A 115343-nucleotide genomic window follows, 5' to 3' on the forward strand; every position below is an offset into this window, starting at 1 on the left:
GTACGAGCACATCAGCATTGCCAAAATGCTACTAGCGGCCCCGGCGAGCGTACAACCCATGTTGATGGGCCTAGGTAAGGTGAAGCTGATCGAGCTGGCTCGTTTGCCCCACGAAACGATCGATGAGGTTGCCGAGAGTGGAGAGCTCGATGAGTTGTCTCGATTGTCGGTACGTGAACTGAAAGAGCAGGTGCGCCGCCTCAAGACCCATAATCAATCCATGGAGGCTGATCTTGAGGTGGTGCAGCGACTGAGCGAAACCCTGAAGGCGCAACGGACAGGGGACTGGTCTGCGGATGAGGTGACGCAGTTTGCGTCGGACTTCATCCTCACGACTGCCTTGGCCGAAGATTGGCTGGACCGCGGATTGAAGCAGCTCTATCTGTTGCAAGCGGAAGTTTGCACTCACTTCAGTAGAGTTCAAAACGCCAGTTCTCCACGGATCTGGGAGGCGTTAGCCTGTCAATTATATACGATAACCGCGAGCCTTTACGGCCGGTTACGTACGCTGGGTCGTCCGAAAAAACCCAGTCTGCCTAACGCAGGAGAGCGACCACGGTCGGCCGCCCCTGCGCCGAGCCCCCCCTTCTGAAGGGGAACTCTGCACCACCATTTAATGGTATTGTCAAAAACTATAATAGTTCGATTTTTATGTTGATATAAAGCTTGCAGATGGTTTGAAGAGCCTGCATTTAGCGTTGGTCGCCATGGAAGGCTATTTATACTGTGTTCTGTCGTTTGACGTTATATTTAAGTGGTATCAGGGATATGCTAGAAATGAAGCTTGAAAAGTTGCGAGTGCAGTTCAATATATGAAGTCAGACGACGAAGCTGAATATAAAGCGTAGGCGCGCCACGCCCCGTTGATAGTGTGCGGTTTCCGCCCAACACGAGTTCCGCGGCCAGGAAGGCTCTGAATAAGTTTAAACGAAGCGCCGCCGTTTTTAGTTTGTCATGGCCCCATATGGGACAGGGTAGGTTTTATAACATTTGAAATAGCGACATTGGCCGGTGCAGTCCCCCCCCCAGCAGCCGAACAAAAGTCCACTGACAAAAAATGGCCATCGCCCGTCCTTCATGAATTGACTTCTGTCAGGCCTCTTACAGACGAACTTAAAAGCACTTTTAGCGCGCGTAAAAACTCCGTTGCACATTGATTTTTTGGACCTGATGGACTTGTGTGTCCTAATGGCTTTCACAATCATCCTGGTAGTCAAGGAGGCGCTGATTTATTCGGTTTTTCGTCCCGGCAGCGCTCTGGAGGCCTTGATTTATCAGGGGCCAACAACTGGTTTTTTGAATAAATCAGCGTCTCCCTAAGCTTTAACCTACAAGGCAGGTGTTTATGGACATGTGTCGTATAGCAGTACCGTCGGAGGTGGGCAGTTAAATTTGCATGAAGGATCTACGTTCACTGGAGGCTCGCATGCTCATACGGTTGATGTTATCCCGCTATATTACACTTTGACATTTTTTTATGAAAACTTAAAGGTGAACTGCAATAACTTGGCGTAGAATGTACTGCAAGTTGTGATGCTCGCTAAGTGAAAAGATTATATTTCACTTGCGTGTCCTTTCTCTATGCGCTATTTGAGGTGGATAAATGGTTTTTGCTTATTCAATTACAGGGCATCAACTGGGACGCTTACCCCTCTCTTTAGAGGTGGCTCCGCATGAGTCCGAACGGCTAACCGAAATCTGCAGTCCCTTGTTTCACCAGCGATTGCGCACGGTAATTGCTTCAGTGATGGATAGGGTGCAGCAGGAGTGCGGAGACTTACTGCTAACGGAATCGTTAACGGTAGATCTTGGGGAACTTCCGCTGGCCGGATTTGAAAACCATTTTTGCCAGGGCTTGGAAGAACAATTGCTGCAAACGTTGCTTGGTTATCGCGAGCGCACGACGGTGCCTTGTAGCCAACCGGCCAGGGATCGATTTGGTGTAGTTGAGGTAGCGCAACGAGGTGAGGCGACGCTACGAGAAGAGTCGACGTCCAGCCCGATGTTGAGTCTTCAGTCCAGCGGCCTGACCCTCTTCAGTCACTACTTGGACAACGGTTTCTGGCCGACCATCGAGTACTGGTCAAGCCCGGATACGCTGGACGAGTGGTTACTCAAGCACATGGCGGCTCCGCAGAAAAATTGGTCCGCGCAGTTGGCCATTCACTGCCTCACACAAAGCGCGCTACGACGTTTATACCGAGTACTGCAGCCGGCCACGTTAGCGCGACTCTGTCAGTATCTCTTGCCGTCACAAACGTTCACCGAGCCTGTTACGTTGGTGACGCTTATGCTCTGTGCACTGCGTCATTTTCAGCAGTACCCGCAACATGACATTCCCGATGCCTGGCCTGTGGGGGCGTGGGCCTTTGAGGCCGAGGGTCATGAGCGGTTGCTCGTCACATTGTTTTATGATTATCAGGCAGCGTTCCCTGCGTTGGCGACCTGGTTGCGAGTTCTGTGGGGGCAGCCGACGACGCGTAGGGTTCTAAAGCGGCAGTGGACGCCTGACGATTTTCATCAACTAGAGCAATGGTTGGAAACCGTTCCGGTAAGTCAACTCGAGACGGGGAGGGTTTCTGCTCCGCCCGAAGCTGCAAAGGAAACCGACTAACGTCAGCAATGACGGTCTCACTTTGCTTTGGCCGTTGTTGCCCGGATTGTTCAATTAGCTGGGGCTTTTGCAAGAAGGGCGGCCGTGATCTCCAGGCGCAGGTTAATGCGGTTACCTGGCTGGATGAATTGATTGGGGCGGATCAACAATACGCCGAATGGCGCATGCCTCTGAATAAACTGCTCTTCGGGTTGCACTTATATATGCCGTTGGAGTGGCAGTTACCCGATGATGATCAACAGGAGGTGATGGTGATGCAACAGTGGTTTTCACAGTTGTCAGTACAATTACCGTACTGGCAGCGGTTAAGCGTAACGGATATGTGTCAGCTATTTTTACAACGACCAGCCTGGCTAATGTCTGTTCAGGGAAATAGAGTGCTGCACATCCAGCCGAAAATATATAATGTATTATTAAAACGACTGGTACATGCGATGGAAGTGGTAAACTGTCGTGGATAAAAGAGCCGCTTCTTGTGCGCTGGTCTGCGCCGCCGGTCGGATCGTAAATTAATTGTAAGTTTTGGCTTGTTATAGGTGTGACAGCAGCTACATTTTATAATGAAGCCCTGAGTAAAGCCGGGCGGTTGCAGGAGCTGAGTGCAACACGGTTATTGATTTGAAGTCGGGCCATCATGCCGCATAGCGATGGCCTTTTGCATTACTTGACCCATCACTTCGATTGGACATTTAAAATCGAAGCGTTTGCGTGGGCGCATGTTCAATTGCAGCGCTATGGCATCAAGCTCTTCCTGGCTGTGGACTGACAAGTCAGTCCCCTTGGGCAAGTATTGGCGGATTAGTCCGTTAATATTTTCGTTACTCCCGCGCTGCCAAGGGCTGTGCGGATCACAGAAATAGATCGCCACACCGGTCCTCTGCGTGATTTCGATATGTCTCGCCATCTCCCGGCCCTGGTCGTAGGTCATGCTTTTACGCATCGCCAGCGGCATGCGATTGAGCGCAGCACAAAAGCCTTCCATCGCAGAGGTCGCTGTCGCATCGTTCATTTTCACCAACATCAAGTAGCCGCTGGTACGTTCCACCAAGGTGCCTACAGACGAGGCGTTGGCTTTGCCCTTGATCAGATCGCCTTCCCAATGCCCCGGGGTTAACCGGTCTTCAATCTCCGGTGGTCGCACATGAATGCTGACCATCTCGGGGATCTGGCCGCGCCGATCCACTCCACCAGAGCGCGGCCTACGGGAGGTCTTACCTTGGCGCAAGCAGATGATCAGCTCCTTGCGCAGCTCACCGACCGGCAAGGCGTAGATCGCGGTATAGATCGTCTCGCGGCAGACGTAGGCGTCTTTGAGGCTGGGTATGTTCATGCTGCGCAGCTTGCCGCTAATCTGCTCAGGAGACAAACGCTCACGCAGCATATGGGCCACTAACTCCAGCCGCTCACTGCCCGGCAGTAGCTTACGTTTGGGCCGACAGAGACGACGGCGAACCTGCATCCGTTGCTGAGCAGTTCGCACCAAATAGCGGCTACCTCCCTCCCGGTTACGACGTAGCTCTCGGCTTATGGTCGAGGGCGCTCGGTTGATCAAGCGGGCGATCCTTCGCTGACTAAAGCCTTGGGCCAAACCGAGTTGGATAGTGACGCGTTCTTCGATACTGAGTTCGTGATAGGACATAAGGGCAACACCGTACCGAAATGGTCAGGTGTTGCACTCAGTTTTTGCGGCCGCCCCGATTCGACTAATAGGTTTATGACTTGCGCTGGCCAGTTTTGTGTGTTGATTTTTATCAATTGCTTTATTATAAGGGATAGCGCTCAGATGAACCAGTTCACAGCTGCGACGGATGACGCCCATTTTTTTGATCCGATCACAATGTCGGCAAATTGCTTCAGCAATTGCAGCGCACTTAATATTGCAAGCATATGTCAGGCAAGTGCCGGAACGTGCCGATAAACACGTACTGGATAAGTTTTTCTGAGCGAGGAAAAGCTCAACGACCGAATGAACGCGCCACACGGAGCCTCGTATTGGACGGCCTCTTCGGAGTTCAGGGGCAAGAGGGCATCATGCTCGACGTGGGACGTTGCGTTCTATTGGAGTTATTGGCTATTAGTTTTGATTTGACTGACTTCGAAAAAGATATATTGTTGTTGGGCATGCTGCCTTACTTCGACAGCGCGCTACTATGCGCAGTTTGCCGCGTTGTACGAAGCCTCGAAAAAAACTGCCGACGATTGAGTTGGCCCTGACGTTGTATTGTTCATTTCCCTACGAAAAAATTGTTCAGGAAACCAGTTTTTTAGTCGATTCACCCTTGCTCAACTGCCAGTTGCTTAGCTTGGGCCTGACGGGGCGCAAGCACCTCCTGGCCTCGCTGAAGGATAGTGCCCAATGGTTGTCACGGGGCGCCGAGGCATACGAGACCGAATGCCCCCCGGCCATCGTATCGAGGCTAGTCGCACAGCTGTCGGTCCAGGCGCCACGGCCGGTAATGATGTTGCGTGGTGCTTTAGGTTGCGGGCGCGCGATGGCCATCACGATGGCGGTAAAAAACTTACAGCGTGACACCTTGCAGCTGGACGTGACCCGCTTGCCGAGCAAGGACACGGATGCGCAGCATCTGCTCGTTCAGGTGCTGCGCGAGGTGCGGATGCACGCGGCCTGTCTGGTGGTTCACTCGCTGGAAAGTCTTACCGAGGAACGCTAGGGCTTACTGGCCACTTTTGCTCGGCAGCTGAATCAACCAGGCTTGTTGGTGGTGTGCTTGTGCCCTGCGCAAGGAAATCTGATCTTGCTGCCGGAGGTGCGTCAGGTACTGGTGGACATGCCGCCGCTCAAGCTGGTGGAAAAAGAAACGATGTTGCGCAATCGTCTGGCGGCGCTGCCCAGCTCGGTGTTCGATGTGAAGGATCTTTGTCGACGGCAGCACTTCACAGCGCACACTTCGCCTCAAATTCTGAAGGAGGCAGACCTCTACCGAAGGTTGCGTAATCCTGCATAGGCGTTTTCCGAGGCCGACTTGCGAAAAGCCTTTCGTCTGCGTTCACAACAGAACTTCGTCAAACTGGCACGGCGTATCGAGCCCAAACGCACTTTTGACGATCTGATCGTCGGTGAGGAGTTGGCTCAGCAATTCAAAGAGATCCTGATTGCTACTAAACACCGTAACCTCGTATTGGAAAGTGGGTTTGCGGCCAAGATCGGGTATGGAACCGGTATCAGTGCATTGTTTTATAGTAATTCCGGCACGGGTAAAATCATGGCAGCCGAGGTCATCGCCGGGGAGTTAAGCGTGGATTTGATCCAGATCGGCCTGGCCTCGGTCGTGAGCAAATAAATTGGCGAAACCGAAAAAAATCTCGCGCTTATCTTTAATCGCGAGGAGGCCGATGCAGGGGTGTTGTTTTTCGATGAAGCCGATGTCTTGTTCGGTAAGCGGGTGCGGTCAAGGACTCCAAAGACCGGCACGCCAATATCGAAGTGTCATACATGTTGCAGCGGCTGGAAAGTTACCCGGGGCTGGTGATTTTGGCCACCAACAATCTGGGGCAATTAGATGATGCATTCAGTCGGCGTTTTACCTTCTTCACTCGCTTCGCCTTCTCCGACGTAAGCTTGCGTGAACGAATGTGGCGTGCGATCTGGCCGGAAAAAATCAATCTAACCAGCGATATTGATTGCAAGCAACTGGCGCAGAGGGCCAAGCTGACGGGCGCCAATATCCGCAATATTGCACTGCTGGCTAGTTGGCTGGCAGCCGACGAGCAAGCGTTTTGTATGCTAAACCACCATATTGAACTGGCAATTCAACGCGAGCGGGCCAAAGTTAGCCAACTGGCGATGCGCCAAAACGCTGAATCATGACTGCAATTATTGAATTAGACTTAATTGTAATTCAATTAAACGAAGAGCTTGAAGCTGCATTAAGGGCTTATCTGGATTCTGGCGTCATCATACGCTTTGATCTGCCTGACCCGGAAGATCCACCTGCGGTGCCGGTGGTCAGCGTGTTTTTGTACGTTTTAACCGAACACTCAACCCACATGGGAGCAAACCCTCGCCGCCATCACTAACTATCTTGACCGCCTCTGGCACCAAGGTGGTCTGCTGGGCGAAACCGGAAGAGGTATTTTTTGTTCAGATCGGTAAGGATATCACCATGACCCAAGACGAAATTGAATAAGGTAAGATGATTGTAAGAGTTGGGATGACCGCAGTTAGTCCCGCTGAATCACCTAGGGAAGGTCTTATATGGACGCCTCCCGGAGCTCAATAGGTAGCCATGCTGGCGCGTAGGTAGGAGCAGTCTTATATCCGGCCTGTTGTGCAGGCCGAAAAACCTGCTGGCCCTGATGGAATCCGCTGACGAGGCCCTCATCTGAAAATCGAGCTGAAGGCTGTGCCCGTGGCTCATATTCCCTACCAGGTTTACCCCGTCACGGTCTGACCTATTTCGCCATCACGTGCTTACCGCCTGTGCTCCTTGTGAAGTCTGTTGGTTCCTGTTTTCAATGCCCCGTAGGGCATGCCGTAAAGAGTTCGGCCCGATACGTAGAGCCCTTGGCCAACACGGCCCAAATGGTTCTGGCAAGCTTGTTAGCCACTGCGGCGACCGCCACGTTATAAGGCCGCCTGGTCAACAAGCGTTCAACCCACTCTGACCGGTGTCCTCTATTGAGGATGGAGCGAGCACCATGCATCAACAGCGTTCGCAGATAGGTGTCTCCGCGCTTGCTCAGCCCCAGTTGCCAAACTCTGCCACCGGTGCCCGTTTGTCGAGGAACCAGTTCCAGCCAAGCCGCGAACTGGCGACCAGAATGGAAGGTTGTCGCATCTCCCAGTGAGGCAACAGCGGCTGTAGCGGTCAACAAACCAATTTCGGGAATCTCTGCAATTTTCTGGCAGTCGGAGCTCTCACGCAGGCACTGTTTCAAACGTAGTTCGATTTTTCGAATTTCCTCATCCAACTGGATAATTCGAGTCCACTGATCGCGTAGGCTGTCCAATAACATGGAAGGCACTCGATGCTCAGCATCGGCGAAGGCCTCCGGAACGGCCTTACTCAGCTGGGTATAACCTTCTGGCAGCACGATTCCGAATTCGTAAAGCAGCCCACGTAAGCCATTGCTCTGCATGAAGGATCTCGTTGACTTTTTCGAGCGCCTGGTTGAGTGGCTGGCCGTTGCGCAGCAGATCACTCCCCCTTCGACTCCCACCTCCAGATAATGGTTTCGCCACTTGAATACCGTCGGCGCCGTGACCTGCAACTGTTCGCCGACAGCCTTAGGCTGTCAAACGATCCGCCAGCAGCAGGATGCATGCTCGCTGCGCGAAGCTCGGTTCCGAAGTACTCATGCGCAACCCTCCTTGCAAGGCGATGAGATCAGAAGGCGTCAAAGCAAAGGGGAAGTCGGTCGGGTCATGCGCATACCCAATCCATGACATTCGACGCACAGTATATCGTTACCGGTAAATAAATAGATTAACCGCTCAAGCCACAAGAGAACTTCATTATAAGGGGACATCAAATTATCTCATCGCCTGAACTTGACTCGCGTAACTTAAACTATCGTCTTGCGGCCAGCCCCCCGCTTTCTGGTTATTCAGGGTTTCATTCAATCGCTGAGCAGCCTCCAGGTCGAGCGCCATAACTTGGTTATGAGTCTTAAGGCCGCGTACCTGCTCTTTGAGCTCACGAACTGACAATCGAGATAGCTCATCCAACTTCCCACTGTCGGCGACCTCGTTAATCGTGTCGCTTGGTAATCGGGCCAGCTCGATAAGCTTCACCTTACCCAAGCCCATCGACAGGGGTTGTACTTTCACAGGTGCCGCCAGCAACATCTTGGCGACGCTGATGTGCTCGTAAACTCGCTGCTCTTTGAAATCATGTTCAGCTAGCCACCTCGCAAACTCTCCTTCTCCCAACTCCTGCTTGAGAACCAAGAAACCAAAACCCTGTCGTGCCGATTCCCGCGCCAGATGGTTTTCTTGGTCAATAATCCAGTTTTTAAGTTCATCTACGGACTGGGGCAGATCTATCGGTAGGCGTTTTCCGTACCCTAGAACACGCTGGACGATGGCATTACTCGAATCGGAATCAGTTGACGGACTCCGAACGTTCGGAGCGTTTTTTATCGTCATGATGACTACCTCCATGTGACACAGAATGGGTCCATCGCAAGCATAATGGGTGATAAACAACCCATCGTCAATATTGATATGGGTGAAAAAATGAAGCCCAGCCTAATATAAAAATACAACCGCTTTAGCAAACGCTGCGAAAACGTGGAGCATTCATTCTGGTTACCCAAAGTGCGTTTCAATTGTCGAAAAGTTCATACCGAGGTCTGAGTGATAACGTATTGCAATTGTTCAACCTGTTTTGGCCGGCCAATCTGATGTTAGCCAAGCAGTATTTGCGTCGTACAGCGGTAAATCCGCCTTGAATATGTGGTTGTCTTGCTAATTGGTAACAGGGATGTCGAAACCAGCCAGGAAAACGCAAAATAAGGCCTGCGAACAGACGACATCGGCTTGAAAGGAGGTAGACGTCGTGCATACAAATAGCACTTTACAGACTGCCACTTACTGGGCGCGCCACTCCATCAAGTATGTTTCACTGCGCCAATCAAGTACACATAAGAATATTACGTCACAAACAAGATGGCTTTCTGGCCAGGTATTGTATCGATTGACGGGACGGATTAATCTGCAGACAAGACAGACGGCAACCAGCGCTTACTATGATGTGCTACCTTAAAGATACGCCAATTGTATTTACAGCGCCCGGCATGGTTGGTACCCAGTCATGGAGATTTTACCTTGTACATTGAGCCGCAAGTGTATGACGTACTGCTAACCGATTGGCCATGGCCGACAGGAATGTTGATGCTGCCCTGGTTGATAAAACCGCTGATCATTCATTGGAGTGCGCCGCCTCTCGAGTAATGAAAAAGTGCCATGGGTAGCGGTTAAATACCCACTAAACTGAAAGTAGGCTTCGCTCGAAGCATGTTGCTACATAGGTGTGCGGGGTTGTGGTTAGTTGGGTTGGCTTATATTAATCACTTATTACTATAAGGATAATATTTCTGATGAATCAGTTAACTGAGTCACTCGAAGAAACCTCGCAGTTCTGGGCTGATCCCCATATCAATCAGCTTCTTCGGCAGCTGGAACGCATTGATCTATTGGTGCAGTCGCGGGCTGGGCAGGTGTTGCAACAACAGATCAATCCTGCCTTGGACGCGTTTATTCTTACAGCTGAAGAACTCGAAGCGAGAATAATCGCTCCTTGGGGAGTTCCGCATTGGTGCACATCGTGCAAACCCTGGGAGGACGGTGCATCAACGGCTAATGTTAAAAGTGACCAATGCTATTTGCTGGATAAGCTAGTGACGCGATTTGATTTAACCGAATTCGAAAAAGATGTGCTGTTGCTGGGATTGTTGCCGTATTTTGATAGTCGCTATTTTATTTTGTTCGCAGCCCTGCACGGAACACCGCAAAAAAAGTGGTTAAGTTTTGAGTTGGCGTTAACCTTATTTTGTTCCTCTCCGTTTGAGAAGATAGTCCAAGAGGCGAGTTTTTTACCGCAGTCACCGTTGTTGAGTTTCCAGTTGCTTCGACTCGGAAAAAAAGGCGAGCAGCAAGGAGAGGGCTGGAATCAATCCTTGTTTGAAACTGATATTGGCGTGTATCACTACTTGACCGGGCAGCGGCATCTGCCAGCGTTATTAATGAACTGTACCGAGTGGCTATCTCCGGAAACCTCCTACATCCGGAATGCCCCGCCAGCCATTATGCTTGCTCTGCAAGCTCAGGCGTTTTCCGGCAGTGATGAGGTTCAGTCCGTGTTGATGGTGCGTGGCGCCACGGATACTGGATGCGCGATGGCCGTTACCGCTGCAGCTCTGGCCGTGGGCCGTGACACATTACAACTTGATATGGCGCGCTTGCCGGACAATGACCAGGATGCGCAATACCTCCTCACGCAAGTGTTGCGTGAAGTCCGTATGCACGCTGCCTGCCTGGTGGTGCGCTCACTCGATTGTTTGACCGAAGAACGTAAAGGTTTACTGGCGGCGTTTGCGCAACTGCTGAATCAACCAGGCCTGCTGGTCGTCTGTTTGTGCGACGTGCATGGCCCCATGATCTGGCTGCCCCTTGTACAGCAAGTCGTGGTGGACATGCCTGAGTTAGAACTGGCAGAAAAAGAAGCCCTGTTACGCGGTTATCTGGATCCGCTCACGGTCACTGGTTTTGATGTGATGACGTTCTGTGAGCGGCAGCATTTCACGCCGCACACCCTGCCACAGATGCTCAAGGAAGCAGAACATTACCGAATGCTGCGCGATCCGGATTCGCCACTCTCTGAAGTTGACCTGCGAAAGGCCTTTCGTCTGCGCTCGCAACAAAACTTTGGCAAACTGGCGCGTCGTAGTGAGCCCAAACGTACCTTTGATGATCTCATCGTGGGAGAAGAATTACACCAGCAGTTGACCGAAATTCTGATCGCCACCAGGCACCGCAGTCAGGTGCTGGAACAGGGCTTTGGTGCCAAGGTTGGCTATGGAACAGGGATCAGCGCGCTATTTTATGGCGATTCCGGCACCGGTAAAACCATGGCGGCCGAGGTGATTGCCGGGCAATTGGGGGTTGATTTGATCCAGATCGACCTCGCCACGGTAGTAAGTAAGTACATCGGGGAAACCGAAAAGAACCTCTCGCTCATATTCGATCGGGCTGAAGCGGATGCTGGGGTACTGTTTTTTGATGAGGCGGACGCCTTGTTCGGCAAACGCAGCGCCGTCAAGGATGCCAAGGACCGTCACGCCAATATTGAGGTGTCTTATCTGCTGCAGCGCTTGGAAAGTTACCCGGGCTTGGTGATCCTCGCCACGAACAATCGCAGTCATCTGGACGACGCCTTTAGCCGGCGTTTTACCTTCATCACCCGCTTCGCTTTCCCCGATGTTTCACAGCGTGAGCGGATGTGGCGAAACATCTGGCCAGGAAAAATCAGCCTTGGCGAGGAAGTCGACCTCAAGCAACTGGCGATGCGAACTGAGTTGACCGGGGCCAATATCCGGAACATCGCATTACTGGCGACCTGGCTGGCAACCGATGAGCATACTCCGTGCGTTGGCAATCAGCACATCGAGCGGGCGATGAAACGAGAACTGGCCAAAATCGGCCGTCTGGCACCCTAGACAGGAGATTGATCCATGCCTGCACAGACTGATTCAAACATGATTGTGATTGAGGTCAATAAGGCGTTGCAGACGGCATTAACCGGCTATCTATACTCCGACGTTACGGTTCGTTTTGACTTGCCGGATCCGGAAAACTTGCCTCCCGAGCCGGTAGTCAGTGTATTTCTTTATGACATCTATGAAGATCTAGAGCTGAAAATGGGCGAATCAAGAGCTTACATAGCCGGTGTGTTGCAACCGGCCAAGGTGAACGTATGTTGCAACTATCTAATCACCTATTGGGACAGCAGTCAGGCAGTCAGTAATGACAGTCCCAGTGGTGCGCCGGATAACCAGGCCATGCTGGTGATGAATCAGGTGTTGAACGCATTAATCAATAACCGACAACTCCCCAGCATTCCCGGTGCCTATACCCGGGTCATCCCCCCCAAGGATGAGGGTTTGTTCAGCTTGGGGAGCTTTTGGCAGTCCCTGGGCAACAGACCGCGGTTACTGCTTAATTATGCAGTGACTGTTCCTGTGTCCTTGACCAACAAGCTTGATGTCATCGCAGCGGTTGATAGTGCCGAGATTGATCTTGAGCAAAAGCCTCGTTAACGATTGCGGATGGCGAGACTGGAGGCAGGCGACGATCGCCGGATTGAGTGTCCAGAATCGACAGGGTGGATGTGATGCCAAGTTATACGTCTATCAAAAAAGGTGTCCGTACCGCGCGGCAGGGACGCTTATCTTCTCAATGCCCTCAAGTTCGCACTGAAAGCAGCGATGATGCTCCAGTGGAGGTCAGTGAGGCGGCCACTGCCACGTTGTCCAGTGCGTTGAGGTCATTGCTGACATATCGAAAAAAGGATGCCTCGGCATTAAACATGGCTCCAGAGTATCGGGGCGCAGGTGATAAGTACGAAGAAAAGCTAAAAACAGATATCGGCGGTGATATTTTGGCCAGAGGCCTGGATGAATTTGATAGCGAGTACAGGGAGGATTTTCTGGAGGCCTTGAGCTATGCAATAGATATCTTGAATATAGCAATTTTTCAACTCAGGACAGCTGAGCCAGGTGGGCGTGTGGAACAACACCTGAGTAAGGTGTTTGCTGTCGAGGAAGAAGGGCTTGATGATATTTTGGATTTTTCTGGAATGGCCAAGCTATTAGAGGAAAATTATTCGATCTTAAGGGACGCGCTGATCGATTTCGGGGGAGGGCGTCGCAACCAGATATCTCTTGCCGATAGCATGGACCACATTGCTTCAATACATCCAAATGACCTTGGTCGACGGTTGAACCTGGGTCTCGGTTTTTTTGAAGCCGCCACATATGTGCGCGCGCATGCACTTATTCACGAAGTATCGCATCAGGAATTGGATACAGAAGACTATTGGTATAATGCTGCCTTTGAACCTAAAGAGCTATCTTCTCATTACTATAGAAAGCTTGAGTATCTTGAACGGTCGATTGAGTTGCAGCGAACGGTTGTAGACGGGTTGTCGGTTGAGCATATAGAGGATAAAGAAAAATTCGCAATGGGGCTGGGAATGAATAGCTCCGATGAAGATGCTGATTGTCAGAGCGCTATCAAACTCTTTCATAACGACCTCAGTGAAAGGTTGGATGCTTATATCAATAATGCCGACATTGTTGCATGTTTGGCTCCGATCATTGCCGGCCCGGATCTTGTCACTCTCTCTAATCGCGGGATATATAAGAAATAAGTGATTTGCACGTCCGAAAATTGTTTGCCCGGATTATTCACTTCAGGAGTAATGTGACATGCCTGATTACCACCCAGAGAAAGATGCTCCCAAAGATGCTCCCAAAGTAAGACGGGCGTGGGAAGAGACTGTTGACCCTGAGGACGAATCAGTCGGGGAGGTCGCTGGGGCTTCCTATCGAATGGTGGGAGGTAGCCCCTCCCTGCCGCCTCGCACAAACCGAGTTGAGCCGGCGACAGTCTCTGAAGTGAACCTTGAAGATCTGTCGGAAGAAGAGTTTGTAAATTTTCACTCGGCAGGCTTGGATCCAGAGGCGTTCAATCTTGTAGGCCTGAAAGAAACCGATATAGATAACGATGCTCCAGTGCTTCAATTGGGCAGCCAGGGAGGTGCTGGTAGCTCACCACCTGATGAGAGGGAAGGACTATCGGCCGGGAGCGACAATGACAGTTTATTCTCTTCTCTTCGTGCGACGCGCCTGCAGGAAGCCCAGGAATTCAGGCGCAAGGGGTATAACAGTCAGGTGCCTGAGGTTGACTCAAGGTTAGTGACGCAGCTGCGTGAAGCAGTGGCCATGGCCAAATCCCGAATTTCCCTCCATGCAACCGTTGGAGGGCCGCTGGGTTCCCTGTGGCTGCTGGACCAGATAGTCAAAATAGAGCGTCTCACGGGCAAACTTTCAGATGACGTCATAAAGAGCTGGGTCAAGGATGAGCTGCCTGGCAGAAGCAGTGGGGAAGCAGAGGAGGTTGAACTGGGGAGTCGGCGTACGGCCCAGTCGCTGGCCAGACGGCTGGAGTCAACCCTGCAGACGCTGATCCGTGTTGTCCATACCCTGTGTGCTATTGATGACCACAGCACGCCGAAAAAACGGGGCGAACTACTCGTCACTGAGCTTGCCAGTGCGTTCTCTTCCAGTGATGAAAGTTCGGTGATACAGGCTCTGAAACGGATGACGTCAGAGGTTTCCGGTGATACCGCCTGGACTTCCCTTATGCAGGCCCGGGCAGCGGGATGGGAGACCGATAAGGCGGCCGCCATCAGTACGATGATCGAGACCACGCGGCACGAAGCGGAAAAAGCCAATGAAAAAGCCCGTGCGTTGCCGGGCTATTCTGCTTCTCAGGCTTTCTTTAGTGGTGTTGCCACATATCTCCAGTCACTGTCCGGTGAATTGAAAAAAGCGTCGGGTAACGCGAGCCAGAGCACCTCGTCTCCGATCATGCCGTATGTGAATAATGATAAGGCGGTCGCGCCATTGTCGCGCTCAGGTTCCCTCCCACAGCGATTCATGGCGGGTGTTGGCAAGAAAAAATCACAAGCACAAATTGCGTTAGCGGGAGGGGAAGGGAAACTGCACCAGCTTGGCCGAATCATCCGGCATGGTGACCTCACCAAAACGCCATCAAAAAATACCGAACGTGTCGTTGCCGATTCCGCCATCAGAAGCATTTTATGGCAGTGGCAACAGACGGCGATCAAAATTCAGTACGCCAGCGGTGCGATATTGTCAAAAGTGAAGGAGTTGAAAAAAATTGAAGAGATGTTTTCATCCGACGCCGTGACGTATGACAAGGGGGGGCAACAGGAGGGCCAGGATACTTCGGTCAGCCATCCGGGCGAAGATGACCTGGTTGCGCAGGTCAGACAATGGGTAAATGACAGCATTGAACAGACAAAACCTGAAAACCAGCAGGCAGAAAAGCTGGCGGTACTGAATAAGCTCCTGGACGGTGATATTGACAATGCTCGTGCACTGATTGGCCGCTTAAGGGAAAAAGCGGAGAGTATGCAGAGTCTGCTCAAGCAACAGCGTTATGCTGTCCTGAAAATGATTATTCAGCGCTCGGGGCTGGACCCTTCCCTGCGGGCGGTGGATGAGCTGTTGCCGGATGTGGCCAAGGACCTCACCGCGAGCCTTGCAGCCCTGGAAAACGCCTGTCAGGCAGCCGCCATACGCCATTTTGCTGAAGCTGAAAAACAGGCCGACTATGCGCAATTACGGGCGACAAAGGTTAAGGAAGGCCTGTCTGCAAAGTCAGCACGGCTTACCGAAAGGCCGCTGGATGAACATTCCCGGGGCTCACGCCTTGCCAAACATTGGGCGAATCTAGCAAAAGAACAGAACCAGCATAATGATCAGCCGCCTGATGCCGAAAGGGTATTTTCCTCTCTGAAAAAACAGGGATTGTTGGAAGGGGTTCTTTCAACCGGAGACCCTGAGGGGTATCTATTCGCCACCCGACTTGCCGGTGAGCTTGAAAATGCCCGTAATGATGAACTGAGATTACCAATGAGCCCGGAACAATATACCGCATTAGAAAAGGGTCTTGTTGAGTATATTGTGAAGTGGGGGCAAAAGAGGGTCTCACGAGGGATAGCTCGTATTATTATTGAGCTGTCTTTCGAGCAGGGCCTGGATGCGGTATCTTTCAGCGTGTCAAGTCTCTTCCGGATACCCTTTAAGGTCCTGAAGGCTTCGATAAAAGTACCGTATAATGTTAATAAGGTTAATAATTATACCATGCCAGGTCACGACAAGCCTTATAAGGCGATTTATGGCTTGCTGGAGAAAAAACTCAAGCAACTTGGCTTTAATATACTGACGGCGCCTGTGCCTGGCATGATAAAACTTGGGGCCGGTGCCGTAGTAACCGCAGGTGCGGCCTTATATAATGTACATGTCGGGAACAGAGAGAACACATTCAGTGCGGTTTATGGACGTCTGACGGAAGGGGGGGAAAGTGGAAAAATAAAAATGCAATCTGCGGGGGAGATGCTGTTTGATACAGTGATTGATACCAGCACTGCGGCAGCTTTTAAAGGGACGCGCATAGCCTGGGGAGCAGGGAAAAGTGAGAACAGCGCTATTCCAGATAACGCGCTCGTTAACGAACATGTTCGTGCTGTCCTGGCGCAGCAGGACCAGATGAAGGCCGAAGAAGATAGCCCTGTATCGGGAAATGCTGCGGAAAACGAGAGAGAGGCGAAGCCGGAGAGCGACGCCATGCCGTTACGGCAACAGGCAGAGGTTAAGCCGTTCTCTGATGAGAATGACCAGGCTTCTAGGCAACCCCGTATCAGAAGTAAACGGTCGCTGCCCCCCGCTCCATCCAATAATGTTCGAGAAGACGTACCCGCGCCATCCCGTCAATGGCATCAAAATATTCCAGCAGACGCATCTCTACAGTCAGAACATTTTGATTTTGATCGTGGCATACGTTATCAGGACTTCTCCGATGAGAAGAAACAACACACCTATGCCTATGGCATTACTTTCGTATTGCATCAAATAGAAAATGATGACAGTCTCCCAAAAGAAATCAGATATAACGCCTACTTGGCCAGGCATGGGGCCAAAATCCTCGTTCCTGTTGATATAGGAGGATACAAACTTAATAACACAATCTTACTTCCTGGCAGTTACGGCTCAAAAACGGGGGTGCTTATTTGGCTGGACTCGGAGACGCCTTACTACTATGTCGGGCAAGGGAGTGATCTGCCGGAGGATCTTGTATTGGCTATGCCTTACGATGCTAATATCCGACCGAAGAGAGGTGCTTTTCAGGATTATGTCGCCAGCAGGCTCAGTGGCGTTCAACTTTTTGACGCTGTCAGGAGGGGGGGGGTGGATGTTTTTGGCAAGCGCTTTAATTATAATAATCCAGGCGAGATGGATGTAGCCAGTCTTTCTACGAGACTCGCTGATACTATAAATAACGATTATAAGCTTGCGGGGCGGACGATAGGCAATCGCTTGTTAATTTCCAGAGCAATTGCCGGCGCTCATATTCCTGATGATGGGATCAGTGTAAAAGAAGTACCATTTCATGTTAGTTACACCTGGGGTGGCTCGACTGCCGCAGAGTATCTGAGAGGATTCGAAAGACCATTCTCTACCCTCAGCGGGGATATGCAGAGAATAATAAGCTCCAATAAGGGGGAAACGGTACGAGAAGCCAATATGCATATAGCGCAGGCTGAATATATAGGAAGCTGGATTGATGCCACTGCAGGGGCAATCACCTCATTAACGCCGGCAGGGTGGGTTCTCAATACCCTGCAATCGGCAACGGGCATTATCGCTGATTTGACAGAGGGTAAGAAGCCTGACGCACTGATGGTTGCTGGTCTGGTTATAGGGTGCATTCCTGAGGGGCGAATCGTCGCTAGAATAGCAAAGCTCTCCCGCATTGGCGGTAAGGCTGTTAAATACGGGCTTATGCTTGGGAATAAATCTGTCGATCTGGCCATCGTGGGGAGAAGCATCAAGACAGCCATGGAGACTGGTGACCCTCTTGCCATTTACCAGGCGTTGTTGGCCAGCGGAATGAGCGCCAAGAGTTCTTATGACATGGCAAAGAATATGTCATCAACGCTAAAGATAAGTAGAAGAATGGAAGACAGCGCTTCGTGGGAAGAGCTTGAGGCGATCCACAACAATACCCCAGAGTCTATTTTACCTTCGACCATGACCGAGCGGAGATTCAAAGTGGGGTCGTCAGAATTGCTCGGTAGAATAAATAATGGGGAAATTGAGATATCCAGTGATGGAGTCACTTGGGATAAGGGAAGTGCACTTCATTTGTTAGCGTACCGCCTACAAAACGCAGGGGGGAAATCCAAGCTCAAGGCGGGGGGATATGAGCCCCATACGCCCGGGTATCAACATGACTATTCGATAGATTTAAGTGGCTTGAACGGGTTGCGTGCCAAAGTGAAGCTGAAGCTGGGTAAAGGGGACACACGTGTTCAGAGATTTAATGAGGAAACGGGGTCTTATTACAATTCAGATGATTATGAGGTCTTGCCTTACCAGACCACTATTACGGATGTCGATACTATGGTGGACGGTGGTGATACTGTGGTGGACGATAGTGTGGTGCGGAGTTCGTTAGAGGATATGCATAGAAAATTTGAGTCGCTGAAGAGAATTGCAGCTGACTATACCGGAAGTGGAGCTGCGGATTTGAGAGAGAATCTGCAAATGGGGGGGACTCTTGTTTCTGAACTGCGCAGGGGGCTCCCCGACAGCCAAAGCGGCAGTACGTTACATTTTTTGCTGATTGAAAAAACACCGGGACCGGTTACTGCCGACAAAATTCTTGGTTTCGCCAAGATTGTTGATCTACTGCCAGGTGATACGTCAGGAGAGAAAGGTGCAGTCATTCTTGAGTCGGTCGTTGCTCACCCCTATACCCTTATCAGTAAAAATAAAGATTTTATCGAGTATGCTGTCAGCAGGGGCCTGCAACTAAGTCAAGAGGAGAGGACTCGTTATAATATAAAACGGGTTGGCGGTCAGTTGATGCGTGATGGGCTGAAGAAAACCATGCAAAAAATCGACAGGGAAGTGAAGATGGGTGTGAAGCTGGGTGGAAGATCAAGCAGACCCGATAGCATTCAATTCTCATCACGTAACCCGATTACGGCACGATTGGCAGAGAGCTTTGGTGTCAGTCGCGTTGGCGACAGTGGCACACCTGAAAAAATTAACTTTGTCCATACACAGCAGCCAAAAGCTGCCCGTGAAACCATCACGCGTGACTCACCAGGACTGATTGCAGAAACCCTTAACCTCGAATTGACAGAGCTGGAGCCGCTGACCAGTGCCCAGCAGCAAACATGTGATCAGGCCAAGAAGTTATTGGAAAAGGATTCCACCATACTTAAATATATTGCGGGACCTACTGAAAACTGTGCCAATGCCGCTAAAAAGGTGACCGAACTCCTCACAGGAAACGGGTATACCAACATTCGCTTTGCAGAACTTGGGATGTGGAAATCGGATTATGGTGGCCCTACCAATCATTTTGTGGTATTCGCAAGTCATAATGATGTCGATATTGCGATAGACATTACAGCAGGACAATTCCGTCGGGGGGAGATGAGCGGGCCTATTTATACCACCGTCAGTAACTGGAAGCTCATTGTGAAAAGCGCTTTTGGAGGTCAATCCAATCTGGTGAAATATAAGGAGTTTTCGGTACCTTTTAAAATGAATACTCATGCGACGACCTCGGATATATTTGACGGGATGAAAAATCCTTTTGTGAGGATCGAGGGCGGGGAAATACTGACCAGGCCTAAGTGGCATACAAAGGTTTTTGATACCCTGAACCTCCGGGAACGAGCCTATCGTGACTTTGATGATGTGATTGGCCGGACACTCTCCGTATCGAACGGAGCCAGTTCGGCCAAGAGTCCCTGGGAGTTTGTGCTGGCGTTACAATCTGATGCGGGTCTGTTAACCACGAGCGAGGATCTCAAGTTACTGGATAATTCCTGGCGTCAGGCAAATAGCAAGAGGTTCCTTGGGCCGAATGAAAGAGCTGTTAATGATCTGGAGCAACTGAGCAAGCTCCCCAAAGGGAGCCGACTACAACTGACAGTCCTTGACACTGGTGAAGTGCACCCGATGTTGAGTTTGGGTGGGGGGTACGTGATATCGGTGGATAATACCTGGATGGGCCTTGGTTATGGTGCCGGAATACAAAAAATCAACCTGCTCCACGACCTTCAGAATGGAAAAGAACTAAATAGCTTCCATCGTAAAGGCGTTCTTGGCGATATAACAATTCGAGCTGAAGAGGGTTCCAGGTTACCTACGGTAGAATCTATATCGGCTATGCTCCCAGCTCAGCAGCCAGCTGCCCGTGAAATCATCGCGCGTGATTCACCAGGACTGATGGCAGAAACCCTTATGGAAGGGCGCAATGAATATCTAGATCTCACCTATAGGAACCCAGGGAAACTTATTGCTGCGAGACGTGGATACAAGGACTATAGCTTGAGTACTACGTCTGCTGTCAGGGAATACACAACAGCAACTCCTGCTGAACGTCAGGCAATAATGCAAAAAGCCCACCGGAATGAACTGGCGTTCAATCGAATCTTCGGAGCCGAAACAGCTGAGGTATTGCCTACGTCAGCGGCGGCGGGTGAAGATATGATCTCCCTCAGGCTCAAAAAACTTCCGGGCGAGTCCTTGGCCGATATAATAGAAGGTGCTGATCAAACTAAGATTGACGAGGTTCTCTCGAGTGATCGCGAGAATACAATCAATGATCTGGTAAATACGCTGGCTGTGGAGGGTATAACGCATAAAGATATTAACCTTCATAATATTGTCTATGACCCGAAACAGCGCAAATTCTATTTCAGTGATTTCGATGATGTTGAGTTTATGGGTAGCAATGCTGAGGGAACGACCTCAGTACCTGACACAGATATCAATTCGATGAAGGCCGATTTAAAGCGAGTTTTTGATGATTTTGCCCTGTCAAATGCATGGCGCAACCCCGCAGAAAGTACCAGTGCATGGGGGCCTAAACTGCCAGTGCCCCATAGTAGCATTTCTCAAACAAGAGTTGCCGAGTTGAAAGGGCTTGCTGTTGGAACCGAAACGTTTGATGAGAGTGTGAAGAATCAGAAAGCGATGAGTCGGAACGAAGGGAAATATTATTCGGATTTGTTTTCATACAAGGGGAATAGGGGTGTATGGAGTGAAAACTTAAAAAAAGGTAGCGAAAAGTACACTGCGTTTTATGAAAAGCCTGGTGTGCAGGCGGAAAAAAGTAAAGAATATAACGAAAGGTATATGGAGGAGTCCTCGCAAAATACAGATGCACCCTATATAGATGAAGCCGGACAGGTAACTAGCTCTCCAGGTAAGGTTGTGGTTTTAAAAGTTAAAGGCGACACACAAAAAAGAGACCCTTATAGGTTTAGAGTTTCTGATGATGGAACGGTTCTTGTTGTAGATGACATGTTTGGACATATAGACAGGTCCATAAGCGTAGGTAATGCAGGAGTAGCCCTGCCTATGAATGAACTTCAAGGGGAGTTCATAAAGTCAAGACCAGATGTGCTCAAACACATCAAGTATGTTACCCAGGAAACCATAGCAAACGCAGCCACACAGACCGTATTGAAAACTATAAGCCCAACAATCCAGAAAGGGCTAAAAAAAGAATTAATAGTTCTTACCCCCAATGGAGCATCGGCGGACGCGTTTCGCGTGATGTTGAATACACCCAATGTACAACCCACCGCGCGTATGCTAAGTACCTATCCCGAGATTGGTAAGCAAATCGTAGAAATACGTATCTACGGCCTTGACAGAATCACCATGGTTCTTGCCGAAACGAAGACGGCGGATGAGAGGTTTGGTGCCAGTCGCATTGGCGACAGTGGCACATCTGAAAAAATTAATTTTGTCCATACACAACCGCCAAAAGCTGCCCATGAAACCATCACGCGTGACTCACCAGGACTGATGGCAGAAACCCTTAAGGAAGGGCGCAATGAATATCCAGATCTCACCAATAGGAACCCAGGGAAACCTATTGCTGCGAGACGTGGATACAAGGACTATAGCTTGAGTACTACGTCTGCTGTCAGGGAATACACAACAGCAACTCCTGCTGAACGTCAGGCAATAATGCATAAAGCCCGCCGGAACGAACTGGCGTTCAATCGAATCTACGGAGCCGAAACAGCTGAGGTATTGCCTACATCCGAGGCGGCGGATGAAAATATGCTCTCCCTCAGGCTCAAAAAACTTCCGGGCAAGTCATTGGCCGAGATAATAGAAAATGCTGATCAAACTACTATTAATGGGGTTCTCGAGAGTGATCACGAGAGTGCAATCAGTGATCTGGTAAATACGCTGGCTGTGGCGGGTATAGTGCATAATGATATTAACCTTCATAATATTGTCTATGACCCGATACAGCGCAAATTCTATTTCAGTGATTTCGATAATGTTGATTTTATGGGTCGTAATGCTCAGGGAGCGTACCAGCCACTATTTGACACAGATATCAATTCGATGAAAGCCGGTTTGAGGCGAGTTTTTGATGATTTTATCGTGTCAAATGCGCGGCACAACCCCGCAAACAGAGGTTGAGGCGTTCTCTGATGAGAATGACCAGTCTTCCAGACAACCCCGTGCAGGCAGGAATAAGAGGTCTATTGATGATGATTTACCTGGTGATCCAGGTAAACATCGTCATTCTGTACATCAGGACTTGGGCAGGGAAATCCCCGGTGTCAGGATAGTTGTCGCCTCTCCGATTTTTCCTTAAAAAGCATATCGGGGGCGGAAAGAGACTGGTCGTGCCGTACTATTCACCTGAACGCAGAGCCGCATTACTCAAGATGCTGCTTCCCCCGCAGAACCTGTCGATGGCCGAGGTTTCCCGGCGCGAAGGGGTCAGCGAAATGTCTTTGTCCAACTGGCGCAAGCAGCTCAGTTCTGAAGGAAGTGCAGTGTCCGAAAACAAGTCGTTGGCCGAAAACTGGTCAGCCGAAACCAAGTTTGCTGTCGTGCTCGAAGCCGCCGGTTTATCCGAGATCGACCTGGGTGAATACTGCCGCCGCAAAGGCCTTTACCCTGAGAAAATTACGGCCTGGCGGCAGGCCTGCATCAACGGTCAGAAGGCAGATAAAGCCCAGCAAAAAGAAGATCGCGAGCAAGCTCGCAAAGACAAGAAACGCATCCAGGAACTTGAGCGCGAACTGCGCCGCAAAGACAAGGCGCTCGCTGAAACAGCGTAAGCGCTCCATAAAACCCACCTAGTCAAAGGTGGGCGGTGCGGTTAGCTATGAGATTGGGGTGCGCAGTTCCAAGGTAGCAGGGCTTCGTAATCTTCCACCGAAGCCGCCATTGGCAGGCGCTCAAGTGCGTGGCGCAGCCACGCATAGGGCTCTTGGCCGTTGGCTTTAGCAGTCTCGACCAAGCTGTAAAGTTGAGCGCTAGCCGTCGCCCCTTTTGGCGTGTCGCTAAACAACCAGTTTTTTCTTCCGATAACGAACGGCCGTATTGCACGTTCTGCGGCGTTGTTGTCGATGGGCAAGTAACCTTCCTCGACGTACCGCTCGAGTTTGTTCCAGTTGTTTGCCAAGTAGCTGACGGCTTTGCCCAATGCGTTCTGTGTAGTCACGTACGGCAGCGTCTTTAGCATCCAGTCTTTCAGTTGACTCAGCACGCTGGCGCTCAACTCCTGGCGGCCTCTTTTCCGCGCCTCATCACCACTCCGTTTGTAGGCGATCTCGATGCCATATAGTTTGCTGATCAACTTCAATGCGATGTCGGCCCGTCCTGTCTTGCCCTTGGGCTGTACTTTTTGCGCTTCGACAAATTTACGCCGTGCGTGAGCCCAACACCCTAAACGTTCAACTCCGGCCTGTGCTCCCAGCGCGTTGTAACCCGCGTAATCGTCAGTCATGACGTAGCCGCGATAACCTTCGAGCAGGCGCGACGGCACCTCCTGCGCTCGGCTGGTGGAGTAGTCGAAAAGGATCACCGGTTTGTCTGGCGGGCCGCCGGTTTGCACCCACATCCAGGACTGACTGCTCGGCTCTCGGTCAGGCTCTTTCAACACCTGTACGCGTGTTTCATCGCAGTGGATGACACGGCTGGCCAACAGGCTATCGCGCATTAAATTCAGCAGCGGCTGGAAGTGCTCGCCGCACTGGATAACCCAGCGAGCCAGGGTCTGGCGCGGAATATCGATGCCGTGGCGGCCTAGTACTTTTTCAAAACGGTGAAGCGGCAGACCGTCCACGTACTTGGTGGTCAGCAGCATCGCCAGAACACTTGGGCTGGCCATGCTTTTTTCAATCAGTTGAGCCGGCTTATCCGCAGTGACCGGTGCCGTCTCACAATCGCGGCAGCCATAAACTTTGCGCACATGTTTGATAACGCGAATCTGCATCGGCACGATTTCAAGCTGCTCGCTGACTTCTTCGCCAATGGCGTGTTTGCGGCAGCCGCAAACGCAAGTCAGTTCATCCTCGGGAAGTTCGTGGATGACTTCGATACGTGGCAGGTCGGCGGGCAGCGGCTTTCGTTTACCGCGACGCCTGGCTGGACCGACGACCTCTTCTTCAGCGTCTTCGCCGACGGGTTCGGCGATGCTTTCAGTTTCGTTGAAAAGAGCTAACTGCGGCGTGGCCGGATCGGCTGTTTGTTCGGACTTGCGTCCGAACAGGCGCTGACGCAGCAGCGCGTTTTCTTCTTCAAGATGAACAATACGGCCCTTGTTAGACTCGCGCTCAAGCAGCATTTGCTCTAGCAATTGCTTGAGCAGCGCAGGATCGTCAGGAAGATCTTTGGGCATTGAAATCATGCCCTGGATTATAACGAATCAGGCCACGAATCGCGGCGTCAAAACCTGATGAGGACGGTTACGCCAGAGGTCGAAACCGTCGAGCATCCAGTTGAGTTCCTGAACAGTTAGGACAATCGCCTCGTCGGTGGCATCGGGCGATGTTTTGAATCGCTCAGATTCAAGGCGCTTGAGCCAAAGGCAGAAGCCGTTGCGCTCCCAGTACAAAATCTTCACGCGGTTGCGCGGTTTGTTGAGGAAGACGAAGAGCACCGGGTCAAACACGGCGACCTTGATGTCCAGCTCGACCAGCGCAGCCAGGCCATCAATGGATTTTCGGAAGTCGACGGGCTTGGGGTACAGATACACTTTTTCGACTTTTGCGTCGGGTCGCATCATGGCGGATGGGCTCCAGAAAGGAATCGGGAGCACAGCATCCGGGATCAATTGGCGGCTTTGAATGTGGGGTTCATGGAGCGGTTACGAAACAGCCGCGTTGTTGGTGCTGCGAAAAAAGCTCAACGACTACTGGGGGACGAACGACAACGAGGACAACTAACGTCTTTGCCAGAGCGCCAGTTGCTCGTTGCCTGGCTGGGTAGGGCGGTCGCGGCAGGCGCCAGAAAAATCAGGGCCTGCCGGGAAGTCGGTCTATCGCTGCGAACCTTGCAGCGGTGGACTGAAACAGACGTTATCCCGGCAGATGCCCGAACGACTGTCACACGGCCAACACCGCGAAATGCACTGAGCGAAGTCGAGCGTCAGACCATCGTGACGCTGTGTAACAGCCCGGAGTACGTCCACTTGCCGCCGAGCCAGATCGTGCCACGACTGGCCGATCAAGCGTGTTATCTGGCGTCGGAGTCGACGTTTTATCGCGTTCTACGTGCGGCAGGCCAACAGCAACATCGAGGCCGCAGCCAGCGACCCAGAAGGCACGCAGCACCGACGACGCATGCGGCCAAAGCGCCCAATCAGGTGTGGTCATGGGACATCACGTATCTGCCCTCGCCGATACGCGGCAAGTATTACTACCTCTATCTGATCGAGGATATTTACAGCCGCAAGGCCGTGGGCTGGGAGGTCTACGACAGAAAGCGGGGAGAAAGCCGCCGCACTGCTGCAACGCAGCGTGATCGCAGAGCAGTGTTTGCACGAACCGCTGGTGCTGCACTCGGACAACGGCGCGCCGATGAAGTCGGTGACGCTGCTGAGCAAGATGTACGAACTGGGCATCACGCCCTCGCGGGGCCGGCCGCGTGTGAGCAACGACAATCCCTACTCGGAGTCGCTGTTTAGAACGCTGAAATACTGCCCGCAATGGCCGCAGGATGGCTTTGTCAGTTTGGACGCTTCACGCGCTTGGGTGAGGGACTTTATGCGCTGGTACAACAACGAGCACCGGCATAGTCGTATCCGGTTCGTCACACCGGCTGAGCGGCATCGGGGGCTGGATCATCAGGTCTTGGCCCGGCGACATGAGCTGTACGAACGAGCCAAGGAGAAAAAACCGGAACGATGGTCAGGCCAGACGCGTAACTGGGAGCCGATCGGCACCGTGCTGCTGAACCCGGATCGAGAGCAACAGATCGAGAAAATAGCGGCATAGTTAGACGGTTGACGCGACAACTACCTTGAAAAACGCCGATTGCCGCCCGCCCAAGCAGCTATAAAAAGCACGGAAAAAAGAGTTTGATCGGGCGCATGCGCCGCAAGATCGAATACGCGCAAGACCATGGCCGACTTTTTCAACAGAATCGGCGATTCCTGCCCTCCGTGAAGGGCAGCTTTGGGTCGATGGCTGCCTGTTGCGAATGGGAAGGGCATGCTTACCCGTTTTAAAAACTAATGACTTCATTTTATTTTCTAATGACCACTGAAGCCATAACTCTCAAGCAGGTATTGGGTCGCTTTAAGCTGAAAGGGATGATCTTCCACCAGCAAGATGCGCCAATTGTGTTTGAACCTGACATTTTTCATGTTTGATCTGTCGATCAGAGTGGAAGGTGATTATTGCGCGAGCAAGGAGAGCAATCGATCAGTCGGCTCTGCACAAGGTGTAGGGCGATTCTGTTGGTGCTGAAGTGCGAATGCATATCGACTCGCTCCTCAGACCATCTGAACAGTAGGTCGACAGGCATTCATCCGCGGTTTGAACGACCGGTCATTTCCAGAGCCATTTCACTGGCGTAGCTGTCGGTCATGCCGGCGATGAAGTCGATCATGCGCAGAAATGAAGTGTGCAAAGGACCGCGAGGATCGGGCGCATTGTTGCCCAGCAGGTCGAGGATGCGGCGACTTTTGAACGACGGCGTTCGACCGTTGTGTTGTTCCAGTGCCGCCCCGCAGAAAGCGTTCAGAAGAATCTCCAGCGTGGTGTAGGCGCCGATTTCATGCAGTGTCTTGCGTTTGTCCTGGAAGATTTTTTTTCTGGCCATGTCTTTGGCGTTCAAGACGCAGCGCTTGGCCGGGCCATGCATATGCTCCACCAAATCGCCGGGTAGCGTGCCGGCCAGCAAGGCATCCTGTTGTTCGACGAAGGCGCGAGCAGCGGCATTGGTCAGATGCTCGATGGCTTTTCCTCGCAGAATTGCCAGCTTGCGTCGTCGCGAATCCAATGGGCCCAGTTGGCGATAGGTTTGCGGAAGATCGTCGCCCACAAGGTTGAGCAGCAAAGACTCTACTTCGGCGTACTCCAGCAACTCCATTTCCAGGCCGTCTTCCAGGTCGATCAGCGCGTAGCAGATGTCATCGGCGGCTTCCATCAGATACACCAATGGATGGCGTGCCCAGCGCTGCTCCTCGAGCTGTGGCAGGCCGAGTTTATGGGCGATCTGCTCCAGCAGCGGCAGTTCGCTCTGATAACAGCCGAACTTGTGCTTCTTGTAGCCCAGTGAGTCAGCGTGTTTCGCCGTCCAGGGATACTTCAGATATGTACCCAGTGTGGCGTACGTCAACCGCGTGCCACCGTCGAATTGGTGATACTCCAATTGAGTGAGGACGCGGAAACCTTGGGCGTTGCCTTCGAAGTTCAGGAAGTCATTGCGTTCGACTTCGCTCATGTCATCCAGCCAGCCACGGCCCGCGGCCTGCTGGAACCAGTGACGGATGGCGTCTTCGCCGGAGTGACCGAAGGGTGGATTGCCGATGTCATGGGCCAGGCAGGCCGATTGCACCACCATCCCCAGATCACTCGGATCGCACCAGTCGGGCAGGGCGCTGCGAATAGTTTCACCGACACGCATACCCAACGAGCGGCCGACACAGCTGACTTCCAGCGAGTGGGTCAGGCGCGTGTGGATGTGATCGTTGCTGGTGATCGGATGGACTTGGGTCTTGCGTCCCAGCCGGCGAAAAGCACCTGAGAAAATAATGCGGTCATGGTCTTTATGGAAAGGACTGCGACCGAGTTCTTCCGGGCTGTGCAGAGGTTTTCCGAGGCGTTCGCGGGTAAGCAGGGTTTGCCAATCCAAGGCGGGTCTCTCCGTCAGGTGACTGATCCCTTAGCCTAGAGCTCGGCGGCGTCGATGTCGATGAGCAGCAGTCGCTCAACATTGACGAAAAATTGCCCGGCGGTGAGACAAGTCTTGTTTTGGATTCGCCTGATCACCGGGTGGGCACACAGGATTGAACCCCTCGATAAAAGAGGTTCATCCCGGTGGTGTGGCTAGAATGCAGCCAGAGAGTGGCTATTTAGTCTTTACGCGAATTGCTTTGCAGGACCAGCTTGATCAAGGGCCCGAGGCTGGTGCCCAGACGAACCAGGCGAGTCAGGCTGCTGACGCCGCCGTTCCTGGTACTTTTCCCGGTCAAAAAGCCCAACAAGGTAACCGCCGCCACACCCCAGAGCGGGGCATGCTTGATGCCAAAACTGCTCTGGACGTCTTGCGACATCCCGCGTATCCGCTGCAAGGGCAGCAGCAGTTCCCTCGACTCATGGCGAATTTCCTGACGGTGCATTTCCATGCGCAGGCGAATCAGCGCCTTGCGCATTTCCGTGCGCGAGCTGTTGTGTGGCAGTTCAGGCAGGCTCATGGCAGCAGGCGCTCCCTATCATTGGCCAATTCTTCCAGGGTGCCATGAAAGGGCGAGGACTCATCGAAGATCGCCGCTTTCAAACGGAAAGCACAGAATATGGAGGCAAGGGCATAGAACACACAGAGCCCAATGATGGAGGGCAAGCGATAGGTGTCCCAAAACACAATCATCACCAGAGCCGACAACCCCACCAATAGCAGCAATCCAAAGACCAACGCCAGGCCTGCAAATAACAGCAGGCTTACGGTGCGCGCTTTTTGTTCCTGCAACTCAATGCCGAACAGTTCGACGTGGCTGTGCAACAGTCCGAGAAAAGCGGCCCCCAGGCGCCGCGATGAAGCGCTTGTGCCCGTCGCAGACGAGCTGGATTCGCCGATAGACATATCAGCGCCGAGAAGCTAGCAGGCCAATGAGGAAACCCACCCCGGCGGCAATCCCGACCGATTGCCATGGGTTGGCCTGAACGTAATCCTCGGTAGCGGTGACGGCGGCCTGACCGCGCTCGCGTAACGAGTCTTCGGTCAGCTTCAAGGTTTCCCGGGCACGCAACAGGCTGTCGTGGATCTGGTTGCGCAGCTCATCAGCCTGATCGCCGGCCAGGGTGGCGGTGTGTTCCAGCAACCGTTCGGTGTCGCTGACCAGTGTTTGAAAATCGTTCATCAGGATTTCTTGAGCAGTCTTTGCCTTGATGCTGGCCATGGGTGGATCTCCGTAGTGGCTTCTGATGGATTCGAGTATGAGCCTTGCGTGAAGGTTCAGTACAAATGACTGGTACAACTTTTGCTGTGTCGTGGTGCGTTCCCGGCGCCGTTGCGCTGTTGCCGGGCATGAAATCAGGAAAACCGCTACTCAAACAATTAAAACTCGCGCGAAAGTTTCGATCTTTTGCGCCAAAGCGGTTCATGGGGATCAGCGATTCGATCCGGATAAGCCGCAACTTGGTGCGTCATTTGCCTGCGCGAACTGCTTTGGTGCTTTTTTGCCCTTAAGGTCTGCCAATCCATGGAAAATCTGCAAAGTGCTGTGGACAGTCTGGTCCACAGCTCCAACACACTGTTCATCCTTATTGGTGCAGTCATGGTGTTGGCCATGCACGCCGGTTTCGCTTTTCTTGAGGTCGGCACGGTTCGGCAAAAGAACCAGGTTAACGCCTTGTCGAAGATTCTCAGCGACTTCGCCATTTCGACCTTGGCCTACTTCTTTATAGGCTATTGGATTTCCTATGGCGTCACCTTTCTGCAACCGGCGGCGGTGATCAACGCCGACCATGGTTACGGGCTGGTGAAGTTCTTCTTTCTGCTGACCTTCGCAGCGGCCATTCCGGCGATCATTTCCGGCGGTATCGCCGAGCGCGCCAGATTTGTCCCGCAGTTGTGCGCGACCGCGCTGATCGTTGCGTTCATCTATCCCTTTTTCGAAGGAATGATCTGGAACGGCAATTATGGTTTGCAAGCGTGGTTGCTGGCGCGATTCGGTGCCAGCTTCCATGATTTTGCAGGTTCCGTAGTGGTCCATGCCATGGGCGGCTGGTTGGCACTCGCGGCGGTATTGTTGCTCGGGCCACGACAAGGGCGCTATCGCGACGGTCGCCTGGTGGCGTTTGCGCCATCGAGCATTCCCTTTCTCGCGTTGGGTTCGTGGATTCTGATAGTGGGCTGGTTTGGCTTCAACGTCATGAGTGCCCAGACCTTGCAAGGCGTGAGCGGGTTGGTGGCGGTGAACTCGCTGATGGCCATGGTCGGTGGAACCATGGCGGCGCTTATCGTCGGGCGCAATGACCCAGGCTTTTTGCACAACGGCCCACTGGCCGGACTTGTGGCCATCTGCGCCGGTTCCGACCTGGTGCACCCTGTGGGCGCACTGCTGACCGGCGCCATTGCCGGGGCACTTTTCGTCTGGTGCTTTACCGCGGCGCAGGGCAAATGGCATATCGACGATGTGCTGGGTGTGTGGCCTTTGCACGGCCTGTGTGGCGTGTGGGGCGGAATCGCCTGCGGGATTTTTGGCCAGACGGCCTGGGGCGGCTTGGGTGGGGTGAGTTTGGTCAGTCAGTTGATCGGCACTTCTCTGGGGGTGGTTGTGGCGCTGGCCGGTGGTTTTGCAGTGTATGGAGCGATCAAGGCGTTCCATGGGCTGCGCCTGAGTCAGGAAGAGGAGTATTACGGCGCGGACTTGTCGGTACACAAGATCGGCGCCGTCAGTCAGGACTGAATCACTTCTCTGCATCTTCGGCCCCGGGATAAAAATCGTGCAACATTCGGTAGCGATCATGTCGTATCTGATCAGCCCGCTCCTGTACCTGATGGGCGGGCAGTCCCAGCATGATCAGTGCATGGGAGGCGAGCATCAGGCTGGACTCCAGCAGTTCCGGTACGACTTCGCTGGCGCCGGCCTCTTTCAATTCGGTTAACTGGCTGTCGTCCCGGGTACGGACCAGAATCGGCACACGCGAATTGACCCTGCGTGCCTCCTTGAGTATCTCCAGCGCGATGTCGGTCTGGTCCACTGCGATCACCAACAGTTTTGCGCGGGCCAGTCCTACGGCAACCAGTAATTCACCTCGACGCGAGTCTCCGTAATGCACGCAGCTTTCGCTGGCGGCCGCTTCCTCGACCCTTACCGAGTCGTGGTCCAGTGCAATGTAAGGTTGCCGCTGTTGGCGCAGGCAGCGCCCGATGGACTGACCAACGCGCCCGTAACCACAGATGACGACATGCTTGTCGAGATCCGCGTTAAGTGCGCTGATTTCTTCGAGTTGTGCTTCCTTGTTGGGCTTGCGGTGCAGGCGCTTTGCGATAGATGGGGCTGCGCGCAGCATCAGTGGCGTGACCAGCATCGAACAGAACGTAGCGGCCAACAGCAGGCCGCCGAGTTGCGCGGGAAGCAGATCGCTTTGTTGCATCTGCGCCATCAGTGCAAAGCAGAACTCACCTCCCTGGGCCAGTGCGAGGCCGCTGCGCCAGGCGGTTTCGCCATCGCTGCCACGCCATTTGACCAGCAGCGCCACCACGGTGCCCTTGATCAGCAGCAATCCCAGTGTCAGGCCAAGGATCAGCAGAGCGTGGCTGGCGAACAAATTCAAGTCGATCAGCATGCCGATGCTGACGAAGAACACCCCGAGCAGAATGTCGCGAAACGGGCGGATATCGGCCTCGACCTGATGCCGGTAATGACTTTCGCCCAGGAGCATGCCGGCGAGAAACGCGCCCAAGGCGGGGGAGAGACCCAGTAAGTGAGTCAGCCAGGCCGTCAGTAGAACAATCACCAGCGCCAGCAGTACGAACAGTTCGGCAGAGCGGGCGGCGGCGACCTCATGGAACAATCTTGGTAGCAACCAGCGGCTGACCAGCAGCAGACCGACGAACAACACCACGGTCTTCACCAGTGTCAGGGGCAGCGCCCAATACCAGGCCTGATCACTGTTGCCGGCGAATACGGGCACCAGGGTCAACAGCAATACAGCCACCACGTCCTGAAACAGCAATACGGCGATGGCATTCTGGCCATGACTGCTGAAAATTTCGCCAAGGCTGGTCAGCTCCTTGCTGACAATGGCGGTGGATGACAGCGCCAGTCCCGCACCCAGTAACAGCGCGGCGGTCACCGGCATCCCGAACATCATCAGCAAAGCACCTAGCAGCAGTCCGCTTGCAAGTACTTGCAAACTGCCAAGACCAAACACTACCCGGCGTAGTGCGATCATTTTCGTCAGGGAGAACTCAAGACCGAGCGAGAACAGCAGGAACACCACGCCTAACTCGGCAAGGTAGGGCAGCCCTTCGCTTTGTTTCACCCAGTTGAAGGCGGTCGGGCCAACCATCAGCCCCACGCACAGATAGCCCAGGACCGGGGGCAATCGCAGGCGCTGGAAAAGCGCAATGACCACCAGTGAAGAAACGAGAATAATCAAGAGATTGGCAAACACAAAACACTCCGCTGACAGACGCTGGCTACTCAAGCGTAGAAGCAAAAAAAACGTGAGCATTGCTTAAATGGCACAAGCGGCGACTGATTTGCATCAGGGTTATACCGCCCGCCCTTGCGATTCATGCTTCAGGCCCGAAGATTCAATGGCTCGACGGTTTTTCGCGGCAGGCCTAGAATAGTCACTTAATTTTTTCGGTTGAGCGCTCATGCTTCCTGAATGTCAGCTGTTTGGCACCCTTGGGTGCCACCTCTGTGAAGTGGCCGAAGCCATGCTGATGGAGTTTGTCGAACGCGGTCTACTGGTTGAGCTGGTAGATATCGCTGTCGATGAAACCTGGTTCGAAGCCTACAGTCTGCGCATTCCGGTCTTGCGACGAGTCGACACAGGCGCTGAACTGGGTTGGCCATTCAGTGCCGAGCAGGTTGTGGCGTTCTTGCGTTAAGCGGTTTTTGTGCTGGCGATGGCCCCGCCTGTCGAACTTTGCGATTGATGCCTTGGCTTAGTCTATGCTCTTCGGATACTGTATGCGCATACAGTTATTCGTGGTGCTGCCTCGCCATCCCGGGTTTTCGGGTTTGCGCAGGCAGTTCCGGGCGTGAGAGGGATGAATCGTGGTCAATGTCGAACAATTGAAAAACAGCGTGAACCGGATGTCGATCGATGTTGTGCGCGAGGCTGTCCTCGAGTTACGTCTGGACGGTCTGGTGACGGAGGGAAAAACACCCTTCAACAAACTGCATTTCAATACCTGTTTCGCCGAAATCGAAGCGTTGTTCCAGCGGGCGGGTTACCACCGGCAACTGGATGTCGTGGGCTATCAGGGGTTGTTGTACGCGCTTTACGATCCCGCTCGCTGGGAAGCCGTCGATGTGCTGCGCTGGCTCAAGGAGTTCACTGACGCGGCTGCGCGCACACAGATTCCGGCATGAGGATTCTCTGCTAGGTTCGACTCGGCCACTGTTGGATAATGCCGACCTGTATTGAGGGTCAGAACGTTCGTATGTCCACTTCATCTTTTTCCGCTGCACACAACCAGGCCAGCACACTCTACTTGCCGCCAGGTTCGTGGCAGACCGTTATCGATTGCCTGAGTGAACACTTCAGCGCTATTGGTCGTGAACAATGGCTGGACAGAGTGGCTCGCGGTCGGGTGCTCGACGGGTACGGAATGCCGATCGCGGTCGATCTGCCTTACAAGGAAGGCCTGCGGATTCATTATTTCCGTGAGGTGCCGGACGAAAAGCCGATCCCGGTGGTCGAGTCGATCCTCTATGCCGACGAGCATCTGGTGGTCGCAGACAAGCCGCATTTTCTGCCGGTGACGCCGGCAGGCGAGTACGTTGAGCAAACGCTGCTGCGAAGGTTGATTCGTCGACTGGATAACCCACATCTGGTGCCGCTGCATCGCATTGACCGGCATACGGCAGGGTTGGTGCTGTTTTCCGCCAACCCGCAGAGCCGTTCAGCGTATCAGTCGTTATTTCCGACACGACAGATTGAAAAGCGCTACGAGGCAATCGCCGCTGCGTTGCCTGAACGGGCCTTTCCATTGGTGCATAAAAGCCGGCTCATCGATGGCGAACCATTTTTCCGCATGCAGGAAGGTCCGGGTGTCAGCAATACCGAGACAGCAGTCGAGGTCCGGGAAAAGAACGGAGACCTCTGGCGATATGCGCTTTACCCGGTGACGGGCAAGAAACATCAATTGCGCGTGCACATGACTGCGCTGGGCGCGAGTATCTGCAACGATCCGTTTTACCCTCAGGTGCTCAAGGACGTTGAAGATGACTACGCCAATCCGCTGAAATTGCTCGCTCAGGGCTTGCGGTTTGTGGATCCGGTCACCGGCCAGGAAAGAGTGTTTGAAAGCACAATCACCTTGCAGTGGTGAAAAACTCCGGTCACGAAAAAGCCCGCATCAAGCGGGCTTTGTCGCATCTGGCAGGTGCAGTAACAATTACAACTCTTTAACGGTGCGAACCTGATCCTTGTTGATACGGGTTTCCTTGCCATCCAGCTGTTCGAATTCGTAGAAACCCGACTTTTCATCATACGTTGGCGAGTCGATGGCCTGGATTTCGCGACCGTCATTCAAGGTGATCACTGTCGGCGATGCGCAGCCCGCCAAGGTCGCAAGGCCCAGTGCGAGCATGAAAGTGGTGGCGAGGGTCCGTTGAGTCATGAGCGTGTCTCCGAATAAGTATTCTTTGGTTGCTGAGTTTGAGACGTATACAACGCACGCAAGTTCCTTGGCTAGTGTCGTTCTGACACGGAGTGTGCGCTTAACAATTCAGGAGTATTGAGGTTGGCCAGTCGCGGGTCGTTGTCTTCACATTGTAGTGCGGTGGCCTCCAGTTTGCGCATGAGGCGGCCCGGGCTGCGTTCACCTTCATTCCATGCCGTGTCGAACGCCGCGCAGAGTGCGACAGGGATAATGCACAGCAACGGTTCCCAATGTGCGCCCTGGCGCAGCATCAACGGTTTGTCCGGATGCTGGTTGGCGGTTTCGCGCATGCTGTGGAGCAGGGCGGCATTGATGCGGGGTACATCGCAGGGCAACACCAGCAGATGAGGATGGCGGGCCGCCTTGAGGCCGGCGCGAATACCTGCCAAGGGGCCAGGGAAATCGCCTTCGTCGTCATGGACCATTTGATCGGCGTAAGGCGCGTATTTGTCCAGGTTCCTGTTACACGAAATGATCAGGTCATCGCTCAGATCGCGGGTCTTGCGATGCAGGTGCGCGATCAGCGGCTCGCCGTGCCATTCCAGCAAACCCTTGTCCTGACCGCCCATGCGTTGGCCGCGACCGCCAGCCAGGAGCAAAATGGAGCAGGGCGGCAATGGTGAGTCAGGGGGCATGGCAGGTCTCCATGGGGGCGCTGAAAAAGTGAAGCGCTGTGATATAACACCGAGCTGTTTTTCCTACAACTGGACGAGCCTATGAAAGCCAAGGCTGATGTACCTTTCGCGCCGCTTAACATCGCGGTGCTGACGGTCAGCGATACCCGAACCCTGGAAACCGATACATCAGGCCAGGTTTTTGTCGACCGCTTGAGCACCGCCGGTCACAACCTGGCTGCTCGGGTTTTACTTAAAGATGATCTCTACAAAATTCGTGCGCAAGTCGCCAACTGGATTGCCGATGAGGTGGTGCAGGTGGTGCTGATCACTGGCGGTACCGGGTTTACGGGACGCGACAGCACGCCAGAGGCGGTAAGTTGCCTGCTGGACAAACAAGTTGATGGTTTTGGTGAGTTGTTCCGGCAGATTTCTGTTGCCGATATCGGCACTTCGACCGTGCAGTCCCGGGCGCTGGCCGGTTTGGCCAACGGTACGCTGGTCTGTTGCTTGCCGGGTTCGACCAATGCCGTGCGCACCGGCTGGGATGGCATTCTCGCCGAACAACTGGATGCGCGACATCGTCCCTGCAATTTCGTGGCTCACCTGAAGCAGGCGGCACCCTGTGAATCCCGCGGGTAAGCCGGGTAAAACCGGAAGCCTGATGCCTGTCGAGGTGGCGCTGGCGCGTCTGCTGGAAATGGCAGAAGCCTCGCCCATCCGCGAGCGTGAACGCTTGCCGGTGGCGCAGGCTCAGGGTCGCGTGCTCGCCGATGACTTGGTTTCGACCCTTGATCTGCCACCTTGGCCTAACAGTGCCATGGACGGCTACGCCTTGCGAGTCGCTGACTGGACGGGAGAACCGTTGGTGGTCAGTCAGAAGATATTTGCCGGTCAGGCCCCCGACTCATTGAAGCCCGGTACCTGTGCCCGAATCTTTACCGGTGCGCCTGTGCCAGCAGGCGCCGACTGTGTCGAAATGCAGGAAAATGCCGAGGTTCAGGCGGATGAGCGAGTACGGTTCCTCGAATCCATGAACCCGGGTCAAAACATCCGGCCACAAGGTCAGGAAGCCACGGTTGGCGAGCTTGTCTTGTCGGCCGGCACACGGCTTGGGCCTATCGAGCAGGGCTTGGCGGCATCGCTGGGATGCGCTGAGCTGGACCTGATTCGCAAGGTTCGTGTTGCGGTTCTCTCAACCGGAGATGAATTGGTTGAACCGGGCCAGGCCCTGGGCCCAGGACAGATCTACAACAGCAATCGTGTGTTGCTGTGCAGTTGGTTGCAACGCCTGGGCTGTGAAGTCATCGATGCCGGTATTCTTCCAGATGATTTGGTGACCACTCGTGCCCGCCTCGGCGAGTTGAAGGATGTTGATCTGATCCTCTCCACGGGTGGGGTGTCTGTAGGAGAAGCCGATTTCCTTGGCATGGTCTTGCGCGAAGAGGGCGAGCTCACGCTGTGGAAACTCGCCATCAAACCGGGCAAGCCACTGACATTCGGGCATTTTCGCGGCGTACCTGTGATTGGATTGCCCGGCAACCCGGCGTCGACACTGGTCACTTTTGCTTTGTTGGCAAAGCCCTATCTCCTGCGCCGTCAAGGTGTAAAAGAGGTCGAGCCGCTGAAATTTCAGGTGCCGGCCGGGTTCGTCTGGCCTAAGGCTGGTAACCGACGAGAGTACTTGCGTGGACGCCTGGAGAATGGCCGGGCGATCATTTACAAGAATCAGAGTTCAGGTGTACTTCGCAGTGCTGCCTGGGCTGATGGCCTGGTTGAGGTGTTGGAAGAACGTACGTTGATCGAGGGTGAATATGTAGTTTTCATTCCTCTGAGCGAAGTCTTGAGCTGACCTCGTTATGTCTCTTTGCCGCAAGCCCGGTAAATTTGCCGGGTCTTGCGTGCATGACTAACGCTAACGAAGCAGAAGTGTCACGACCTGGTCGAAGCGGCTATTGGCAACCCAGCCCAACAGCCCGAGGACTACCGCGGTTCCGCCCGCCGAGTAGGCCAGTCTGTGCTTGATGGATTTGACGTCATTGCGCACTTCATCCATGTCTCTTCGGATGTATTTCAGATGGGTCTCCAGTTCAATGACGCGAGGTTCCATATCAACTCCTGAAGCGGGCTTTGCGTTGTTGTTGAATTCAGCCTGATGATTGGCGCGACTTTCTGCGAACGGCGTTACCGGGCTGAGCGGCAACTTGATGTCATGAGTTTGCATGGAGAAAACCGCTCCTTGCGTCAATGCCGTTTGGGTAGCCGAAACTCGTATTGCGTGCGTTTTTTGTAGCCCTTGAACGGGGTTTACTCATTGCTTGCACATCCCTGTGTCTTTGCTGTTGATGACAGATAACCGCTGACATCAAGGTGTACCAATCGCCCCGGTTGGTCAATTGAGCCGATTCCTCACATATCGTAAGAAAACTTCCCACCCTGTAGGACCGCAAACCTGCACGCCTCGAAAAATCTCAACGCCTTGCGACCTTTATAGGGGGCAGTGAGGTCAACATCTCCTGAATGAATTCCAATCAGGAGCTACGACAATGAGTGAGCGCAAGGCGCTGTTGATTCTGCATGGCAAGCAGGCACTAAACGAGGAGGTCCGCGCGGCCGTCGAAGGTAAGCGCAAGCAGGGTTGGGAGCTGGCAGTCCGACTGACTTGGGAGGCGGGGGACGCGCAGCGGTGGGTGGAAGAAGCGTTGAGCGCAGGCTATACGCAACTGATTGCCGGTGGCGGTGATGGCACATTGCGCGATATTGCCGAGGCCATGGCCGCGCACCCGAATCAGGCGAGCCTGGTCTTGATGCCATTGGGCACTGCCAACGATTTTGCTCGCGCAGCGGGTGTGCCTCTAACACCGGCTCTGGCCCTGGACCTTCTGGAGGCTGCGCCGCACGCTATCGATCTGGGGGACGTTGGAGGGCAGGTCTTTCTGAATATGGCCACTGGTGGTTTCGGCAGTCAGGTCACAGCCAATACGTCGGAAGACTTGAAAAAAATCCTTGGTGGTGCCGCGTATCTGTTTACTGGTCTGTCACGTTTCAGCGAGTTGCACGCGGCATTTGGCGAGTTGCAGGGGCCGGACTTTTATTGGCGCGGCGAGCTATTGGCACTTGGTATTGGCAATGGTCGGCAGGCGGGAGGTGGGCATGTGTTATGCCCGGAGGCGCTGATTGACGATGGTCTGCTGGACATCAGTATTTTACCGGCCCCTCAGGAAGTGGTCGGAACCTTGAAAACCCTGCTTGCCGATGGTTTTGGCATCGACAACATGTTTGTGCGCGCCCGTTTGCCATGGGTCGAGATCAAGGTCTCGGAAGGTCTGCACATCAACCTTGACGGCGAGCCTCTGGAGGGCGATAGCCTGCGTTTTTCTGCGCGTGCCGCGGCATTGCGTGTGCATTTGCCGGAGAACTCACCGCTGTTGAGTGCCTCGCTGTCAGTTAATCGTCCAGACTGATGATTTGTTCGCGTACGGCAAACAGGACCAGACCGGCCACGTCGTAGATCTGCAGGCGTTTCATGATCTGCGAACGGTGGGTTTCAACAGTCTTGATGCTGAGGCCCAGGCCATTGGCGATTTCCCGGGTAGATTTTCCACGAACAATCAGTCGCAGGATTTCCAGTTGCCGTGCCGTCAGGTTATGTGAGTCGGGCGTTTCCGGCTGCTGTTTCTGGTTGCGGATCAATGCCTGATTGATGACCGTGTGGGCGATGGCAGGGCTCAAGTAGCGTTCGTTATTGCGCAAGGCATCCAGGGCATGTTCCAGCTCGGTGGCCGTGGTGTCCTTGAGCAAATAACCATGGGCGCCGGACTCAAGCGCTTGCATGATGAGTGCGGAGTCGGTGTGCATCGACAAGATCAGCACCTTGCTTTGCGGGCGCACCCGCTTGAGTCGCTGCATGGCTTCAAGGCCGCCGGTCACCTTCATGGAGATATCCAGCAAAATAATGTCAGGCGAAAGCTTCTCGACCATCTCGAGTAACTGCGAGCCGTCATCGGCCTCGCCAATGACCGCGTAGCCGGGAATATCCAGCACCAAAGCGCGCACGCCTGCCCTGATCAGTGAGTGGTCATCCACCAGAAGTAAGTTACAAGTCAATGTAAAACCTTATTCGTACTGGCCCGCTCAAGCGCACGGGGCGCCCAGGGGAAGAGTGCTTCGATTTGAGTGCCTTTGCCCGGCTTGCTGGTCACGGCCAAGGTCCCGCCCAACTGATCGATCCGTTCCCGCATCCCGGCCATCCCCCGCTGTCCTTCTCGACCGGGGTCAGCCGCGGGTGCGAAACCCAGGCCGTCGTCGCTGATCGACAGTGCCAGGCCTTGTGGCGTACGTTGCAGGCGGACCAGCAGATTTTTCGCTTCGGCGTGACGCAGAATGTTGGTCACTGCTTCCTGGGTAATGCGAAACGCTGCCACCGCCATTTCCTCTGGTATGCCGGTCAAGCGTTGATGGCATTCCAGGCTCCAGTGCATTGATGTATTGGCCAGGGTCTTGAGCAGATGCGCACGCAGACTGGCTTCCAGTCCGAGGCTCGCCAGTTGCCTGGGATTAAGGATGGCCGAGACGTCACGAACCTTGGTCAGGGTTTCTTCCAGTGTGTCGCAGAGCACTGAGCACTGGCCTTGCATTTCTTCAGGCATCCGCCGTTTGAGCCATTCACTTTGAAGTTTTGCGGCCGTCAGCAACTGGCCAATATCGTCGTGCAATTCTCTACTGAGCCGATGGCGTTCATTTTCTTGAACTTCCAACAGTCGGTCCGCCAGTTCCTGCGGCTCAAATTTGATCGACGTGCTCGAGAGACGAAGTTGCACCCAGACGCAGGCCAACGCCGCGATATTGAACACCAGCACGCTCAGCGGAAGGGGAGCGGACAGACAGAAGACCAGTAGGCTGCCAAGGGTCGAACAGGTGCACAGTAACAACGTGAAACGTCGCGCGTTTTTCTGGGAAGGTGGCCAAAGGATGACTGACTTGAGGCTGGCGTACATAGCGGATGGAGCCAAAGAATGTTCGCTGCGGGCAGACCGGCCATAGGGCTGACGGGTCTCTGTCTGAAAATCTATAGTGACACGTCTTGAGCAGAGTACGGTGCAGTGGTGAAACTACGGCCTTTGTCTGTCTGCTCTCATCCGATCTCACTTGGCCAATAATTGGCGTCAACTAATGGGCGGCATAATACCACTTAAGATACCGTTGGTCGCGTTTGGTATATATGACCATAAAGTCAGGAAATAAAGCGGTTGGACACTAGGTCCACAATGGAAAAGCATTACGCAAGGGCAATGATTAGTATCGAACTGTCGTTGAGAGGTATGAGGTATTCAATTGCGACATGAGCGCGCTCAGTTATAGAGCGCCGTCATGGCAATAAGACTTCGCACGGCGTAGTTGTCTAACTTGTTTAAGCCTGTCGTTCCGGATAGGAAACGAGCGTAAACGGTTTGGAATTAACCGGTAACTGAAATGGACTGAGTCCGACCTGGAACGCAAAGGCTTCGATCAAGGAAGTCTGCTCAGTGTCATCCAGGCTGAGTTGACCGGTGGTTTGATCGATGAGTTCAAGTTGCCAGGCCATCAGCGTGAAGCATTCTTTCAGCGCCCCCAGTGCTTGATCGTGCAGGTCGATCTGGTTGTGGGTGTGGTTCAGCAAACCATGAATATGTAGAGAAAACTCGGACACGGCTTCCAGCGCCAGGGCATCGGCCCGGCTCGCCAATTTGAGCAGACTGCTGAGCATGCAATCGATTGCGTCTTTGTCATTGCTGATCAATTGCAGGTGGCTCAGGCACTCCTCCGATTTGGCTAGAAGGGTTTCTGCCTCGACAAGAAACTCCGGTAAACGCTGAGCCCACTGCTTGGGTTTGTTTGGCATGCTTACCTCCACAACGTCATGTCAAATGAGGGGATATCACGTATGTCGACGAGGACGTTCAACGTCCCGACGCTGTCATGCCGGCGTGAGATCGCGCTCCAGCAGGACTGAGCCCAGGCTGGGGAGCTTGAGAGGGTGGAAGACCACTTTCCTGCGATCGCACACAAAAGCCTGACTCCGTTCATGCAATGAGAATGGCGTCACATTAATGGCTATTGGATATTGCGAATATCAGGTTGGGCCTGATTGTTACTAGGGGAATCCCTTACACAGGGGAACTTGATGTGCGAACCGTGGTCGCGCCGCGGGGAGTGAAGCAGATGAATCGCGGATTGCAGTAAACCATGATGTTAATGTGACATCAATGCTCGGTCGTAGCATTTTGTCACAGGGTCAAGATCTGGCAATAACAGCCGATAACTCCCTTTAGTGAATTCATCAGAACAAGCCCAGGAGTCATTAAAATGGCCGGCATTCTCGATACGGTAGACCAACGCACGCAACTGGTGGGTGAGAATCGCCTGGAAATTCTCATGTTTCGCCTGGCCGGCCGGCAATTGTTTGCGATCAACGTCTTTAAAGTGCAGGAAGTGCTGCAACTGCCCAAGCTGACGCTGATGCCCCAGCGCCATCCGTTCGTCTGTGGCGTGGTTAACCTGCGTGGCCAGACGTTGCCTGTGATTGACCTGTCCCAGGCCATCGGCATGCGCCCGCTGGTGCCGAGTCCGACCAGCACAATCATCGTCACTGAGTACAACCGTTCGGTGCAGGCGTTTCTGGTCGGGGGTGTGGACCGCATCGTCAACATGAACTGGGAAGCCATTTTGCCGCCGCCGACCAGCGCCGGTCGCCAGCATTACCTCACGGCGATCAGCAAGGTCGATGACCAGTTGGTGGAAATCATCGACGTCGAGAAAGTCCTGGCCGAAATCGTGCCGTACAGCGCCAAGGTCTCCCGCGAAAAACTCGACGACCCCATACTGGAACGCGCCCGGGGCCGGGAAGTGTTGCTGGTCGACGACTCCAATGTTGCCTTGTCGCAATTGCGTGACACCCTGGGTCAACTGGGCGTGAAAATGCACATTGCCAGCGACGGCCTGAAGGCGCTGAACATGCTCAAGGCTTGGGCGGATACGGGCGTGTCCATGACCGACAAACTGCTGATGGTGTTCACCGACGCAGAAATGCCGGAAATGGACGGCTATCGACTGACCACCGAAATTCGTAATGACCCGCGTCTGCGTGGCCTTTACGTGGTCCTGCACACCTCGCTGTCGGGCAGCTTCAACGACTCGATGGTGAAGAAAGTCGGCTGCGACAACTTCCTCTCCAAATTCCAGCCGGACAAACTCGTCGACGTGGTGCGCCAGCGCCTGATGCTCGACTTAGTGCCAGCCTGATCACGGGGCGGCAGGCTGGCAGGCATGTCAGCCTTTGATTCGGTGAGCAAGCTCGTATAGGGTGGCCTTTTTTGTCTACCAGGGAGCTGGCCATGCTGCGTCTGAGCGCGCTTTATCGTTATCCGTTGAAATCCGGCAAGGGCGAGCCTTTGCAGCACGTCGGGCTCGACAAGCTGGGGCTGGACGGTGATCGTCGCTGGATGCTGGTGGACGAGGCCAGCGGGCGCTTTCTGACCCAGCGCGCGGTGGCGTCAATGAGCCAGCTGTCGGCATTGTGGAATGCCAATGACGGCTTGACCCTCAGTGCCCCGGGCCGCTCGCCGATCGACATCGACTTGCCCTCAAGCAACGCTGAATTACGTGGCGTGACCATCTGGCGTGACACCTTGCGGGTACCGGATGCCGGTGACGAGGCAGGGGCCTGGGTCAGCGCCTTCATTGGCAAACCGACTCGCCTGGTGCAGGTTCCCCTTGATCGTGCGCGCACCACAGAGTCCGGTTTCGGCAAGGACGATGATCAGGTGGCGTTCGCCGATGGCTTTCCGTTATTGCTGATCGGTCAGGCGTCCCTGGAGGACTTGTCGCAAAAGGTCGGACGTTCATTGGACATGCTGCGCTTTCGACCGAACCTGGTGATTGAGGGCAGCGAAGCCTACGCCGAAGATGGCTGGAAGCGTATCCGCATCGGCGATGTCGAGTTTCGAGTGGTCAAGTCCTGTTCACGTTGCATTCTGACCACCATCGACCCGCAAACCGGTTTGCGCAGTGATGATCGCGAACCGCTGGCCACGTTGCAGAAATACCGTTGCGAGGCCGACGGCGCGATGTTCGGCCAGAACCTGGTCAACGACAGCAACGGTCGTCTTGAAGTCGGGATGCCGGTGACGATTCTCGAATAAAAGCCCCAGAATGAAAAATGCCCGTGTCCAGCGACACGGGCATTTTTTTTTGCTGTGAACCCTCGGGTTTAGCCGCGGTATTCACACAGGTAAGCGGTGTCGACGGCCACTTTCAGCTGAAACTTGCTGTTGGCAGGCACGTTGAACTGGCTACCGGCAGCGAAAGTTTCCCAGCCGTTGCTGTCAGGCAGTTTGACGGTCAGGGCGCCGCTGACCACGTGCATGATTTCACGCTGGCTGGTGCCGAATTCGTATTCGCCCGGAGCCATGACGCCGATGGTCGCAGGACCTTCAGCGGTGCCAAAGGCGATCGACTTGACGGTGCCGTCGAAGTACTCGTTGACTTTAAACATGGGCGATTCCTCGAAAAGGGCTAAAAAGGCCGGCCAGTATGCACAAGGCCTTGTGCGCCGTCACCTCTCTAGACGGGGAGAGTCAGTGGCAACAAGCGCGCGGTATTTCGCGCATCTTCCAGCGCCCGGTGTTGCTGGCCGGTGAACTGCATGCCCGCCAGTTGCAAGGCGCCATTGAGCCCCAGCGGACGTTCCAGCCGTCTGGCCTTGGCAAAGCGCTGCTTGAGGTTCATGTGCGGCACCCTGCTCAAGGCGCTGTCGAGTTGCAGGCGCTCCCATTCCTGAACCAACTGTTTGCGGTCGTAGTCCCCCCAACTCGCCCAACCTTCCAGTCGTGAATGATGGTGGCCCAGCCAACGCTCGAATGACGGCCAAACCTCGGTCAAAGGTTGTGCGGTATCGATATTGCCTTGGGTGATGTGAGTCAGCTCCCGGCAAAACGGTGTCAGCAAGGGCCGACGCAACGGCCGCACGAAACGCTGGAAGTGGTCCAGTTCGCGACCTTTGCGGTCCACCAGGGTGGCACCGATTTCGATGATTTCCATTTCTGTTACTGGCCAGCCACCCTCATCGGTGGTGGCTTCCAGATCTATCACCAGCCAGTGAGGCATTGCAGGGTTCCTGGTATCCGCGTCCTGATAGGGCATGAGCGTAGCCAAACCCGAGGGATCCGCCTAGCGGCTTATTCGACCTCCAACAAAATCTGGCGATTTTTTACCTGATCGCCGACCCGCACCTGCAAACGTTTAAGCACCCCGTCGATGCCCGATTTGAGCGGGTGCTCCATTTTCATGGCTTCGAGCACCACCAACAGTTGGCCTTTGCTGACCGGGCTGCCCTCGGTGACAAGCACGTCGACGATGGCGCCGTCCATGGGCGCCTTGAGTGTACCGGTACTCATGCTGGCTTGACTGCTGACCAGCGCCTGAGTCCGGTCCACCAGTTTCAAACTGCCGGGGCCGGCGAACAACCAGAGGTGCCCGGCCTCGAGGCGATAGGCATGACGTTGGTGGATGCCGTCGATCTCCAGCGTTGCCCAGCGCCCGTCACAGCGGATGATCTTCAATTCCAGAAATTGCTCGGTCACTCGAATCCGAAATGACCCGTCAGGCGTAGCGTTCAGTTCCACCGGCCAATCCTGATCATTCAAACCGATGCGATAGTGCAAGGGCACGCTGGCATTGTTGCGCCACCCGGCCAGTGGTGCCGGGTGAGTCTGTGCCGACACTTGATAGAACAGCGCCGCAGCGATGGCCAGTTCGGCGGCACTCGGGACATGGGCCTGCAAGCACGGATCGTCAGCGAAGCAGGTCGGGATGAACCCGGTGCTGAACTCGCCACTGATGAACTGCGGATGTTGCAGCAGACTGGCGAGCAAGCGCTGATTGCTCTGCACGCCCAGCAGCACGCTGTCCTGCACCGCCCGCAGCAACTTGCGCCGGGCTTCTTCGCGGCTCGCACCGTGGGCAATGATCTTGCCCAGCATCGGGTCATAGAACGGGCTGATGTCCTGGCCTTCAATCAGCCCGTGATCGATTCGTACGCCGCCCGGCAACGCGGGTTCCCAGGCCGTGACTTGACCGGTCTGGGGTAGAAAGTCGTGAGTCGGGTCCTCGGCATACAGGCGCACTTCCATGGCATGGCCGTTGAGCTGTACTTGCTCCTGTCGTAATGGCAGCGGTTGTCCTTCGGCGACGAGTAATTGCCAGGCCACCAGGTCCAGCCCGGTGATCAGTTCGGTCACCGGGTGTTCCACTTGCAGCCGGGTGTTCATCTCCAGAAAGTAGAACTGTCCGCGCGCGTCCAGCAGAAACTCCACCGTGCCCGCGCCGACGTAATTCACTGCCCGACCTGCCTTGAGCGCGGCCTCGCCCATGGCTTGACGCAACTCGTGGGTCATCACCGGGCAGGGGGCTTCTTCGATGACTTTTTGATGGCGCCGCTGGATCGAACAGTCGCGTTCGCCGAGGTAGATGAGGTTGCCGTGCTGATCGCCAAACAGCTGAATTTCGACATGGCGTGGGTCGATCAAAGCGTGTTCGAGGATCAGTTCATCGCTACCAAAACCATGCTGCGCTTCGGAACGTGCGGTACGCAGTTGTTCAAGCAACCCGCTGGCGTCCCGCACCAGGCGCATGCCACGTCCGCCCCCGCCAGCGCTGGCCTTGATCATCAGTGGGTAACCGATGCGTTCAGCTTCGCGGCTCAGGGTTGCATCGTCCTGTTCGGCGCCTTGATAACCTTTAACGCAGGGCACGCCGGCGTCGATCATGGCGATTTTCGACAGGCGTTTGCTGCCCATCAGTTCAATGGCTTCGGGGCTGGGGCCGATAAAGGTGATGCCCGCATCACGGCAGGCAAGGGCAAAGCGGGCGTTTTCCGAGAGGAAGCCGTAGCCGGGGTGGATCGCATCAGCGCCGGTGCGCCGGGCGGCGTCGATGATCGCCGGGATGTTCAGATAAGACTGCTGCACCGGGGCCGGGCCGATGTTGACGGCTTCGTCGGCCATTTGCACGTGCAGAGCATCGGCGTCGGCATCGCTGAAAATGGCGACGGTGCGATAACCTAGCGCCTGGGCGGTGCGCTGGATGCGACAAGCGATTTCACCGCGGTTGGCGATCAGGATTTTTCTGAGTCCGGGCATGGGGTCTTCCCTTGAGATTTGCGGTGAATGTGATGGCCTCTTTGCGGGCAAGCCCGCTCCCAGAGGGGATCTTTAGCGAACACAGAACCAATGTGTGCAAGCGAGCCTGCTCGCGAAGCTTTTAAAGGGCCCACCCCGGTTTACGCTTCTGTACAAAAGCCATGGTCCCTTCGACACCTTCAGCCCCAGTCACCGCTTCGCTGAACCACTGCGCCGCGTCATCCAGCAACGCATCCGACGGCTGCCCGGCACTCGCCAGCAGCAGTTTTTTGGTCGTCGCATTAGCACCCGGTGCGCAACACAGCACATGGGCGAGGATTTCATCGAGGCGCTCGGCCAGCGCTTGCGCGTCATGCTCGACAAAATGTACCAAGCCCATGCGTCGCGCCTGTGTGCCGTCGAAACGCGCGGCGGTCAGCGCCAGTCGCCGGGCTTGGGTCAGGCCAATGCGCTGGACCACAAACGGCGCGATTTGCGCGGGCAGCAATCCGAGGCTGGTTTCTGGCAAACCGAACTGCGCCAAGTGATCGGCCAAGGCGACGTCGCTGACACAGGCCAGACCCAGACCGCCGCCCAACACCGCGCCTTGCAACACCGTGATTACGACTTGTGGCGCGTGTTGCACCTCTTGCAGCAGCGCGCCGAATGCCCGATTCAACTCGCGATAAGCGTTCGGGCCTTGAGCGCGTGCGCTGGCCATGTCCTTGATGTCGCCGCCGGCACAGAAATGCCCGCCGGCACCGCCGATCACCAATGCCCGAACCGTTCGATCATCGCGCACCGCCGCGAAAACCGCGCGCAGTTCGGCGACCATTTGCAGGCTCATGGCATTGCGACTTTCCGGTCGATTGAGGGTGATGTGCAGCACGCCGTTATGCGACTCCAGCAGCAACGTCGGGCAATCAGGCAGGGTACTCATTTCTTTTTCCCCGGCAGGATGCCCATGAGTTTGCAGATGATCCCCAGCATGATTTCGTCGGCGCCACCGCCAATCGACACCAGCCGCACGTCGCGGTAAGCGCGGGCGACCGGGTTGTCCCACATGAAACCCATGCCGCCCCAATATTGCAGGCAGCTGTCGCTGACTTCGCGGCCCAAGCGTCCGGCCTTGAGTTTGGCCATGGAGGCCAGGCGGGTGACGTCCTGGCCTTTGATGTATTGCTCGGTGGCCTGATAGACCAGCGCCCGCAGGCATTCAATTTCGGTTTGCAGCTCCGCCAGACGGAAGTGGATCACTTGGTTGTCGATCAGCGCATTGCCGAAAGTTTTACGTTCCTTGCAGTACTCGATGGTGCTGTCGACGCAGTACTCCAGGCCCTTGATCATGTTCGCCGCGCCGAACAGGCGTTCCTCCTGGAATTGCAGCATTTGCATCATGAACCCGGCGCCTTCATGGCCGATGCGGTTGCGCTGCGGCACACGCACGTTGTCGAAAAACACCTGCGCGGTTTCCGAGCTGCGCATGCCGAGCTTGTCCAGGTGCGAACTGAGGCTGATGCCTGGCGTGTTCATCGGCACCATGATCAGCGATTTGTTGATGTGCGGTTTGTCGTCTGATGTGTTGGCCAGCAGGCAGATGAAATCGGCGCTGGGCGAGTTGGTGATCCACATCTTGCTGCCATTGATCACGTAGTCGTCGCCGTCCTTGCGGGCGGTGGTTTTCAGCCCGGCGACATCGGAGCCGGCACCGACTTCAGAGACGCCGATGCAGCCGACCTGTTCACCGGTAATGGCCGGGCGCAGAAACTCGTCGCGCAACTCATCGGAGCCGAACCGCGCCAGCGCCGGGGTGCACATGTCAGTCTGCACGCCGATGGACATCGGAATGCCGCCGCAACGGATGGTGCCGAACTCTTCGGCCGCGACGATCGAATAGCTGTAGTCGAGCCCCATGCCGCCGAATTTTTCCGGTTTGGAAATCCCCAATAAACCGAGATCGCCGGCTTTGCGGAAGATGTCATGAATCGGAAAGCGTCCGGCCTTTTCCCATTCTTCGACGTGCGGGTTGATCTCGTGATCGACGAATTGGCGGACGGTGCGACGCAGTGCTTCGTGTTCCTGGGTGAAGATCATTTTTATTGTTCTCCTTGATCGTTCCCACGCTCTGCGTGGGAATGCAGCCTTAGACGCTCTGCGTCGTCAAAATCTCGCGACGCCAAAACTGTTGGTTTGCAGCGGCCGCACGTTGGCCTCGTGACAGATATCCAGCAAGTAGCCGAGCAATGTCCGGGTGTCCCGTGGATCGATCAACCCGTCGTCCCACAAATTGGCACTGCCATAGAGAGCGGTGGACTGACTGTCGAGTTTCTGCGCAGTGACCTGTTCGAGCATGTCGAGTATTTTCGGGTCCGGCACCAGACCGTCCTTGAGCTGTTTGGTTTCGGTGACGATTCGCAGCACCTTGCCAGCCTGGGCGCCGCCCATCACAGCGGTGCGACTGTTGGGCCAGGCGAAGATGAAACGCGGGTCAAGACCGCGACCGCACATGGCGTAGTTGCCGGCGCCATAGGAGCCGCCGACGACAATCGTCAGTTTCGGCACCCGCGCGTTCGCCACCGCTTGAATCAACTTGGCGCCGTGCTTGATCACGCCTTGTTGCTCCGATTCGGTGCCGACCATGAACCCGGTGGTGTTGTGGAAAAACAGCAGCGGCGTCTGGCTCTGGTCGCAGAGCTGGATGAACTGCGCGGCCTTGCTGGCGCCCTTGGGCGTGATCGGGCCGTTGTTGCCGATGAAGCCGCAGGCACGCCCCTGAATTTTCAGTTGGCCGCAAACGGTCTGCTGATCGAACTCGCCTTTGAATTCGAGGAAGTTCGAACCGTCGGCGATGCGGGCAATGATGTCGCGTACGTCATAGGGTTTTTTCGGGTCATCCGGGATCAGGCCCAGCAGCTCGTCGATGGGGTAGAGCGGTTCTTCCCAGCGATGTTCTGGGCGCCAGGGCAACTGATCGTTCCAGGGCAGCAGGCTGACGATCTCGCGCACCTGGCGCACGCCGTCGGCATCGTTCTCGGCCAGGTACTCGGCGGTGCCGGCGGTTTGCGCGTGCATCTCGGCGCCGCCGAGTTCTTCGTCGGTGGCGACTTCACCGGTCGCCGCTTTCAGCAGTGGCGGGCCGGCGAGGAACAGCTTGGCCTTGCCGCGCACGACCACCACGTAATCCGACAGTCCCGGCTGATAAGCGCCGCCCGCGGTGGCCGAGCCATGCACCACCGTAATCTGTGGCAGACCCATGGCCGACATCCGCGCCTGATTGGCAAAGCTGCGCGCGCCTTCGACGAAAATGTCCGCTGCGTAATTCAGGTTGGCGCCGCCGCTTTCGGCGAGGGTGATCACTGGCAGTTTGTTTTCCATGGCGATCTGTTGCAGGCGCAGGGATTTTTTCAATCCGCTGGGAGAAATGGTGCCGCCCTTGATCGCGCTGTTATTTGCTACCACCATAACGCGCACGCCGGACACGTAACCGATCCCGGCGATCAAACCGCCCCCGGCCGCGCTGCCGTCCTTGTCGTCGTGCAGCTTGTAGCCGGCCAGGCTCGCCAGTTCGAGGAACGGCGCGCCGGGGTCGAGCAACAGGTTGAGGCGCTCGCGCGGCAGCAGTTGCCCGCGCTTGTCGAATTTTGGCTTGGCTTCGGCCGCCTTGTTCAACAGGTTTTGTTCGAGCTGGCGAACGTGTTCGATCACGGCCAGCATCGCTGCGCGGTTCTGGGCGAACTGCGCGCTGAACGGGTCCACTTGCGACTGAATCACCGGCATGGCTTATTCCTTGTCCTGGAGCACGTCAGGCCTGAGCACTTCTGGTAAGTACGCACGGTGAAAACCGTTATACGATTCGCTGTTCGTAGCCTTGTGGATCGGCCAGGCGCGTCCACCCAGGCTGGCGGCGCCGTCGATACGCAAAGTGCTACCGCTGACAAACGCCGCTGCCGGGCTGAGCAGGAACACAATCGCCGCGCTGACTTCTGATTCGGTGCCGATGCGTTTGAGCGGAACGTGCTCGCGCAGGGTTGGAATCACCGCTTTGAAGGCGCCTTCGTAAGTGTCCATGCCGCTGGATGCGACCCAGCCTGGCGCCACCGCATTGACCCGCACCCCTGCGTAACCCCATTCGAAGGCGGCGGTCTTGGTCAGGTTATCCATGCCCGAACGCGCAGCGCCCGAATGCCCCATGCCGGGCATGCCACCCCACATGTCCGCGAGCATGTTGACGATGGCGCCACCATGCTTGCTCATGGATTGATTGAACACTTCCCGGGCCATCAGGAAACCGCCCACCAGATTGGTGCGCACCACGGTTTCAAAACCCTTCTGATTGATAGAGGCCAGCTGCGCAGGAAATTGACCGCCGGCGTTGTTGACCAGCCCGTGTATCGGCCCGTGTTTGCGAATCAGCTCGCTGATCAGGTGCTTGACCGCTTCTTCCTCGCGAATATCGCAGACCGCCCAATCGGCTTTGCCACCGTCCTCGGCAATCTCGACAGCGACGCTTTTCAACTTGTCGGCCTTGCGCCCGACCAACAGCACATGCGCGCCGAGCGCCGCCAGTTCATGTGCGGTGCATCGGCCGATGCCACTGCCGCCACCGGTGACAATGATGGTTTGGCCTGCAAACAAATCGGCTTTGAAAATCGAATCGTAAGCCATGGCGACAGTCCTCTAGTTGACTTGGTCGGCGATGCGTTGAGGCACCGGAATCTGGATCTCCAGCAGCTGCTGGGCGAAGGCTTTGCCTTGCGGGTCGATCCGCAGGCTGGCCACGCCACCGCCGCCGAGGGCGTTTTCCAGTAGAAAATTAAGGCTGTGGGTGCCGGGCAGATACCAGCGTCCGACACGTCCGTGAACGGGATCGAGGACGTGGCTCATCCAGTCGACAATGACCTCCGGCGTCAGCGCTTCGGCAATCCACGGCAGGTACTCGGGCTCGCGAGCCATGACGCCGATGTTGCTGTGATTGCCCTTGTCGCCAGAGCGGGCGACCGCGAGTTTGATCAGGGCCACGCTGGCGTCGGCGCGGTCTGTGGGCTGCGCTGGGTCGAACGGGACAGGCAAGTCATCCGGGTCGAGCACATCGACGGCGGGCAGGGCGCAAGGGTGGCGCTGGCCGTTGAATTCAATGTCCAGCGTGCAGGCGGTTTTGTCGATAAGGAAGGAGAACAGCCGGATCAGCGGATACACCGTCGGCCGCCCGCCGACAATCCCGGTCAGCCCCGGCGCCATGCCCGTTGCGGCCTGGGCGATTTCCCGGGAGAACACGATCAAGGCTTGTTTGCTGGGGTGGCGCACGGCGAGTTTGATCACCACTTCGCGGCTGTCCTGACGCTGGCCATGGGGGCCGTACGTGGCCTCGCTGCCCAGCAGTTCAATGTTCACTTCGCTGTACGGAGCCCAGCCGCGCTGGCTGAAGATCTCCGAGGTCTTGTTGATGATCGCTTCGCTGACCCGCCGCGCCTTGTCGACCGCATCGATTCCCGCGATCAGGCAACTGGCGGTGCAGCGAAAACCATCCAGATACGTCGCGCTGATCTTGTACTGATCGGTCGGCGGCAGGCCTTTAGCGCCGTGCACCTGAACCGAGTTTTTGCCCTGTTGCTGAAGTTTGACCTGAGTGAAATCGCAGACCACATCGGGCAGCAAGTAAGCTCGCGGATCGCCGATTTCATACAGCATCTGCTCGCCGACGGTCAGTGGCGTGACCAGGCCGCCGGAGCCTTCAGGTTTGCTGACGATGAACTGGCTGTCGGCGCTGACCTCGACGATGGGGAAACCGATGTGTTCGTAATCGGGCACCTGGCGCCAGTCGGTGAAATTGCCGCCGGTGCATTGAGCGCCGCATTCGATGATATGACCGGCCAGAGCGGCCTGTGCAAGTTTGTCGTAGTCGTGCCAGGACCAGCCGAATTCATGCACCAGCGCCGCGCTGACCACGGCGCTGTCGACCACGCGCCCGGTGATGACGATGTCCGCGCCCAGCCCAAGCGCCTCGACAATGCCGGGTGCGCCGAGGTAGGCGTTGGTCGAAACGCACATGGGCGGCAAGGGTGCGCCGCTGAACATTTCATGGAGGCCAAGGCTGCTCAGCTGTTTAAACTGCGGTTGCAGGTCATCACCCAGCAATACAGCGATTTTCAGCGTCACCCCGGCCTTGTCGCAGGCCGATTGCAGCGCGGCGGCGCAGGCCAATGGGTTGATGCCTCCGGCGTTGCTGATGACGCGGATCTTCTGTTCAGCGAGTTGCCCCAATAACGGGCTGAGGACTTCGATGAAGTCGCTCGCATAGCCGGCCTGTGGGTCTTTCATCCTCGCGCCGGCCATGATCGACATCGTAATCTCGGCCAGATAGTCGAAGACGAGGTAATCCAGACGCCCACCTTCCACCAGTTGCACGGCGGCGGTCGAGGTGTCGCCCCAGAAGGCACTGGCGCAGCCGATGCGAATCGTTTTAGGCACAGTCAACTGCATAGCCACCTCCCACTGAAGTGAATCGAGACTACCAAGCAAGCGCTTGGTTTGTAAATGCCTGAGATATCTTCTGCCCGAGCGCTTGCTAGGTTGTCGTCGCCAGCTTAAATTGCCCGCGCAACCCCGCAGTTTTAGCGGCAAGCGGTGTATTTGATTGATCGACTGTAGGAGAGAACGGGTGGACGAGCAAAAAGCCCTGAGGGTCATGCGCGAATTGGTCGACAACGGCCAATTGACCGACCCGGACAGCGCCCGCGGCAAACTGCTGCAAGTGGCGGCTCACCTGTTCCGCAATAAAGGTTATGAACGCACCACCGTACGCGATTTGGCGGGTGCGGTAGGCATTCAGTCAGGCAGCATTTTTCATCACTTCAAAAGCAAGGACGAAATCTTGCGTGCTGTGATGGAAGAGACCATCCGCTACAACATGGCATTGATGCGTGCAGCGCTCGATGAGGCGAACACTGTGCGCGAACGTGTGCTGGCGCTGATTCGCTGCGAATTGCAGTCGATCATGGGGGGGCGCGGCGAAGCCATGGCGGTGCTGGTCTATGAATGGCGCTCGTTGTCCGAAGACGGGCAGGCGCAGGTGTTGGCATTGCGTGATATTTATGAAGACATTTGGCTGCAGGTGTTGGGTGAAGCCAAAGAGGCGGGTTTTATTCGCGGCGATGTGTTCATTACGCGTCGCTTCCTGACGGGCGCGTTGTCCTGGACCACCACCTGGTTTCGCGCAGGCGGCAGCATGAGCCTCGATCAATTGGCCGATGAAGCCTTGATTCTCGTACTGGAAGAAAAGCAATAGGGTTGTGCCCGCCTAAGGGAACTGGCTAAGTGGCCGAAACCGCCTAGCTTGAATGCATTGATGCGTATTTTTTCAGGGAGTGGGTTGTTTTGATGTCTTCGCCAATCCGGACGGCTTCACGGTTATTGCTGGCATCGATTCTGACGCTATGGGTATTGCCATCCCACGCTGCGCAAACGGTTCGGGTGGGCGCCGCCCATTTTCCGCCCTATGCCATCCGCCCGGAATCCGCTGTCGGCACGGGTCTGCTGCCACAATTGGTCGAGGCTTTGAATCGCCTGCAAAGCGACTATCAGTTTGTCCTGGTGCCCACTTCCATTCCCCGGCGCTTCGGTGATTTGAAGCAGGGCCGGGTCGACATGGCGATTTTTGAGAACCCGAACTGGGGCTGGCAAGATATCCCGCATACCACTGTCGACATGGGCCTGGAAGACGCCGAGATCTTTGTCGCGCAACGCCTGCCGGACCGCCAGCAAAACTACTTTGTCGAGCTTGGCGGCAAGCGGCTGGCCCTGTTCAGCGGCTATCACTACGAATTCGCCAACTTCAATGCCGACTCGAAATTCCTCGCGCAAAACTACAACGCTACACTGACCTATTCCCACGACAGCAACTTGCTGATGGTGCTGCGCGGTCGAGCGGACATTGCCTTGGTGACGCGCTCATACCTGAGTGATTACCTGCTGCGCAATGAGAAAGTCGGCGACCAACTGCTGGTGTCCCAGCGCATCGATCAGGTCTATCACCACTACGCCATCCTCCGTCCTGCTGCGCCCATCAGTGGTGAGGCGTTCGGCAAGTTGCTGCAAGGATTGCGGGATAACGGCCAGATGCTGAGGATTTTCGATCCGTACAAAATTGCCGTGGTGCCGGTGCCGGTGCCGGTAGCTGAAATCGCACCACAAGTCGCGTATTGAGCGGCGTTCCTTAAATTTCCTGCCCCGGCACACGTCACTTCGTTGAACTGTCGACGATTATCGTGAGCCCGACCCATGCCCGATTTGAATGATCTGACTGCCCTGGCCTTGCCATCCGAAGGGACGCTTGTCGCGGATGAATCCGAAAGCCGCCTGCACTTGCATCTGGAAGGGCAGCCATTGATCCAGCTGCGCCTGACCCGTGAGCCCGAGTTGCAGGTGCAGGTAGAAGAACAATTTGGCCACGAACAGGCCATCCAGATGGCCTGTTATTGGCTGTTTGCCCGTGATCCAGCCTGCCAGCGCCAGACCTGGCAACTCGATGAAATTCCCACCCAGGCCCTGCTCAGTGGCTTGCTGATTCCCGGCGAAATCGTCGGCCAGTATGTCTGCTTACGCACACTGTTCTGGCAATTGCCTCAGCCATGGCTTGGCGAGTTGCTTCCTTGCGGTTATCCACAACACAAGGTCATCAGCGATGGAAAACGCCATCCGTTGCGCCGGCTCAAACCGTGCGGTGAAGTCTATCGGCGTTTTGATGCGCGCCTCGGTACCTGGATTTCCCTGCGCACGGTGGACATTGAACAGGACCTGGAGCGTTTCAATCGCTGGCAGAACAACCCGCGCGTAGCGAGTTTCTGGCAGGAGGAGGGCAGTCTCGAACAGCATCGCGACTACCTGAGCAAACTGGCGGCGGACCCCCACACGGTGACCCTGATCTGCTGTTTCGATGATCAACCGTTTGCCTATTTTGAAGCGTATTGGGCCAAGGAGGATCGCATTGCGCCGTTCTATGACGCCGGCGATTATGACCGTGGCATTCACATGCTGGTGGGTGAAGAAAACCACCGTGGTCCACACAAAGTGGCGAGCTGGTTATCGGCGCTGGTGCATTACCTGTTTCTCGACGATCCGCGCACGCAACGGGTGGTGGCCGAACCTCGCGCCGACAACGCCAGGATGATCGGGCACATGCAGGGGCAGGGCTTTTACTGCGAGAAAGAGTTCGACTTTGCGCATAAACGCGCGGCGTTGATGGTGTTGGGGCGGGAGCGGTTTTTTGATCGGTGTCGGTTGGCTTGATGTGTAAGGCTCAAGACCTGCATGGGGCTTGAGTGCCCCATCGCGAGCCTGCTCGCGAATGGGGTCGATGCAAATTCCGGATCTTAACGACGAGCAAAGGTATCCGCCCGACTCCCCGATACCTTGCGACAGTGCACCAGCGCATCGCGAATCATGAAGTTCACCAGGGTCGGCGAAACACCGAGTTCCTTGGCTATGTCCTTTTGCGGCACCCCGTGCAGGCGGTACATCTCGAACGCGTAGCGGGTACGGCTCGGCAGTTCCGTCAGCGCGTCGGCAATATGCTCAAGGGTCGAGAAATTGATGTGCGAGGTTTCGGGTGAGGCACCTTGAATCACCACGTTCAAACCTTCCTCTTCAGGGCCGGAGTACTTTTGCTCCAGCGCCTGCTTGCGGTAGTGGTCGATCGCCAGGTTGCGCACGATCTGGAACAGATAACTGAGCTGTGCCTTGAACGAGGACGTGATCGGCGGCGCGGATTGCAACCGGAAAAACGCATCCTGCACCACGTCTTCTGCGCGTGACCTGCACCCGGTGATGCGGGCTGCAATCTTGACCAGAATCAGTCGATTGTCGACGAACGCTTGAAGTAGCGGTGAATCGCACCTGCTTGTCGATACTGGTTCCATCATGGAAATCACCCTGCTGCAATAAGGTTGGCGGGACGACTCGCAACCTGAGTCGCCCTGCGCGTCGAGCGACAAATTATGTTGAATGATAATGATTGTCAAATGAGAAAGAGAACTAATGCGCCTCCGTGGTGCAAAGTGCGAACTGCCGCACGCCGATGCCCTTGCATGCCGCACCCATTACCGCTGGCTCTCAGGCCTGCCGACTAATTATTTCAAGACGTCATCCGTTCTCTTTGGTGAAAGGCGCAGGGTAAATCCCGGCCACACCCGCATTCCAATTGCCTTGCGCGGTCGGCGAAAGCCGCGTCCTGCACGCCTTCCCATGGGCGTGACGTTAGAAAACCGATTCCACTTGCAAGCCGAAATCAGGCAGGAAACCTCATGACCGACGCGTTCGAACTCCCAAGCACTCTGGTCCAAGCTCTCCAGCGCCGGGCGGCCCTGACGCCGGATCGGGTGGCCTTGCGTTTTCTCGCCGACACCCCGGATCAGGCTGTTGTACTCAGCTATCGCGAGCTGGATCAGCGCGCGCGAACCATTGCCGGAGCGTTGCAGGCCCAAGCGGAGTTTGGCGACCGTGCGGTGCTGCTGTTTCCCAGTGGCCCGGATTATGTTGCCGCGTTTTTTGGCTGTTTGTACGCGGGGGTGATCGCAGTGCCGGCCTATCCGCCGGAGTCGGCTAAACGTCACCACCAGGAGCGTCTGCTGTCGATCATCAGCGATGCCGAGCCGCGCGTGCTGCTGACCCGTGCTGATCTGCACGATGCATTGCAGCAGATTGAAGAGGCGCCGTTGCTGCTCTGCGTCGACACCCTCGATGCGCAATGGGCGAATCGCTGGATCGAGCCGAACCTCGAAGACGACCACATTGCCTTCCTGCAATACACCTCCGGTTCCACCGCGTTGCCCAAAGGCGTGCAAGTCAGCCACGGCAACCTGGTGGCCAATGAACTGTTGATTCGCCACGGCTTTGGTATCGATCTGAACCCTGACGACGTGATCGTCAGCTGGCTGCCGCTGTACCACGACATGGGGTTGATCGGTGGTCTGTTGCAGCCGATTTTCAGCGGTGTGCCATGTGTGTTGATGTCGCCAGCGTACTTCCTCGGTCGGCCATTGCGCTGGCTGGAAGCGATCAGCGATTACGGTGGCACCATCAGTGGCGGACCGGATTTTGCCTATCGGCTGTGCAGCGAACGCGTCAGCGAATCGGCCCTGGAGCGGCTCGACCTGAGTGGCTGGCGTGTGGCGTATTCCGGTTCCGAACCGATTCGCCTCGACACCCTGGAACGCTTCGCCGAGAAATTCGCGCCGCGCGGTTTTACCCCGGACAGCTTCATGGCGTCTTACGGGCTGGCCGAAGCGACGTTGTTCGTTGCCGGCAGCCCTCGCGGGCGGGGCATTGGCAACCTGCGCGTGGACGATCAAGCCTTGGCGCAAAACCGGGCGGAGTCGGGCGAGGGCCGCGCGGTCATGAGTTGTGGCATTAGCCAGCCGGACCACGCGGTGCTGATTGTCGATCCGGTCGCGCTCACTGAACGGGCCGACAATGCCGCCGGCGAAGTCTGGGCCTGCGGGCCGAGCATCGCCCTCGGCTATTGGCGCAACCCCGAGGCCAGCGCCAAGACTTTCGTTCAGCACGACGGCCAGACCTGGCTGCGCACCGGAGACCTGGGCTTTATGCGCGACGGTGAACTGTTCATCACCGGACGCCTGAAAGACATGCTGATCGTCCGCGGACACAACCTTTATCCGCAGGACATCGAACAGACCATCGAGCGTGAAGTGGACGTGGTGCGCAAAGGTCGCGTCGCCGCCTTCGCGGTAAACAACGACGGCCAGGAAGGCATTGGCATCGCCGCCGAAATCAGCCGCAGCGTGCAGAAAATCCTGCCCCCCGAAGCACTGATCAACGCCATCCGCCAATCTGTGGCCGAGGCCTTTCAGGAAGCGCCGAGCGTGGTGGTACTGCTCAATCCGGGCGCGTTGCCCAAAACCTCCAGCGGCAAGTTGCAACGCTCGGCGTGCCGCAATCGCCTGGCGGACGGCAGTCTCGACAGCTATGCGCTGTTTCCGACAGCGCTGACCGAGCGTGAAGGAAAGTCCGAATCGGCTTCTGAATTGCAAACCCTGATCGGCCAGATCTGGGGCGAACAATTGCAGGTCAAGCAGATCAATGCAGACGACCACTTCTTCCTGCTCGGCGGCAACTCCATCGCTGCCACTCAAGTGGTCGCGCGGCTGCGTGAAGAGCTGAGTCTGGAGCTGAACCTGCGCCTGCTGTTTGAAGCGCCGACCCTCGGTGCGTTTGCCATCGCTGTGGCTCAGCAGCAACAGGATGGCGGCGTGGCCCAAGGGGCGATAACGCCGTTGTCGCGCACCGAAGCCATGCCGCAATCGCTGGCGCAAAATCGCCTGTGGATCACCTGGCAACTCGACCCGCACAGCATCGCCTACAACATTCCCGGTGCGTTGCGTTTGCGCGGCGAGCTGGATGAAGACGCGCTGCGCGCCAGCTTTCAGCAGCTGATTGAACGCCACGAATCCCTGCGCACGCGGTTCTTCGAGCGTGACGGTGTGGCGCTGCAACAGGTGGATGCCGCCGCTGAGTTCAACCTGCAAATGATCGACATCAGCGACCTGCCCGCTACCGAGCGTGAAGCCCGCGTAGAACAGATCCGTGAAGACGAAGCCCGTACTCAGTTCGATCTGGAGAAAGGTCCGCTGCTGTGGGTAACCCTGGTGCGCCTCGCTGACGAGGAGCATCAATTGCTGGTAACGATGCACCACATCATCGCCGACGGTTGGTCGTTGAACGTGCTGATCGACGAGTTCTCGCGCCTGTACGCCGCCGCGTCCCAAGGGCAAACCGCAGTGCTTGCAGCATTGTCGACCCAATACGCCGACTACGGCAGCTGGCAGCGCCAATGGCTGGCGCAAGGCGAGGGCGAGCGTCAGCTGGCTTACTGGAAAGCTCAGTTGGGCGACGAACACCCGACTCTCAATCTCGCCACCGACCACCCGCGCTCAGCGCAATTCACTCACAGCGCTGCCCGCCATACCGTGGGTTTGGACGCGACCTTGAGCGATGCCATTCGCCAGACCGCGCAGGCTCATGAATCAACACCGTTCATGCTGTTGCTCGCCGCGTTCCAGAGTCTGTTGCACCGCTACAGCGGCCAGCAGGATATCCGTATCGGTGTGCCGAATGCCAACCGTCCACGCCTGGACACCCAAGGGCTGATTGGTTTCTTCATCAACACTCAAGTGCTGCGTGCCGAGGTGGATTCGCGACAGCCATTTGCTGAGTTGTTGGCGCAAACCCGTCAGAGCGCATTGGGCGCCCAGGCGCATCAAGACCTGCCCTTTGAACAACTGCTCGAAGCGTTCCCGCAAGCCCGCGAACAAGGCCTGTTCCAGGTCCTGTTCAACCACCAGCAACGGGACTTGAGCGCGCTGCGTCGCCTGCCGGGATTGCTCGCCGAAGAGCTGCCATGGCACAGCCGCGAAGCCAAGTTCGACCTGCAACTGCACAGCGAAGAAGACCAAAAGGGTCGCCTCAGCTTGTCCTTCGACTACGCCAGCGAACTGTTCGACTCGGCGACCATCGAGCGTCTGGCCGAACACTTCAGCAACCTGTTGCGCGCCATTTGCGAACAACCTGGCACCGCCATCGGCGACCTGCCGTTGCTGACCCCGAACGAGCTCGACCAGCAAACAGCCTGGAGCACCGCGCCCTGCACGCCTGCCGGCCAATGGTTACCGCAATTACTCAACGAGCAGGCGAAGTTGACGCCGGAATGCACCGCCCTGATGTGGGACGGTGGGGCCATGGACTTCGCGGACCTGCACACCCAAGCCAACCGCTTCGCGCATTACCTGCGCGACAAAGGTGTCGGCCCGGATGTGCGCGTGGCCATCGCTGCCGAGCGTTCGCCGCAATTGCTGATCGGCGTGCTGGCGATCATCAAGGCCGGTGGCGCGTACGTGCCGCTGGACCCGGACTACCCGGCCGACCGCCTGGCCTACATGCTCAGCGATAGCGGCGTCGAATTGCTGCTGACCCAAACCGCACTGCTCGAGCGTATGCCGGCCGCCAATGGCGTCAGCGTGATTGCCATGGACGCGCTCACTCTCGACCGTTGGCCAAGCCATGCGCCGGGACTGCATGTGCACGGCGACAACCTTGCCTACGTGATTTACACCTCGGGCTCCACCGGTCAGCCAAAGGGTGTCGGCAATACCCACGCGGCGCTTGCCGAGCGACTGCAATGGATGCAGAACACCTATCGCCTGAACGACACCGATGTGCTGATGCAAAAGGCGCCGATCAGTTTCGACGTGTCGGTGTGGGAATGCTTCTGGCCGTTGATCACCGGCGCACGTTTGCTGATTGCCGGCCCCGGCGAACACCGTGATCCGCATCGCATTGCGCAACTGGTTCAGCAGTACGGCGTCACCACGCTGCACTTTGTACCGCCGCTGCTTTCGTTGTTCATCGACGAACCGCTCACCGCGCAATGCACCAGCCTGCGCCGTGTGTTCTCCGGTGGCGAAGCCTTGCCGGCGGAACTGCGCAACCGCGTGCTGGAACAACTGCCCGCTGTGCAACTGCACAACCGTTATGGCCCGACCGAAACCGCGATCAACGTTACCCATTGGCATTGCACCACGGCCGATGGCGAGCGCTCGCCGATTGGCCGTCCATTGGGCAACGTCATATGTCGCGTGCTCGACAGCGACCTCAACCCCGTACCGGCCGGTGTACCCGGCGAGCTGTGCATCAGTGGCATCGGGTTGGCGCGCGGCTATCTGGGCCGTCCGGGCCTGACTGCGGAACGCTTTGTCGTCGATCCGCTGGGCGCGCAAGGCGCACGTCTTTACCGCACCGGTGACCGTGCACGCTGGACCGCTGATGGCGTGATCGAATACCTCGGTCGCGTCGATCAGCAGGTCAAACTGCGGGGTTTTCGTGTCGAACCGCAAGAGATCGAAGCGCGTTTGCTGGCGCAGCATGGCGTCGCGCAAGCCTTGGTGCTGGTGCGCGAGACGGCGGTCGGCGAGCAGTTGATCGGCTACTACACCACCACTGAAGCCAGCGAAACCGAGGACGTTCAAACCGCACGCCTGAACACCGCGTTGGCGGCTGAACTGCCGGAATACATGGTGCCAGCGCAGTTGATGCGATTGGCCCAAATGCCCCTGAGCCCGAGCGGCAAGCTCGACCGCCGCGCCTTGCCCGAGCCGCAATGGCAAGTACGCGAACACATCGAACCAGTCACTGCACTGGAGCAACAGATCGCCGGCATCTGGCGCGAAGTGCTGGGCCAGACTCAAATCGGTTTGCGCGACGACTTCTTCGCCCTCGGCGGCCATTCGTTGCTGGCTACGCAAATCATCTCCCGCACCCGCCAGGCCTGCGACGTCGAATTGCCGCTGCGTGTGTTGTTCGAGAACAGTGAGCTGGGCGCGTTCGCCCAGCAGGTTCGGCTGATTCAGGTCAGCGGCAACACCAACCAGCAGCCACCGATAGAGCAAGTCGACCGCTGCCAGCCGGTGCCACTGTCCTATTCCCAGCAGCGCATGTGGTTCCTCTGGCAGATGGAGCCGGACAGCCCGGCGTACAACGTGGGTGGCATGGCGCGGCTGCGTGGCGTGCTGGATGTCGGGCGTTTCGAAGAGGCGCTGCAAGCGCTGATCCTGCGTCACGAAACCCTGCGCACCACGTTCCCGAGCGTCGATGGCGTGGCTTGGCAACAGGTCCATGCGCAATCCGGCCTGTGCATGAGCTGGAAGGATTTTTCGGCACTGGCTGGCGAAGTCCGCGAGCAACGGGTCCAGCAATTGGCTGACGACGAGGCGCATACACCTTTCGATCTGGAAAGCGGCCCGCTGCTGCGTGCCTGCCTGGTCAAGACCGCCGAGCTCGAACATTACCTGGTGCTGACCCTGCACCACATCGTCACCGAAGGCTGGGCGATGGACATTTTCGCCCGTGAATTGAGCGCGCTCTACGAAGCCTTTGTCGATGACCGCGAATCACCGCTGGCGCCGCTGCCAGTGCAGTATCTGGATTACAGCGTCTGGCAGCGTCAATGGCTCGAGTCTGGCGAACGTCGGCGCCAACTCGATTACTGGACCGCGCAACTGGGCCGTGAACACCCGCTACTGGAATTGCCAGCGGACCGACCGCGTCCACCCGTGCAAAGTCATCAGGGCGAACTGTTCCGTTTCGACCTGAGCGATGTCCTCGCTGCACGAGTCCGCGCCTTCAATGCGCAAAACGGTCTGACCCTTTTCATGACCATGACTGCCGCGCTGGCCGTGCTGCTTTACCGCTACAGTGGCCAGACCGATCTGCGCATCGGTGCTCCAGTGGCCAATCGGATTCGTCCGGAAAGCGAAGGGCTGATCGGGGCATTCCTCAACACCCAAGTGCTGCGTTGCCAGCTCGACGGGCAGATGTCCGTCGGTGAACTGTTCGAGCAGGTGCGCCACACGGTGATCGAAGGCCAGTCCCACCAGGACCTTCCGTTTGACCATTTGGTGGAAGTGTTGCAGCCATCGCGCAGCGCCGCTTACAACCCGCTGTTCCAAGTGATGTGCAACGTGCAGCGCTGGGAGTTCCAGCAGAGCCGCACCTTGGCCGGAATGACGGTCGAGTACCTGGCCAATGATGCGCGAGCGACCAAGTTTGACCTCAATCTGGAAGTCACCGACCTCGATCATCGCCTCGGTTGCTGCCTGACCTACAGCACGGATCTGTTCGATGAGCTGCGCATTGCGCGCATGGCCGGGCATTGGCGCAATTTGCTGGAAGCGCTGCTGGCCGACCCGCAACAGCGCCTCAGTGAACTGCCATTGCTGGAAATCAACGAACAGCAAACACTGCTCGATAGCCTCGGCACCGAACCGGGCGAGCATCGTCTCGACCAGTGTATTCATTACCTGTTCAGCGAGCAGGCACTGACGCGAAAAGACGCGCCGGCCCTGACCTTTGCCGGGCAAACCCTGAGTTATGCCGAACTCGACAGCCGCGCCAATCAACTGGCCTGGATGCTCCGCGAGCGCGGCGTCGGCCCGCAGGTGCGCGTCGGTCTGGCCCTTGAGCGGTCGCTGGAAATGGTCATCGGCCTGCTGGCGATCCTCAAGGCCGGCGGCGCCTATGTGCCGCTGGACCCGGAATATCCGTTGGACCGCTTGCATTACATGATCGAAGACAGCGGCATCGGTTTGCTGCTCAGCGATGCGGCGATGTTTGAAGCCCTCGGTGAGTTGCCGACAACGGTCGCGCGCTGGTGCCTGGAAATGGGCGCCATTGGGCTGGCCAATTACCCGACCACCGAACTGCCGTTTATCAGCCTGCCGCAACATCAGGCCTACTTGATTTACACCTCCGGCTCCACCGGCAAACCGAAGGGTGTGGTGGTGTCTCACGGTGAGATCGCCATGCATTGCCAAGCCGTCATTCAACGCTTTGGCATGCGCCCGGACGACTGCGAACTGCATTTCTATTCCATCAACTTCGACGCCGCGACCGAGCGTTTGCTGGTACCCCTGTTGAGCGGTGCGCAAGTGGTTTTGCGGGCGCAAGGGCAGTGGGATGCGCAAGAAATCTGCGGTTTGATTCGTCGGCACCACATCAACATCCTCGGCTTCACCCCGAGCTACGGCAGCCAATTGGCGCAATGGCTGGCGACCCAGGGCGAAACCCTGCCGGTGCGCATGTGCATCACCGGTGGCGAAGCACTGACCGGCGAACACCTGGCGCGCATCCGCGCAGCGTTCAAACCGAACCTGTTTTTCAATGCTTACGGTCCGACGGAAACCGTGGTCATGCCACTGGCCAGTCTCGCGCCCGAACAGCTGGAAGAAGGCCAGGGCAGCGTGCCGATTGGCAGCGTGATTGGCGCGCGGGTGGCGTACATTCTCGATGCGAACCTGGCCCTCATACCGCAAGGGGCGACCGGCGAGTTGTACGTCGGCGGCGCCGGTCTGGCGCAGGGTTATCACCAGCGTCCGGGCATGACCGCTGAACGTTTCGTTGTCGATCCGTTTGCCGCCAACGGCGGGCGCCTGTACCGCACCGGCGACCTGGTGCGCCAACGCGCCGATGGGCTGGTGGAGTACCTCGCACGCATCGACCATCAAGTGAAGATTCGCGGTTTCCGTATCGAGTTGGGCGAGATCGAAACCCGCCTGCTGGAACATACATCGATCCGTGAAGCCGTGGTGCTGGCGCTTGATGCGCCGAGCGGCAAACAACTGGTGGGTTATCTGGTCACCGAGACTGCCGAGCAGGACGAAGCGCAACAAGCGGCACTGCGCGAAGCCCTCAAGACGCATCTCAAATCCCGACTGCCGGATTACATGGTGCCGACGCACTTGATCCTGCTCGCTAGCATGCCGCTGACCGCCAACGGAAAACTGGACCGCCGTGCATTGCCGGCGCCGGACCCGGAACTGAACCGTCAGCACTATGTGGCGCCGAGCAATGCGCTTGAACTGACCCTGGCCGCGATCTGGTGCGAAGTGCTGAACGTCGCGCAGGTTGGCCTCAACGACAACTTCTTCGAACTGGGCGGCGATTCGATTCTGTCGATTCAGGTGGTCAGCCGGGCGCGGCAGCAGGGCATTCATTTCAGCCCGCGTGACTTGTTCCAGCACCAGACCGTGCAAACCCTGGCCACCGTGGCGACCCGCACCGAACAGGCCACCGCTGAGCAAGGCTTGCTCACGGGTGAATCGCGTCTGACGCCGATCCAGCATTGGTTCTTCGATACCGACATCCCGGAGCGCCAACACTGGAACCAGGCGTTGCTGCTGGAACCGACCGTGGCGCTGGAACCCCATCGTCTGGAGCAAGCGCTGCTGGCGGTGATCGAGCAGCATGACGCCTTGCGCCTGCGCTTCACCGAAAACGCCGGGCAATGGCGGGCTGAGCATCAACGGGTGTCCGACACCGAGTTGTTGTGGCAAGTGCGCGTGCCGGCCATGGACCAGTGCGAGGCGTTGTTTGCCGATGCCCAGCGCAGTCTCGACCTCGAAACGGGACCGTTGCTGCGTGCGTTGCTGGTCGATGGCCCCGAGGGGCAACAACGGCTGTTCATCGCCATTCACCACCTGGTGGTCGACGGTGTTTCGTGGCGGGTACTGCTGGACGATTTGCAAACGGTTTACCGTCAACTGGAGGCAAGGCAAGCGGTCAATCTGCCGGCCAAAACCAGTGCCTTCAAGGACTGGGCAGCACGTTTGCAGGCGTACGCCGGCAGCGGGTCCCTGCGCGAAGAACTGAGCGGGTGGCAGTCGCTACTGGCCGGGCCTGATGTCGCGCTGCCGTGCGATCGTTCCGATGGCGGCCAGCAGAATCGTCATGCACACACCGTCAGCGTGCGCCTCGATGCAGAGCGCACACGGCAATTGCTGCAACAGGCCCCGAGTGCCTACCGCACGCAGGTCAACGACCTGTTGCTGACGGCGTTGGCCCGCGTGGTGTGTCGCTGGAGCGGTGACCAATCGGCGCTGATTCAACTGGAAGGCCACGGCCGCGAAACCCTGTTCGACGAGATCGACCTGACCCGCACCGTGGGCTGGTTTACCAGCGCCTACCCGCTGCGGCTGACCCCGCTGGAGGGGCAGGGCGCCTCGATCAAGGCGATCAAGGAACAACTGCGCGCCGTGCCGCATAAAGGCTTGGGTTATGGCGTGCTGCGTTATCTGGCCGACGACCTGTGCCGCCAGACCATGGCGGCGCTGCCGGCAGCATCAATCACCTTCAACTACCTCGGTCAGTTCGACCAGAGCTTTGGTGCTGATGCCTTATTCCGCCCGCTTGATGAACCGGTCGGCGCGGCCCACGATCCGCACGCGCCGCTGCCCAATGAGCTGAGCATCGACAGTCAGGTCTATGGCGGTGAACTGGTGCTGCGCTGGACCTTCAGCGCCGAACGTCACGACCCGCACACCATCGCTGATTTGGCAGACGCTTATCTGGGCGAACTGCAAGACCTGATCGAGCATTGCCTGCAAGACGATGCGGGCGGCCTGACGCCGTCGGACTTCCCGTTGGCGAAACTGACTCAAGCGCAACTTGACGCGCTGCCGGTTCCGGCGGCCGTGATCGAAGACGTCTACCCGTTGACTCCGATGCAGGAAGGCATGCTGCTGCACACCTTGCTGGAGCCGGGCACCGGGCTCTATTACATGCAGGACCGTTACCGCATCAACAGCGAACTCGATTCGCAGCGCTTCGCCCAGGCCTGGCAAGCAGTGATCGCCCGTCACGAAGCCCTGCGCGCGTCGTTCTGCTGGAACGTCGGCGAAGACATGCTGCAAGTGATCCACAAGCCAGGCAGCACGCCGATTGAGTACCTCGACTGGAGCGCGATGGCCGAATCCGAGCAAGAGCCGATGTTGCAGGCCTTGCTGAAAAGCGAACGCGAAACCGGCTTCGATCTGCTCAACCAGGCACCGTTCCACCTGCGTTTGATCAAGGTCGGCGCGGCGCGTTACTGGTTCATGATGAGCAATCACCACATCCTGATCGATGCCTGGTGCCGCTCACTGTTGATGAACGATTTCTTTGAGATTTACACCGCCCTCGGCGAGGGCCGCGAAGCGCAATTGGCCATGCCACCGCGTTACCGCGACTACATCGGCTGGCTGCAACGCCAGAGCCTCGCCGAAGCGCGGCAATGGTGGAAAACCAACCTGCAAGGCTTCGAACGGACCACGCCGATCCCGAGTGATCGACCGTTCCTGCATGAACATGCCGGCGACAGCGGCGGCATGATTGTCGGCGACCGCTACACCAGGCTCGATGCCCGCGACGGCGCACAATTGCGCGAACTGGCGCAGACGCATCAGCTGACCATCAACACCTTCGCCCAAGCTGCATGGGCCTTGGTGCTGCGACGTTTGAGCGGTGATCGCGACGTGCTGTTCGGCGTCACGGTGGCCGGGCGTCCGGTGGACATGCCGCAGATGCAACGCACGGTCGGGCTGTTCATCAACAGCATTGCGCTGCGGGTGAAAATGCCCGCAGACGATCAACGTTGTAGCGTCCGCCAATGGCTGAGCGATTTGCTCGACAGCAACATGCAGCTGCGTGAGTACGAATATTTGCCGCTGGTGAGCATTCAGGAAACCAGCGAACTGCCCAAGGGCCAGCCGCTGTTCGACAGCCTGTTCGTATTCGAAAACGCCCCCGTGGAAGTGTCGGTGCTGGACCGTGCGCAAAGCCTCAACGCGACCTCTGATTCGGGCCGCACTCACACCAACTTCCCGCTGACGGCGGTGTGCTATCCGGGCGATGACCTCGGCTTACACCTGTCTTACGACCAGCGCTACTTCGATGAGTCGACGGTCGAACGCATGCTCGGCGAGTTCAAGCGGTTGCTGCTGGCGCTGGTCGAAGGCTTCCATGGCGACATGGCCGAATTGGCGCTGCTGGGTGCCGAGGAGCAGGACTTCCTGGTCCATGACTGCAATCAGAGCGCACACGAGTACCCGCAGGAGCAAAGTTACGTCGCATTGTTCGAAGCTCAGGTGGCTGAGCATCCGCAGCGCATTGCCGCCAGTTATCTAGATCAGCAATACAGCTACGTCGAGCTAAACCAGCGCAGTAACCGCCTTGGTCACGCCCTGATCGCCGCCGGTGTCGGGCTGGATCAACCGGTGGCGTTGCTGGCCGAACGTCATCTCGATTTGCTCGGCATGATCATCGGCAGCTTCAAGGCGGGGGCGGGTTATTTGCCGCTGGACCCGGGTCTTCCGAGTCAGCGCCTGAGCCGGATCATTGACCTGAGCCGCACGCCGCTGCTCGTTTGTACGCAAGCCTGCCGCGAACAAGCGCTGGCGTTGCTGGACGAGTCCGGTTGCGCTCAGCGGCCCAAGTTATTGGTTTGGGAAGAGGTGCAGGCGAGCACTGTCTCAGTGACTAATCCGGGCATCTACAGCGGGCCGGATAACCTCGCCTACGTGATCTACACCTCGGGTTCGACCGGTTTGCCCAAGGGCGTGATGGTCGAGCAGCGCGGCATGCTCAATAACCAGTTGAGCAAGGTGCCGTACCTGAATCTGAGCGATGCCGACGTGATCGCCCAGACTGCTTCGCAAAGCTTCGATATTTCGGTCTGGCAGTTCCTTGCCGCACCGTTGTTCGGTGCACGGGTGGACATCGTGCCGAACGTCATCGCCCATGATCCACAAGGCCTGTTGGCGCACGTTTCGGCGCAGGGCATTACCGTGCTGGAAAGCGTGCCGTCGCTGATTCAGGGCATGCTCGCCCAGGAGCGCATGAGCCTGGACGGCCTGCGCTGGATGCTGCCGACTGGCGAGGCGATGCCGCCGGAACTCGCGCATCAATGGCTGCTGCGCTACCCGGAGATCGGGTTGGTGAATGCCTATGGACCGGCGGAATGTTCGGACGACGTGGCGTTCTTCCGCGTCGACCTGGCCTCGACTCGCGGCAGCTATTTGCCGATTGGTACGCCGACCGACAACAACCGTTTATACCTGCTCGATGGCGCGCTGGAACTGGTGCCGTTGGGTGCGGTGGGTGAGTTGTGCGTGGCAGGCACCGGGGTCGGGCGCGGGTATGTCAGCGATCCGCTGCGCACGGCGCAAGTGTTTGTGCCGAACCCGTTTGGCGCGCCGGGGGGGCGACTGTACCGCACCGGCGACCTGGCCCGTCGGCGCAGTGACGGTGTGCTGGAATACGTCGGGCGTATCGACCATCAAGTGAAGATCCGCGGCTACCGCATCGAACTGGGGGAAATCGAAGCGCGTTTGCACGAACAGCCGGAAGTCCGCGAAGCGGCGGTGGGTGTGCAGGACGGGGTGAGCGGCAAGCATCTGGTCGGTTATCTGGTAGCGGCCGATTCGGTGCTCAATCCGACCGAACGGCTGGAGCGAATCAAGCAACACCTGCGCACCGAGCTGCCGGAATACATGGTGCCGTTACACTGGTTGTGGCTGGATCGCCTGCCGCTCAACGCCAACGGCAAACTTGATCGCAAGGCGCTGCCGGTGCTGGAAATCGGCCAGTTGCAGAGCCAGGATTATCTGGCGCCGCGCAATGAGCTGGAGCAGACGCTGGCGAATATCTGGGCTGAAGTGCTGAAAGTCGAGAAGGTCGGGGTACGCGACAATTTCTTCGAACTGGGCGGGCATTCGTTGCTCGCGACGCAGATTGCATCGCGGGTGCAGAAAGCGCTGAAAAGGGATGTGCCGCTGCGGGCGATGTTTGAATGCAGCACGGTGGCGGAACTGGCTGAGTTCATCGAGCGCTTGGCGGCGAATGACATCACCGAAGAGAAGGTGGATCGGCTGAATGACCTGATGGCGGAACTGGAGGGTTTCTGATTCTCTAGTGCCTGTTCGGGCCCTATCGTCGGAACGAGCCGACTCCGGGCGGCGTTCCGACGATGGGGCCGGCAAGGCCTACTTCGGCCCCAGAATCTTCGCCAACTTATCCGGCGAAGGCGCGCCTTGCTGTTGTTGCAGCTCGCCCTTGTCATCCATGTAGAAAATCGCCGGTGTTGCCTGCAACTCCAGGTCTTCCATCAACTGCATGTTCGCCGCCAGTTTCATCTGAATCGCCGGCGGCACGTCCTTGAGGGCCTTGAGCGAACTCTCCTTGCCAGCCTTTTCGTGTTCTTCCAGCGCTTTGCCCGGATCTTTGGCCGCTAGCAACGCAGCCGATTTGCCCGGACTGTCTTCACGAATGATCCCGACCATGATGTGCCGCAATTGCACCTTGCCGGCCTTCACCCAGGGCCGTGCCTGTTCCCAGAACACGTTGCAGTAAGGGCAGTTCGGATCGCTGAACAGATACACGACACGCGGGGCATCTTTTTTGCCATCACCGATCCAGTTGCTGGCTTCCATCTTGCCCCAGACTTCCTTGGACATTGGCGCGTAAACCAGTTTCTGCAACGGTGCGGCGGTCAGGTCTTTGCCGTCGGCATCGTAGAGGTTGCCGAGCAATACATGTTTGCCATCAGGGGTCAGGTACAGCGCCATGCCACGGTTCTGGTATTGCGCTGCGTAACCTCGCAAGCCGTCGGGTGCATCGAACTGGCCGACGATTTTCGCGCCCTTGGCTTCGATCTTCTTGATCGCTTCAGGCAGTTCTTCAGCGGCCTGTACCGACGGCAGGTGCAGCAGGGCGGCGCCCAGGGTCAGCGTCAGCAGGTGGCAGAGGCGGGGCATGGCAGTTTCCTTGAAGAGGGGGACGGTGTGGCAGAAGCAGGGGTGTCGAAGTTTTCCAGGGCGCGGGCCAGGCTGGCTTGCGAGAGTTCGCCCAAATGGCTACCGAGCAGGCGACCGTCATTGCTATAGAACAGCGTAGTCGGCAACGCCATCGAACCCACGGCCTGACCCAAACGACCGCCGCCATCGAACAGCACGTTGGTCAGGCTCAGGCCCTGGGTTTCGAGAAAGGTGGCAACGCTTTGCATGCTTTCGGCCTGATTGACGAACAGGAAAGTCAGGTCCGGCCGCTGTTGCTGGGCATTTTCCAGTACCGGCATTTCCCGACGGCACGGCGGGCACCAGGTGGCCCAAAGATTGATCACCAGCGGACCGCCCTGGTAATCGGCCAGTTGCACGGTTTCACCGGCGGCATTGCGCAAGGTGATTTCCGGCAGGCGCGTGCCTTGTTCGTAAATGCCCATGGAGACGGTCGCCAGTAGCCAGAACGCCAGACCGCTGCCCACGCCGAATCCCAGTGGCCGGCGCAAACCCGGACGACGCCAGCCGCGATACAACGCCGCGAGCAGCAACACGATCACCCCAGGCCAGGCGAGAAAACCACCGTCGCGCAGATCGATGATTTGCCACGGATCGTTGCGATAGTGCGCCCAGTAAACGGCGACGAAACTGACCCGGGCTGCCAGCATGCCCATCAGGAACAGGCTGAACAGCACCGACTCGGGGTTCTCGCCACCCCGCTTGGCCACCCACCAGCCGACAACCGTCGCCAGCGCCAGGGCGCTGATCAGCAGCAGATGGTTAAGCGCGATGGCGAAGGTGCCGAGGGTAAATGTCAGCATTAACGGGCGTCTCGGGTCGTAGTCCAGCGTTGCAGGAAGGTGTCGGCATCGACCTCGCCGGTGATGCGCTGGCTGCGACGCTCCTGGCCATCGGCGCCGATCCACAGAAAACTCGGTGGCCCCGGCACTTTATAACGGCCGAGCAGTTCGCGGCTGGCGGCATTGTCGGCGGTGACATCCAGGCGGAGCAAGCGCACATCGTTCAACGCTTGCATCACCTTGGCTTTGCCGAAGACCTGTTTTTCCATGACTTTGCACGAGACGCACCAGTCGGCGTAGTAATCCAGCAGCACCCACTGGCCCTGAGCCTTGGCCGCGTCCAGTTCCCGTTGCAGCGCTTGCGGGTCTTTGATCGTGGTGAAGGCCTCGTGGCCGACAGGTGCGGCGGCACTGGCCGTGTTTGTACCGCGATAGACCTGCAGTGGTTGAAACAAATCGTCGCTGCCGCCCGCTGCACCGATCACCAACAGACTGCCCCACAAACCCAGCAGTAACGAACTGGCGCCGAACACGTGCGCCGTCCGACCAAAACCACTGGACTGGCGCCAGGCGCTGTAAGCCGCCGTCAGCAACAATGCGCCACACAAACCGATCCAGAGTGATTCCTCCAGTACCGGGCGCAACATCAGCAACGCCGTGGCGAGGAACAAGAAACCGAAGATGCCTTTGAGCAGGTTCATCCAGGCGCCGGGTTTGGGCAGGAAGCGGTTGCCGATCGTCACCAGCAGCAACAGCGGCACACCGATGCCGATGCCCATGGCGAACAGAATCAGCCCGCCATGCAGCGCATTACCGCTTTGCGCGATGTAGAGCAGGGCTCCGGCCAGCGGCGCGGTCATGCACGGCCCCACCAGCAAGCCGGACAAGGCGCCCAGCGCGCTGGCGCCGACCAGACTGCCGCCACGCTGATTGCGCGAAACGTTTTCCAGGCGGTCGCGCACGGCCACCGGCAGTTGCAGTTCGAAGAAACCGAACATCGGCAACGCCAAGAGTACAAACACCGCTGCGAAACTGCCCAGCAGCCACGGGTTTTGCAGCAGCGCTTGCAGGTTCGCACCTAGCAGCGCGGCCAATACGCCCATCGCCGCATACACCAGCGCCATGCTCACTACATAGCTGCCCGCCAAGGCAAACCCACGTTTAGGCGTGGCGCCGCTGCCGACAATCAAACCCGCCAGAATCGGTAACATCGGCAACGAGCAGGGCGTGAACGCCAGCAGCAGACCCAAACCGAAAAACACCAGTAAACTCCAGCCCAGCGCCCGTTGTTGCAGGTCACTGGCCAGGGTTTGATCCGGTGCTTCGTTTGCGGCAACCGTGACGTTGCCGCCCAAATCCACGGCTTGCGTCTGCGGTGGATAACACAAACCGGCATCCGCACAGCCCTGGAAACCCACCTTGATCTGACCGGTAGCGCCGGCCGGGATCTTCAATTCCAGACCTTGGCGGTAAACCTGTTGTTCACCGAAAAACTCGTCACTGTGCGCTTCGCCTTCCGGCAGGATGGGTTGCTGATCAACAGGTAACCCATCGAATTTCAGGCGTTTCTGATAAAGGTAATAACCGTCAGTGATCTGCCAATAGAGCTGTGTTTCACCCGATTCAAGGCGTTCTGAGGTAAAGACGAACGCCTTTTCCACCGGCAGAAATTCAGGTTTTGTTTCGAACGGATTGGTCCCTGCCTGGGCCAGACCCGAGATCAAGAGGACAAAAAATACAAACAGACGACGCATGGGTAAGCCTTATCCCTGTGCAGGTGAGGTGCACAATGGGAGGCGGCGATTAACCGATGATTAACCGCGCCTGCGCACACAGTGGGTCCTCAGTCCCTCAACAGCCCAGGCCAATTACCGTCATTGATTTTTATCGGGCCAGTCTCTGCTTTATTATTTTTCAGGTTGTACCTGATGTATTCGTTGTTGGTGAGAAAGATGTAGTAATAAGTATCGACTAGAGGCGCGTCATTTTGCACGGCGCCAATAATTCGATTTTTATACGGCGACAAGCCAGGCCAAGAATCAGGCGTAATTGGCAGGCGTGTTGTTTTGTTGGTGGTGTAATTGAAGGTGATGTAGTGTCCGTCGTTTGTCAGGAAGCGGAATACATTTTTTGGCGCGAAAGTATCCCACCAGGTGCCGGCGACGATAGTGTCAAAATAAGGCGCTAATGAGTGCCATATCGAGTTTTCAAGAAGGTAGTTGGCAACTGGCTTGTCAAGGTCCTGATCGTATTTGCAGACCATTGGTTTGCCAGTGGTGTTATAAAACAACCATAAAATGTCATCGCCCCCACCCCCTGTGCCACCGAGTGCGGGAGCCGTGAATCCGAATCGCAGATTCTTTAATTGGGCATGAACGGCTCCCCAATTATCGGATGTGATGTCGGCAGGAAATCCATTTTCGACGGTGTTTGAACTGATATCAAAGCGAGAGTATTTATTGGTGTCTTTGAAGATGAAGTGAATTTTGTCTTTGCCGGCACGCCAATCAACGGCCACAAAATTTTTGAGTGTTTGCATAATCTGATTCCTTTCAGTTGTTTGAGTTTTTTGTCTGGGTAGTTACTGTGTTTTAGTGTGGTGCAGGGTTATCTTACTTGCATGGATTTAGAACTTGGAATGATTTGTTGTTCTTGTTTGTGTCTGTTTGAAACGGATAATGATCTTTAATTTGAACAAAGGAGTGTCTGACTGAACGTCGGGCTGTTCGCCAGCGATCACTGTTGACATAATTGCCCCTTAATCCTCAGCTGTTTGACTCACGGTTTTACTCCTGGAGCGCCCATGCACGTACTGGTTTGTGAAGACGATGAGCTGATCGCCAGCGGCATTGTCGCCGGCCTGACCGCACAGGGCCTGACGGTCGAGCACGTCGCCACCGCTTCATCTGCGCGCGCGATGCTGAAGGTCGCTGAATTTGACGTCATGGTGCTCGACCTCGGCCTCCCCGACGAAGATGGCCTGAAGCTGTTGCAGCAGCTGCGTCATAAGGGTCTGGAGATTCCGGTGTTGATTCTCACCGCGCGGGATTCAGTGACGGATCGCGTCGATGGCCTGCAAGCTGGCGCTGATGACTACCTGCTCAAGCCGTTCGACCTGCGTGAACTGGCTGCGCGTCTGCACACGTTGCTGCGCCGGGTAGCCGGGCGTAGCGTCAACCTGATCGAACATGGTGCTCTGACTTACAACCCCAGCAGCCGCGAAACCCTGCTTGGCGGACAACCGGTGGACTTGTCGCGCCGCGAGCAGGCGTTGTTGCAGGCCTTGCTGCATAATCGGGGACGCGTGCTCTCCACCGAGCAACTCAAGGACAGCGTCTATGGTTTCAACGACGAACTGGAAAGCAACGCCCTCAACGTCCACATCCATCACCTGCGGCGCAAACTCGGCAACGGAATAGTCGAAACCGTGCGCGGCCTGGGCTATCGCCTGGGCCCGGCTGATGGCGGAGAACACTCGAAGTGATGAGCCTGCGTTTGCGCCTGAGCCTGACCCTCGGCGCCGCTTTTGCTTTGATCTGGGCCTTGGCGGCGGCCTGGATGCTCAGCGATTTGCGTAATCAAATGATGTTTTCCCTCGACCAGCGGCTGGTGGCATCAGCGCGGATGGTCGCCGGGTTGCTGGAGCAATTGCCGGCACTGCCGAGTAAAGGCGAAGGCACGCATTTCAGCGCGGAGCAATTGAACATTCCCGGCGGCATGGCCTGTCAGGTCAGTTCGTTGCGTGGGGAAATTCTCGCCCGCAGTCACAGTGACCCCGAGCAAAAACTGGAAGCCGAGAAAATGGGCTTCCACGATCAGATGATCGACGGCGCACCCTGGCGCAGCTTTACGTTGGCCCGGGGCGATCTGCGCATCACCACGGCCGACCGGCAAATCGAGCGTGAGGCGCTGAACATGTCCATTCTGCTGGCGGCGTCGGTGCCGGTCGGTGTGGCGTTGCTCGGTTGTCTGTGCTTGCTATGGCTGGGGATCGGCCAAGGCTTGGCACCACTCAACCGAATGCGCGATGCGCTGATGCGGCGCAGCGCCGATTCCCTCGAACCGTTGCAGATCCAGCCGCTGCCCAGCGAACTGCAACCGTTGCTGGACACCCAGAACCAGCTGCTCCAGCGGATCGGCAAGACCATCGAGCGCGAGCGACGTCTGACCGGCGATGCGGCGCACGAACTGCGCAGCCCGCTGACCGCGATCAAGACCCACCTGCAAGTGGCGCGCATGACCGACGGTGCGGCGAGGGATCAGTCCCTGGCCCGGGCCGAAGAGGGCGCCGACCGTATGCACCGGACCCTTGAACAACTGCTGTTGCTGGCGCGGGTCGAGGGCAGCCTGTCGTTCGATGACGGCGTACAGTGCAGCGCTGAGCAAGTGGCGAAATTGGCAATTCAGGACGCCGCCAGCGGGGATCGACAGCGAATCAAGCTGCAAATGCCGGGCAAATTCTCCAATGCGCCGGTGCAAATGCCCGCGGTATTGTCGATTGCCGCGTTGCGCAACCTGCTCGACAACGCCTTGCGCCACACCCCAGGCGAGGGGGCCGTGGAATTGAGCCTGGAAACCACCGGCAATCGCGTGCGTTTTCTGGTTCGCGATCATGGGCCGGGGATTGCCGAAAAGGATTTGCAACACCTGACCCAACGCTTCTGGCGCAACGGCCAGAGCACTGGTTGCGGGTTGGGGCTGGCAATTGTGCAGGCGATTGTCCAGCGTTGTGGCTGCACGTTGCGGTTCGACAGCCAGCCAGACGGGCTGCGAGTGGAATTGACCATGCCATTGCAAACCCTCTGACCCGCACTGCAAATCCCTACAGGGGGCCACGCAGTGGCGGGACTTTATGCCTTTCCCATGCACAAAGCGTTGTCGAAGGTGTAAATCCTTGAGCCCCTGATGCGTTTCCAGAACAGGAAACCTTATTGAGGGGTCGAGAGATGTCAGTCGCTACCAGCCTTATCGAAGATCAGCCGGCCCGGATTGTCCCGGCGCCGGCCGAGACGCTGTATCAATTCAACCAATCGCCGCTGCTGGCCCGTCAAAACCAGCAGGAATCCAATGCCCGTAGCTACCCACGACGCATTCCCCTGGCACTGAAACGCGCCAAGGGCATTTATGTCGAGGACGTCGAAGGTCGCCATTTCATCGATTGCCTGGCCGGAGCCGGCACGCTGGCGCTGGGGCATAACCATCCGGTGGTGATCGAAGCGATCCAGCAAGTGCTGACCGATGAGCTGCCGCTGCACACCCTCGACCTGACCACGCCGGTCAAAGACCAGTTTGTGCAGGACCTGTTCGGTTTACTGCCGCCGGCCTTGGCTGCCGAGGCGAAGATCCAGTTCTGTGGCCCCACCGGCACCGACGCGGTGGAAGCCGCGCTGAAACTGGTGCGCACCGCCACCGGACGCAGCACCGTGTTGTCGTTCCAGGGCGGTTATCACGGCATGAGCCAGGGCGCATTGAGCCTGATGGGCAGCCTGGGCCCGAAAAAGCCGTTGGGCGCCTTGCTCAGCAGCGGCGTGCAGTTCATGCCGTACCCGTACGATTACCGTTGCCCGTTTGGCCTTGGTGGTGCGCAAGGCGTGAAGGTCAACCTCAGTTACCTGGAAAACCTGCTGAATGACCCTGAGGCCGGCGTGCAATTGCCCGCCGCTGTGATTGTTGAGGTGGTGCAGGGCGAAGGCGGGGTGATCCCGGCTGATCTGGACTGGCTGCGTGGCGTGCGTCGTATCACCGAAAAGGCTGGCGTGGCGCTGATCGTCGATGAAATCCAGAGCGGGTTTGCCCGTACCGGCAAGATGTTCGCCTTCGAGCACGCAGGCATCATTCCGGACGTGGTGGTGATGTCCAAGGCCATCGGTGGCAGTTTGCCGCTGGCGGTGGTGGTTTACCGCGACTGGCTCGACACCTGGCTGCCGGGCGCGCATGCCGGGACCTTCCGTGGTAATCAGATGGCCATGGCCGCAGGTTCTGCAGTGATGCGTTATCTGGTCGATCACAAGGTGTGCGAGCACGCGACTGCCATGGGCGAGCGCCTGAGCGAACACCTGCGCATCCTGCAGCGGGATTTCCCGCAATTGGGCGATATCCGGGGGCGCGGCTTGATGCTCGGTGTTGAACTGGTCGACCCGACCGGCGCGCCGGATGCTCAAGGCCATCCACCGATATTTGCTCGCCTGGCGCCGCTGGTGCAGCGCGAATGCCTCAAACGCGGGTTGATTCTTGAGTTGGGCGGACGTCACGGCGGCGTGGTTCGCTTCCTGCCGCCGCTGGTAATCACGGCCGCTGAAATTGATCAGGTGGCCGAGATCTTCGGCCGGGCCATGGCTGCAGCCACCGCCAACCTCTAAATTTTTTCGTCCCTTGAACGTTCCTTTTACATACCGGCTGCGCACGCCGCGCAGCCCACCCTACAGCGATGGAGAAATACCATGACTTCCGTATTCGACCGCGAAGACATCCTCTTTCAGGTTGTGGTCAACCACGAAGAGCAATACTCGATCTGGCCTGATTACAAAGCCGTTCCGGCTGGCTGGCGCACGGTGGGCAAGAGCGGTTTGAAAAAGGAATGCCTGGCTTACATCGAAGAAACCTGGACGGACATGCGCCCGCTGAGTTTGCGTCTGAAGATGGAAGAGCAGGCGGCTTTGGCTCACTGAGTCACCGCGCAAAAAGAAGCCCGCTGAACCGAGAAGGTCAGCGGGCTTTTTCACACCAGAGAGTTGTGTTGTTTATCAAGCCGTCATCGCTGGCAAGCCAGCTCCCACATTGGATTCAGGGTGTGACACATATCCCTGTGGGAGCTGGCTTGCCAGCGATGAACGATAACGCGGTCTAACTGGCTTAAGCCCCGCTCAACCCCTTGATCACCAAATCCACATTCCCTTCCAGCTCCGCGACTGGATCCGCCGCATCCACACTCAACACCACTAACCGGCTGCCTGCCTCGACAATCACCGCTTTCACGGCGTCCGACGGCTGCCGATGATGCAACACCACAGCCACATCGTTCTCCTTCAACGTCGCGCCCAGTTGCTTGAGTGCTTCAGGCGTCCACTCGGCATCCGGCCGTGCATCGATCCCGATCAGCTCCAGGTTGAGCCCGCCCATCAAATAGCCGAAGTGATCGCTGAGGCTCATCACGCTAAGGTTGTCAGCACTGGCCAATCGAGCTTCGCTGTCCGCGCTGAACTTGAGCAGACGCTGCTTCAACGCCGCCAGATTAGCCTCGATCCTCGGTTTGGCTTCTGGCGCCAGACGCACCAGGTCAGCGGCCATCACGTCAGCCATGCGTCCCATGTTGTTGCTGGAAAACCACGGCTGACTGTTCAAACCGTCGACCTTGTTATCCGGCTGCACGGCGATGCCGGGCAGGGCGCCATCCACCGGGCGGGCGGCGTCGACCTCTATGATGCGAATGTTGCTGCGCCGGGAAATCGGGTACAGCGGATCTTCCGGCCAGAGCGAACGCAAGCCGATCACGGCATCGGCGTCGGTCGCCAGTTTGGCCAGCGCCGGGGCGCCACGGCCAGTGAAGTAGGCGGTCTGGCGACTGCCGGGCAGGTTTGCCGGTGCGGCACGTTCAAGGTTGACGTTTGTGCCCTTGAGCAGCACTTCGCCCAGCCCGTAAGTGATCGGCAAGGACGCCAGCACGTGCAGCGGTTTGGCGTTGTCCGCTGCAAAGGAAGTGTGGACCAGCCCACACAGGGCAACGGCCAGGGTCAGTTGACGCAGAGAAGATGACATTTATCCGAGGTTCCCTTTCAGGCTGGGGACGACACCGCGCGCGATGGCGGACAGGGCGAAGGCGATACCGGCCACCAGAATGATCGCGGCACCGGACGGAATCGGCAGGTCGAAGACAATCGGTGCCAGAATCCCGCACAGCGTGCTGACCGTGGCGATCAGCACCGAGCACCAGAAGAAGCCCTTAAGCGACTGACTGAGCAAGCGCGCGGCCGCCGCTGGAATCACCAACAAGGCGCCGACCAGAATCGCGCCGATGACCTTCACCGCCGCCACGGTGATCAGCGTCACCAGAATCACAAACAGATAATCCAGGGTCTTCACCGCCACCCCACGCACCGCTGCCAGTTGCGGGTTGAAACTGGCCAGCATGATGCGGTTGTACAGCGGCAAGGCCAGCGCCATGACCAGCGAACCGACAATGGCCAATACCGCCAGGTCATTGCCGTTGACGGTCAACACCGAACCGAACAACACGTTTTCCAGAATGTGCACGTTGATCTTGCCCGCCAGAATCAGCAGCAGGCTCGCGCCCAATGCCAGCGACACCGACAGGAACACACCGATCAATGTATCCGGCGCGAGACCGGTGCGGTTGCGCAGGTAGTTGAGCAGAATGCCGAACAGCAAGCAGTAACCGAACAGGCTGCCATACGGCCCGGTGTAGGGTTCGCCGAGCAGAATGCCGATGGCCACGCCGGTCAGTGCCGCGTGACCCACCGCTTCGGAGAAAAACGCGAAGCGCTTGACCACCACCAACGTGCCCAATCCGCCGAGTACCGGGCCGATCAACAGGCCGGCCAGCAGCGCATTGACCACAAATCCATAGGCCAGCGCCTCGGGCAGGTAACCCGCAGACGCCCAGCCCTGAACCATCAAACGAAAGGCTTCGTAGCTCATCACGCGGCGCTCCGTGGATGGGTGGAGAATAGGGTCAGCAGGCGCTCCGGGGTCAGTGCCTGTTTCGGCGAGGCATCGAACAGCACCCGGCGATTGAGCCCGGTGACCCGATCCGCCAGACGCCCCACGGCTTCCAGATCGTGCTCGATCCACAGCACCGTGATGCCGTTGCGGCGCCAGTCGCCGAGCAGCCGTTCGAACACTTGAATACCCGCTTCATCCAGCGCCGACATCGGTTCGTCGAGTACCAGCAGTTGCGGTGCCGGGATCAGCCCTTGAGCCAGCAACACCCGTTGACGCTCGCCGCCGGACAGCGCACCCATGCGCCGTTTGCGTTTGTCCTGCATGCCGACCCGTTCCAGCGCTTCGCCAATCGCCGTCGCGTAATGTTTGCTCAAACCGAGGAACGCGGGGCGGCGTTGGCACATGGCGGCCATGAAATCGTCGACGGTCATTGGCAAGCCGCGATCAAACTCCAGGGTTTGCGGCACATAGCCAATGGTTCCAGGATCACCCGGCCACTGCAGGCTCAGGTGACCCTGATGCGGCATTTGACCCAGCAAGGTTTTGATCAGCGAACTTTTGCCGCCACCGTTGGGGCCGACCAACGCATGTACGCTGCCGGGCGAGACCTGAAAGGTCACCTTGTCGAGGATCGTTGTGCGGCCGAGGGTCAGGCTGACGTCGTCGAAATCCAGGGTCGGGCCGGTGCTTTGGACGGACAGGGTTTCTTGAGCGGTCATTGGCCCGACTCCTGTATCGCCCGGACCACAGTGTTGAGGTTGCCGGTCATTTCTGTTTCGTACTTGTCGGCGGTGTATTCGCCGTAGGAAATGTGCGACAGCGGGTACAGCTTCACCCCGGATTCGCGTTGGATGGTGTCGACGTAGGTGGACGGGAAATCCATCTCCGAGAAGATCACTTTCACGTCCAGTTCGCGCAATTGGTCGATGGTTTTTTTCAGCTGGCTCGGGCTCGGTTCGATGCCGTGGGCCGGTTCGACCACGGCGGTGACTTCGAGGCCGAATTCGCGCAGCAGGTAATCGTAAGCCGCGTGAACCGTGGCCACTCGCAGTTCGGCGTTTGGCGCCTGGGTCAGCTTCGCCAGGGCGTCGGCGCGCATCTGCCGCAGACGTTTGCCGTAGGCGCGAGCGTTCTGGGTGTAGGTTTTGGCGTTGGCCGGATCGAGCTTGCCCAGTTCCCGGGCGATGTTGTTGACCTGGGCAATCGAGGCGCTGATCGACAGGAACGTATGCGGGTTCACCACCTTGCCGGCACCGCGTGCGGCAACGCCGGTGGCGGCGAGCAGCGGCACGTTTTCGTTGGCTTCGATCACCGGGATGTTCGGGGTTTCGCTGGCGGCGATCATGCGGTCGGCGAAGTCGTCATGGCCGACGCCATTGAGAACGATCACATCCAGCCCACTGATGCGTTTGATGTCCTCCGCGCGAGGTTCGTAGGCGTGCGGATTGAAACCGGCGGGAATCAGCGGCACGACGTCGGCCTTGTCGCCGACGATGTTGGCGACGTAGCTGTAATAGGGGTGCAAGGTGATGCCGATGCGCAGGCGCTTGGCGTCGTCGGCATTGGCCAGAGGGATCAGCAGGCTGGTCAGCAAACCGACCAAAAGCAGGCGCAAGAAAGATGAAATAGGCATGGGAAAGCGTTCTTCTCTCGGGTGAAGGCGAGGGTTCAGTGCCGGTGCTGGCGGGTTACGCCGGCATCGAATTGCGCGACGATCTGTTGCCAGCCGGCGCTTTCGAGTGCGGTGTCAGCCAGATCAGTCGGCGCTTCGAGATTCGCAGCACGGTTGAGCCAGATGTCCGGTGCCTCGTCGTCAGTGGTCAGGCGCATCAAAAACGAACCAGCCACGGCGGGTGTCTGGCTCTGGCCGAAGTAAGCCTTGGCGTCGAGCAATTGCCATGTGTGGGCGCCACGGCTGACGGAGCTGGCGTCCTGGGTGAATGGTGCAAAACCTTCCTCAGCGAGGGCTTCAGGTGTCGGCAGGGTTTGCTGTTCCTGTTGCAGCAGGTGAATCTCGTCCAGGGTCACGCGCAGGTCGGCGTAGATACCTTGCTCGGAAGCGCTCAAGTCACGGCGGGCATCCAGTTGATGGCTGCCGACGCTGCTCACGGCCTGAGATTCGTGGCGCCACGCGACCACCGAGCCGGCCACCGCGAGAATCATCAGGCACAACAGCAGCACATAAAGGGTTTCATGGCCGGCACCGGCCGGGCGGACGATTTGAGTGGTTGGCGTACTCATGGGGTTTCGATGTCCGCTTGGTCGATCTCGACGACGTGGCCGGGACCTGCGTCGAACAGCACATAAAACTCGGCGCCGGGTTTCTTGAAGGTCAGTGTGGAATCGGCGCCGAGCTTGCCCGGCACCAGAATGGTTTCGTCGTAACCGATCACGTCCAGGGTCACGCCTGGCGCACCGCTGCCGTCGGAGAATCCGCCGGTGCATTTGATCTGTTCGGCATCGATGGCTTTGCACTCGCACATCGGGTTGTGCGCCAGCGTGCTGGCGCTGAAGCCGGCGCAGAGCAGCAGCAACACGGCGTGGAGCGGGCGAAAAACGTTGATCATGGTTTGCCTCCTTGTTGGTTCAGCCACGCGAGGGTGGCAGGCGATGCCTGACTCAGGGCCAGGGAGGCTTGGTGCATTGCGCCATCCCAGCCTTCCATGGTGATCCACAGTTCAGCGTCAGCCTTGGTCTTTTCCGGGATCGGCACCATGGCGCCCATGCGGTGCGGCGTGCCGAAGAAAATCACCCCGGCGGCACGCAGGCTGCGCGGTTTACCGATGCGCAGGTAAGTCGCCTTGACCTGTTCACGACAGCGATCGCACAGGGCGGCGGTGAAGCTCTTCATGTGGCCGGCCGGCCCGTCGAGCGTGGGTGCCTCATTGCGCAGCTCGGCCAGACGCAGGCTCCACGGACCGACCTGAACCTCTCCGATTTCTCGCTCACCCAGCCCGGTGTCGCCGCGAAACAGCGCCGCATCAGCGAAGTATTTGGGCATGAACCCCAGCGGCACCAACAACAGCAGCACGTTGAGGTGAAAGCGCCATTTGAGCCAGAAGCGGCTCAGTGCCGAGCCCGGTGTTTGCTTGGCGCGCGAGCTCATTGGCTAACCTCCGTGGTGATTTGCGTCCGCGGTTGTTTATGGTTGCGCTTGAGGGCGTTGGCCGTGGCCAGGGCGGTGCGTTTGGTCCAGATCAGCAAGCCGCTGAGGACCATCATGCTCAGGACCAGACCGAAGAAGAACCAGATCAGCTTGATCCAGATCCCGCCGAAATCGCCGGTGTGCAGTGGACGCATGGACTCGGTCACCAGTTCCAGCCCGGAGCGGTCCGACAGCAGGCGCGTGGCGGCAACGTCGCCGGTGTACGGGTTGATGTCGGCGGTCTGGTACATCAGCGGATACCAACTGCGCCCGCCCACCGACAAGTAGCTGTAGGCATTGGCGGGCAGGCTGACGAAGCTGTCCTCCAGGCCGGGAATGCGCTCCTTGGCCTGGGCAATCGCAGTTTCGAGGGTGATCGTCGGTGCGGGCGAGCCATCGCTGGTCACCGGCACACTCTCACGCGGCACCACCAGGGCCACCGGCGCCGTGGAAATCGAGACCTGGTTATCGAACATGAACGCCTGTATCAGGAACCAGGTGCTGGTGAGGGAAATCACCGCAATGAACCAGATCGACCAGATGCCACTGAGGCGATGAAAGTCGCCCCAGAAAATCCGTGCGCCATGACGAATGCGCAGGGTCGGTCGGAAGAAGCCTTTCCAGAATTTTTTGTAGACCACCAGTCCGGTGACCAACGAGGCCAGCAACGGCAGGCTCAGGAAGGACACCAGGTACCAGCCCCAGCTGTAACCGTTAGTGAACGGCACCAGCCACCAGCCGTGCAGCGCGCGGGTAAAGGCCTTGAAATCGAATGTCGGGGCGGTGCCCTGAATGACCCCGCTGTACGGGTTGACGTACACCGTTACCGAGCGACCGTCCGGGTAGCTGACGCCGACGTCGAGGGCGAAGTGGGATTCGTCGGGGCGGCTGATGGACTCGACCAGCGTGTCGGGCTCGGCCTGTTTGATCGCCGCGATGATCTGGTCATAGCTGAGCAGCGGCGCATCGTCCGACGGCTGGCTGGCGCGCATTTGCGGGTTGGCCAGCCAGACGATTTCCTGACTGATCACCGCCAGCGTGCCGGTAACGCAGACAATCAGCACGAAAAACCAGATCGGCAATGCCAGCCAACTGTGGACCAGAAACCAGAGTTTGGAACGGGATTTCTTCGACATGATTAAAGGTCTTGTATCGATGATCGGGCCTCTGCTGCGGGCTTACCAGCGTAGAGGTCCTTGAAAAGGCCGGCGGGGGCTTTTGCCTGAGCACGCCGACTGCATCTCTATAAGACGGATGAGGATCGGAAATCCCGAAGCGGGAGTTGAAAGTAAATGTTTCTTATTGTCGGGTAGTAGTGTTCGGGGAGTGGGCAAGGCTTGGTTGCTTTAGCGTTAGAGATGGCCCCTTCGCGAGCAAGCCCGCTCCCACATTTGATCTCTGTCACGGCGAAGATTGAATGTGGGAGCGGGCTTGCTCGCGAAGGGGCCAGAAGCGGCGACAAAGCTCTCAACCCTGTTGAAACATCTCCTTCGCCCGCTGCTCAATCTGCACTTGAGTCAGGTCTTCCTTGCGCGTGGCCAGGAACCACAAATGCCCATACGGATCCTTCAGCGTCCCGGAACGGTCACCGTAAAACTGATCCTTGACCTCGGACACGACCGTGCCGCCCGCCGCAATCGCCTGTTGATAGGACTTGTCCACATCCGTCACATACAGATGCAGACCCACTGAAGGTGATTTGTCAGGATTGCTCAACGGCCCCTGATCACACGGCGTGCCGAGCATGATCGGGCAGTCGCCGATCCTCAGTTCGGCATGCCCGATACCGCCATCGGGCATGGCCAGACGCATGATTTCGATGGCGCCAAAGGCCTTCTTGTAGAACTCGATCGCTTCAGCCGCTTTTTGAATGCCCAGATATGGGGTGATGCTGTGATAACCCTCTGGTATGGGTTTGACGCTCATGATGAATCTCCCTGTTTGTTGTTGTGGGTGAAAAGCTGTCTTGTGCCGATTTGCGGCCGAATGAATATAGGTCAGCGTCGTGTTGGCTACCGAACGCCCGACGAGCTGCAACGCTGTTCAGCCAACAACAGCGCTGCAGCAAATTGCACTACTGCGTCATGCCAGAACCTGAAAAGCACCCTTCAACTGCCCGAAAACATTAGCGCTGGACCTCGGCACAGAAGCTGCAATGGCTCTGTTAAACACTGCTGCCCGGAACCTCAAATGCCTGAATCTGCCGTTTATCCGATCAACCCACCGGCCGCCCATCGAATTGCCGACGAAGCCGAAGCCTTGCGCGTCGCCGAGCGTGTCGCCGCTGTATTGCTGGAGCAGGACGCCGAACGCGACCGCACCCGTCAGGTCCCCGCCGAGATCGTCGATCGGTATTCCAACAGTGGTTTATGGGGCATCAGCGTGCCTCGCGAGTTTGGTGGCGCGCAGGTGTCTTACGCCGTGCTGGCGCAGGTTATCGCGATCATCTCGGCCGCCGATCCGTCGCTGGGGCAGATTCCGCAAAACCACTATTGCTTGCTCGAAGACATCCGCCTGCAAGGCACGCCCGAACAACAAACGCATTTCTTCGAACTGGCACTGCAAGGCCATCGCTTTGCCAACGCCTTGTCGGAAACCGGCGGCAAAAATGTGCAGGACATCCAGGCAACCATCCGCCGCTATGGCGACGGTCATGTGATCAACGGGCGCAAGGGTTACTGCACCGGTTCGCTCTACGCCCACTGGCTGGCGGTGTTGGCGCTGGATGAAGAACAGAAGGGCCAATTGGCCTTTGTCGAGCGCGGAACGAAAGGGTTGGTGATCGTCGACGACTGGGACAGCATCGGCCAGCGCACCACGTCCAGTGGCACCGTGCTCGCCGAGGACTTACACGTCTTGGCGCTCAATCTGTTCCCGACCTACCGTTCCTATGAAACGCCAACGCTGGCCGGCCCGTTTGCGCAATTGACCACTGCGGCCATCGACGTCGGCATCGCCCGTGCGGCGCTGCGCGACACCATCGCCTTCGTCCAGCAATTCGCTCGGCCGTGGATCGATGCCGGAGTGGAAAAGGCCAGTGAAGATCCGCTGACCATCATCCAGATCGGCGCTCTGGAGATTCGTCTGGAAGCCGCCGAAGCCTTGCTGGAACGGGCCGGACGAGCGCTGGATGCGGCGCGTCCGACACCCGACGAAGACAACGTCGCCCAAGCCTCTCTCGCGGTAGCCAAGGCCAAGGTCCTGACCACCGAAATCGCTATCGAAGCCAGCAACAAACTCTTCGAACTCGGCGGCACCCGTTCGACCCTGAAGAAGCACAATTTCGACCGCCACTGGCGCAACGCCCGGGTCCACACCCTGCACGACCCGGTGCGCTGGAAATACCACGTGGTCGGCAACTGGCTGCTTAACGGCGTGAAACCGCCACGCCACGACTGGTCGTGATCCATGGCCGAGTTGCTGAAACATATTTATTGGGCCGACATCGCCCAGGCCTGCCTCGACACCCTGAGCATGCTCGGCGCTGCGCTGGGATTTACTGTGCTGCTGGGCCTGCCGCTGGGCGTGGTGCTGTTTCTCACCGGCAAGCGCCAGTTGCATGAGGCGGTCGGCGTTTACCGTGTGCTGTCGGTGATCGTCAACATGCTGCGGTCGCTGCCGTTCATCATTTTGCTGATTGTGCTGATTCCGCTGACCACGTTGCTGGTCGGCACCTCGCTCGGCGTGCCGGGGACCATCCCGCCGCTGGTGGTCGGCTGTACGCCGTTTTTCGCGCGGCTGGTGGAAACCGCGTTACGTGAAGTAGATCGCGGGGTCGTGGAAGCGACCCAGGCCATGGGCGCGAATACGTGGCAGATCATCCGCCACACCTTGTTGCCCGAAGCGCGGGGAGGATTGTTGGCGGCGGTCACGGTGACCGCGATTGTACTGGTCGATTACACGGCGATGGCCGGCGTGATCGGCGGCGGTGGACTGGGCGACCTGGCGATCCGCTACGGCTACCAGCGTTTTCAGACGGACGTCATGGTGGTCACGGTGGTGCTGTTGCTGATCCTGGTTCAGGCCCTGCAAATGACCGGCGACCGGCTGGTGGCGCGCTACAGCCGACGATAAATATTCGATCCCGTTTTTTATTCAAAAGAACACCATCAGGCCCCACGTCCACCTAACGACGGCCACTCAATCTGCCTAGGAGCACCACATGAAAAAGACCCTGGCCATTCTGGCTGCCTTGGTGTCGTTGAGCGTTCACGCCAACGAAAAACTTACCGTCGGCGCGACCCCGGTGCCGCACGCAGAAATCCTCGAATTCGTCAAACCGACCCTGGCCAAGGAAGGTGTGGACCTGGACATCAAAGTCTTCAACGATTTTATCCAGCCCAACCAGCAGTTGGCGTTGAAGAATCTCGACGCCAATTACTACCAGTACCGGCCGTTTCTCGATGATTACAACAAGTCTCGCCATACTGATTTGGTACCGGTGGTCGGGGTGCACATTGAACCGTTTGGAGCCTACTCGACCAAGATCAAAAACATCGCCGAGTTGAAAGATGGTGCCACCGTTTCGATTCCCAACGACCCGGTGAACACCGGCCGCGCGCTGGTGCTGTTGCACGAAGCCGGGCTGATCAAACTCAAGGACCCGAGCAACACCCTGGCGACTCAACGGGACATCATCGATAACCCCAAACACCTGAAGATTCGTGAACTGGAAGGCGCGTTGCTGGCGCGTTCGGTGAGTCAGGTCGACCTGGCGTTTGTCTTCGCCAACTACGCCCTGGAAGCGGGGATCGACACCAACAGCGCGTTGATCGTCGAGAAGGGCAAGAGCTTGTACATCGAGTTTCTGGTGGCGCGGCCGGACAACATCAATGACCCCGGTTTGCAGAAACTGGCCAAGGCGTTGAACTCGGATGAGGTTCGGCAGTTCATCCTGACCCGTTATAAAGGGCAGATTGCGCCGGGGTTCTGAATCTTCGTTGATTGACAGGGCGCCATCGCGGGCAAGCCACGCTCCCACAGGTTTTGTGTCGTTTGTAATAATTGTGAACGACACAAAACCTGTGGGAGCGTGGCTTGCCCGCGATAGCCGCGCCGCTATTTTGAAAGTTGCTCTCGACTTCAGTCGCGACGACCTACCGCGGGCTAAATCGACAACTGCATCACGCGCTCGCTCTGAACATTTTCCATCACCCGACGCTTGTTCACGGCCAGTTCGCCGATTTTGATCAGCCGCGTGCGCGTCACGTTACGGCTCAGGCCCAGTAGCGCGGCGGTGTGGACCTGGTTGTAATGGCAGAAGCGATAGGCCGCGCGCAACAACGTGTCTTCAACTTTTTCATGCAACGCACCGGCCTGTTCTGCGAAGAGTTTCTGAAAGGCTCGATCCAGCAGGGCTTCCGGTGAATCGTCGATGTTGGCGTGGTAATCGTCCTGGCGCTCGATGCGCATGTTGGACAGGCGCAGGTCATCGCGTTCGATCACGCCGTTTCGGCAGATCAGCAGCGTGTGGTGGATGACGTTTTCCAGCTCGCGGATGTTGCCCGGCCAACTGTAGCTGCGCAGTTTCAATTCGGCTTCTTTGCTGATGGTGATGCTGCCGTAGCCCAGGCGCTGACTGTAGGTTTCGACGAAATGACGGGTCAGCGGCAGGATGTCGCCGGGACGCTCGCGCAAGGGGCTCAGCTCCAGGCTGACCACGTCTAGACGGTAATAAAGGTCTTCGCGAAAATGCCCGGCGTTGATGGCTTTTTCCAGTTGCACATTGGTAGCGGCCAGTACGCGCACGTCGATTGGAATGCTCTTGCGCGAGCCGAGCCGGACCACTTCACGCTCCTGCAACACGCGCAGTAACTTGACCTGAATCGCCATTGGCAGATCACCGATTTCATCGAGGAACAGCGTGCCGCCATCGGCCTCCTCAAACCAGCCGGCCTTGGCGCTCAACGCACCGGTGAAGGCGCCTTTTTCGTGGCCGAACAGTTCGGCCTCGACCAGCGATTCGGAGAACGCGCCGCAGTTCACCGCCACGAACGGCCGGTTGCGCCTGCCGCTGAGGTTGTGGATGTGCCGCGCCACCAACTCCTTGCCGGTGCCGGTTTCGCCGATGATCAGCACGCTGGCTTCACTGGGCGCGACTTGTTGCAGATGGGCGAGCAAGGCCTGGGATTTGGGGTCTTCGAATACCTGCGCCGTGGCGCGGATCGAGGTGGCCAGCGCGGGCGAGGCCGGTAAGGTCAGCAGTTGCATGGGAATCGCTCCATGAAGAGAAGGCTATGAATAGAAAGTCGGAATCGGCAGGGCCTGGTTCAGCGCCCAGTCACCCAGTTCATGGAGTTTGTAATCCACCGGGTCGTGCAGGGTTTGCGTGCGCAAGTTGCGCCAGTGGCGGTCCAGTCGCAGGGAGGCGTGAGTCGAGCGCGCGCCGGTCACTTCGAACAGCCGGCTACACAGGTCCAGGCCGTTGCGCGTGGCGGCGACCTTCGCGGTCGCGATGGCCGTGGCCAGATGCCCACGTTCTTCGGCGCTGAGATTCGGGCCTTTCGCCCAAGCCTTGTCGAGCAGTTCGGCGGCGCGTTCCACCAGCAATCGAACGCCTTCGAGGGCGACCCAGAATTCGCCGTAATGGCCGAGGACATAAGGATCCTGACGCACATCCTGAGCCGTGGATTTGTGCCACGGCCGGGTTTCGGTGAGCGTGTATTGGCGCGCTTCTTCGAAGGCGCCTTCGGCAATACCGAGGAACATGTGGGTGAAAGTGAGTTGGGCAATCAACGGCCGCAGGCACGCGAACGGTGTGCTCAACGGGCCGGGATCGAGCAGCAATTCCGACTCTTCGACCCGCACCCGTTCGAACGTGGCGCTACCGCTGTCGGTCTGGCGCTGGCCCATGTTGTTCCAGTCGTTGTGCAGAGTGATGCCACTGCGACCGCTGGGGATCGCGGCGATCAACAGCTTGCCGCCAGCGCTTTCATCGACGGCTGAGGCGATCAGCATCTGCGAATCGCTGGCGCCGGAGCAGAAGCTTTTCTTGCCGGAAAACTCACGCCAGCCCCCGAGGTTTTTCACCACCGTGCGGGTGTCCAGCGGGTTGAGGGCGTTGCCCCAGAACCAGTTCTTGCGCGCGGTCTGTTCGAACCAGGGCTGCCATTGTTCAGGCCTGGCGAACAGGCGCACGGTGGCGAGCATCAAGTGATGAAAGCCGAAGACATGCGCAATCGAACTGTCGACCTTGGCGAATTCACGCACGATGGTCAGGGTTTCACTCCAATTGGCGCCGAGACCGCCGAACTGAGCGGGAATGCTTAAGCCCAGCAAGCCGCTGTGGCGCAAGGCGTCACGTTCAACCTTGGGCGTGCCGCCGCGTTCGTCGCGCTCGACGGCGGTCAGGGCAAGCCCGGCGGCCAGTTGGCGGGCGGTTTGCAAAGGGGATAACAGAGTGCTGTGCGGCTTGGCGGTCACGCGTGAATTCCTTATCTAAATCGACGCAGATCCCCTGTGGGAGCGAGTAAGCTCGCTCCCACAGGGTTTGCTGGGTCAGGCCGTGGCTTTGGTAGGCAGCACATCATTGGCAATCATTTCGCCAAATGGACCGGTCAGGTTGGTGGTGCCGCGTCCCGCCAGGCTCGCGTAGGGCTCCGGCAACAGCGGAAACACCAACTCGGCAAAGCGATAAGCCTCTTCAAGGTGCGGATAACCGGAAAAGATGAAACTCTCGATTCCCAGGTCCGCGTATTCCTTGATCCGCGCCGCCACTTGCTGTGGATCACCGACCAATGCGGTCCCGGCCCCGCCCCGCACCAGACCGACACCGGCCCAGAGATTGGGGGCAATTTCCAGGTTGTCACGACGCCCGTCATGCAATGCCGCCATGCGTCGCTGACCTTCAGAGTCGAAACGCGAGAACGACTTCTGCGCCGCCGCGATGGTTTCATCGCTGATGTGCTCGATGAGTTTATCCGCAGCTTTCCAGGCCTCGTCGGCGGTCTCGCGCACGATCACATGCAAGCGAATCCCGAACTTGACCGTGCGACCATTTCGCGCTGCACGTTCCCGCACATCGGCAAGCTTTTGCGCCACGGCGGCCGGTGGTTCACCCCAGGTCAGGTAGACATCGACCTGCTCGGCGGCCAATTCATGGGCGGCTTCGGAAGAGCCGCCGAAGTACAGCGGCGGGTAGGGCTTTTGTACTGGTGGATACAGTGCCTTGGCATTCTGCACTTGAAGGTGTTTGCCTTCGAAATCCACCGCTTCGCCTTGCAGCACCCGGCGCCAGATCTGCAGAAACTCGTCGGTGACTTCGTAGCGCTCGCTGTGATCGAGAAAAATACCGTCGCCACGGTTTTCATCCGGATCACCGCCCGTCACCACGTTGATCAGCAAGCGACCATTGGACAAACGATCCAGCGTGGCGGCCATGCGCGCCGAGACGGTCGGCGAGATAATCCCCGGGCGGATGGCCACCAGATAACGCAGGCGTTCGGTCAGCGGCACCAATGCCGAAGCAATCACCCACGAGTCCTCGCAGGAACGCCCGGTGGGAATCAGCACGCCGTGATAGCCAAGGTTGTCTGCGGCTTGGGCCACTTGTTTCAGGTAGTTGAGCGTTACCGGGCGTGCGCCCTGAGTGGTGCCCAGGTAATGGCCGTCACCGTGGGTGGGCAGGAACCAGAAAACATCCATGAAGAAATCCTTAAGCGATTTTCAGCAGATTTTTGGGGTGCACGCCGAACAACGGCGCGGCGCGTTGTGCAGCAAGACGGATGCGGGCCTTCAGGGGCTCACTGGTTATTTGGTAGTTGGAGAAATCGGCTTCGGTGGCGTAGACGCCAATCGGCAAGGTCAGCGCCTGGAAGAAACTGAACAGCGGGCGCAATTGATGATCGAGGACCAGCGCGTGGCGTTCGCTGCCACCCGTAGCCGCCAGCAACACCGGCGTGTCGATCAGGGCATTGAGGTCAATCAGGTCGAACAAGTGCTTGAGCAATCCCGGATAGGAACCGCGATACACCGGCGCGGCAACAATCAGCAGGTCGGCGTTCTCGATCGCTTGCAACTCGGCTTCAATCTCGGCGCTCAACTCTTGTCGCGAGAGTGCCGCGCCCAAGGGGCGGGCGATGTCGCCGAGTTCGATCAGCTTGCTCTCGATCGGCAATTGCTCCGACAGTTCGTTCAGAAGCGCCTGAGTCAGCACCAGGGTGCGAGATGGACGCCAGGTTCCGCCCGAGAGGGCAACGACTTTCAGTGCACGGGACATGTTCAGTTCCTTTTTCAACAGTTGCTCGGGGAGCAGTCAGTAGTCCTTGGCTTGAGCAAGAGCTGTACCAATCCTTCGGGCCCGTGTTTATGGGGCTTTGAGCATGTTTCTGGGCAGATGCTGTACTGTTTTCGGGGCTGTTTGCTGGATGACTGTTGCCCGGCAAACAGTTGTTCAGGCAACAGTTCGTCAAGTGATGGCGTTGTTTATAAAGGTTGTGTGTTATTCCTCAAAAGAGATTAAATTAATATTAATAGAGCTAAATAGAATATGTGTCGGTGTGGCTTGAGTGTGTTTACCGAAGTCGATAGCCACTATCGAGAGCGTTGATTTCAGCCCGTGAAGCGGCGCGGGTAGCCTGTGTTCATGCCCCCGAACCCAGATGCAGGACGCCAAGATGAAACCTCTAATCGCCACTTTCTTGCTGCTCGCGATCTCCGTGCTTGCCGGATGTGCCAGCCATGTTTCACCGGAATTACGGCCGTACACCGCCGAAGAGTCCAAGGAATTGGCGCTTGAGGATTTGAACCGTCGTGGTCTGTCCTTCGACGAGTACCACGCGAAGAAAGCGGCATTGCTCGGTCAACCGCAAAAATCGTTTGGTTTCGATAAACAAGGCGAGATGAACGCCGAACGTGCTGTACAGCTTCACGGTCGTCCAAGCTGATCGAAAACTGTACCGCTCGAAGTTTTACGTAACTGTCCGTGGGTTTCCAACAAGGCGTGCGATAGGGTCTTAACACCCGATTGACCCTAATGGACTGCCGCTCATGACGCTCTCACTCGATCTGCTGATGGGCTTCGCCCTTTTTGCGCTTGTTACCTCAATCACTCCCGGCCCCAACAACACCATGTTGCTGGCATCGGGCGTGAATTTCGGCTTTAACCGCACCATCCCGCACATGTTGGGTATCACCTGTGGCTTCTTTGTTCTGGTGGTTGCCGTGGGGTTTGGCCTGGGCGCTGCGTTTCAAACCTACCCGTTGCTCTACACTGTGCTGCGCTATGCAGGCGCGGCGTATTTGCTGTATCTGGCGTGGAAAATTGCCCATTCAGGTCCGGTCTCGGAGAGCGAGAAGGGCGAGAGCAAGCCGATCACCTACCTGGGCGCAGCGGCGTTCCAATGGGTCAATCCCAAGGCGTGGATCATGGCCATTGGTGCCATCAGCACCTACACGCCGATGCAGGGCTACTTCACTAACGTGCTCGTGATTGCGGCGGTGTTCGCGTTGATCAACTTGCCTAGCGTCAGTGTCTGGGCCGGCTGCGGCACGCTGTTACGCAATGTGTTGAAGGATCGCCGCTGGTTGCGTCTGTTCAACTGGGGCATGGCCTTGCTGTTGGTGGCTTCGCTGTATCCGTTACTTCTTGAAAGCATTAGCTGATGCATTGCTTCAACCGCTTGCCCGATGCCTGTTAAGCTCGACTTCAGGAGCGTTCCTACGCACTTTTAAATGAAGTTGTTCTTCTTTAACGGCCTCCGATCAGGTATTTCTAACGTACTGAGATATCGGCGCAGCTCACAAGGCTGCGCTTTGACGTTTCCGTTACGAGCCTCCTGATCCCGGAACACGCTCTGCGAGTCTTTTATGAATAAACGTCCGTTGTATTTCGACTACGCCGCCACCACTCCGGTGGATGAGCGGGTCATCAAGGTCATGGTCGAGTGTCTGGGGTTTACCGGCAATTTCGGCAACCCGGCGTCCAGCTCCCATGCCTTTGGCCAGCAGGCCCGACAGTCGGTCGAGCACGCCCGGCAGCAGGTCGCAGAACTGGTCGGCGCACAGGCTGCGCAGATCGTCTGGACCTCCGGCGCCACTGAATCCAACAACCTCGCGCTCAAAGGCGTGGCCCAGGCACGCGCTGTCGGCGGCGGGCACATCATTACCAGCGAGATCGAACACAAGGCGATTCTCGACACGGCGAAACAATTGCAGGACGCCGGTGTTGCTGTGACGTATCTGGTGCCTGACGCCGATGGTTTGATCACGGCGCAAGCGGTCAGCGAAGCGATGCGCGACGACACCTTTCTGGTGTCGCTGATGCTGGTCAACAACGAACTGGGCACGGTCAACGATATCGCCGCCATCGGCGAAGTCGTGCGTGCACGCGACGCGTTGTTCCATGTCGACGCCGCTCAAGGTGCCGGCAAAGTGGCCATCGATCTGGCTCGTTTGCCGGTGGACCTGATGTCGTTCTCCGCCCACAAGATCTACGGCCCCAAAGGCATTGGTGCGCTGTACGTCGGCCCGCGTGCGCAGCAACGCTTGCAGGCACAGATTCACGGCGGTGGTCACGAGGGCGGATTGCGTTCCGGCACACTGGCGACTCATCAGATTGCAGCCATGGGTGTGGCCTTCGCATTGGCCGCCGCTTCGTTCGATGAAGAGAAAGCCACGATCGTGCGCTTGCGTGAACGTTTGCTTGAGCAATTGCTGAGCCTTCCGGGCGTTCGCCTCAACGGCAGCCCGACCCAACGCATTCCTCATACCTTGAGTCTGACCTTCAGTGAAGGTGAGTTCAATTCTGCGGCGTTGAGCCATTCGATCGCCTTTTCTGCGACGTCGGCCTGTAACTCCGCCAGCAATGTTCCATCCCACGTACTGCTGGCCTTGGGGCATGACGCCCGCTCGGCGAGCCGCACGATCCGCTTGAGTCTCGGCCGGTTTACCACCGAACAAGATATCGGCCAAGCGGTACAACTGATCAAAGCGGCCTGCGCCAGTGCCCCGGCATTCTGGCAGTAGCGCCTTAAAGCGCCGACTCAGATCGGCACTCAACAATAAGCGGAAGTGATTAGCAGGAGACACGATGAGTACGCAGCCTTCGATCAATGGATCGGTGCCACAGCGCCTGGCGCAAACCCGCGAACTGATGAGCCGTGAAGGCATTCATGCCTTGCTGGTGCCGTCGGCCGATCCGCACCTGTCGGAATACTTGCCTGGCTACTGGCAGGGTCGGCAGTGGTTATCGGGCTTCCATGGCTCGGTCGGCACACTGATCGTTACGCCGGATTTTGCCGGCGTCTGGGCCGACAGCCGTTATTGGGAGCAAGCAACCAAGGAACTCAAGGGCAGCGGCATCGAACTGGTCAAGCTGCAACCGGGTCAACCCGGCCCGCTGGACTGGCTGGCCGAGCAAACCCCTGAAGGCGGCGTCGTCGCGGTGGACGGTGCGGTGATGGCCGTGGCCTCGGCGCGTACGCTGGGTGGCAAACTCGCAGAGCGCGGCGCCCGCCTGCGTACCGACATCGATCTGTTGAGCGAAGTCTGGAGCGACCGCCCGACGTTGCCGAATGAGCCGATCTATCAGCATTTGCCACCACAGGCGACGGTCAGTCGTAGCGAGAAACTGGCGAATCTGCGCAAGGTGTTGAAGGATCGCGGCGCTGACTGGCATTTTGTTGCGACCCTCGATGACATCGCCTGGCTGTTCAATCTGCGCGGCGGCGACGTGTCGTTCAACCCGGTGTTTGTGTCGTTCGCCTTGATCAGTCAGGAGCAGGCCACCCTGTTTGTCGCCCTGAGCAAAGTCGATGCTGAACTGCGAGCAGTGCTCGAACAAGACGGCGTGACCCTGCGCGATTACAGAGAAGTGGCCGCAGCTTTGCGCGCCGTGCCGAGCGGCGCGAGCCTGCAAGTCGATCCGGCGCGCGTCACCGCCGGTTTGCTGGATAACCTCGACAACGGCGTAAAACTGGTCGAAGGCCTGAACCCGACCACGCTCGCCAAGTCGCAAAAAAGCCTGGCCGATGCCGAGCACATTCGTCAGGCCATGGAGCAGGACGGCGCCGCCCTGTGCGAATTCTTCACATGGCTGGACTCGGCCTTGGGTCGTGAGCGCATCACCGAACTGACCATCGACGAACACCTCACGGCCGCGCGCACCCGACGTCCGGGCTACGTGTCGCTGAGCTTCAACACCATTGCCGCGTTCAACGCCAATGGCGCGATGCCGCACTACCACGCGACCGAAGAAGAGCACGCGGTGATCGAGGGTGACGGTCTATTACTGATCGATTCCGGCGGTCAATACCTGGGCGGTACCACCGACATCACTCGGATGGTGCCGGTGGGTACACCGACGGACGAGCAGAAACGCGATTGCACCCGCGTGCTCAAAGGCGTGATCGCGCTGTCCCGTGCGCAATTCCCTCGGGGGATTTTGTCGCCCTTGCTCGACGCCATCGCTCGCGCGCCGATCTGGGCTGAAAGCGTCGATTACGGACACGGCACCGGTCATGGCGTTGGCTACTTCCTCAACGTTCATGAAGGCCCGCAAGTCATTGCCTATCAGGCCGCCGCTACTCCGCAGACCGCGATGCAACCGGGCATGATTACCTCCATTGAGCCAGGCACTTACCGGCCGGGGCGTTGGGGGGTGCGGATCGAGAATCTGGCGCTGAACCGTGAGGCGGGCACCAGCGAATTTGGTGAATTCCTCAAGTTCGAAACCCTGACGCTGTGTCCGATCGACACCCGCTGTCTAGAGCCGTCGCTGCTGACGCTGGAAGAGAAACAGTGGTTCAACGCCTACCACGACGAGGTGCGCGAGCGCTTGAGCCCACTGCTCGATGGCGCTGCCCTTGAGTGGTTGAATACTCGTACTGCGGCTATTTGACGGGTTGGAGTTCAGGCACTTTTTCGAGTGCCTGACTCATCCTGATTAGCACGTCGTGGCCTTGGTTGCCTAACTCAAGGCTTCAATAACGAAGTCCAGCCGATCCTGGCCGAAAAACAACTGGTTGCCGACGAACATGCTCGGTGCGCCGAATACACCGCGCTGTACGGCTTTCTCGGTATTGTTCTTGAGGAGGGTTTTGACCTCCTCATCGGCTGTCAGGGCGAGTATTTCATTGGGGGCAAAACCATTTTGCGCCAGCACAGCGGCTACAGTAGCCGGGTCGTCAAGACTGCGGCCTTCAACCCAGAGGGCAGTGAACAGGCAGTCGATAAACGCCAGGAAGCGCTCGGGATGACGTAACTGAATCCCGGTGACGGCGCGCATGAGCATCAGGGTGTTTATGGGGAAGTGCGGGTTGAATTTCAGTGGTACGCCATAGCGTTTTGCATAGCGGTCGAGGTCTTGAAACATGTAACGGCCCTTGGCCGGGATGACCGCCGGTGAAGCGTTGCCCGTGGCTTTGAAGACGCCACCCAGCAGCATTGGCGTGTAAATCAGTTGGCTGCCGGTTTGCTCACAGATTTTTGGTAGCTGGGTGTAAGCCAGATAGGTGGCCGGGCTGCCGAGGTCGAAAAAGAACTCCACGGTTTTGCTCATGGTCGGTGCGCTCTGTTTATTGTTGTAGGGGAGGGCTTACCAGCGTTCGCTCCAGGGCCGTAAATCCAGTTCGAAAGTCCAGGCGTCCCGTGGCTGGCTATGCAGGTACCAATAGTTTTCGGCGATGTGCTCGGGGTTGATAATGCCGTCTTCGTTTTTAGTCGCGTATTTTTCCGGGAAGCTTTCGCGGATGAAATCGGTATCGATAGCCCCGTCGACGACGACGTGAGCAACGTGAATGTTCATGGGGCCGAGCTCACGCGCCATGCTTTGGGCCAAGGCACGAATGCCGTGCTTGGCGCCGGCGAACGCTGCAAATCCTGCGGCACCGCGCATGCCAGCCGTAGCCCCGGTGAAAAGGATTGTGCCCCGGTGACGCTTGGCCATGCGCTTGGCGACTTCACGAGCATTAAGAAAACCTGAAAAACAGGCCATTTCCCAAATCTTGAAATACTTGCGGGCCGTTTCTTCAAGAATGCTGCAGGGCACATTGGCTCCAATGTTGAAGACAAACGCTTCGATAGGCCCGATCTCGCTTTCGATCTGTTCGACTAATGCAATCACCTCTTCTTCCTTGCGCGCATCGCAAGCAAAACCGTGGGCGTCACCGCCATTGGCTTTGATCATGTCGACCAGCGGCTGAAGTTTGTCTGCACTACGTCGGGTGACACAGGCTATGTAGTCCTCCTGTGCAAAACGTTTGGCAATGGCGCCGCCGGTAGCATCACCTGCGCCGACAACCAGTACGACCTTCTTGTTATTCATGGGTTGACTCCTTTGCTAAACGATCGTTAACTAAACGAACGTTATGCTACGATTCGGCAGGCGTCAAGATGATCAATCCTGAGGAAACGGCAGTGCGCTACTCGGCCAGTCACAAGTTGGAAACCAAAGAGAAGCTGCTGGAAAGCAGCGCGGTCTCAGCCAAGAAATCAGGTTTTTCCACGGTCGGTGTCGACGGCTTGATGAAGGCGATTGGCTTAAGCGGCGGGGCTTTCTATAGTCATTTTTCGTCGAAGGACGAACTGTTCGCTTCAATCGTCGAACGTGAGCTCTGTCAAAGCATGGAACGATTAGGTGCCGACCAAGGGTGCGAAAAACTTGAGCGTTGCATTAAGCATTACTTGAGCATGGCGCATGTCGAGCATGCAGAGTCCGGATGCGCATTACCGGCGTTAGGCGCAGAGATCGCTCGTTCGGATGTGCTGGTTCGCCAACAGGCGGAACGCTGGATATGTCAGCTACAGGAGAGTTGGGCGCGCATTCTGGAGAGCGACAGTCTGGCTTGGGCCATTCTGTCGCAATGTATCGGGGCTTTGGTTGTTGCCCGGATGCTGGCGACGCCAGACATCCAGCGTAATGTTTTGAAGTCCAGTTACGATGAGATTGGCCGCCAGATTACCGGACGGCATCAAACTATTTGCAAATGACGATCATGCTGCGGCTGGTGTAGCCGGCAGGATTGAGTCCGAACGGATAGTCTCCTGGTTCTTCCACCGCGTCCCCCGACTTGGCGAGAACCTTGTACCCCTTGGGTGCGCACGAGTTGGCGGCGCTGGTGTAGCACTTGTCCCACGAGGATGAGAGTCCTGAACAGTTGATATGCAGCCCTTTTTTGCCGTGTTTGACTTGTGTTTTCGAGGTCGCCGCACATCCCGCAATTGCAAGTACGGCGACCAATATCAAAATTCGTTTCATTGCTGTCCTTATAGCGTTCCCGGATCTTGTGCCCGGGTCTCGCTGCGTTCGCACTCGCTTAAAGCTTCGTGATATCCCTGCCCTGAAAAATCCTTGCCTGACGCTAGGTAACGGGTCTAAACATGGCCCAATTGAACGGTAATTACCAGACCCGCGTAAAACCCTGTATCAATCTGCCGCAACCGCTGGCTTGGCAGCACTGCCCATGGTCATGGTTGCACCCACGGAAGCGAGAATGATGCACAAGATAGCCATCCACTGTGACAGTGATAGGTATTCATTGAGGAACAACAGGCCTGACAATGCGCCGAACGCAGGTTCGATGCTCATTAATGTGCCGAATGTGCGGGCTGGCATACGGGTGAGCGCTACCATTTCGAGCGTGTAGGGCAGGGCGGTGGACAGAATGGCAACACCGATGGCCACGGGGATCAGCGCCGGACTCAACAGCGCGGCGCCAGCATGGATGATGCCGATAGGGGCCACGAACAATGCGGCAATCATCACGCCCAATGCGGCAGTTTGTACGCCATTGTCGGCGCCGGCCCTCTGGCCGAATAGGATATACAGCGCCCAACAGACGCCGGCGCCTAAAGCGTAACTTGCACCTGTCAGGTCAATCCCCGCGGATGTGGCTCCTGTTGGAATCAGCAGCAGCAATCCTGCAACGGCCAGTGCTATCCACAAAAAATCTATCGCGCGGCGCGAGGCATAGATTGCCACCGCCAACGGCCCGGTGAACTCCAAGGCTACGGCAATGCCCAAGGGGACGGTGCGTAAAGACATATAGAAGAGGAGGTTCATCCCGCCCAGTGCCATACCGTAAATGATGACGGTGCGTAGAGATTTTTCGGTGAACTTCGCCCGCCATGGGCGCAGCAGAAGCAGCATGATCACGCTGGCGAACATCAGGCGCAGAGTGGTGGTCCCTTGAGCACCAACAACAGGAAACATGCTCTTAGCCAGGGACGCTCCGGACTGGATCGACGCCATGGCTATTAATAGCAGGCCTACCGAGAACAAGGTCGAGGCAAGGCTGCGGGGCTGAACATTCATTGAGTGGCATCGTCCGAAGTGGGGAGCAAGAGTATTGCTCGTTGCGATTGGGCAATATAGTGCGCATTCGTGGCGAGCACGTCTATATATAGCTGTAATTTTGAATTAGCTGATAGAAAATCCAAATCAGTGCTTGACGGCAGATTCTGGATGTCTATAATTCGCCCCACTTCCGGCGCAGTCGAAACGGAAAACTCCTTGATAAACAAAGAGTTACGCGGTTTTCGGCAGTAAGCGGCTTCAGGTCATCGAAGCCCGAAAGGAGTTGAAAAAGAGGTGTTGACAGCAGCGTGTAACGCTGTAGAATTCGCCTCCCGCTGACGAGAGATCGAAGGCGCAAGTGGTTGAAGTTACAAAGGAAACTTTGAAAACTTCTGAAAATAACCGCTTGACAGCAACAGAGGCTGCTGTAGAATGCGCGCCTCGGTTGAGACGAAAGATCTTAACCAACCGCTCTTTAACAACTGAATCAAGCAATTCGTGTGGGTGCTTGTGGAGTCAGACTGATAGTCAACAAGATTATCAGCATCACAAGTTACTCCGCGAGAAATCAAAGATGTAACCAACGATTGCTGAGCCAAGTTTAGGGTTTCTTAAAAACCCAAAGATGTTTGAACTGAAGAGTTTGATCATGGCTCAGATTGAACGCTGGCGGCAGGCCTAACACATGCAAGTCGAGCGGTAGAGAGAAGCTTGCTTCTCTTGAGAGCGGCGGACGGGTGAGTAATGCCTAGGAATCTGCCTGGTAGTGGGGGATAACGCTCGGAAACGGACGCTAATACCGCATACGTCCTACGGGAGAAAGCAGGGGACCTTCGGGCCTTGCGCTATCAGATGAGCCTAGGTCGGATTAGCTAGTTGGTGAGGTAATGGCTCACCAAGGCGACGATCCGTAACTGGTCTGAGAGGATGATCAGTCACACTGGAACTGAGACACGGTCCAGACTCCTACGGGAGGCAGCAGTGGGGAATATTGGACAATGGGCGAAAGCCTGATCCAGCCATGCCGCGTGTGTGAAGAAGGTCTTCGGATTGTAAAGCACTTTAAGTTGGGAGGAAGGGCATTAACCTAATACGTTGGTGCCTTGACGTTACCGACAGAATAAGCACCGGCTAACTCTGTGCCAGCAGCCGCGGTAATACAGAGGGTGCAAGCGTTAATCGGAATTACTGGGCGTAAAGCGCGCGTAGGTGGTTTGTTAAGTTGGATGTGAAATCCCCGGGCTCAACCTGGGAACTGCATTCAAAACTGACAAGCTAGAGTATGGTAGAGGGTGGTGGAATTTCCTGTGTAGCGGTGAAATGCGTAGATATAGGAAGGAACACCAGTGGCGAAGGCGACCACCTGGACTGATACTGACACTGAGGTGCGAAAGCGTGGGGAGCAAACAGGATTAGATACCCTGGTAGTCCACGCCGTAAACGATGTCAACTAGCCGTTGGGAGCCTTGAGCTCTTAGTGGCGCAGCTAACGCATTAAGTTGACCGCCTGGGGAGTACGGCCGCAAGGTTAAAACTCAAATGAATTGACGGGGGCCCGCACAAGCGGTGGAGCATGTGGTTTAATTCGAAGCAACGCGAAGAACCTTACCAGGCCTTGACATCCAATGAACTTTCCAGAGATGGATTGGTGCCTTCGGGAACATTGAGACAGGTGCTGCATGGCTGTCGTCAGCTCGTGTCGTGAGATGTTGGGTTAAGTCCCGTAACGAGCGCAACCCTTGTCCTTAGTTACCAGCACGTGATGGTGGGCACTCTAAGGAGACTGCCGGTGACAAACCGGAGGAAGGTGGGGATGACGTCAAGTCATCATGGCCCTTACGGCCTGGGCTACACACGTGCTACAATGGTCGGTACAGAGGGTTGCCAAGCCGCGAGGTGGAGCTAATCCCATAAAACCGATCGTAGTCCGGATCGCAGTCTGCAACTCGACTGCGTGAAGTCGGAATCGCTAGTAATCGCGAATCAGAATGTCGCGGTGAATACGTTCCCGGGCCTTGTACACACCGCCCGTCACACCATGGGAGTGGGTTGCACCAGAAGTAGCTAGTCTAACCTTCGGGAGGACGGTTACCACGGTGTGATTCATGACTGGGGTGAAGTCGTAACAAGGTAGCCGTAGGGGAACCTGCGGCTGGATCACCTCCTTAATCGACGACATCAGCTGCTTCATAAGCTCCCACACGAATTGCTTGATTCATTGAAGAAGACGAAAGAAGCAGCCTGTATCGGTTTGTAGCTGAGTTGGTTAGAGCGCACCCCATGCTTTGTGGTAAAGAGCAGGGTGAGGTCGGCCTTAGTAGCTCGAAATTGGGTCTGTAGCTCAGTTGGTTAGAGCGCACCCCTGATAAGGGTGAGGTCGGCAGTTCGAATCTGCCCAGACCCACCAATTTTGTGTGGGAAACGCCTGTAGAAATACGGGGCCATAGCTCAGCTGGGAGAGCGCCTGCCTTGCACGCAGGAGGTCAACGGTTCGATCCCGTTTGGCTCCACCACTACTGCTTCTGTTTGTATAAAGCTTAGAAATGAGCATTCCATCGTGGTGATGGTGAATGTTGATTTCTAGTCTTTGACTAGTTCGTTCTTTAAAAATTTGGGTATGTGATAGAAAGATAGACTGGACGTTACTTTCACTGGTAGCGGATCAGGCTAAGGTAAAATTTGTGAGTTAAATTGCGAATTTTCGGCGAATGTCGTCTTCACAGTATAACCAGATTGCTTGGGGTTATATGGTCAAGTGAAGAAGCGCATACGGTGGATGCCTTGGCAGTCAGAGGCGATGAAAGACGTGGTAGCCTGCGAAAAGCTTCGGGGAGTCGGCAAACAGACTTTGATCCGGAGATGTCTGAATGGGGGAACCCAGCCATCATAAGATGGTTATCTTAAGCTGAATACATAGGCTTAAGAGGCGAACCAGGGGAACTGAAACATCTAAGTACCCTGAGGAAAAGAAATCAACCGAGATTCCCTTAGTAGTGGCGAGCGAACGGGGACTAGCCCTTAAGTGGCTTTGAGATTAGCGGAACGCTCTGGAAAGTGCGGCCATAGTGGGTGATAGCCCTGTACGCGAAAATCTCTTGGTCATGAAATCGAGTAGGACGGAGCACGAGAAACTTTGTCTGAATATGGGGGGACCATCCTCCAAGGCTAAATACTACTGACTGACCGATAGTGAACTAGTACCGTGAGGGAAAGGCGAAAAGAACCCCGGAGAGGGGAGTGAAATAGATCCTGAAACCGTATGCGTACAAGCAGTGGGAGCCCACTTTGTTGGGTGACTGCGTACCTTTTGTATAATGGGTCAGCGACTTATTTTCAGTGGCGAGCTTAACCGAATAGGGGAGGCGTAGCGAAAGCGAGTCTTAATAGGGCGTCTAGTCGCTGGGAATAGACCCGAAACCGGGCGATCTATCCATGGGCAGGTTGAAGGTTGGGTAACACTAACTGGAGGACCGAACCGACTACCGTTGAAAAGTTAGCGGATGACCTGTGGATCGGAGTGAAAGGCTAATCAAGCTCGGAGATAGCTGGTTCTCCTCGAAAGCTATTTAGGTAGCGCCTCATGTATCACTGTAGGGGGTAGAGCACTGTTTCGGCTAGGGGGTCATCCCGACTTACCAAACCGATGCAAACTCCGAATACCTACAAGTGCCGAGCATGGGAGACACACGGCGGGTGCTAACGTCCGTCGTGAAAAGGGAAACAACCCAGACCGTCAGCTAAGGTCCCAAAGTTATGGTTAAGTGGGAAACGATGTGGGAAGGCTTAGACAGCTAGGAGGTTGGCTTAGAAGCAGCCACCCTTTAAAGAAAGCGTAATAGCTCACTAGTCGAGTCGGCCTGCGCGGAAGATGTAACGGGGCTCAAACCATACACCGAAGCTACGGGTATCACTTAGGTGATGCGGTAGAGGAGCGTTCTGTAAGCCTGTGAAGGTGAGTTGAGAAGCTTGCTGGAGGTATCAGAAGTGCGAATGCTGACATGAGTAACGACAATGGGTGTGAAAAACACCCACGCCGAAAGACCAAGGTTTCCTGCGCAACGTTAATCGACGCAGGGTTAGTCGGTCCCTAAGGCGAGGCTGAAAAGCGTAGTCGATGGAAAACAGGTTAATATTCCTGTACTTCTGGTTATTGCGATGGAGGGACGGAGAAGGCTAGGCCAGCTTGGCGTTGGTTGTCCAAGTTTAAGGTGGTAGGCTGGAATCTTAGGTAAATCCGGGATTCTAAGGCCGAGAGCTGATGACGAGTGTACTTTTAGTACACGAAGTGGTTGATGCCATGCTTCCAAGAAAAGCTTCTAAGCTTCAGGTAACCAGGAACCGTACCCCAAACCGACACAGGTGGTTGGGTAGAGAATACCAAGGCGCTTGAGAGAACTCGGGTGAAGGAACTAGGCAAAATGGCACCGTAACTTCGGGAGAAGGTGCGCCGGTGAGGGTGAAGCATTTACTGCGTAAGCCCATGCCGGTCGAAGATACCAGGCCGCTGCGACTGTTTATTAAAAACACAGCACTCTGCAAACACGAAAGTGGACGTATAGGGTGTGACGCCTGCCCGGTGCCGGAAGGTTAATTGATGGGGTTAGCTAACGCGAAGCTCTTGATCGAAGCCCCGGTAAACGGCGGCCGTAACTATAACGGTCCTAAGGTAGCGAAATTCCTTGTCGGGTAAGTTCCGACCTGCACGAATGGCGTAACGATGGCGGCGCTGTCTCCACCCGAGACTCAGTGAAATTGAAATCGCTGTGAAGATGCAGTGTATCCGCGGCTAGACGGAAAGACCCCGTGAACCTTTACTATAGCTTTGCACTGGACTTTGAATTTGCTTGTGTAGGATAGGTGGGAGGCTTTGAAGCGTGGACGCCAGTTCGCGTGGAGCCAACCTTGAAATACCACCCTGGCAACTTTGAGGTTCTAACTCAGGTCCGTTATCCGGATCGAGGACAGTGTATGGTGGGTAGTTTGACTGGGGCGGTCTCCTCCTAAAGAGTAACGGAGGAGTACGAAGGTGCGCTCAGACCGGTCGGAAATCGGTCGTAGAGTATAAAGGCAAAAGCGCGCTTGACTGCGAGACAGACACGTCGAGCAGGTACGAAAGTAGGTCTTAGTGATCCGGTGGTTCTGTATGGAAGGGCCATCGCTCAACGGATAAAAGGTACTCCGGGGATAACAGGCTGATACCGCCCAAGAGTTCATATCGACGGCGGTGTTTGGCACCTCGATGTCGGCTCATCACATCCTGGGGCTGAAGCCGGTCCCAAGGGTATGGCTGTTCGCCATTTAAAGTGGTACGCGAGCTGGGTTTAGAACGTCGTGAGACAGTTCGGTCCCTATCTGCCGTGGACGTTTGAGATTTGAGAGGGGCTGCTCCTAGTACGAGAGGACCGGAGTGGACGAACCTCTGGTGTTCCGGTTGTCACGCCAGTGGCATTGCCGGGTAGCTATGTTCGGAATAGATAACCGCTGAAAGCATCTAAGCGGGAAACTAGCCTCAAGATGAGATCTCACTGGGACCTTGAGTCCCCTGAAGGGCCGTCGAAGACTACGACGTTGATAGGTTGGGTGTGTAAGCGCTGTGAGGCGTTGAGCTAACCAATACTAATTGCCCGTGAGGCTTGACCATATAACACCCAAGCAATCTGTGAACTCGAAAGAGACCAGATTGCGGTGTGTGAAGACGATACACAGTCGAAAATTCGAAACGAAACACACAAATCTATTACATACCCATTCGCTGGAGCGTGATCTCGCAAGAGAAAACGACCTGGCTACCGAATTTCTTGACGACCATAGAGCATTGGAACCACCTGATCCCATCCCGAACTCAGCAGTGAAACGATGCATCGCCGATGGTAGTGTGGGGTTTCCCCATGTGAGAGTAGGTCATCGTCAAGATTAAATTCCGAAACCCCTATCTGCGTATGCAGGTAGGGGTTTTGTTTTGCCCGCAGGAAAGTGCTGTGCGTCCCGTACTCACACGCTCATCAGCAAGAAAAACCTATGAATGGGAACACAGAGCAGGTGACTGTCGTTTTGATCGTTAAGGGCAACCGTTAGAGGAATTCGAACTAAAGTGACCGGGCGGTTTTTGGTATGGTGCAGCTCGTTTTTTAACGGACTGATTTCAAGCCTACGGATCGGCATCCTTTTTTAGTTAAAGAGCTGCTGCGGAAATGCCCGAACCGATACCGATCAAGGACCACGATAAAGAGACGCGCCTGGTCAACAAAAGACTAATGGCTTGCGGCTTGTTCGTCGTCGCTATTTCCTGCGCGCTGATGGTGCGCATGTATGTCCTGCAGGTGGTCGAATTCGACTATCACTCGACCATCTCCGAAAACAACCGTGTCCACGTCCTGCCGATCACGCCCACCCGAGGACTGATATACGACCGAAATTGCGCGGTTCTGGCGGACAACCGGCCGAGCTTCAATCTGACAATCACCCGCGAACGCGCCTCCGATGTCAAAGAGGAGCTGGATGAGGTGGTCAACCTCCTGCACCTGTCGACAGAAGATCGAACGTTGTTCGACAAGGCAATGAAGCAGGGCCGTCATCCGTTCGTGCCGGTCACCCTGTTCTATGAACTGAGCGAAGAGCAGATCGCGGTACTGGCGGTCAACGAGTTCCGTTTGCCGGGGATCGATGTCGAGCCTCAGTTCGTTCGCCACTACCCGATGGGCGCTCACTTCGCGCATTCGATTGGCTACGTCGGTCGCATCAACGAGAAGGAATCCAAAGCCCTGGATACGGTGGAATATCGTGGCACCCAATCTATCGGCAAAACCGGCATTGAAAAATTCTACGAGTCCGAGTTGCATGGCCAGGTCGGCTATGAAGAAGTCGAAACCAACGCCCAGGGCCGTGTGCTGCGCGTGCTCAAGCACACTGATCCGGTCCCCGGCAAAAACATCGTCCTGAGCCTGGACGTCAAACTTCAGGAAGCCGCCGAAGTAGCCTTGGGTGATCGTCGAGGTTCAGTCGTGGCGCTCGACCCGTCGACCGGTGAAGTGCTGGCAATGGTCAGCAAGCCAAGCTTCGACCCGAACCTGTTCGTCACCGGGATCAGCTTCAAGGAATACGCGGCGCTGCACGACTCCATCGACCGTCCGCTGTTCAACCGCGTGCTGCGAGGTCTCTACGCGCCGGGTTCGACCATCAAACCGGAGGTGGCCATTGCCGGCCTCGACGCTGGCGTCGTCACCCCACAGACCCGTGTCTTTGATCCGGGTTACTACCAACTCCCGGACTACGATCACAAATACCGTAACTGGAACCACAGCGGCGACGGTTGGGTGGATATGGACGCAGCGATCATGCGCTCCAACGATACCTACTTCTACGATCTGGCCCACAAGCTGGGCATCGATCGCCTGCACGACTACATGGCGATGTTCGGCCTCGGCGAGAAGGTCTCGCTGGACATGTTCGAAGAGTCTGCCGGTCTGATGCCGTCCCAAGCCTGGAAGCGTGCCACACGCCGTCAGGCCTGGTTTCCTGGCGAGACGGTGATCCTCGGCATCGGTCAGGGCTACATGCAGGTCACACCGCTGCAATTGGCCCAGGCCACCGCGCTAATTGCCAACAAAGGCGTGTGGAATAGACCGCATCTGGCCAAGACTGTGAACGGTGTAGCGCCGGTGGATGAGCACCCTATGCCCAACATCCTGCTCAAGGACCCGCGTGACTGGGAACAGGTCAACCACGGCATGCAGATGGTGATGCACGACGCTCGTGGGATTGCCCGGGCGGCAGCGCTGGGGGCTCAATACCGCATTGCTGGCAAGAGTGGTACCGCGCAAGTTGTCGCAATCAAGCAGGGCGAGCGTTACAACCGCGCGAAAACCCGGGAGCGTAACCGCGATAACGCCTTGTTCGTCGGCTTCGCTCCGGCCGAGCACCCGAAGATTGTCATCTCGGTGATGATCGAAAACGGCGAGGCCGGTGGTCGCGTTGCCGGTCCAGTGGTCCGACAGATCATGGACGCCTGGCTACTTGATCAGGACGGTCATCTGAAACCGCAATACGCCGCCCCGAGCAAGGCCGGGGGCGACCCTCACGTCTAGGGGGCAAGGCTTCACAGCACAGGCTCACGAATGCTGAGCATGTGCTGGAAGCTTTCGAGGAACACGGTTTCGGCCTGGCTCATCTTCTGCTCGCGATTCCACAACAGCTGGATATCGAAATCCACCACGCCATCTTCCGGCGGCAACCGCCAGAGCAAACCTTGCTCGACATCCCGGCGCACCAGGTGTATCGGCAGACAGCCAATGCCATACCCAGCGCAGATCAAGCGGTAAATTTCTTCGAAACTGGTTGATGTTGCGACGATCTTGCCGGTAAAGCCTTGCTGGTCACGAAACAGTGTCAGCGGCGAAAGGTTGCCGCCGAGTTGGTCACTGGTGAAGCTGACGAAGTTCTCTACGGCAAGCTGTTCCAGGGTCAGATTTTTTTGCCCGAACAGCCGATGACGCTGGCCGCAAAAGTAGGCATAAGTCTCGCGAAACAGGACTCGCTGCTCCAGGCGCGGTTGCGGTAAACGACACAGGCCAACGCCAACGGTCGCGGTCTTTTGCAGCAGCGAACTGATGATGTTCGAGCTGCCCATCACTTCGACTTCCAGCTCGATTTTCGGGTGGGTCTCATGAAAGTCAGCGAGGAAGTCATCGTAGTGCCGAGCCTGCACGCCGCTGACGGTGAGGATGCGAATCTTGCCCACCACGTCATCGTGGCGACTCTCCACCACCGTACCCAAACGAGAAATATCGCCGTAGATATCAGCTGCAATGCGCAGAACTTCTTCTCCGGTTTCCGTCAGCTCAAACCGTCGCCCGCTGCGGGCAATCAACACACATTCCAGCTGTTCCTCCAGCCGTTTCAGTGCCTGACTGACGGCTGATTGGGTGATGTGTAAACGTGCGGCGGCCCGGCTCATGCTGCCTTCCTGGCCGATCACCAAATAGGTGCGCAGCAGGTTCCAGTCGAGGCGGTCATTCAGAAAGCGACGACCGACCCACGGGTTTGAAGTGGAGGGCATAATTAGTCCATGTAGTAGCAGTGCTAATAGTAAAGATAAGAATATGAAAATTGACTAATCCTGCCACGGAAGCGATAAAGCCCACAAGCGCCACAGAGTGCAACCGTATACAGCCTTCAGTACCTGCCCAAAACTATAAATACACAGGGTCCTTGCATGCACACTACCCCTCAACCGCGAAGAGCCGCGGCCGCAGCCTTCATTGGCACGACCATCGAGTTCTACGACTTCTACATCTACGCGACGGCGGCGGCGCTGGTGCTTGGGCAAGTGTTCTTTCCCAGCAGCGATCCGGTGATGAGCACTCTGGCAGCCTTCGGCAGTTTCGCCGTCGGTTTCATCGCCCGGCCCATGGCCGGTATGGTGTTCGGTCATCTGGGTGATCGACTCGGTCGCAAAAAGATGTTGCTGGTGACCATGGCATTGATGGGCCTGGCTACCGCTGGCATCGGTTTGTTACCGAGCTACGCCAGTGCCGGCATCTGGGCGCCGATCGGCCTGATCGTGCTGCGGTTGATCCAGGGGATTTCGGTCGGTGGCGAGTGGGGCGGTGCCGTGTTGATGGCCAGCGAGCACGCACCGGCCAAGCGCAAAACCTTCTACGCATCCTTTGCCCAACTTGGCAGCCCGGCCGGATTGCTGCTGGCGTTGATCGCCTTTCGATTGGTGACGTCCCTTGAACCGGCAGACTTTCTCGCCTGGGGCTGGCGTCTGCCGTTTCTGGCCAGCGGTGTGTTGATGATGGTCGGTCTGATGATCCGCTCAGGCGTTCACGAGTCACCAGAATTCGCCAAGGCGCGTGACAATAACGAGACGGCCAAATACCCGGTGAAAGACGTTATTCGCACCTGCTGGCGGCAGATCCTGTTCGCCGCCGCGGCGGTGACCATCGGTTCGGCCGGGTTCTTCTTTACCAACACCTTCATGATCACCTACGTCACCCAGTATCAGGGCATCGCACGTTCGACGATTCTCGATTGCCTGTTCCTGGTGACCGTCATTCAGCTGCTCTCGCAACCGCTCTCCGCGTTGCTGGCCGAGCGCATCGGCGAAGGCCGCTTCCTCAAACTCGTCGCGCTGCTGTGCATGGTCACGCCATACCCGATGTTCATGCTGGTGGGCACGCAGAACATTGTGCTGATGACCGTCGGCATTGCTCTGGCGGTGGTGATTCTCTCGGCGCTGTACGCGGTGATCGCCGGTTACATGACCCAGGCATTTCCGGTGCACCTGCGCTACTCGGGCATTTCCATCGCTTACCAGTTGAGTTGCGCCCTGGCCGGCGGCACCACGCCGCTGATCGGCACGCTGCTGGCAAGCAAGTTTTCCGGACAATGGTTGCCGCTGGCGGTGTTCTTCACCTTGCTCTCGGCGCTGTCCTTGATCGGTGTTTGCGGCCTCGCGCGACTGCGCGCTAACCCGGTCGTCACCCACGCTGCTAAAGAGGTGTATTTGTGAGTAAACCTGAACACATCGGCCCGGTTGAATGGCAAGCCCGTTGCGAACTGGCTGCACTGTATCGCCTGGTCGCGCATTTTCGCATGACCGACTTGATTGACACTCACATCACCCTGCGGATTCCGGGACCTGAGCATCATTTTCTGATCAATCGCTACGGGGTAATTTTCGACCGCATGCGCGCCTCGGACCTGGTGCGGATCGATCAGGATGGGCGAGTGGTCGATCCGGCTTATGAAGGTTACCGGGTCAACGCCGCAGGTTTCGTCATTCACTCGGCGATCCACATGGCCCGCCCCGATTTGAATTGCGTGATTCACACCCACACCGCCGCCGGCATGGCGGTCGCCGCGCAGAAGCAAGGCTTGCTGCCGATCAGTCAGCACGCGCTCAAGTTCTACGGCAAGCTGGCGTATCACACCTATGAAGGCATCGCCCTGTCTCTGGATGAACGCGAGCGTTTGATCGCCGATCTGGGGCCGCACCGCGCGATGGTCTTGCGAAATCACGGCTTGTTGGTCGGAGGCTCCAGCGTGGCGCAGGCGTTCCAGGAAATTCACTTTCTGGAGCGCGCCTGTCAGGCCCAGGTCGCGGCACTGGCCGGTGGTTCGGCGTTGCATTATCCGTCCCCGGAAGTCTGTGCGCACACCGCAGAACAGTTTGACCGCGATGAACAGGACAACATCATCGACCTGGCCTGGGAGGCCGCTTTAACCCTGATCGAATCCCAGCGCGAGTCCTATCTCTCATGAACACCGTGGTTCTGCTGTCTCGCGACACCTTGTTGATCAAGCAATTGCAGGCCGCGTTTGCCCGCAGTGCACCGCAACTCACCACCGTGCTGGCTGATGATCCGCAGGCCGCCAACGCGCAGATTGCCGCGTGCTGGTTTCCGTTACCGGGCAGCCTCGCTGCGTTGCCGAACCTGCAGGTCATTCACTCTGTGGCGGCGGGAATCGATCACCTGGATCACGACCCGTCGTGTCCGGACCTGCCCGTGTGCCGAGTAGTCGATCCCGGCCATCGCCAGGGCATGACGGAGTACGTGCGCTGGGCGGTGATCCACTATCACCGTGGCTTCGACAGAGTGCTGGAGCAGCAACAACAACAACGCTGGGAGCGCCCACTGCAACGGACGGCGGGGCAGTTCAAGGTCGGGGTCATGGGCCTCGGGTCGTTGGGCAGTGCCATTGCCCAGGACCTCGCCGCCGCCGGTTAAGACGTGCGTGGTTGGGCGCGCCGCAGCAAGGATTTGCCGGGTGTACAGACGTTCGCCGGTGCGGAAAAACTGAATCTGTTTCTCGATGGATTGGAGTTGCTGATCAACCTGTTGCCGCTGACCAGCGAAACCCGCGGCATCCTCGGCAGCGCAACGTTCGAGCGGCTCGCCAATGGCGCCGCGCTGGTCAATTGTGGTCGCGGCGGTCATCTGAATATCGACGACCTTGAACAAGCGCTGACCCGAGGAAAACTGCGTGGCGCTTTACTGGATGTTTTCGAACAAGAACCACTGCCGGTCGATCACCGTCTCTGGACGATGCCCGGCGTCACCATTACCCCCCATATGGCATCGGCGGCCTCCCACGATTGCATTGCCGAACAAGTAGCGGAAAATTTTCGCCGTTTAAATGCCGGTGAACCGTTATTGAACTGCGCAGACCGAACACTCGGTTATTAATAAACACGTGCCTTGCAAACTCGCCCGCATAGTTGGGCGGGATATAACAACAATCGCCACTTCGAACGTTTTACTGCCAGTCAAAACAATTAAATAACGAGTTCTTGAAGAATTCCTGGAGACAGTAATGAGCGATCTATCGCCTGTAGAAAAGTCCGGCGCACCTCCGGAAGTTGCAATAAGCATGAAGAAAGTGGCCGTGGCCAGTGTCATCGGCACCACGGTGGAATGGTACGACCTGTTTGTTTTCGCCACGGCTTCGGCGCTGGTGTTCAACAAAGTGTTCTTTCCGGATTTCGATCCGTTGATCGGTACATTACTGGCGTTCGGTACGTTTGCTTCGGCGTATCTGGCCCGGATTGTCGGCGCGGCACTGTTCGGTCATTTCGGTGACCGCTTGGGACGCAAGTCGATGTTGTTGGTTTCACTGCTGACCATGGGGGCCGCTACTTTCGCCATCGGGTTATTACCTAACTACGCGGCCATTGGTATCTGGGCGCCGATTCTGTTGTTGCTGCTGAGGGTGATTCAAGGCCTGGCGTTAGGTGGCGAGTGGGGCGGGGCGGTGCTGATGGCGGTGGAACATGCTCCCGCCAACAAACGCGGTTTGTACGGTTCCTGGGTTCAGATCGGCGTCCCGGCCGGGACCATGATTGCCAACTTGGCCTTCCTGCTGATTGCCGCGTGGCTGTCCCCTGAAGACCTGTTGGCCTGGGGCTGGCGTATTCCGTTCCTGGCCAGCGTGCTGCTGATCGCCGTGGGCTTGTACATCCGCTTGAACATCGCTGAAACCCCGGCCTTCAACAAGGTCAAGGAAGCCGAGGTGCAGGTGAAAATGCCGCTGGCGGAAGTGTTTCGCAAGTACTGGAAACAAGTGGTGCTGGGCGGGATCGCCACCATGTCGACCGGGGCATCGTTCAACATCATCGTTGCCTTCGGACTGACTTACGGCACGCAGAATCTCGGCTTCAGCCGCAGCGTGATGCTCGGCGTGGTGTTGCTGTCCTGTGCCTGGTGCATCGTCATGTTGCCGGTGTTCGGCGCATTGTCGGACCGCTATGGACGCAAGCCGATCATCGTCGCCGGCATCGTGGCCGAAGCGTTGGTGGCATTCCCGATGTTCTGGTTGATGGACACCAAAGAGCTGTCGCTGGTGATCTTCGCCTACCTGATGTTGATGACCGCGTTCGCCGCCAATTACGGACCGATTGCGACGTTCCTGGCCGAACTGTTCGGCACCCGTGTGCGTTATTCGGGACTGTCCATCAGCTACATGTTGTCCGGCCTGCTCGGTAGCGCGGCGACGCCCATCGTCACCACGGCATTGTTGGCGGCGACCGGCAAAGGTTCTTCGGTGGCCTGGTACATGATCGGCGCGGCGTTGATTTCGTTAGTGGCGCTGTTGCTGCTGACCGAGACCTTCAAGCGAGACATCAGCGACGTGCCGGCGGCAGTGCCGGGCGACGATCAACCCGCTCGCAAACCTTTCAAATCGGCTGCGGCCTGATCCATGGAGTTCAATAACATGCGCAGAATTCAATCGGCCCCGGGCTTCATCGGCCCGGTCGGCCCGTACTCGCAAGCGGTGGTCAGCGGCCACCTGGTGTTTACCGCCGGGCAGATCCCGGCCCAGAGCGGGCTCGATGACCAACCGGCCCACTTCACCGAACAAGTGCGGCAGACCTTGCGCAACCTGGAGGCGATCCTGATTGAAGCCGGGTCGGACTTCAGCCACGTGATCAAGGTCAACGCGTACCTCACCGACCCCGCGCAACTGGAACCGTTTAACGCGATGTATCGCGAGTTCCTCGGCCACGCGCCGCCAGCACGCACCACCGTGTGTGTAGCGCTCTGGGGCGTTTTGCTGGAAATCGATTGCGTGGCCGAGTTGATTGCCAAGGAGCCGCAACATGGATGAGTCCCGGCTGATCGAACAGCTCAACGCCGTGAGTTTTCCGACCCTCGGGCATTTTCTGGAGGAGGGTTTTGCCGATTCGCAACTGCGAGCCATGGTGCCCAATGTGAAACTGGTCGGCCGTGCGCTGACCCTGAAACTGGTGGGCGCCGACGCGATTGCGGTCAACCAGGCCCTGGCGCTTATCCAGCCCGGCGATGTGCTGGTGATCGACACCGACGGTGACTGGCAACATGCGCCAGTGGGCGCTGTCACCAGTTGCGCGGCGCGTTGCGCTGGTGCGGTGGGCATTGTGGTGGACGGCGCGGTGACCGACTTGCTCGAACTGCGTGAAGGCGGATTACCGGTCTTCGCCCGAGGTACGATCCTGCTGACCACCAAGCTGCATGGCCATGGCGACAGCCAGATCAATCAGCCGATTCACTGTGCCGGCGTTACGGTACGTCCGGGGGATCTGGTGCTGGCGGACGACAACGGTGTGTTGTTTCTTGACTGGCAAACAGCGGCCGGTGTCATCGACCAGGCGTTGGCGTCCGATCGTGCCGAGCCACGGTTGCTGGAGCGCCTGCGCGCCGGTGAACCGTTGGCGCAGGTGTTGCGCGTTTAGGTCGTCAGGCAGCGTTGCAGGCTCTCGAGAAAGATCGTCTC

General features: G+C 57.1%; 93 protein-coding genes, 2 tRNA genes, 3 rRNA genes and 6 pseudogenes (2 of these 104 running past the window's edge). 54 read left to right on the forward strand and 50 right to left on the reverse strand.

Annotated features, from left to right (window positions below; genetic code table 11):
• The 3 genes from ACA048_RS09105 to ACA048_RS09115 all read left to right on the forward strand — a co-directional run.
• Positions 1-592 carry the 3' portion of a hypothetical protein gene (locus ACA048_RS09105; RefSeq protein WP_497628823.1) on the forward strand. It extends 275 nt beyond the left edge of the window, so 592 of the gene's 867 nt are visible here — the last part of the coding sequence; its start codon lies beyond the left edge, outside the window; the stop codon is at positions 590-592.
• A gap of 1011 nt (positions 593-1603) precedes the next feature.
• Positions 1604-2614, forward strand: coding sequence for a contractile injection system tape measure protein (locus ACA048_RS09110; RefSeq protein ID WP_497628824.1), 1011 nt, complete (start codon positions 1604-1606; stop codon positions 2612-2614).
• Between the two features lie 8 nt (positions 2615-2622).
• Positions 2623-3075, forward strand: a complete 453-nt coding sequence (locus ACA048_RS09115; RefSeq protein WP_497628825.1) for a contractile injection system tape measure protein — start codon at positions 2623-2625, stop codon at positions 3073-3075.
• A 149-nt stretch (positions 3076-3224) separates the two neighbouring features.
• Here ACA048_RS09115 and ACA048_RS09120 read toward each other — a convergent pair whose 3' ends face one another.
• Positions 3225-4253 (reverse strand): IS30 family transposase, encoded by a 1029-nt coding sequence (locus tag ACA048_RS09120; RefSeq protein WP_497625381.1) that lies wholly within the window; start codon positions 4251-4253, stop codon positions 3225-3227.
• 511 nt (positions 4254-4764) lie between these two features.
• On the opposite strand from ACA048_RS09120, the gene ACA048_RS09125 reads away from it, so the two are divergent.
• The 6 genes from ACA048_RS09125 (at position 4765) to ACA048_RS09150 (ending at position 6652) form a co-directional block, all read left to right on the forward strand.
• Positions 4765-5286 (forward strand): hypothetical protein, encoded by a 522-nt coding sequence (locus ACA048_RS09125; RefSeq protein WP_497628826.1) that lies wholly within the window; start codon positions 4765-4767, stop codon positions 5284-5286.
• Positions 5287-5370: 84 nt separating this feature from the next.
• Positions 5371-5580: a hypothetical protein gene (locus ACA048_RS09130; protein WP_497628827.1), complete on the forward strand. Its 210-nt coding sequence runs from the start codon at positions 5371-5373 to the stop codon at positions 5578-5580.
• Positions 5581-5598: 18 nt separating this feature from the next.
• Complete coding sequence (locus ACA048_RS09135) at positions 5599-5916, forward strand: hypothetical protein (protein ID WP_497628828.1); 318 nt, start codon at positions 5599-5601, stop codon at positions 5914-5916.
• The gene (locus ACA048_RS09140) at positions 5917-6105 is read left to right on the forward strand and encodes an AAA family ATPase (RefSeq protein WP_497629831.1); all 189 of its coding nucleotides are present in this window, start codon (positions 5917-5919) and stop codon (positions 6103-6105) included.
• A complete protein-coding gene (locus ACA048_RS09145) occupies positions 6069-6443 on the forward strand; it encodes a hypothetical protein (RefSeq protein ID WP_497628829.1) in 375 nt (124 codons plus the stop codon). Before ACA048_RS09140 ends, ACA048_RS09145 begins: the two co-directional genes overlap by 37 nt.
• Positions 6440-6652, forward strand: a complete 213-nt coding sequence (locus tag ACA048_RS09150; RefSeq protein ID WP_497628830.1) for a hypothetical protein — start codon at positions 6440-6442, stop codon at positions 6650-6652. The genes ACA048_RS09145 and ACA048_RS09150 overlap by 4 nt, the downstream gene beginning before the upstream one ends.
• 435 nt (positions 6653-7087) lie before the next feature.
• Here the strand turns inward: ACA048_RS09150 and ACA048_RS09155 are convergent.
• The 3 genes and pseudogenes from ACA048_RS09155 to ACA048_RS09165 form a co-directional block, all read right to left on the reverse strand.
• Positions 7088-7714, reverse strand: a pseudogene (locus tag ACA048_RS09155) (IS110 family RNA-guided transposase); the annotation flags it as partial.
• A gap of 1 nt (position 7715) precedes the next feature.
• A pseudogene (locus tag ACA048_RS09160) lies at positions 7716-8002 on the reverse strand (helix-turn-helix domain-containing protein); the annotation flags it as partial.
• A 106-nt stretch (positions 8003-8108) separates the two neighbouring features.
• Positions 8109-8723 carry a hypothetical protein gene (locus ACA048_RS09165; RefSeq protein WP_497628831.1) on the reverse strand — a complete coding sequence of 205 codons (615 nt, stop codon included), beginning with the start codon at positions 8721-8723 and terminating at the stop codon, positions 8109-8111.
• A 630-nt stretch (positions 8724-9353) separates the two neighbouring features.
• Between ACA048_RS09165 and ACA048_RS09170 the strand changes: the two genes are divergently transcribed.
• From ACA048_RS09170 to ACA048_RS09195, 6 genes and pseudogenes are all read left to right on the forward strand, one after another.
• Positions 9354-9530, forward strand: a complete 177-nt coding sequence (locus tag ACA048_RS09170) for a contractile injection system tape measure protein (RefSeq protein WP_497628832.1) — start codon at positions 9354-9356, stop codon at positions 9528-9530.
• A 146-nt stretch (positions 9531-9676) separates the two neighbouring features.
• Entirely contained in the window at positions 9677-11794 is a 2118-nt protein-coding gene (locus tag ACA048_RS09175; protein WP_497628833.1) for an ATP-binding protein, read from the forward strand.
• A 15-nt stretch (positions 11795-11809) separates the two neighbouring features.
• Entirely contained in the window at positions 11810-12394 is a 585-nt protein-coding gene (locus tag ACA048_RS09180; RefSeq protein ID WP_497628813.1) for a Pvc16 family protein, read from the forward strand.
• 74 nt (positions 12395-12468) lie between these two features.
• Positions 12469-13506, forward strand: a complete 1038-nt coding sequence (locus tag ACA048_RS09185) for a hypothetical protein (RefSeq protein ID WP_497628814.1) — start codon at positions 12469-12471, stop codon at positions 13504-13506.
• A 58-nt stretch (positions 13507-13564) separates the two neighbouring features.
• The gene (locus ACA048_RS09190; RefSeq protein ID WP_497628834.1) at positions 13565-22417 is read left to right on the forward strand and encodes a hypothetical protein; all 8853 of its coding nucleotides are present in this window, start codon (positions 13565-13567) and stop codon (positions 22415-22417) included.
• A gap of 209 nt (positions 22418-22626) precedes the next feature.
• Positions 22627-23064: pseudogene (locus ACA048_RS09195) on the forward strand (transposase); the annotation flags it as partial.
• 44 nt (positions 23065-23108) lie between these two features.
• On the opposite strand, the gene tnpC reads toward ACA048_RS09195, so the two are convergent.
• Both tnpC and tnpB read right to left on the reverse strand, forming a co-directional pair.
• Positions 23109-24641, reverse strand: a complete 1533-nt coding sequence (gene tnpC, locus ACA048_RS09200) for an IS66 family transposase (RefSeq protein WP_497370897.1) — start codon at positions 24639-24641, stop codon at positions 23109-23111.
• Positions 24642-24659: 18 nt separating this feature from the next.
• On the reverse strand, positions 24660-25019 hold the full coding sequence (gene tnpB, locus ACA048_RS09205; protein WP_024647222.1) for an IS66 family insertion sequence element accessory protein TnpB: 360 nt from the start codon (positions 25017-25019) through the stop codon (positions 24660-24662).
• Positions 25020-25104: 85 nt separating this feature from the next.
• Here tnpB and ACA048_RS09210 point away from each other — a divergent pair.
• Positions 25105-26229, forward strand: a pseudogene (locus tag ACA048_RS09210) (IS3 family transposase); the annotation flags it as partial.
• A gap of 266 nt (positions 26230-26495) precedes the next feature.
• Here ACA048_RS09210 and ACA048_RS09215 read toward each other — a convergent pair.
• The 5 genes and pseudogenes from ACA048_RS09215 to ACA048_RS09235 form a co-directional block, all read right to left on the reverse strand.
• Positions 26496-26600: pseudogene (locus tag ACA048_RS09215) on the reverse strand (response regulator); the annotation flags it as partial.
• A gap of 161 nt (positions 26601-26761) precedes the next feature.
• Complete coding sequence (locus ACA048_RS09220) at positions 26762-28093, reverse strand: deoxyguanosinetriphosphate triphosphohydrolase (RefSeq protein ID WP_497628835.1); 1332 nt, start codon at positions 28091-28093, stop codon at positions 26762-26764.
• Positions 28094-28313: 220 nt separating this feature from the next.
• Positions 28314-28655 carry a hypothetical protein gene (locus tag ACA048_RS09225; protein WP_497628836.1) on the reverse strand — a complete coding sequence of 114 codons (342 nt, stop codon included), beginning with the start codon at positions 28653-28655 and terminating at the stop codon, positions 28314-28316.
• On the reverse strand, positions 28652-29041 hold the full coding sequence (locus ACA048_RS09230; RefSeq protein WP_497628837.1) for a phage holin family protein: 390 nt from the start codon (positions 29039-29041) through the stop codon (positions 28652-28654). The genes ACA048_RS09225 and ACA048_RS09230 overlap by 4 nt, the downstream gene beginning before the upstream one ends.
• Position 29042: 1 nt before the next feature.
• A complete protein-coding gene (locus ACA048_RS09235) occupies positions 29043-29357 on the reverse strand; it encodes an ElaB/YgaM/YqjD family protein (protein ID WP_140670943.1) in 315 nt (104 codons plus the stop codon).
• 65 nt (positions 29358-29422) lie between these two features.
• On the opposite strand from ACA048_RS09235, the gene ACA048_RS09240 reads away from it, so the two are divergent.
• Entirely contained in the window at positions 29423-29647 is a 225-nt protein-coding gene (locus tag ACA048_RS09240; protein ID WP_497628838.1) for a hypothetical protein, read from the forward strand.
• Between the two features lie 13 nt (positions 29648-29660).
• On the forward strand, positions 29661-30869 hold the full coding sequence (locus tag ACA048_RS09245) for an ammonium transporter (RefSeq protein WP_497628839.1): 1209 nt from the start codon (positions 29661-29663) through the stop codon (positions 30867-30869).
• Between the two features lies 1 nt (position 30870).
• Here the strand turns inward: ACA048_RS09245 and ACA048_RS09250 are convergent, their stop codons facing one another.
• Positions 30871-32583 (reverse strand): cation:proton antiporter, encoded by a 1713-nt coding sequence (locus ACA048_RS09250; RefSeq protein WP_497628840.1) that lies wholly within the window; start codon positions 32581-32583, stop codon positions 30871-30873.
• Between the two features lie 208 nt (positions 32584-32791).
• On the opposite strand from ACA048_RS09250, the gene ACA048_RS09255 reads away from it, so the two are divergent.
• The 3 genes from ACA048_RS09255 (at position 32792) to ACA048_RS09265 (ending at position 34477) form a co-directional block, all read left to right on the forward strand.
• On the forward strand, positions 32792-33028 hold the full coding sequence (locus ACA048_RS09255) for a glutaredoxin family protein (protein ID WP_497628841.1): 237 nt from the start codon (positions 32792-32794) through the stop codon (positions 33026-33028).
• A gap of 169 nt (positions 33029-33197) precedes the next feature.
• Positions 33198-33515 carry a transcriptional regulator gene (locus ACA048_RS09260; protein ID WP_223519241.1) on the forward strand — a complete coding sequence of 106 codons (318 nt, stop codon included), beginning with the start codon at positions 33198-33200 and terminating at the stop codon, positions 33513-33515.
• Between the two features lie 71 nt (positions 33516-33586).
• Positions 33587-34477, forward strand: coding sequence for a pseudouridine synthase (locus ACA048_RS09265; protein ID WP_497628842.1), 891 nt, complete (start codon positions 33587-33589; stop codon positions 34475-34477).
• 66 nt (positions 34478-34543) lie between these two features.
• On the opposite strand, the gene ACA048_RS09270 is transcribed toward ACA048_RS09265, so the two are convergent.
• Both ACA048_RS09270 and mobA read right to left on the reverse strand, forming a co-directional pair.
• Positions 34544-34768, reverse strand: a complete 225-nt coding sequence (locus tag ACA048_RS09270; protein WP_497628843.1) for a YgdI/YgdR family lipoprotein — start codon at positions 34766-34768, stop codon at positions 34544-34546.
• 71 nt (positions 34769-34839) lie between these two features.
• The gene (gene mobA, locus ACA048_RS09275) at positions 34840-35445 is read right to left on the reverse strand and encodes a molybdenum cofactor guanylyltransferase MobA (protein ID WP_497628844.1); all 606 of its coding nucleotides are present in this window, start codon (positions 35443-35445) and stop codon (positions 34840-34842) included.
• 81 nt (positions 35446-35526) lie between these two features.
• Between mobA and moaB the strand changes: the two genes are divergently transcribed.
• Together moaB and ACA048_RS09285 are read left to right on the forward strand one after the other, a co-directional pair.
• Positions 35527-36066 carry a molybdenum cofactor biosynthesis protein B gene (gene moaB / locus ACA048_RS09280; protein WP_497628845.1) on the forward strand — a complete coding sequence of 180 codons (540 nt, stop codon included), beginning with the start codon at positions 35527-35529 and terminating at the stop codon, positions 36064-36066.
• Positions 36050-37276, forward strand: coding sequence for a molybdopterin molybdotransferase MoeA (locus ACA048_RS09285; protein WP_497628846.1), 1227 nt, complete (start codon positions 36050-36052; stop codon positions 37274-37276). Before moaB ends, ACA048_RS09285 begins: the two co-directional genes overlap by 17 nt.
• A 63-nt stretch (positions 37277-37339) precedes the next feature.
• On the opposite strand, the gene ACA048_RS09290 is transcribed toward ACA048_RS09285, so the two are convergent.
• Positions 37340-37648 (reverse strand): hypothetical protein, encoded by a 309-nt coding sequence (locus ACA048_RS09290; RefSeq protein ID WP_223519253.1) that lies wholly within the window; start codon positions 37646-37648, stop codon positions 37340-37342.
• A 322-nt stretch (positions 37649-37970) separates the two neighbouring features.
• Here ACA048_RS09290 and yegS point away from each other — a divergent pair, with 322 nt between their 5' ends.
• Positions 37971-38888: a lipid kinase YegS gene (gene yegS, locus ACA048_RS09295; protein WP_497628847.1), complete on the forward strand. Its 918-nt coding sequence runs from the start codon at positions 37971-37973 to the stop codon at positions 38886-38888.
• Here the strand turns inward: yegS and ACA048_RS09300 are convergent.
• From ACA048_RS09300 to ACA048_RS09310, 3 genes are all read right to left on the reverse strand, one after another.
• Positions 38872-39531 carry a response regulator gene (locus ACA048_RS09300; protein WP_497628848.1) on the reverse strand — a complete coding sequence of 220 codons (660 nt, stop codon included), beginning with the start codon at positions 39529-39531 and terminating at the stop codon, positions 38872-38874. The two genes, yegS and ACA048_RS09300, sit on opposite strands and share 17 nt — an antisense overlap.
• The gene (locus ACA048_RS09305; RefSeq protein ID WP_497629832.1) at positions 39528-40421 is read right to left on the reverse strand and encodes a sensor histidine kinase; all 894 of its coding nucleotides are present in this window, start codon (positions 40419-40421) and stop codon (positions 39528-39530) included. The genes ACA048_RS09300 and ACA048_RS09305 overlap by 4 nt, the downstream gene beginning before the upstream one ends.
• Before the next feature lie 413 nt (positions 40422-40834).
• Positions 40835-41305: a hypothetical protein gene (locus tag ACA048_RS09310; RefSeq protein WP_497628849.1), complete on the reverse strand. Its 471-nt coding sequence runs from the start codon at positions 41303-41305 to the stop codon at positions 40835-40837.
• 464 nt (positions 41306-41769) lie between these two features.
• Here ACA048_RS09310 and ACA048_RS09315 point away from each other — a divergent pair, with 464 nt between their 5' ends.
• A complete protein-coding gene (locus ACA048_RS09315; protein ID WP_497628850.1) occupies positions 41770-42705 on the forward strand; it encodes a chemotaxis protein CheV in 936 nt (311 codons plus the stop codon).
• 92 nt (positions 42706-42797) lie between these two features.
• The gene (locus ACA048_RS09320) at positions 42798-43604 is read left to right on the forward strand and encodes an MOSC domain-containing protein (RefSeq protein ID WP_497628851.1); all 807 of its coding nucleotides are present in this window, start codon (positions 42798-42800) and stop codon (positions 43602-43604) included.
• Positions 43605-43672: 68 nt separating this feature from the next.
• Here ACA048_RS09320 and ppnP read toward each other — a convergent pair whose 3' ends face one another.
• From ppnP to ACA048_RS09360, 8 genes are all read right to left on the reverse strand, one after another.
• On the reverse strand, positions 43673-43957 hold the full coding sequence (ppnP, locus tag ACA048_RS09325) for a pyrimidine/purine nucleoside phosphorylase (protein ID WP_007943304.1): 285 nt from the start codon (positions 43955-43957) through the stop codon (positions 43673-43675).
• A 68-nt stretch (positions 43958-44025) separates the two neighbouring features.
• Positions 44026-44568, reverse strand: coding sequence for a 3'-5' exonuclease (locus tag ACA048_RS09330; RefSeq protein WP_497628852.1), 543 nt, complete (start codon positions 44566-44568; stop codon positions 44026-44028).
• A gap of 71 nt (positions 44569-44639) precedes the next feature.
• Positions 44640-46601 (reverse strand): acetyl/propionyl/methylcrotonyl-CoA carboxylase subunit alpha, encoded by a 1962-nt coding sequence (locus tag ACA048_RS09335; protein WP_497628853.1) that lies wholly within the window; start codon positions 46599-46601, stop codon positions 44640-44642.
• Between the two features lie 121 nt (positions 46602-46722).
• A complete protein-coding gene (locus tag ACA048_RS09340) occupies positions 46723-47520 on the reverse strand; it encodes an enoyl-CoA hydratase/isomerase family protein (RefSeq protein ID WP_497628854.1) in 798 nt (265 codons plus the stop codon).
• Positions 47517-48674 (reverse strand): citronellyl-CoA dehydrogenase, encoded by a 1158-nt coding sequence (gene atuD, locus ACA048_RS09345; protein ID WP_497628855.1) that lies wholly within the window; start codon positions 48672-48674, stop codon positions 47517-47519. Before atuD ends, ACA048_RS09340 begins: the two co-directional genes overlap by 4 nt.
• A 66-nt stretch (positions 48675-48740) precedes the next feature.
• Positions 48741-50357, reverse strand: a complete 1617-nt coding sequence (gene atuC, locus ACA048_RS09350) for a geranyl-CoA carboxylase subunit beta (protein WP_497628856.1) — start codon at positions 50355-50357, stop codon at positions 48741-48743.
• Between the two features lie 3 nt (positions 50358-50360).
• On the reverse strand, positions 50361-51245 hold the full coding sequence (locus ACA048_RS09355) for an SDR family oxidoreductase (protein WP_497628857.1): 885 nt from the start codon (positions 51243-51245) through the stop codon (positions 50361-50363).
• 12 nt (positions 51246-51257) lie between these two features.
• Positions 51258-53048 (reverse strand): acyclic terpene utilization AtuA family protein, encoded by a 1791-nt coding sequence (locus ACA048_RS09360; RefSeq protein WP_497629833.1) that lies wholly within the window; start codon positions 53046-53048, stop codon positions 51258-51260.
• Between the two features lie 190 nt (positions 53049-53238).
• On the opposite strand from ACA048_RS09360, the gene ACA048_RS09365 reads away from it, so the two are divergent.
• From ACA048_RS09365 to ACA048_RS09375, 3 genes are all read left to right on the forward strand, one after another.
• Positions 53239-53865 carry a TetR/AcrR family transcriptional regulator gene (locus ACA048_RS09365; protein WP_223519277.1) on the forward strand — a complete coding sequence of 209 codons (627 nt, stop codon included), beginning with the start codon at positions 53239-53241 and terminating at the stop codon, positions 53863-53865.
• A 92-nt stretch (positions 53866-53957) separates the two neighbouring features.
• Positions 53958-54782 (forward strand): substrate-binding periplasmic protein, encoded by an 825-nt coding sequence (locus tag ACA048_RS09370; RefSeq protein WP_497628858.1) that lies wholly within the window; start codon positions 53958-53960, stop codon positions 54780-54782.
• Between the two features lie 75 nt (positions 54783-54857).
• Positions 54858-55865, forward strand: a complete 1008-nt coding sequence (locus ACA048_RS09375) for a GNAT family N-acetyltransferase (RefSeq protein WP_497628859.1) — start codon at positions 54858-54860, stop codon at positions 55863-55865.
• 83 nt (positions 55866-55948) lie between these two features.
• Here the strand turns inward: ACA048_RS09375 and ACA048_RS09380 are convergent, their stop codons facing one another.
• Positions 55949-56497, reverse strand: a complete 549-nt coding sequence (locus ACA048_RS09380; RefSeq protein ID WP_223519282.1) for an RNA polymerase factor sigma-70 — start codon at positions 56495-56497, stop codon at positions 55949-55951.
• 381 nt (positions 56498-56878) lie between these two features.
• Here ACA048_RS09380 and ACA048_RS09385 point away from each other — a divergent pair, with 381 nt between their 5' ends.
• Positions 56879-69862: a non-ribosomal peptide synthetase gene (locus ACA048_RS09385; protein WP_497628860.1), complete on the forward strand. Its 12984-nt coding sequence runs from the start codon at positions 56879-56881 to the stop codon at positions 69860-69862.
• 78 nt (positions 69863-69940) lie between these two features.
• On the opposite strand, the gene dsbG is transcribed toward ACA048_RS09385, so the two are convergent.
• The 4 genes from dsbG to ACA048_RS09405 form a co-directional block, all read right to left on the reverse strand.
• Positions 69941-70711, reverse strand: a complete 771-nt coding sequence (gene dsbG / locus ACA048_RS09390; protein WP_497628861.1) for a thiol:disulfide interchange protein DsbG — start codon at positions 70709-70711, stop codon at positions 69941-69943.
• Positions 70687-71553 carry a TlpA family protein disulfide reductase gene (locus ACA048_RS09395; RefSeq protein WP_497628862.1) on the reverse strand — a complete coding sequence of 289 codons (867 nt, stop codon included), beginning with the start codon at positions 71551-71553 and terminating at the stop codon, positions 70687-70689. The genes dsbG and ACA048_RS09395 overlap by 25 nt, the downstream gene beginning before the upstream one ends.
• Positions 71553-73286, reverse strand: coding sequence for a protein-disulfide reductase DsbD (gene dsbD, locus ACA048_RS09400; protein ID WP_497628863.1), 1734 nt, complete (start codon positions 73284-73286; stop codon positions 71553-71555). The genes ACA048_RS09395 and dsbD overlap by 1 nt, the downstream gene beginning before the upstream one ends.
• Before the next feature lie 89 nt (positions 73287-73375).
• Positions 73376-74071, reverse strand: coding sequence for a hypothetical protein (locus tag ACA048_RS09405; protein ID WP_497628864.1), 696 nt, complete (start codon positions 74069-74071; stop codon positions 73376-73378).
• Between the two features lie 264 nt (positions 74072-74335).
• Between ACA048_RS09405 and ACA048_RS09410 the strand changes: the two genes are divergently transcribed.
• The 4 genes from ACA048_RS09410 (at position 74336) to ACA048_RS09425 (ending at position 78200) form a co-directional block, all read left to right on the forward strand.
• Complete coding sequence (locus ACA048_RS09410) at positions 74336-75016, forward strand: response regulator (protein WP_497628865.1); 681 nt, start codon at positions 74336-74338, stop codon at positions 75014-75016.
• Positions 75013-76338, forward strand: a complete 1326-nt coding sequence (locus ACA048_RS09415) for an ATP-binding protein (RefSeq protein WP_497628866.1) — start codon at positions 75013-75015, stop codon at positions 76336-76338. The genes ACA048_RS09410 and ACA048_RS09415 overlap by 4 nt, the downstream gene beginning before the upstream one ends.
• A 140-nt stretch (positions 76339-76478) precedes the next feature.
• Positions 76479-77891 carry an aspartate aminotransferase family protein gene (locus ACA048_RS09420; protein WP_497628867.1) on the forward strand — a complete coding sequence of 471 codons (1413 nt, stop codon included), beginning with the start codon at positions 76479-76481 and terminating at the stop codon, positions 77889-77891.
• 81 nt (positions 77892-77972) lie between these two features.
• Positions 77973-78200, forward strand: a complete 228-nt coding sequence (locus tag ACA048_RS09425) for an MbtH family protein (RefSeq protein WP_497628868.1) — start codon at positions 77973-77975, stop codon at positions 78198-78200.
• A 184-nt stretch (positions 78201-78384) separates the two neighbouring features.
• On the opposite strand, the gene ACA048_RS09430 is transcribed toward ACA048_RS09425, so the two are convergent.
• The 9 genes from ACA048_RS09430 to ACA048_RS09470 form a co-directional block, all read right to left on the reverse strand.
• Positions 78385-79287, reverse strand: a complete 903-nt coding sequence (locus tag ACA048_RS09430) for a metal ABC transporter substrate-binding protein (RefSeq protein ID WP_497628869.1) — start codon at positions 79285-79287, stop codon at positions 78385-78387.
• Positions 79288-80187 (reverse strand): metal ABC transporter permease, encoded by a 900-nt coding sequence (locus tag ACA048_RS09435; protein ID WP_497628870.1) that lies wholly within the window; start codon positions 80185-80187, stop codon positions 79288-79290.
• A complete protein-coding gene (locus tag ACA048_RS09440; RefSeq protein ID WP_497628871.1) occupies positions 80187-80930 on the reverse strand; it encodes a metal ABC transporter ATP-binding protein in 744 nt (247 codons plus the stop codon). Before ACA048_RS09440 ends, ACA048_RS09435 begins: the two co-directional genes overlap by 1 nt.
• Entirely contained in the window at positions 80927-81844 is a 918-nt protein-coding gene (locus ACA048_RS09445; RefSeq protein ID WP_497628872.1) for a metal ABC transporter substrate-binding protein, read from the reverse strand. Before ACA048_RS09445 ends, ACA048_RS09440 begins: the two co-directional genes overlap by 4 nt.
• Before the next feature lie 35 nt (positions 81845-81879).
• Complete coding sequence (locus ACA048_RS09450) at positions 81880-82452, reverse strand: DUF6162 family protein (protein ID WP_497628873.1); 573 nt, start codon at positions 82450-82452, stop codon at positions 81880-81882.
• Positions 82449-82778, reverse strand: coding sequence for a hypothetical protein (locus ACA048_RS09455; protein WP_497628874.1), 330 nt, complete (start codon positions 82776-82778; stop codon positions 82449-82451). The genes ACA048_RS09450 and ACA048_RS09455 overlap by 4 nt, the downstream gene beginning before the upstream one ends.
• A complete protein-coding gene (locus ACA048_RS09460; RefSeq protein ID WP_497628875.1) occupies positions 82775-83317 on the reverse strand; it encodes a PA2404 family protein in 543 nt (180 codons plus the stop codon). Before ACA048_RS09460 ends, ACA048_RS09455 begins: the two co-directional genes overlap by 4 nt.
• Complete coding sequence (locus ACA048_RS09465) at positions 83314-84492, reverse strand: PepSY-associated TM helix domain-containing protein (RefSeq protein WP_497628876.1); 1179 nt, start codon at positions 84490-84492, stop codon at positions 83314-83316. The genes ACA048_RS09460 and ACA048_RS09465 overlap by 4 nt, the downstream gene beginning before the upstream one ends.
• Before the next feature lie 331 nt (positions 84493-84823).
• Positions 84824-85282: a VOC family protein gene (locus ACA048_RS09470; protein ID WP_497628877.1), complete on the reverse strand. Its 459-nt coding sequence runs from the start codon at positions 85280-85282 to the stop codon at positions 84824-84826.
• 264 nt (positions 85283-85546) lie between these two features.
• On the opposite strand from ACA048_RS09470, the gene ACA048_RS09475 reads away from it, so the two are divergent.
• From ACA048_RS09475 to ACA048_RS09485, 3 genes are all read left to right on the forward strand, one after another.
• Complete coding sequence (locus ACA048_RS09475) at positions 85547-86761, forward strand: SfnB family sulfur acquisition oxidoreductase (protein WP_497628878.1); 1215 nt, start codon at positions 85547-85549, stop codon at positions 86759-86761.
• Positions 86762-86764: 3 nt separating this feature from the next.
• The gene (locus tag ACA048_RS09480) at positions 86765-87430 is read left to right on the forward strand and encodes a methionine ABC transporter permease (RefSeq protein ID WP_123432572.1); all 666 of its coding nucleotides are present in this window, start codon (positions 86765-86767) and stop codon (positions 87428-87430) included.
• 88 nt (positions 87431-87518) lie between these two features.
• Positions 87519-88289, forward strand: a complete 771-nt coding sequence (locus tag ACA048_RS09485; RefSeq protein WP_497628879.1) for a MetQ/NlpA family ABC transporter substrate-binding protein — start codon at positions 87519-87521, stop codon at positions 88287-88289.
• A gap of 173 nt (positions 88290-88462) precedes the next feature.
• Here the strand turns inward: ACA048_RS09485 and ACA048_RS09490 are convergent, their stop codons facing one another.
• The 4 genes from ACA048_RS09490 to msuE form a co-directional block, all read right to left on the reverse strand.
• On the reverse strand, positions 88463-89566 hold the full coding sequence (locus ACA048_RS09490) for a sigma-54 interaction domain-containing protein (protein WP_497628880.1): 1104 nt from the start codon (positions 89564-89566) through the stop codon (positions 88463-88465).
• Between the two features lie 24 nt (positions 89567-89590).
• Positions 89591-90778, reverse strand: coding sequence for an acyl-CoA dehydrogenase family protein (locus ACA048_RS09495; RefSeq protein WP_497628881.1), 1188 nt, complete (start codon positions 90776-90778; stop codon positions 89591-89593).
• Between the two features lie 75 nt (positions 90779-90853).
• Positions 90854-91999 (reverse strand): FMNH2-dependent alkanesulfonate monooxygenase, encoded by a 1146-nt coding sequence (gene ssuD / locus ACA048_RS09500; RefSeq protein ID WP_497628882.1) that lies wholly within the window; start codon positions 91997-91999, stop codon positions 90854-90856.
• A gap of 10 nt (positions 92000-92009) precedes the next feature.
• A complete protein-coding gene (gene msuE, locus ACA048_RS09505) occupies positions 92010-92573 on the reverse strand; it encodes an FMN reductase (RefSeq protein ID WP_497628883.1) in 564 nt (187 codons plus the stop codon).
• A gap of 397 nt (positions 92574-92970) precedes the next feature.
• Between msuE and ACA048_RS09510 the strand changes: the two genes are divergently transcribed.
• From ACA048_RS09510 to ACA048_RS09525, 4 genes are all read left to right on the forward strand, one after another.
• Positions 92971-93240 carry a hypothetical protein gene (locus ACA048_RS09510; protein WP_497628884.1) on the forward strand — a complete coding sequence of 90 codons (270 nt, stop codon included), beginning with the start codon at positions 92971-92973 and terminating at the stop codon, positions 93238-93240.
• Between the two features lie 103 nt (positions 93241-93343).
• Positions 93344-93958: a LysE family translocator gene (locus tag ACA048_RS09515; protein ID WP_497628885.1), complete on the forward strand. Its 615-nt coding sequence runs from the start codon at positions 93344-93346 to the stop codon at positions 93956-93958.
• A gap of 204 nt (positions 93959-94162) precedes the next feature.
• A complete protein-coding gene (locus ACA048_RS09520) occupies positions 94163-95320 on the forward strand; it encodes a cysteine desulfurase family protein (RefSeq protein ID WP_497628886.1) in 1158 nt (385 codons plus the stop codon).
• A 64-nt stretch (positions 95321-95384) separates the two neighbouring features.
• Positions 95385-97193, forward strand: coding sequence for an aminopeptidase P family protein (locus ACA048_RS09525; protein ID WP_497628887.1), 1809 nt, complete (start codon positions 95385-95387; stop codon positions 97191-97193).
• A 69-nt stretch (positions 97194-97262) separates the two neighbouring features.
• Here ACA048_RS09525 and ACA048_RS09530 read toward each other — a convergent pair whose 3' ends face one another.
• The gene (locus ACA048_RS09530) at positions 97263-97853 is read right to left on the reverse strand and encodes a 2-hydroxychromene-2-carboxylate isomerase (protein ID WP_497628888.1); all 591 of its coding nucleotides are present in this window, start codon (positions 97851-97853) and stop codon (positions 97263-97265) included.
• Between the two features lie 36 nt (positions 97854-97889).
• Complete coding sequence (locus ACA048_RS09535) at positions 97890-98618, reverse strand: SDR family oxidoreductase (protein ID WP_497628889.1); 729 nt, start codon at positions 98616-98618, stop codon at positions 97890-97892.
• A gap of 92 nt (positions 98619-98710) precedes the next feature.
• Here ACA048_RS09535 and ACA048_RS09540 point away from each other — a divergent pair, with 92 nt between their 5' ends.
• Entirely contained in the window at positions 98711-99283 is a 573-nt protein-coding gene (locus tag ACA048_RS09540; RefSeq protein ID WP_497629834.1) for a TetR/AcrR family transcriptional regulator, read from the forward strand.
• Here the strand turns inward: ACA048_RS09540 and ACA048_RS09545 are convergent.
• Positions 99270-99551: a hypothetical protein gene (locus tag ACA048_RS09545; protein ID WP_497628890.1), complete on the reverse strand. Its 282-nt coding sequence runs from the start codon at positions 99549-99551 to the stop codon at positions 99270-99272. The genes ACA048_RS09540 and ACA048_RS09545 overlap by 14 nt on opposite strands.
• Before the next feature lie 168 nt (positions 99552-99719).
• Entirely contained in the window at positions 99720-100607 is an 888-nt protein-coding gene (rhtA, locus tag ACA048_RS09550) for a threonine/homoserine exporter RhtA (protein WP_497628891.1), read from the reverse strand.
• Between the two features lie 613 nt (positions 100608-101220).
• Here rhtA and ACA048_RS09555 point away from each other — a divergent pair.
• The 6 genes from ACA048_RS09555 (at position 101221) to mrdA (ending at position 108673) form a co-directional block, all read left to right on the forward strand.
• Positions 101221-102757 (forward strand): 16S ribosomal RNA (locus ACA048_RS09555).
• Positions 102758-102919: 162 nt separating this feature from the next.
• Positions 102920-102996, forward strand: a tRNA-Ile gene (locus ACA048_RS09560).
• Positions 102997-103026: 30 nt separating this feature from the next.
• Positions 103027-103102: transfer RNA gene (locus ACA048_RS09565), tRNA-Ala, on the forward strand.
• A 236-nt stretch (positions 103103-103338) separates the two neighbouring features.
• A 23S ribosomal RNA gene (locus tag ACA048_RS09570) occupies positions 103339-106230 on the forward strand.
• Positions 106231-106386: 156 nt separating this feature from the next.
• A 5S ribosomal RNA gene (gene rrf / locus ACA048_RS09575) occupies positions 106387-106502 on the forward strand.
• Together the 16S, 23S and 5S rRNA genes with 2 tRNA genes alongside form the textbook arrangement of a ribosomal RNA operon.
• Positions 106503-106780: 278 nt before the next feature.
• The gene (gene mrdA / locus ACA048_RS09580; RefSeq protein ID WP_497628892.1) at positions 106781-108673 is read left to right on the forward strand and encodes a penicillin-binding protein 2; all 1893 of its coding nucleotides are present in this window, start codon (positions 106781-106783) and stop codon (positions 108671-108673) included.
• 11 nt (positions 108674-108684) lie between these two features.
• On the opposite strand, the gene ACA048_RS09585 is transcribed toward mrdA, so the two are convergent.
• Positions 108685-109644 (reverse strand): LysR family transcriptional regulator, encoded by a 960-nt coding sequence (locus ACA048_RS09585; protein WP_497628893.1) that lies wholly within the window; start codon positions 109642-109644, stop codon positions 108685-108687.
• A gap of 156 nt (positions 109645-109800) precedes the next feature.
• Between ACA048_RS09585 and ACA048_RS09590 the strand changes: the two genes are divergently transcribed.
• From ACA048_RS09590 to ACA048_RS09615, 6 genes and pseudogenes are all read left to right on the forward strand, one after another.
• Positions 109801-111102: an MFS transporter gene (locus ACA048_RS09590; protein ID WP_497628894.1), complete on the forward strand. Its 1302-nt coding sequence runs from the start codon at positions 109801-109803 to the stop codon at positions 111100-111102.
• The gene (locus tag ACA048_RS09595; RefSeq protein WP_497628895.1) at positions 111099-111854 is read left to right on the forward strand and encodes a class II aldolase/adducin family protein; all 756 of its coding nucleotides are present in this window, start codon (positions 111099-111101) and stop codon (positions 111852-111854) included. Before ACA048_RS09590 ends, ACA048_RS09595 begins: the two co-directional genes overlap by 4 nt.
• A pseudogene (locus ACA048_RS09600) lies at positions 111851-112780 on the forward strand (2-hydroxyacid dehydrogenase). Before ACA048_RS09595 ends, ACA048_RS09600 begins: the two are co-directional and overlap by 4 nt.
• Before the next feature lie 127 nt (positions 112781-112907).
• Positions 112908-114287, forward strand: coding sequence for an MFS transporter (locus ACA048_RS09605; protein ID WP_497628896.1), 1380 nt, complete (start codon positions 112908-112910; stop codon positions 114285-114287).
• A gap of 18 nt (positions 114288-114305) precedes the next feature.
• The gene (locus ACA048_RS09610; protein ID WP_497628897.1) at positions 114306-114698 is read left to right on the forward strand and encodes a RidA family protein; all 393 of its coding nucleotides are present in this window, start codon (positions 114306-114308) and stop codon (positions 114696-114698) included.
• Positions 114691-115302, forward strand: coding sequence for an RraA family protein (locus ACA048_RS09615; protein ID WP_497628898.1), 612 nt, complete (start codon positions 114691-114693; stop codon positions 115300-115302). Before ACA048_RS09610 ends, ACA048_RS09615 begins: the two co-directional genes overlap by 8 nt.
• Here the strand turns inward: ACA048_RS09615 and ACA048_RS09620 are convergent.
• Positions 115299-115343, reverse strand: the 3' portion of a protein-coding gene (locus ACA048_RS09620; protein WP_497628899.1) for a LysR family transcriptional regulator. 888 nt of this gene lie beyond the right edge of the window; only the last 45 of its 933 coding nucleotides appear in the window; its start codon lies off the right edge, out of view — the gene reads right to left on this strand; its stop codon occupies positions 115299-115301. The two genes, ACA048_RS09615 and ACA048_RS09620, sit on opposite strands and share 4 nt — an antisense overlap.

Source organism: Pseudomonas sp. LBUM1659 (assembly GCF_059716045.1).

What these genes read in the sequence shown, in the direction of transcription:
- ACA048_RS09110 (WP_497628824.1), top strand. Translation starts at nt 1,604, where the DNA reads ATGGTTTTTGCTTATTCAATTACAGGGCATCAACTGGGACGCTTACCC.
- ACA048_RS09115 (WP_497628825.1), top strand. Translation starts at nt 2,623, where the DNA reads ATGACGGTCTCACTTTGCTTTGGCCGTTGTTGCCCGGATTGTTCAATT.
- ACA048_RS09120 (WP_497625381.1), bottom strand. Translation starts at nt 4,253, where the DNA reads ATGTCCTATCACGAACTCAGTATCGAAGAACGCGTCACTATCCAACTC.
- ACA048_RS09125 (WP_497628826.1), top strand. Translation starts at nt 4,765, where the DNA reads ATGCGCAGTTTGCCGCGTTGTACGAAGCCTCGAAAAAAACTGCCGACG.
- ACA048_RS09145 (WP_497628829.1), top strand. Translation starts at nt 6,069, where the DNA reads ATGTTGCAGCGGCTGGAAAGTTACCCGGGGCTGGTGATTTTGGCCACC.
- ACA048_RS09150 (WP_497628830.1), top strand. Translation starts at nt 6,440, where the DNA reads ATGACTGCAATTATTGAATTAGACTTAATTGTAATTCAATTAAACGAA.
- ACA048_RS09165 (WP_497628831.1), bottom strand. Translation starts at nt 8,723, where the DNA reads ATGACGATAAAAAACGCTCCGAACGTTCGGAGTCCGTCAACTGATTCC.
- ACA048_RS09175 (WP_497628833.1), top strand. Translation starts at nt 9,677, where the DNA reads ATGAATCAGTTAACTGAGTCACTCGAAGAAACCTCGCAGTTCTGGGCT.
- ACA048_RS09180 (WP_497628813.1), top strand. Translation starts at nt 11,810, where the DNA reads ATGCCTGCACAGACTGATTCAAACATGATTGTGATTGAGGTCAATAAG.
- ACA048_RS09185 (WP_497628814.1), top strand. Translation starts at nt 12,469, where the DNA reads ATGCCAAGTTATACGTCTATCAAAAAAGGTGTCCGTACCGCGCGGCAG.
- ACA048_RS09190 (WP_497628834.1), top strand. Translation starts at nt 13,565, where the DNA reads ATGCCTGATTACCACCCAGAGAAAGATGCTCCCAAAGATGCTCCCAAA.
- tnpC (WP_497370897.1), bottom strand. Translation starts at nt 24,641, where the DNA reads ATGATTTCAATGCCCAAAGATCTTCCTGACGATCCTGCGCTGCTCAAG.
- tnpB (WP_024647222.1), bottom strand. Translation starts at nt 25,019, where the DNA reads ATGATGCGACCCGACGCAAAAGTCGAAAAAGTGTATCTGTACCCCAAG.
- ACA048_RS09225 (WP_497628836.1), bottom strand. Translation starts at nt 28,655, where the DNA reads ATGAGCCTGCCTGAACTGCCACACAACAGCTCGCGCACGGAAATGCGC.
- ACA048_RS09230 (WP_497628837.1), bottom strand. Translation starts at nt 29,041, where the DNA reads ATGTCTATCGGCGAATCCAGCTCGTCTGCGACGGGCACAAGCGCTTCA.
- ACA048_RS09235 (WP_140670943.1), bottom strand. Translation starts at nt 29,357, where the DNA reads ATGGCCAGCATCAAGGCAAAGACTGCTCAAGAAATCCTGATGAACGAT.
- ACA048_RS09240 (WP_497628838.1), top strand. Translation starts at nt 29,423, where the DNA reads ATGACTGGTACAACTTTTGCTGTGTCGTGGTGCGTTCCCGGCGCCGTT.
- ACA048_RS09245 (WP_497628839.1), top strand. Translation starts at nt 29,661, where the DNA reads ATGGAAAATCTGCAAAGTGCTGTGGACAGTCTGGTCCACAGCTCCAAC.
- ACA048_RS09255 (WP_497628841.1), top strand. Translation starts at nt 32,792, where the DNA reads ATGCTTCCTGAATGTCAGCTGTTTGGCACCCTTGGGTGCCACCTCTGT.
- ACA048_RS09265 (WP_497628842.1), top strand. Translation starts at nt 33,587, where the DNA reads ATGTCCACTTCATCTTTTTCCGCTGCACACAACCAGGCCAGCACACTC.
- ACA048_RS09270 (WP_497628843.1), bottom strand. Translation starts at nt 34,768, where the DNA reads ATGACTCAACGGACCCTCGCCACCACTTTCATGCTCGCACTGGGCCTT.
- mobA (WP_497628844.1), bottom strand. Translation starts at nt 35,445, where the DNA reads ATGCCCCCTGACTCACCATTGCCGCCCTGCTCCATTTTGCTCCTGGCT.
- moaB (WP_497628845.1), top strand. Translation starts at nt 35,527, where the DNA reads ATGAAAGCCAAGGCTGATGTACCTTTCGCGCCGCTTAACATCGCGGTG.
- ACA048_RS09290 (WP_223519253.1), bottom strand. Translation starts at nt 37,648, where the DNA reads ATGCAAACTCATGACATCAAGTTGCCGCTCAGCCCGGTAACGCCGTTC.
- yegS (WP_497628847.1), top strand. Translation starts at nt 37,971, where the DNA reads ATGAGTGAGCGCAAGGCGCTGTTGATTCTGCATGGCAAGCAGGCACTA.
- ACA048_RS09305 (WP_497629832.1), bottom strand. Translation starts at nt 40,421, where the DNA reads ATGTACGCCAGCCTCAAGTCAGTCATCCTTTGGCCACCTTCCCAGAAA.
- ACA048_RS09310 (WP_497628849.1), bottom strand. Translation starts at nt 41,305, where the DNA reads ATGCCAAACAAACCCAAGCAGTGGGCTCAGCGTTTACCGGAGTTTCTT.
- ACA048_RS09315 (WP_497628850.1), top strand. Translation starts at nt 41,770, where the DNA reads ATGGCCGGCATTCTCGATACGGTAGACCAACGCACGCAACTGGTGGGT.
- ACA048_RS09320 (WP_497628851.1), top strand. Translation starts at nt 42,798, where the DNA reads ATGCTGCGTCTGAGCGCGCTTTATCGTTATCCGTTGAAATCCGGCAAG.
- ppnP (WP_007943304.1), bottom strand. Translation starts at nt 43,957, where the DNA reads ATGTTTAAAGTCAACGAGTACTTCGACGGCACCGTCAAGTCGATCGCC.
- ACA048_RS09330 (WP_497628852.1), bottom strand. Translation starts at nt 44,568, where the DNA reads ATGCCTCACTGGCTGGTGATAGATCTGGAAGCCACCACCGATGAGGGT.
- ACA048_RS09335 (WP_497628853.1), bottom strand. Translation starts at nt 46,601, where the DNA reads ATGCCCGGACTCAGAAAAATCCTGATCGCCAACCGCGGTGAAATCGCT.
- ACA048_RS09340 (WP_497628854.1), bottom strand. Translation starts at nt 47,520, where the DNA reads ATGAGTACCCTGCCTGATTGCCCGACGTTGCTGCTGGAGTCGCATAAC.
- atuD (WP_497628855.1), bottom strand. Translation starts at nt 48,674, where the DNA reads ATGATCTTCACCCAGGAACACGAAGCACTGCGTCGCACCGTCCGCCAA.
- atuC (WP_497628856.1), bottom strand. Translation starts at nt 50,357, where the DNA reads ATGCCGGTGATTCAGTCGCAAGTGGACCCGTTCAGCGCGCAGTTCGCC.
- ACA048_RS09355 (WP_497628857.1), bottom strand. Translation starts at nt 51,245, where the DNA reads ATGGCTTACGATTCGATTTTCAAAGCCGATTTGTTTGCAGGCCAAACC.
- ACA048_RS09370 (WP_497628858.1), top strand. Translation starts at nt 53,958, where the DNA reads ATGTCTTCGCCAATCCGGACGGCTTCACGGTTATTGCTGGCATCGATT.
- ACA048_RS09375 (WP_497628859.1), top strand. Translation starts at nt 54,858, where the DNA reads ATGCCCGATTTGAATGATCTGACTGCCCTGGCCTTGCCATCCGAAGGG.
- ACA048_RS09380 (WP_223519282.1), bottom strand. Translation starts at nt 56,497, where the DNA reads ATGATGGAACCAGTATCGACAAGCAGGTGCGATTCACCGCTACTTCAA.
- ACA048_RS09385 (WP_497628860.1), top strand. Translation starts at nt 56,879, where the DNA reads ATGACCGACGCGTTCGAACTCCCAAGCACTCTGGTCCAAGCTCTCCAG.
- dsbG (WP_497628861.1), bottom strand. Translation starts at nt 70,711, where the DNA reads ATGCCCCGCCTCTGCCACCTGCTGACGCTGACCCTGGGCGCCGCCCTG.
- ACA048_RS09395 (WP_497628862.1), bottom strand. Translation starts at nt 71,553, where the DNA reads ATGCTGACATTTACCCTCGGCACCTTCGCCATCGCGCTTAACCATCTG.
- dsbD (WP_497628863.1), bottom strand. Translation starts at nt 73,286, where the DNA reads ATGCGTCGTCTGTTTGTATTTTTTGTCCTCTTGATCTCGGGTCTGGCC.
- ACA048_RS09405 (WP_497628864.1), bottom strand. Translation starts at nt 74,071, where the DNA reads ATGCAAACACTCAAAAATTTTGTGGCCGTTGATTGGCGTGCCGGCAAA.
- ACA048_RS09410 (WP_497628865.1), top strand. Translation starts at nt 74,336, where the DNA reads ATGCACGTACTGGTTTGTGAAGACGATGAGCTGATCGCCAGCGGCATT.
- ACA048_RS09420 (WP_497628867.1), top strand. Translation starts at nt 76,479, where the DNA reads ATGTCAGTCGCTACCAGCCTTATCGAAGATCAGCCGGCCCGGATTGTC.
- ACA048_RS09425 (WP_497628868.1), top strand. Translation starts at nt 77,973, where the DNA reads ATGACTTCCGTATTCGACCGCGAAGACATCCTCTTTCAGGTTGTGGTC.
- ACA048_RS09430 (WP_497628869.1), bottom strand. Translation starts at nt 79,287, where the DNA reads ATGTCATCTTCTCTGCGTCAACTGACCCTGGCCGTTGCCCTGTGTGGG.
- ACA048_RS09435 (WP_497628870.1), bottom strand. Translation starts at nt 80,187, where the DNA reads ATGAGCTACGAAGCCTTTCGTTTGATGGTTCAGGGCTGGGCGTCTGCG.
- ACA048_RS09440 (WP_497628871.1), bottom strand. Translation starts at nt 80,930, where the DNA reads ATGACCGCTCAAGAAACCCTGTCCGTCCAAAGCACCGGCCCGACCCTG.
- ACA048_RS09445 (WP_497628872.1), bottom strand. Translation starts at nt 81,844, where the DNA reads ATGCCTATTTCATCTTTCTTGCGCCTGCTTTTGGTCGGTTTGCTGACC.
- ACA048_RS09450 (WP_497628873.1), bottom strand. Translation starts at nt 82,452, where the DNA reads ATGAGTACGCCAACCACTCAAATCGTCCGCCCGGCCGGTGCCGGCCAT.
- ACA048_RS09455 (WP_497628874.1), bottom strand. Translation starts at nt 82,778, where the DNA reads ATGATCAACGTTTTTCGCCCGCTCCACGCCGTGTTGCTGCTGCTCTGC.
- ACA048_RS09460 (WP_497628875.1), bottom strand. Translation starts at nt 83,317, where the DNA reads ATGAGCTCGCGCGCCAAGCAAACACCGGGCTCGGCACTGAGCCGCTTC.
- ACA048_RS09465 (WP_497628876.1), bottom strand. Translation starts at nt 84,492, where the DNA reads ATGTCGAAGAAATCCCGTTCCAAACTCTGGTTTCTGGTCCACAGTTGG.
- ACA048_RS09470 (WP_497628877.1), bottom strand. Translation starts at nt 85,282, where the DNA reads ATGAGCGTCAAACCCATACCAGAGGGTTATCACAGCATCACCCCATAT.
- ACA048_RS09475 (WP_497628878.1), top strand. Translation starts at nt 85,547, where the DNA reads ATGCCTGAATCTGCCGTTTATCCGATCAACCCACCGGCCGCCCATCGA.
- ACA048_RS09480 (WP_123432572.1), top strand. Translation starts at nt 86,765, where the DNA reads ATGGCCGAGTTGCTGAAACATATTTATTGGGCCGACATCGCCCAGGCC.
- ACA048_RS09485 (WP_497628879.1), top strand. Translation starts at nt 87,519, where the DNA reads ATGAAAAAGACCCTGGCCATTCTGGCTGCCTTGGTGTCGTTGAGCGTT.
- ACA048_RS09490 (WP_497628880.1), bottom strand. Translation starts at nt 89,566, where the DNA reads ATGCAACTGCTGACCTTACCGGCCTCGCCCGCGCTGGCCACCTCGATC.
- ssuD (WP_497628882.1), bottom strand. Translation starts at nt 91,999, where the DNA reads ATGGATGTTTTCTGGTTCCTGCCCACCCACGGTGACGGCCATTACCTG.
- msuE (WP_497628883.1), bottom strand. Translation starts at nt 92,573, where the DNA reads ATGTCCCGTGCACTGAAAGTCGTTGCCCTCTCGGGCGGAACCTGGCGT.
- ACA048_RS09510 (WP_497628884.1), top strand. Translation starts at nt 92,971, where the DNA reads ATGAAACCTCTAATCGCCACTTTCTTGCTGCTCGCGATCTCCGTGCTT.
- ACA048_RS09515 (WP_497628885.1), top strand. Translation starts at nt 93,344, where the DNA reads ATGACGCTCTCACTCGATCTGCTGATGGGCTTCGCCCTTTTTGCGCTT.
- ACA048_RS09520 (WP_497628886.1), top strand. Translation starts at nt 94,163, where the DNA reads ATGAATAAACGTCCGTTGTATTTCGACTACGCCGCCACCACTCCGGTG.
- ACA048_RS09525 (WP_497628887.1), top strand. Translation starts at nt 95,385, where the DNA reads ATGAGTACGCAGCCTTCGATCAATGGATCGGTGCCACAGCGCCTGGCG.
- ACA048_RS09530 (WP_497628888.1), bottom strand. Translation starts at nt 97,853, where the DNA reads ATGAGCAAAACCGTGGAGTTCTTTTTCGACCTCGGCAGCCCGGCCACC.
- ACA048_RS09535 (WP_497628889.1), bottom strand. Translation starts at nt 98,618, where the DNA reads ATGAATAACAAGAAGGTCGTACTGGTTGTCGGCGCAGGTGATGCTACC.
- ACA048_RS09545 (WP_497628890.1), bottom strand. Translation starts at nt 99,551, where the DNA reads ATGAAACGAATTTTGATATTGGTCGCCGTACTTGCAATTGCGGGATGT.
- rhtA (WP_497628891.1), bottom strand. Translation starts at nt 100,607, where the DNA reads ATGAATGTTCAGCCCCGCAGCCTTGCCTCGACCTTGTTCTCGGTAGGC.
- mrdA (WP_497628892.1), top strand. Translation starts at nt 106,781, where the DNA reads ATGCCCGAACCGATACCGATCAAGGACCACGATAAAGAGACGCGCCTG.
- ACA048_RS09585 (WP_497628893.1), bottom strand. Translation starts at nt 109,644, where the DNA reads ATGCCCTCCACTTCAAACCCGTGGGTCGGTCGTCGCTTTCTGAATGAC.
- ACA048_RS09590 (WP_497628894.1), top strand. Translation starts at nt 109,801, where the DNA reads ATGCACACTACCCCTCAACCGCGAAGAGCCGCGGCCGCAGCCTTCATT.
- ACA048_RS09605 (WP_497628896.1), top strand. Translation starts at nt 112,908, where the DNA reads ATGAGCGATCTATCGCCTGTAGAAAAGTCCGGCGCACCTCCGGAAGTT.
- ACA048_RS09610 (WP_497628897.1), top strand. Translation starts at nt 114,306, where the DNA reads ATGCGCAGAATTCAATCGGCCCCGGGCTTCATCGGCCCGGTCGGCCCG.
- ACA048_RS09615 (WP_497628898.1), top strand. Translation starts at nt 114,691, where the DNA reads ATGGATGAGTCCCGGCTGATCGAACAGCTCAACGCCGTGAGTTTTCCG.